95 protein-coding genes and 4 pseudogenes (2 of these 99 only partly in view) are annotated in these 115343 nt (G+C 67.3%); 43 read left to right on the top strand and 56 right to left on the bottom strand.

Annotation, left to right across the window (positions count from 1 at the left end):
- The 4 genes from AB4850_RS06695 to AB4850_RS06680 all read right to left on the bottom strand — a co-directional run.
- On the bottom strand, positions 1 to 3527 hold the start of the coding sequence (locus tag AB4850_RS06695) for an amino acid adenylation domain-containing protein (protein ID WP_414441821.1). Its footprint begins 4945 nt before the window's first position; only the first 3527 of its 8472 coding nucleotides appear in the window; it begins with the start codon at positions 3525 to 3527; its stop codon lies beyond the left edge, outside the window.
- 100 nt (positions 3528 to 3627) lie between these two features.
- Positions 3628 to 4692 carry a YqcI/YcgG family protein gene (locus tag AB4850_RS06690; protein WP_414441820.1) on the bottom strand — a complete coding sequence of 355 codons (1065 nt, stop codon included), beginning with the start codon at positions 4690 to 4692 and terminating at the stop codon, positions 3628 to 3630.
- A gap of 93 nt (positions 4693 to 4785) precedes the next feature.
- Entirely contained in the window at positions 4786 to 6228 is a 1443-nt protein-coding gene (locus AB4850_RS06685; RefSeq protein ID WP_414441819.1) for a peptide synthetase, read from the bottom strand.
- Positions 6229 to 6770: 542 nt separating this feature from the next.
- The gene (locus tag AB4850_RS06680; protein ID WP_414441818.1) at positions 6771 to 8984 is read right to left on the bottom strand and encodes a TonB-dependent siderophore receptor; all 2214 of its coding nucleotides are present in this window, start codon (positions 8982 to 8984) and stop codon (positions 6771 to 6773) included.
- A 363-nt stretch (positions 8985 to 9347) separates the two neighbouring features.
- Between AB4850_RS06680 and AB4850_RS06675 the strand changes: the two genes are divergently transcribed.
- The gene (locus AB4850_RS06675) at positions 9348 to 9497 is read left to right on the top strand and encodes a hypothetical protein (RefSeq protein WP_414441817.1); all 150 of its coding nucleotides are present in this window, start codon (positions 9348 to 9350) and stop codon (positions 9495 to 9497) included.
- On the opposite strand, the gene fhuB is transcribed toward AB4850_RS06675, so the two are convergent.
- From fhuB to AB4850_RS06630, 9 genes are all read right to left on the bottom strand, one after another.
- Positions 9484 to 11511 carry a Fe(3+)-hydroxamate ABC transporter permease FhuB gene (gene fhuB / locus AB4850_RS06670; RefSeq protein WP_414441816.1) on the bottom strand — a complete coding sequence of 676 codons (2028 nt, stop codon included), beginning with the start codon at positions 11509 to 11511 and terminating at the stop codon, positions 9484 to 9486. The genes AB4850_RS06675 and fhuB overlap by 14 nt on opposite strands.
- Positions 11501 to 12499, bottom strand: coding sequence for an iron-siderophore ABC transporter substrate-binding protein (locus AB4850_RS06665; RefSeq protein ID WP_414441815.1), 999 nt, complete (start codon positions 12497 to 12499; stop codon positions 11501 to 11503). The genes fhuB and AB4850_RS06665 overlap by 11 nt, the downstream gene beginning before the upstream one ends.
- Positions 12496 to 13290, bottom strand: a complete 795-nt coding sequence (locus AB4850_RS06660) for an ABC transporter ATP-binding protein (protein ID WP_414441814.1) — start codon at positions 13288 to 13290, stop codon at positions 12496 to 12498. The genes AB4850_RS06665 and AB4850_RS06660 overlap by 4 nt, the downstream gene beginning before the upstream one ends.
- A gap of 65 nt (positions 13291 to 13355) precedes the next feature.
- Entirely contained in the window at positions 13356 to 19271 is a 5916-nt protein-coding gene (locus AB4850_RS06655; protein ID WP_414441813.1) for an amino acid adenylation domain-containing protein, read from the bottom strand.
- 98 nt (positions 19272 to 19369) lie between these two features.
- Positions 19370 to 30283 (bottom strand): amino acid adenylation domain-containing protein, encoded by a 10914-nt coding sequence (locus AB4850_RS06650; RefSeq protein WP_414441812.1) that lies wholly within the window; start codon positions 30281 to 30283, stop codon positions 19370 to 19372.
- Between the two features lies 1 nt (position 30284).
- The gene (locus AB4850_RS06645) at positions 30285 to 30500 is read right to left on the bottom strand and encodes a hypothetical protein (protein ID WP_414441811.1); all 216 of its coding nucleotides are present in this window, start codon (positions 30498 to 30500) and stop codon (positions 30285 to 30287) included.
- A gap of 103 nt (positions 30501 to 30603) precedes the next feature.
- Positions 30604 to 31596 (bottom strand): TauD/TfdA family dioxygenase, encoded by a 993-nt coding sequence (locus AB4850_RS06640; RefSeq protein WP_414441810.1) that lies wholly within the window; start codon positions 31594 to 31596, stop codon positions 30604 to 30606.
- Entirely contained in the window at positions 31593 to 32402 is an 810-nt protein-coding gene (locus AB4850_RS06635) for a thioesterase II family protein (protein ID WP_414441809.1), read from the bottom strand. Before AB4850_RS06635 ends, AB4850_RS06640 begins: the two co-directional genes overlap by 4 nt.
- Positions 32403 to 32405: 3 nt before the next feature.
- The gene (locus tag AB4850_RS06630) at positions 32406 to 32630 is read right to left on the bottom strand and encodes an MbtH family protein (RefSeq protein ID WP_414441808.1); all 225 of its coding nucleotides are present in this window, start codon (positions 32628 to 32630) and stop codon (positions 32406 to 32408) included.
- Between the two features lie 477 nt (positions 32631 to 33107).
- On the opposite strand from AB4850_RS06630, the gene AB4850_RS06625 reads away from it, so the two are divergent.
- The 8 genes and pseudogenes from AB4850_RS06625 (at position 33108) to AB4850_RS06590 (ending at position 39835) form a co-directional block, all read left to right on the top strand.
- Entirely contained in the window at positions 33108 to 33962 is an 855-nt protein-coding gene (locus AB4850_RS06625; RefSeq protein ID WP_414441807.1) for a 4'-phosphopantetheinyl transferase family protein, read from the top strand.
- Positions 33963 to 34174: 212 nt separating this feature from the next.
- Positions 34175 to 34927 (top strand): hypothetical protein, encoded by a 753-nt coding sequence (locus AB4850_RS06620; protein ID WP_414441806.1) that lies wholly within the window; start codon positions 34175 to 34177, stop codon positions 34925 to 34927.
- 86 nt (positions 34928 to 35013) lie between these two features.
- The gene (locus AB4850_RS06615; RefSeq protein ID WP_414441805.1) at positions 35014 to 35466 is read left to right on the top strand and encodes a MarR family winged helix-turn-helix transcriptional regulator; all 453 of its coding nucleotides are present in this window, start codon (positions 35014 to 35016) and stop codon (positions 35464 to 35466) included.
- Positions 35467 to 35503: 37 nt separating this feature from the next.
- Positions 35504 to 36076, top strand: a complete 573-nt coding sequence (locus AB4850_RS06610) for a cysteine hydrolase (RefSeq protein ID WP_414441804.1) — start codon at positions 35504 to 35506, stop codon at positions 36074 to 36076.
- Complete coding sequence (locus AB4850_RS06605) at positions 36069 to 36392, top strand: hypothetical protein (RefSeq protein ID WP_414441803.1); 324 nt, start codon at positions 36069 to 36071, stop codon at positions 36390 to 36392. The genes AB4850_RS06610 and AB4850_RS06605 overlap by 8 nt, the downstream gene beginning before the upstream one ends.
- Before the next feature lie 537 nt (positions 36393 to 36929).
- Complete coding sequence (locus AB4850_RS06600; protein WP_414441802.1) at positions 36930 to 38513, top strand: methyl-accepting chemotaxis protein; 1584 nt, start codon at positions 36930 to 36932, stop codon at positions 38511 to 38513.
- A gap of 517 nt (positions 38514 to 39030) precedes the next feature.
- Positions 39031 to 39165: pseudogene (locus tag AB4850_RS06595) on the top strand (DUF4148 domain-containing protein); the annotation flags it as partial.
- Between the two features lie 352 nt (positions 39166 to 39517).
- A complete protein-coding gene (locus tag AB4850_RS06590) occupies positions 39518 to 39835 on the top strand; it encodes a DUF4148 domain-containing protein (protein ID WP_414441801.1) in 318 nt (105 codons plus the stop codon).
- Positions 39836 to 39937: 102 nt separating this feature from the next.
- Here AB4850_RS06590 and AB4850_RS06585 read toward each other — a convergent pair whose 3' ends face one another.
- Both AB4850_RS06585 and zwf read right to left on the bottom strand, forming a co-directional pair.
- Positions 39938 to 40732 carry an ROK family protein gene (locus AB4850_RS06585; RefSeq protein WP_414441800.1) on the bottom strand — a complete coding sequence of 265 codons (795 nt, stop codon included), beginning with the start codon at positions 40730 to 40732 and terminating at the stop codon, positions 39938 to 39940.
- Between the two features lie 78 nt (positions 40733 to 40810).
- On the bottom strand, positions 40811 to 42502 hold the full coding sequence (zwf, locus tag AB4850_RS06580) for a glucose-6-phosphate dehydrogenase (protein WP_414441799.1): 1692 nt from the start codon (positions 42500 to 42502) through the stop codon (positions 40811 to 40813).
- Between the two features lie 370 nt (positions 42503 to 42872).
- Between zwf and AB4850_RS06575 the strand changes: the two genes are divergently transcribed.
- Complete coding sequence (locus tag AB4850_RS06575; RefSeq protein ID WP_414441798.1) at positions 42873 to 44267, top strand: MFS transporter; 1395 nt, start codon at positions 42873 to 42875, stop codon at positions 44265 to 44267.
- A gap of 249 nt (positions 44268 to 44516) precedes the next feature.
- Here the strand turns inward: AB4850_RS06575 and AB4850_RS06570 are convergent, their stop codons facing one another.
- Positions 44517 to 44723 carry a hypothetical protein gene (locus AB4850_RS06570; protein WP_414441797.1) on the bottom strand — a complete coding sequence of 69 codons (207 nt, stop codon included), beginning with the start codon at positions 44721 to 44723 and terminating at the stop codon, positions 44517 to 44519.
- A 139-nt stretch (positions 44724 to 44862) separates the two neighbouring features.
- Between AB4850_RS06570 and AB4850_RS06565 the strand changes: the two genes are divergently transcribed.
- Positions 44863 to 45765, top strand: coding sequence for a LysR family transcriptional regulator (locus AB4850_RS06565; protein ID WP_414441796.1), 903 nt, complete (start codon positions 44863 to 44865; stop codon positions 45763 to 45765).
- A gap of 3 nt (positions 45766 to 45768) precedes the next feature.
- A pseudogene (locus tag AB4850_RS06560) lies at positions 45769 to 45891 on the top strand (IS3 family transposase); the annotation flags it as partial.
- Positions 45892 to 45949: 58 nt separating this feature from the next.
- Here the strand turns inward: AB4850_RS06560 and dctA are convergent.
- The 4 genes from dctA to AB4850_RS06540 form a co-directional block, all read right to left on the bottom strand.
- The gene (gene dctA, locus AB4850_RS06555) at positions 45950 to 47308 is read right to left on the bottom strand and encodes a C4-dicarboxylate transporter DctA (RefSeq protein WP_414441795.1); all 1359 of its coding nucleotides are present in this window, start codon (positions 47306 to 47308) and stop codon (positions 45950 to 45952) included.
- A gap of 128 nt (positions 47309 to 47436) precedes the next feature.
- Positions 47437 to 48105 (bottom strand): 3-isopropylmalate dehydratase small subunit, encoded by a 669-nt coding sequence (gene leuD, locus AB4850_RS06550; RefSeq protein WP_414441794.1) that lies wholly within the window; start codon positions 48103 to 48105, stop codon positions 47437 to 47439.
- A gap of 1 nt (position 48106) precedes the next feature.
- On the bottom strand, positions 48107 to 49513 hold the full coding sequence (leuC, locus tag AB4850_RS06545) for a 3-isopropylmalate dehydratase large subunit (protein ID WP_414441793.1): 1407 nt from the start codon (positions 49511 to 49513) through the stop codon (positions 48107 to 48109).
- Between the two features lie 58 nt (positions 49514 to 49571).
- Positions 49572 to 50456 (bottom strand): alpha/beta fold hydrolase, encoded by an 885-nt coding sequence (locus tag AB4850_RS06540; RefSeq protein WP_414441792.1) that lies wholly within the window; start codon positions 50454 to 50456, stop codon positions 49572 to 49574.
- Positions 50457 to 50544: 88 nt separating this feature from the next.
- On the opposite strand from AB4850_RS06540, the gene AB4850_RS06535 reads away from it, so the two are divergent.
- Complete coding sequence (locus tag AB4850_RS06535) at positions 50545 to 51468, top strand: LysR family transcriptional regulator (protein WP_414441791.1); 924 nt, start codon at positions 50545 to 50547, stop codon at positions 51466 to 51468.
- An 82-nt stretch (positions 51469 to 51550) separates the two neighbouring features.
- On the opposite strand, the gene AB4850_RS06530 is transcribed toward AB4850_RS06535, so the two are convergent.
- Positions 51551 to 52384 carry a hypothetical protein gene (locus tag AB4850_RS06530; protein ID WP_414441790.1) on the bottom strand — a complete coding sequence of 278 codons (834 nt, stop codon included), beginning with the start codon at positions 52382 to 52384 and terminating at the stop codon, positions 51551 to 51553.
- A gap of 362 nt (positions 52385 to 52746) precedes the next feature.
- Here AB4850_RS06530 and AB4850_RS06525 point away from each other — a divergent pair, with 362 nt between their 5' ends.
- A complete protein-coding gene (locus AB4850_RS06525) occupies positions 52747 to 54597 on the top strand; it encodes an alkaline phosphatase D family protein (protein WP_414441789.1) in 1851 nt (616 codons plus the stop codon).
- 110 nt (positions 54598 to 54707) lie between these two features.
- Here the strand turns inward: AB4850_RS06525 and AB4850_RS06520 are convergent, their stop codons facing one another.
- The 6 genes from AB4850_RS06520 to cynR form a co-directional block, all read right to left on the bottom strand.
- A complete protein-coding gene (locus AB4850_RS06520; protein ID WP_414441788.1) occupies positions 54708 to 54935 on the bottom strand; it encodes a hypothetical protein in 228 nt (75 codons plus the stop codon).
- Between the two features lie 135 nt (positions 54936 to 55070).
- Positions 55071 to 55574: a cytochrome P460 family protein gene (locus AB4850_RS06515; protein WP_414441787.1), complete on the bottom strand. Its 504-nt coding sequence runs from the start codon at positions 55572 to 55574 to the stop codon at positions 55071 to 55073.
- Positions 55571 to 56614: an alpha/beta fold hydrolase gene (locus AB4850_RS06510; RefSeq protein WP_414441786.1), complete on the bottom strand. Its 1044-nt coding sequence runs from the start codon at positions 56612 to 56614 to the stop codon at positions 55571 to 55573. The genes AB4850_RS06515 and AB4850_RS06510 overlap by 4 nt, the downstream gene beginning before the upstream one ends.
- A 244-nt stretch (positions 56615 to 56858) precedes the next feature.
- Positions 56859 to 57581, bottom strand: coding sequence for an acetyltransferase (locus AB4850_RS06505; protein WP_414441785.1), 723 nt, complete (start codon positions 57579 to 57581; stop codon positions 56859 to 56861).
- 227 nt (positions 57582 to 57808) lie between these two features.
- Positions 57809 to 58924 (bottom strand): EAL and HDOD domain-containing protein, encoded by a 1116-nt coding sequence (locus AB4850_RS06500; protein ID WP_414441784.1) that lies wholly within the window; start codon positions 58922 to 58924, stop codon positions 57809 to 57811.
- A 607-nt stretch (positions 58925 to 59531) separates the two neighbouring features.
- Positions 59532 to 60428, bottom strand: coding sequence for a transcriptional regulator CynR (gene cynR, locus AB4850_RS06495; RefSeq protein WP_414441783.1), 897 nt, complete (start codon positions 60426 to 60428; stop codon positions 59532 to 59534).
- Positions 60429 to 60569: 141 nt separating this feature from the next.
- On the opposite strand from cynR, the gene AB4850_RS06490 reads away from it, so the two are divergent.
- Positions 60570 to 61232, top strand: a complete 663-nt coding sequence (locus AB4850_RS06490) for a carbonic anhydrase (protein ID WP_414441782.1) — start codon at positions 60570 to 60572, stop codon at positions 61230 to 61232.
- Positions 61233 to 61285: 53 nt separating this feature from the next.
- The gene (gene cynS, locus AB4850_RS06485) at positions 61286 to 61756 is read left to right on the top strand and encodes a cyanase (RefSeq protein WP_414441781.1); all 471 of its coding nucleotides are present in this window, start codon (positions 61286 to 61288) and stop codon (positions 61754 to 61756) included.
- A 21-nt stretch (positions 61757 to 61777) separates the two neighbouring features.
- Here the strand turns inward: cynS and AB4850_RS06480 are convergent, their stop codons facing one another.
- Entirely contained in the window at positions 61778 to 63268 is a 1491-nt protein-coding gene (locus AB4850_RS06480) for an HD domain-containing phosphohydrolase (protein WP_414441780.1), read from the bottom strand.
- A gap of 218 nt (positions 63269 to 63486) precedes the next feature.
- On the opposite strand from AB4850_RS06480, the gene AB4850_RS06475 reads away from it, so the two are divergent.
- Positions 63487 to 64071, top strand: coding sequence for a DUF308 domain-containing protein (locus AB4850_RS06475; RefSeq protein WP_414441779.1), 585 nt, complete (start codon positions 63487 to 63489; stop codon positions 64069 to 64071).
- A 52-nt stretch (positions 64072 to 64123) separates the two neighbouring features.
- Here the strand turns inward: AB4850_RS06475 and AB4850_RS06470 are convergent, their stop codons facing one another.
- The 5 genes from AB4850_RS06470 to AB4850_RS06450 form a co-directional block, all read right to left on the bottom strand.
- A complete protein-coding gene (locus AB4850_RS06470) occupies positions 64124 to 64468 on the bottom strand; it encodes a ribbon-helix-helix domain-containing protein (protein WP_414441778.1) in 345 nt (114 codons plus the stop codon).
- 36 nt (positions 64469 to 64504) lie between these two features.
- Entirely contained in the window at positions 64505 to 66115 is a 1611-nt protein-coding gene (locus AB4850_RS06465) for a GMC family oxidoreductase (RefSeq protein WP_414441777.1), read from the bottom strand.
- Between the two features lie 16 nt (positions 66116 to 66131).
- Positions 66132 to 66743, bottom strand: a complete 612-nt coding sequence (locus AB4850_RS06460; RefSeq protein ID WP_414441776.1) for a tat (twin-arginine translocation) pathway signal sequence — start codon at positions 66741 to 66743, stop codon at positions 66132 to 66134.
- A 146-nt stretch (positions 66744 to 66889) separates the two neighbouring features.
- A complete protein-coding gene (locus AB4850_RS06455; RefSeq protein ID WP_414441775.1) occupies positions 66890 to 67288 on the bottom strand; it encodes a VOC family protein in 399 nt (132 codons plus the stop codon).
- 43 nt (positions 67289 to 67331) lie between these two features.
- A complete protein-coding gene (locus AB4850_RS06450; RefSeq protein ID WP_414441774.1) occupies positions 67332 to 67673 on the bottom strand; it encodes a c-type cytochrome in 342 nt (113 codons plus the stop codon).
- Positions 67674 to 67954: 281 nt separating this feature from the next.
- On the opposite strand from AB4850_RS06450, the gene AB4850_RS06445 reads away from it, so the two are divergent.
- The gene (locus tag AB4850_RS06445) at positions 67955 to 68716 is read left to right on the top strand and encodes an SDR family oxidoreductase (protein ID WP_414441773.1); all 762 of its coding nucleotides are present in this window, start codon (positions 67955 to 67957) and stop codon (positions 68714 to 68716) included.
- Positions 68717 to 68764: 48 nt separating this feature from the next.
- On the opposite strand, the gene AB4850_RS06440 is transcribed toward AB4850_RS06445, so the two are convergent.
- From AB4850_RS06440 to AB4850_RS06405, 8 genes are all read right to left on the bottom strand, one after another.
- Entirely contained in the window at positions 68765 to 70306 is a 1542-nt protein-coding gene (locus tag AB4850_RS06440) for a glycosyl hydrolase family 28-related protein (protein WP_414441772.1), read from the bottom strand.
- A 239-nt stretch (positions 70307 to 70545) separates the two neighbouring features.
- Complete coding sequence (locus AB4850_RS06435) at positions 70546 to 71847, bottom strand: GGDEF domain-containing protein (RefSeq protein WP_414441771.1); 1302 nt, start codon at positions 71845 to 71847, stop codon at positions 70546 to 70548.
- Positions 71848 to 72123: 276 nt separating this feature from the next.
- The gene (locus tag AB4850_RS06430; RefSeq protein ID WP_414441770.1) at positions 72124 to 72528 is read right to left on the bottom strand and encodes a cupin domain-containing protein; all 405 of its coding nucleotides are present in this window, start codon (positions 72526 to 72528) and stop codon (positions 72124 to 72126) included.
- A gap of 40 nt (positions 72529 to 72568) precedes the next feature.
- Positions 72569 to 73657, bottom strand: a complete 1089-nt coding sequence (locus tag AB4850_RS06425) for an alpha/beta fold hydrolase (RefSeq protein WP_414441769.1) — start codon at positions 73655 to 73657, stop codon at positions 72569 to 72571.
- A 627-nt stretch (positions 73658 to 74284) separates the two neighbouring features.
- A complete protein-coding gene (locus AB4850_RS06420) occupies positions 74285 to 74716 on the bottom strand; it encodes a hypothetical protein (protein ID WP_414441768.1) in 432 nt (143 codons plus the stop codon).
- Positions 74717 to 74731: 15 nt separating this feature from the next.
- Positions 74732 to 75169, bottom strand: coding sequence for a hypothetical protein (locus AB4850_RS06415; protein ID WP_414441767.1), 438 nt, complete (start codon positions 75167 to 75169; stop codon positions 74732 to 74734).
- Positions 75160 to 75540, bottom strand: coding sequence for a hypothetical protein (locus AB4850_RS06410; protein ID WP_414441766.1), 381 nt, complete (start codon positions 75538 to 75540; stop codon positions 75160 to 75162). The genes AB4850_RS06415 and AB4850_RS06410 overlap by 10 nt, the downstream gene beginning before the upstream one ends.
- Before the next feature lie 248 nt (positions 75541 to 75788).
- Positions 75789 to 76789 (bottom strand): IS3 family transposase gene (locus AB4850_RS06405; protein WP_414441765.1). Its coding sequence is split into 2 segments (ribosomal slippage): positions 75789 to 76528 and positions 76528 to 76789, totalling 1002 coding nucleotides; the frame shifts between segments, so codons are not numbered across the junction.
- A 1366-nt stretch (positions 76790 to 78155) separates the two neighbouring features.
- On the opposite strand from AB4850_RS06405, the gene AB4850_RS06400 reads away from it, so the two are divergent.
- The gene (locus tag AB4850_RS06400; protein WP_414441764.1) at positions 78156 to 79532 is read left to right on the top strand and encodes a glycoside hydrolase family 28 protein; all 1377 of its coding nucleotides are present in this window, start codon (positions 78156 to 78158) and stop codon (positions 79530 to 79532) included.
- On the opposite strand, the gene AB4850_RS06395 is transcribed toward AB4850_RS06400, so the two are convergent.
- The 5 genes from AB4850_RS06395 to AB4850_RS06375 all read right to left on the bottom strand — a co-directional run bounded on the left by AB4850_RS06395 (position 79529) and on the right by AB4850_RS06375 (position 81959).
- The gene (locus AB4850_RS06395; protein WP_414441763.1) at positions 79529 to 79840 is read right to left on the bottom strand and encodes a hypothetical protein; all 312 of its coding nucleotides are present in this window, start codon (positions 79838 to 79840) and stop codon (positions 79529 to 79531) included. The two genes, AB4850_RS06400 and AB4850_RS06395, sit on opposite strands and share 4 nt — an antisense overlap.
- A gap of 212 nt (positions 79841 to 80052) precedes the next feature.
- Positions 80053 to 80424: a type II toxin-antitoxin system VapC family toxin gene (locus AB4850_RS06390; protein ID WP_414441762.1), complete on the bottom strand. Its 372-nt coding sequence runs from the start codon at positions 80422 to 80424 to the stop codon at positions 80053 to 80055.
- A complete protein-coding gene (locus tag AB4850_RS06385; RefSeq protein ID WP_414441761.1) occupies positions 80421 to 80618 on the bottom strand; it encodes a type II toxin-antitoxin system VapB family antitoxin in 198 nt (65 codons plus the stop codon). Before AB4850_RS06385 ends, AB4850_RS06390 begins: the two co-directional genes overlap by 4 nt.
- A 106-nt stretch (positions 80619 to 80724) precedes the next feature.
- The gene (locus AB4850_RS06380) at positions 80725 to 81408 is read right to left on the bottom strand and encodes a hypothetical protein (protein ID WP_414441760.1); all 684 of its coding nucleotides are present in this window, start codon (positions 81406 to 81408) and stop codon (positions 80725 to 80727) included.
- Positions 81409 to 81446: 38 nt separating this feature from the next.
- Positions 81447 to 81959, bottom strand: coding sequence for a hypothetical protein (locus tag AB4850_RS06375; RefSeq protein WP_414441759.1), 513 nt, complete (start codon positions 81957 to 81959; stop codon positions 81447 to 81449).
- A gap of 174 nt (positions 81960 to 82133) precedes the next feature.
- Here AB4850_RS06375 and AB4850_RS06370 point away from each other — a divergent pair, with 174 nt between their 5' ends.
- On the top strand, positions 82134 to 82352 hold the full coding sequence (locus tag AB4850_RS06370) for a DUF3820 family protein (protein WP_414441758.1): 219 nt from the start codon (positions 82134 to 82136) through the stop codon (positions 82350 to 82352).
- Between the two features lie 39 nt (positions 82353 to 82391).
- On the opposite strand, the gene AB4850_RS06365 is transcribed toward AB4850_RS06370, so the two are convergent.
- A complete protein-coding gene (locus tag AB4850_RS06365) occupies positions 82392 to 83294 on the bottom strand; it encodes a LysR family transcriptional regulator (protein ID WP_414441757.1) in 903 nt (300 codons plus the stop codon).
- 103 nt (positions 83295 to 83397) lie between these two features.
- Here AB4850_RS06365 and AB4850_RS06360 point away from each other — a divergent pair, with 103 nt between their 5' ends.
- Together AB4850_RS06360 and AB4850_RS06355 are read left to right on the top strand one after the other, a co-directional pair.
- The gene (locus tag AB4850_RS06360; protein ID WP_414441756.1) at positions 83398 to 84258 is read left to right on the top strand and encodes an inositol monophosphatase family protein; all 861 of its coding nucleotides are present in this window, start codon (positions 83398 to 83400) and stop codon (positions 84256 to 84258) included.
- Positions 84228 to 84944: an NADPH-dependent F420 reductase gene (locus AB4850_RS06355; RefSeq protein WP_414441755.1), complete on the top strand. Its 717-nt coding sequence runs from the start codon at positions 84228 to 84230 to the stop codon at positions 84942 to 84944. Before AB4850_RS06360 ends, AB4850_RS06355 begins: the two co-directional genes overlap by 31 nt.
- Before the next feature lie 54 nt (positions 84945 to 84998).
- Here the strand turns inward: AB4850_RS06355 and AB4850_RS06350 are convergent, their stop codons facing one another.
- Positions 84999 to 85742 carry an SDR family NAD(P)-dependent oxidoreductase gene (locus tag AB4850_RS06350; protein ID WP_414441754.1) on the bottom strand — a complete coding sequence of 248 codons (744 nt, stop codon included), beginning with the start codon at positions 85740 to 85742 and terminating at the stop codon, positions 84999 to 85001.
- A gap of 312 nt (positions 85743 to 86054) precedes the next feature.
- Here AB4850_RS06350 and AB4850_RS06345 point away from each other — a divergent pair, with 312 nt between their 5' ends.
- Together AB4850_RS06345 and mctP are read left to right on the top strand one after the other, a co-directional pair.
- The gene (locus AB4850_RS06345) at positions 86055 to 86267 is read left to right on the top strand and encodes a DUF3311 domain-containing protein (RefSeq protein ID WP_414441753.1); all 213 of its coding nucleotides are present in this window, start codon (positions 86055 to 86057) and stop codon (positions 86265 to 86267) included.
- Complete coding sequence (gene mctP / locus AB4850_RS06340; RefSeq protein ID WP_414441752.1) at positions 86264 to 87760, top strand: monocarboxylate uptake permease MctP; 1497 nt, start codon at positions 86264 to 86266, stop codon at positions 87758 to 87760. The genes AB4850_RS06345 and mctP overlap by 4 nt, the downstream gene beginning before the upstream one ends.
- A 123-nt stretch (positions 87761 to 87883) precedes the next feature.
- On the opposite strand, the gene AB4850_RS06335 is transcribed toward mctP, so the two are convergent.
- Positions 87884 to 88348: a MarR family winged helix-turn-helix transcriptional regulator gene (locus AB4850_RS06335; protein WP_414441751.1), complete on the bottom strand. Its 465-nt coding sequence runs from the start codon at positions 88346 to 88348 to the stop codon at positions 87884 to 87886.
- A 200-nt stretch (positions 88349 to 88548) separates the two neighbouring features.
- On the opposite strand from AB4850_RS06335, the gene AB4850_RS06330 reads away from it, so the two are divergent.
- The 7 genes and pseudogenes from AB4850_RS06330 (at position 88549) to AB4850_RS06300 (ending at position 95537) form a co-directional block, all read left to right on the top strand.
- Positions 88549 to 88980: a GNAT family N-acetyltransferase gene (locus tag AB4850_RS06330; protein ID WP_414441750.1), complete on the top strand. Its 432-nt coding sequence runs from the start codon at positions 88549 to 88551 to the stop codon at positions 88978 to 88980.
- Positions 88981 to 89121: 141 nt separating this feature from the next.
- Positions 89122 to 89361: pseudogene (locus tag AB4850_RS06325) on the top strand (DUF3348 family protein); the annotation flags it as partial.
- A gap of 110 nt (positions 89362 to 89471) precedes the next feature.
- Entirely contained in the window at positions 89472 to 90008 is a 537-nt protein-coding gene (locus AB4850_RS06320; RefSeq protein ID WP_414441749.1) for a DUF3348 family protein, read from the top strand.
- A 9-nt stretch (positions 90009 to 90017) separates the two neighbouring features.
- On the top strand, positions 90018 to 93164 hold the full coding sequence (locus AB4850_RS06315) for a DUF802 domain-containing protein (RefSeq protein WP_414441748.1): 3147 nt from the start codon (positions 90018 to 90020) through the stop codon (positions 93162 to 93164).
- Positions 93161 to 93835 (top strand): OmpA family protein, encoded by a 675-nt coding sequence (locus AB4850_RS06310; RefSeq protein ID WP_414441747.1) that lies wholly within the window; start codon positions 93161 to 93163, stop codon positions 93833 to 93835. Before AB4850_RS06315 ends, AB4850_RS06310 begins: the two co-directional genes overlap by 4 nt.
- A gap of 1 nt (position 93836) precedes the next feature.
- Positions 93837 to 94454 carry a DUF2894 domain-containing protein gene (locus AB4850_RS06305; protein ID WP_414441746.1) on the top strand — a complete coding sequence of 206 codons (618 nt, stop codon included), beginning with the start codon at positions 93837 to 93839 and terminating at the stop codon, positions 94452 to 94454.
- 177 nt (positions 94455 to 94631) lie between these two features.
- Positions 94632 to 95537: a LysR substrate-binding domain-containing protein gene (locus tag AB4850_RS06300; protein ID WP_414441745.1), complete on the top strand. Its 906-nt coding sequence runs from the start codon at positions 94632 to 94634 to the stop codon at positions 95535 to 95537.
- On the opposite strand, the gene AB4850_RS06295 is transcribed toward AB4850_RS06300, so the two are convergent.
- On the bottom strand, positions 95528 to 96178 hold the full coding sequence (locus AB4850_RS06295; RefSeq protein ID WP_414441744.1) for a cupin domain-containing protein: 651 nt from the start codon (positions 96176 to 96178) through the stop codon (positions 95528 to 95530). The two genes, AB4850_RS06300 and AB4850_RS06295, sit on opposite strands and share 10 nt — an antisense overlap.
- Before the next feature lie 247 nt (positions 96179 to 96425).
- Between AB4850_RS06295 and AB4850_RS06290 the strand changes: the two genes are divergently transcribed.
- Positions 96426 to 97334 carry a DMT family transporter gene (locus tag AB4850_RS06290; protein WP_414441743.1) on the top strand — a complete coding sequence of 303 codons (909 nt, stop codon included), beginning with the start codon at positions 96426 to 96428 and terminating at the stop codon, positions 97332 to 97334.
- Between the two features lie 54 nt (positions 97335 to 97388).
- On the opposite strand, the gene AB4850_RS06285 is transcribed toward AB4850_RS06290, so the two are convergent.
- Complete coding sequence (locus AB4850_RS06285) at positions 97389 to 99458, bottom strand: spermidine synthase (protein WP_414441742.1); 2070 nt, start codon at positions 99456 to 99458, stop codon at positions 97389 to 97391.
- 623 nt (positions 99459 to 100081) lie between these two features.
- On the opposite strand from AB4850_RS06285, the gene AB4850_RS06280 reads away from it, so the two are divergent.
- The 8 genes from AB4850_RS06280 (at position 100082) to AB4850_RS06245 (ending at position 106925) form a co-directional block, all read left to right on the top strand.
- Positions 100082 to 100675, top strand: coding sequence for a cytochrome b/b6 domain-containing protein (locus AB4850_RS06280; protein WP_414441741.1), 594 nt, complete (start codon positions 100082 to 100084; stop codon positions 100673 to 100675).
- Positions 100675 to 101460, top strand: coding sequence for a molybdopterin-dependent oxidoreductase (locus AB4850_RS06275; protein WP_414441740.1), 786 nt, complete (start codon positions 100675 to 100677; stop codon positions 101458 to 101460). Before AB4850_RS06280 ends, AB4850_RS06275 begins: the two co-directional genes overlap by 1 nt.
- A gap of 46 nt (positions 101461 to 101506) precedes the next feature.
- A complete protein-coding gene (locus AB4850_RS06270; RefSeq protein WP_414441739.1) occupies positions 101507 to 102124 on the top strand; it encodes a hypothetical protein in 618 nt (205 codons plus the stop codon).
- Between the two features lie 76 nt (positions 102125 to 102200).
- The gene (locus tag AB4850_RS06265; RefSeq protein ID WP_414441738.1) at positions 102201 to 102719 is read left to right on the top strand and encodes a nuclear transport factor 2 family protein; all 519 of its coding nucleotides are present in this window, start codon (positions 102201 to 102203) and stop codon (positions 102717 to 102719) included.
- A gap of 86 nt (positions 102720 to 102805) precedes the next feature.
- Positions 102806 to 102973 (top strand): hypothetical protein, encoded by a 168-nt coding sequence (locus tag AB4850_RS06260; RefSeq protein ID WP_414441737.1) that lies wholly within the window; start codon positions 102806 to 102808, stop codon positions 102971 to 102973.
- Between the two features lie 185 nt (positions 102974 to 103158).
- A complete protein-coding gene (gene hpnJ, locus AB4850_RS06255) occupies positions 103159 to 104580 on the top strand; it encodes a hopanoid biosynthesis associated radical SAM protein HpnJ (RefSeq protein ID WP_414441973.1) in 1422 nt (473 codons plus the stop codon).
- Positions 104581 to 104659: 79 nt separating this feature from the next.
- Positions 104660 to 105907, top strand: coding sequence for a bacteriohopanetetrol glucosamine biosynthesis glycosyltransferase HpnI (gene hpnI / locus AB4850_RS06250; RefSeq protein WP_414441736.1), 1248 nt, complete (start codon positions 104660 to 104662; stop codon positions 105905 to 105907).
- Between the two features lie 37 nt (positions 105908 to 105944).
- Entirely contained in the window at positions 105945 to 106925 is a 981-nt protein-coding gene (locus tag AB4850_RS06245) for a lysylphosphatidylglycerol synthase domain-containing protein (protein ID WP_414441735.1), read from the top strand.
- A 26-nt stretch (positions 106926 to 106951) separates the two neighbouring features.
- On the opposite strand, the gene AB4850_RS06240 is transcribed toward AB4850_RS06245, so the two are convergent.
- Positions 106952 to 107290, bottom strand: a complete 339-nt coding sequence (locus AB4850_RS06240; protein ID WP_414441734.1) for a hypothetical protein — start codon at positions 107288 to 107290, stop codon at positions 106952 to 106954.
- A 79-nt stretch (positions 107291 to 107369) separates the two neighbouring features.
- Between AB4850_RS06240 and AB4850_RS06235 the strand changes: the two genes are divergently transcribed.
- Both AB4850_RS06235 and AB4850_RS06230 read left to right on the top strand, forming a co-directional pair.
- On the top strand, positions 107370 to 107873 hold the full coding sequence (locus tag AB4850_RS06235) for an N-acetyltransferase family protein (RefSeq protein WP_414441733.1): 504 nt from the start codon (positions 107370 to 107372) through the stop codon (positions 107871 to 107873).
- 215 nt (positions 107874 to 108088) lie between these two features.
- The gene (locus tag AB4850_RS06230) at positions 108089 to 109342 is read left to right on the top strand and encodes a diguanylate cyclase domain-containing protein (RefSeq protein WP_414441732.1); all 1254 of its coding nucleotides are present in this window, start codon (positions 108089 to 108091) and stop codon (positions 109340 to 109342) included.
- A gap of 96 nt (positions 109343 to 109438) precedes the next feature.
- Here AB4850_RS06230 and AB4850_RS06225 read toward each other — a convergent pair whose 3' ends face one another.
- Both AB4850_RS06225 and AB4850_RS06220 read right to left on the bottom strand, forming a co-directional pair.
- The gene (locus tag AB4850_RS06225) at positions 109439 to 111868 is read right to left on the bottom strand and encodes a membrane-bound PQQ-dependent dehydrogenase, glucose/quinate/shikimate family (protein WP_414441731.1); all 2430 of its coding nucleotides are present in this window, start codon (positions 111866 to 111868) and stop codon (positions 109439 to 109441) included.
- Between the two features lie 384 nt (positions 111869 to 112252).
- Positions 112253 to 112468, bottom strand: a pseudogene (locus AB4850_RS06220) (porin); the annotation flags it as partial.
- A 67-nt stretch (positions 112469 to 112535) separates the two neighbouring features.
- Between AB4850_RS06220 and AB4850_RS06215 the strand changes: the two are divergent.
- Entirely contained in the window at positions 112536 to 112943 is a 408-nt protein-coding gene (locus AB4850_RS06215) for an IclR family transcriptional regulator C-terminal domain-containing protein (protein WP_414441730.1), read from the top strand.
- 48 nt (positions 112944 to 112991) lie between these two features.
- Here the strand turns inward: AB4850_RS06215 and AB4850_RS06210 are convergent, their stop codons facing one another.
- Together AB4850_RS06210 and AB4850_RS06205 are read right to left on the bottom strand one after the other, a co-directional pair.
- Positions 112992 to 114179 carry a benzoate/H(+) symporter BenE family transporter gene (locus tag AB4850_RS06210; protein ID WP_414441729.1) on the bottom strand — a complete coding sequence of 396 codons (1188 nt, stop codon included), beginning with the start codon at positions 114177 to 114179 and terminating at the stop codon, positions 112992 to 112994.
- 91 nt (positions 114180 to 114270) lie between these two features.
- On the bottom strand, positions 114271 to 115343 hold the 3' portion of the coding sequence (locus AB4850_RS06205) for a branched-chain amino acid ABC transporter substrate-binding protein (protein ID WP_414441728.1). Its footprint extends 82 nt past the window's final position; the window shows 1073 of its 1155 coding nt (coding positions 83-1155); its start codon lies beyond the right edge, outside the window — the gene reads right to left on this strand; it ends in the stop codon at positions 114271 to 114273.

Here is a 115343-nt window from a genome sequence, read left to right as displayed (position 1 = left end):
GCGATCCCCTGCGCGACGAGCCGTGCAGCCAGCGCATCGGCGGCCGCGTCGAGCGCGGCGTAGCTCACCCGCCGCTCGCCATCGGCCAGCGCGATCTGCGCGCCATCGCGCGCCACGCTCGCCGTCCATCGTGCGAGAAACCCGCCGTCGGCAGCGGCATCGGCCTGCGCCGCTGCCTCGGCCAGCACGCCGGCCAGCGGCGCGTCCGGTTCGGCCGCGAGCTTCGCCGCGAACGCCGTGAAGCACGCGCTCAGGCGAGCCACGGCGGCGGCGTCGAACACCGCGTCGTCATAGGCCAGCAGGCAGTCGATCGCATCGCCGCGATCGGTGAAATCAAGCGCGAGATCGAAGTGCGGCGTGTCGTTGAGCAGCACGCGCAGTTCCGCGCCGAGCGGTGCGAAACCGTGCGTGTCGAACGGCCGCTGCTCGGTCAGCTTGACCTGGAACAGCGCTTCGTCGCCGGTAACGCGGTTCGGCAGCAGCGCACTCATCAACCGGTCGAACGGCACGTCCTGATGTTCGTGCGCGGCCAGCACCGTCTCGCGCGCGCCATCGACCAGCGCCGCGAAGCCGCGCGCCGGGTCGATTCGCGTGCGCAGCACCTGCACGTTGATGAAATAGCCGATCAGCGCATGCGCTTCGGGGCGCGCGCGGCGCGACACCGGCGCGCCGACGCGGATGTCGTCGCGGCCGCTGGCCTCGTGCAGCACCGCGTTCAGCACGGCCAGCATCGCCATGAACGGCGTGGCATGACGCTCGGCCGCGAGACGCCGCAGCGCCGCCGCCGTCTCGCGCGGCAGCGTAAACGTCACGCCGCGCTGGGCGCCAGGCGTTGCACGCTCGCGCGGGAACAGCCGCGCGGCGGCGGCCGGATCGCCGTCGGCGGCGAGTTGCCTGCGCCAGTAATCGAGTTGACGCGCGATCGCGTCGTCGCCGAGCGCGGCGCGCTCCCAGGCGATGTAATCGGTGTATTGCCAGGCCGGGGCAAGCGTCGGCGCCGCCCCGCCCGTGCGCGCCGCATAGGCACGCGCCAATGCATCGAGCAGCACGTTGACGGACCAGCCGTCGGCCACGATGTGATGCAGCGCGATCAGCAAGCGATGCGAATCGTCAGCGGTGCGAACCAGATGCGCGCGCAGCAGCGGCCCGGTTTCGAGATCGAACGGCGCCTGCGCGACCTCGCGCGTCAGGCGTTCGAACGCGGCGGCCTGCGCGCCGGCGTCGAGCGTATCGAGCGCGGTCAGCGGCAGCGCGTGCGCGCGCTGTGCATCGACGATCTGCAACGCCTCGCCCTCGTCGCCCAGTTCGAAGCGCGCGCGCAGCACGTCGTGCGCGGCCACCACGTCGTCGAGCGCGCGTTGCAGCGCGGTGGCGTCGAGCACGCCGTCGAGGCGCAATTCACCGCTCATGTTGTAGGCCGCGCTCGACGGCTCGTGCAGCCAGGTTAGCCACAGGCTGCGCTGCGCGTCGGACGCCACGGCCACGCGGCGCGCGGCGGCGTCGAGCGGAGCGAACGAGGCCAGTGCCGCCAGCGATTGTGCGCCGCCGGCCGCGAGACGCTCGTCGATACGCGCGGCCGCTGCCCGCAGCGTCGGCGCGGTGAACACGTCGCGCGCCGAATAGTCGATCGCCCAGCGCGCCTGCACGGCCGCCGCGACCTGCACGGCGGCCAGCGAATTGCCGCCGAACGCGAAGAAGCTCGCGGCCGGATCGGGAGAAGCGGGCAGCGACGGCAGCGCCTCGCGCCACAACGCGGCCAGTTCCCGCTCCAGCTCGGAGCAGGCCGCGCCGCCTTCGGCCGCAGCCGGCCCATCGGAATCATCCCGCTGCCCGTGCACGAGATACGCATAGGCATCGAGCGAACGCGCCTGCCAGCCACGCACGCACGCGGCGCGCTGCACCTTGCCGCTCGACGTCTTCGGCAGGCCGCCCGGATTGAGCAGCACCACCACGGCGGCCGGCTCGCCGCAGGCTTGCGCCACGGCCTCGGTCAGCGCGGCGGCGATCGCTTCGGGCGCGGCCAGCTTCTGCATGTTGCGCGACACTTCAGCCGCGACGCCAATGCCTTCCTGGCCGTTCACCTCGACCGCGAACGCCGCCACGCGGCCACGACGCACCAGTTCCACGTCGCGCTCGATCGCGAGTTCGAGATCCTGCGGATACAGGTTGCGGCCACGCACGATCAGCAGATCCTTGATGCGCCCGGCCACGAACAGTTCGCCGTCGTGCACGAAACCGAGATCGCCGGTGCGCAGCCAGGTCGCGCCGTCGCGCTCGACGAACGAGGCGGCCGTCGCGTCGGCGCGCCGCCAGTAGCCGGCCGCCACGCTCGGCCCGTGCACCAGGATCTCGCCGATGCCGCCGTCGTCCAGCACCGCGCCGCTGGCGCGATCGACAATGGCGATCGTGTGATGGCTCGGAGCCCGGCCGCACGACACGAGTGCAACACCGGCCGCATCGGCCACCGCGCGCCCGCGTTCGAGCGCCTCGGCATCGAAGCCCGGCGCGCGCGCACCACGCCCGCGCCCGACGCCGCTGACGTACAGCGTCGCCTCGGCCAGCCCGTAGCACGGAAACAGCGCGTCGGCGTCGAACCGTTGCGGCGCGAAGCGCTCGACGAACGCATCGAGCGTGGCCTTGCGCACCGGCTCGGAACCGGAGAACGCGAGCCGCCAGCTCGACAGATCGAGCGCGGCGCGCGCCTCGTCGCCCACGCGGTCGGCGCACAGCCGATACGAGAAATCGGGGCCGCCGGAGATCGTGCCGCGATGGCGCGCGATCGCCTCCAGCCAGCGCACCGGCCGTTCCAGGAAGAACTGCGGCGACATCAGCACCAGCGCAATCCCGCTGTAGACCGGCTGCGACAGCGTGCCGATCAGGCCCATGTCGTGATAAAGCGGCAGCCAACTGACGAACACGTCCTCGGCCGTCACGCCGAGCCCTTCGCAGATGGCCACTTCGTTGGCCCACAGGCTGCCGTGCGTGACCATCACGCCCTTCGGCGTGGAGGTCGAGCCGGACGTGTACTGCAGGAACGCGATGTCGGACGGGGCGGCGCGATGCGGCGCGAAGCCGGCCGGATCCACTGCGCCGTGATCGAGCGCATCCATCTCGATGCACGCGGCGTTCGGGGCGATCTGCGCGAACGCGTCGCCGAGCTTGGCCGACAGCGCGGCGGTGGTCACCACGAACGCCGCATCGGCATCGGCGGCGATCGCGGCGAGCCGCGCCAGATGTTGCCCGCGCAACGATTCGGGCGGATAGACAGGCACCGCGATCGCGCCCGCGTAGAGGCAGCCGAAGAACGCGGCCACGTAGTCGATGCCGCTGTCCATCGCGAGCAGCACGCGCGCAGCCTGGCCGCCCGCGCCGCGCTCGCGCAGCAGGACGGCCAGCGCCGTGGCGCGCCGGTCGAGCGCCGCGTAGTCGTAGCGCGTGTCGCCTTGCGCATCGACCGTCACCAGCGCGGTGTCCGCGGCTCGCTGCGCCGCCAGCGCGCGCAACCGTTCGATCATGTTCTCTGCCATTTCCCTACCTCGCCCTGCTGTCTTTCTCCGCCGCATCGCGGGCGGCGTTTCCGGGCGCCGTGGCGCCCGGCCCTCGTGATCGCTTCGGCACCGCGCTGCGTCAGTCCTCGCCGTACTCGTGGCGATCGCGCTTGAGCGGCGGCACCGCGTGCGGCTCCTTGCCGTGCCACGACGCCGGATGCGGCGCATACGGGTTCTCGGTCGAGACGATCCGGTGCTGCTGCCAATGGCGCGCGCCGGCCGAATCGGCGGCGGCCGGCTTCGACTGCACCACCACCGGCTCGACATGACGCTTCGGCGCGTAGTCGCCGGCGTTCAGCACGTCGCGCGGCTCGGCCCCGAACGCGGCCTGGGCCGCTTCGGCGTTCTGTTTCTGGCGTTTCAGGAACGGGCAGCGGTCGTCGGCGGCCACGTTGGCGTCGTCGAGGAAGTACTGCTTCCATTCGAGGTTGCCCGGGTCGCCGTAGAAGCCGAGATCCGGGTGGGCCGGGATTTCGTCCCAGGTTTCGAGGCGCTTGCGCACCTGGTTGCGCGCCTCGCGGCCGATCACCTTGTTGGTGATGGTGTCGACGAACACGCTGCGCGGCTGGAACAGCAGCACCATGCCGGGGCCGAGGTTGCGGCTGTGGCGCGTGCGGAACGACGGGCACGCGCACACCACGAAGCACTCCACGCCCGCGAACGAGAATTCCCAGTCGCCATCGGACGGCGGCGGTTGCTGGTCGGCCTTCGGATCGGGATCGACGTCGTGCAGATGCTGGAGAATCTGCCAGAAATGCTTGTGATAGTCGTCGTGCGAGAGCGGCGCGGCGTCCGGTTCGAAGAACACCGCAATATTGTTCTTGCGATACTCGGGGCGTAGCGCGAGTTCGGCGAAGGTCTGCATGGTGGCCGGCAGGTCGGCGATGTTCTTGCCGTTCACGAACGAATAGAACATCTCGCCGCGCTTCTCGGCGATGGTGCCGAAGAAGCACGGATACTCGGGGTGCATCACGCTCTCGCGCAGCGTCGCGTACGACGCGTCGAGCCACGCGGGCGGGTTCGCGGCGGCGCCGAGCGCACGGCCGTTGATGATGCGGCTCTTCCAGTCGCCCGGATCAAAGCCTTCGCCGGGCGCCGCATCGGCTTGCGCCAACAGGTTGACCTTTTCCTCGGTTGAACTCATTTCATATCCTTGTTCGTCGCCAGCGCGGGCGAGCGTGCCGGGCCGCGCGGAATGCGCGGCCCACCAGTCAAAGCAGGTTCCTGCCGGCGGAACTCAGGCGGATGCGCCCGCGTTCGCCTTCGCCTCGAGTTCGGCGACCAGCGCCTGAACCCAGTCGTCCGGAATGATCGGCTGGTGATACGTGCACTCGCCCGACAGCACGGTCGAACCGTGCAGGCGGCCGTCGGGAATCAGCACCTTGTCGCCCACGTTCATCTTCAACTGCATGCCCACATTGCCCCAGAACAGCATCTGGCCTTCCTCGATGGTCACGAGGCGGTGATCGTTGTGGACGTGCGTGGTCGAGCACATCTCGAACGGCTCGACGAAGGTTTCGCGGTCGATACCCGGGCATTCGACGTCGATGCGGTCGCTGATTCGGTGTGCGAACTTGATGTAATGGCGGATCGACGACAGCCACAGCAACTGCTCGCCCAGATCCCAGCGCGCGCGCTCGCACAGGCGCTCGGCCGCGGCCACGCCCTGCACCGCTTGCGCATAGGCCGGCTGGCCGTATTGGCCGGCAATCGTTTGCAGCGCTTCCTGGAAGCGCGCCACCAGTGCATCGGTGCGGCGCTCGAATTCGCCCGGCTCGCGGCCGGCCGGCGCCAGATGCGCGCAGGCGCGCTCCAGCGCAGCGCCGAACGCCAGCCATTCGGCTTCGGCCGCGTAGGCCGCGCCCACCAGGCCGAACGCGCGATCCGGGCGGCGTCCCAGCGCGTACAGCAAGTTGGCCTTGGCGGTGCTGGTCGGCAGATAGAACTGCCAGTACGCATGCTGCTGGCGCGTCACGCCCACCGAGGCGGCGATCTTTTCGAGCAGCGCATCCGATGGCAGGTCGCCGTGCAGTTGCGGGCGCAACGCCTCGGGCAGCATGTCGAGGAAGCCGCTCGCCGTGGCGCGAGCCAGCGCGCGGCGCTTCGACGGCGCGAGCGCCCAGCGCTGCACGGTGATGAAGCGCAGGCCTTCCTGCAGATAATCGTTGCGCATCAGGCGGGCGAACGATTCGGTCCAGAACGCCGTTTCCTCGTCGATCAGGCGCTTCAGGCGCGCGGCAGCAGCAGCCGGCTCGGCCTCGACGGCCTGATCCTGCGACAGGTATTCGAACGCGTACGCTTCGAGGAACGGGGCGATCTGCGCGCCGAACACCTGCACGTCGTCGCCATAGAAGCCGCTGAAGTGCTGCCATTCGTCGATGTCGGCGCTGCGCGGCAGGCGCGCCACGCCCAGCTCGTAGATCGACAGCAGCGTGCGGCCCGAGGCCAGCGCCGGCAGGCGGCTCACGTTGTGCTGGCGCACCGGCTTCTGGAACTTCAGGAATTCGAAATCTTCCGGACGCAGCGGGCGGCGGTGGAAATCGTCTTCCAGCAGCAGCTCGCTGACATGCGCGCTGCGGAATGCGTGCGCGGCTGAGAACTGCTTGATCAGTTCAACGTAGCGTTCGCTCTGGCCGGCGAACGGCGAGAAATCAAATAGCAAAGGCATGGCTTGCGACATGGCGAAGGTTCCTGTGAAGAGTTCTCGGAAGCACGCGGCCCGGCTGCGAGGCCGGAGCGTGCGAGAAAAGGCCGGCAGCACCGGCTCGGAGCGTCGCGTACGGCGACGCGGCGCCGGTGCAAACGCGCAGGCAGCGCGACGGCGATGCCCGCGGCGCGCTGAAATCGGACACCCGGCACGGAACGGCCAGGCAGGTGGGACGGACGGCATTCGACATCGTCATGCTTACGTCAGCGACATTCATCGTTCCCTCCATGACGCGTTCGCGGCGGCGCCCAGGCATCGGAGCGCGACCACGCGAGTCAGCTGCACAACGCGGCTTCGGCCCGAAGCGAGTCGTACGCGGGTAATTTATATAAATACAATGCAAATCGGAATGATTCGCATTAATTGTTTCAGTTTCACGACCACACCGTGACCGCCGCTGTCACACATGTCCTCTGCTCCGGCATGCGTTCCCGGCCGGAGCCGGGTATCGAGCCGGGGCACGCGGAACGCCCCGGTTCGTCAGGTGCGGCGGGACCGGCCCGCCGCGGGGTTCGTCAGAAATCCGAACGAACCGTCAGCATCACGTTGCGGGTATCGCCGAACACGCTGTAGAAATTGCCCGGCGGACGCAGGTAGTACTGGCGATTGAAGATGTTGTTCAACGCGAGCGACGCTTCGAGGTGCTTGTTGAAGCGATAGCCGACCTGCGCATTGAAGACCGTGTAGCCGCCCTGCACCACGCCGCGCGTAGTCTGCGTCTGCGCGAGCATGCCGCCGCCGACCGAGAAGCCGCGCAGCGTGCCGGCCGTGAACGAGTACTTGGTCCACAGCTTGAACAGGTGCTTCGGATCGGTGCCTTCCGACAGGTCGGCCGCCGCGTTCTCGTAGCTCGCATTCAGGTACGTGTAGCCCGCGTAGATGTTCCAGTTCTCGATCGGCTGGCCCGTCACCTCGAACTCGAAGCCCTGGTCGCGCACCTTGCCGGCCGGGATCGAGAACGTCGGGTGCACCGGGTCGAGCACCGCGCGGTTGTTGTCCTGGATTCGGAACAACGCGGCGGTGGTCGACAGGCGGCCGCCGAGGAAGCTGTTCTTCACGCCGATTTCATACTGATCGCCGGTACGCGGCGGCACCACGCTGCCGCCGAATTCGGTCGCGGTTTGCGCGGCCAGGAACTTCGAGTAGCTCGCGTAGACGGTGGTCGACGGCGTGATGTCCCACACCAGGCCCACCGACGGCAGGAAACGGTGATCGAGGTTGACGTTGGTCTTCCAGTCGGCCACGGTCGGCAGGATCGACTGCGAGCGCTGTTCGAAGAACGCCTCGCGCGCGCCCAGCACCAGCGTGACCGGGTCGAGCAGCTTGACGCGCGCCTGCGTGTAGAAGCCGTACTGAACCTGGCGCGTGTTGGTGCCGAACGTGAACGGCACGTTGACCTTGCCGATCACGTTCGGGTCGTACAGGCTGAACGTGCCGAGCGGGCCGGGGCCGACCAGCGATTTGTTGCCGCTGTACGCGGTTTCCGACATCACCGAGTAGTTCGCACCGACCGTCAGCGTGTGGGTCCGGCCGAACGCCTCGATCGGGCCGGTCACGTTGGTGTCGGCGCCGAACCAGTCATAGGTGTTCTGCTGGCGGCGCTCGGTGTAGCGCGCGATGCCGGGGGCCAGGGCGCCCGGGCCGCTGTCGGCCTCGTCCGCCTTGGTGAATTCGTGACGATAGAACAGCGTCGTCTGCGATTTCCAGCCATTCGCGAAGCTGTGCACCAGGTTGCCGTTCACTTCCTGCAGCGAGGTGTAGCCGTAGTTCCAGTCCGGCGCGAAGTTCTGCGAGTACGAGCTCGGCACGCGGCCCGACGGCGCGGTGGCGGTCGCGCTGCGGAACAGGCCCGATGCGCCGTAATCGAAGCCGGTGTTGGTGTTGACCTGGTAGCCGGCCGACAGCGACAGCGTGGTGCGCGGGGTGATGTCCCAGTCGATCGCGCCGTAGGCGGTCACTTCCTTCTTGCGCGCGCGGTCGATCGAGCCGTGCATGTCGCTGCCGATCAGCACGGCGCGGCCGCGCACGGTGCCTTCCTTGTTCAGCGCGCCGGTCACGTCGATCATCTGGCGGGCGCCGCCGAACGAGCTGATCTGGGTTTCGGTGCTGAGGTGGAATTCCTTCTGCGGGCGCTTGCGCACCAGGTTCACGGTGCCGCCCGGCTCGCCGTTGCCGTCGAGCACGCCGTTCGGACCACGAATCAATTCGACGCGGTCGTAAATGCCCAGGTCGAACTGCTGCAGATATTCAAGACCACCGACGATCGACACGCCGTCGAATTCGATGCCGAGCTGCGTGCCGCGCGCGTGGTAGTAGGCCGTGCCGTCGCCGTATTCGATCGCGCTCACGCCCGTCATGTTGCGCAGCGCGTCCTGGATCGTCGTCATGTTCTGATCGTTCATCCGTTCGCGCGTCAGCACCGACACCGAGGCGGGAATCTCCTTGACCGGCGTGGCCGAACGGCTGCCGACGGTGGCCGCGCGGGTCGCGTACGAGCCGCTGTCCTCGGTCGTCGCATCGGGCGCGGCCTTCACGTGCACGGTCGGCAGCGCGGCGGACGCTGCCTGCGGTGCGGAAGCGGCCGCCTGCGCGTGCGCCGCGCCAGCCCATGCCGCGCATAGCGCGATCGCGACCGGCGTCAACCGGATCACCCCTGCCTGTCGATACGAAACGCGCTTCCCGCGCCGCCAGCCGTCCATCGAGATTCCCATTTGTTGACTACGCTCCATGTGTGGTGTCCGTCCGCCGTGGTTCGATCTGACGACTCGGCGGCCGTTTGTAAGCGTCACCGGATGCGGTCGACATGACGCTCGCGACATGCCGAATTACTGGTGATCGCACCCCGGCGTTGCACACCTCCCCGCGCCAGAATGCGAGTCGGAATATTACCGATAACGATTCTCATTTGCAATTCATTTGCGCACTGTTCCGATTCATGCGTCGTATTCATGGGAACCGGTGCAACGGGATGGGCAATCGCGTGTCGATCAAGGCTGTCCCTAAGCTTTCGAAAGCGGCGCGAAGGCGTCGAAACAGGTGCTTGCGCAGCACGAATGTGGCGTGCCGATGACAGCCGTTCGCAATTGCATCGCATGACGAAGCAATTGAAAAAATCGCCTGACCGTCAGGATGCCGAAGCAGTGGAAATGCGCGGAGAAATCGATACGAAAAGAACCGTCGAGGCGGCGCCGGCGGCCGCCTCGACGGCCCGCCAGCGCCCTGCCCGCCTCAGGTCGAGGTGACGGTCTTGCGCAGCATCAGCGCGATCAGGTAAGGCCCGCCGATCAGCGTGGCGACCAGGCCCGAGGCCACCTCCTCCGGGAACACCAGTTGCCGGCCGAGCCACTCGGCGAACGTCATCAGCAACGCGCCGATCATCGCCGCAACCAGGATTTGCGAGGCGGGCCGCCGCGCGCCGGAGAAGCGCGCGATATGCGGCGCGATCAGGCCGACGAACGACAGCGGGCCGACCAGCAGCGTCGAGGCGGCCGTCAGCACCGACGCCAGCAGCAACACCGCGAACCGCGCACGCCCTACCGGCACGCCGAGGCCGCCGGCCACGCCCGCGCCGAGCCCGAGCATCTCGATCCAGCGGCTCAACAGCGGCGCGAGGGCCAGGCCGAGCAGCGCGATCACGGCCGCCGCGTAGGCGATCGGCGGCTGCACGTAATAGGTCGAGCCGACGATGAAGTTCAGCAGCAGCCCGACCCGCGCGTCGCCGCTCGACATCATCGCGCCGACCACCGCCTGCAACAGCGCGCTGATCGCCACGCCGATCAGCAGCAGCCGCTCGGGCGCGAACGCCACCCGCGAGCCGAGCCACATCAGCACGGTGAGCGTCACCACCACGCCCGCCAGGCAACTGAGGAACAGCACGCCCGGCCCCGGCGCGACGCCCGCGAACAAGGCCACCACGATGCCGAGCATGCCGCCCGCGCTGACGCCGAGCAGGTCGGGGCTGGCCATCGGGTTCGCGGTGATGCGCTGGATCAGCGTGCCGCCGATCGCCAGCAGCACGCCGGCCGCGGCGGCGGCCACCGTGTGCGGCAGGCGCCAGAACATGATGGCGCGGATCTGCGCGAGATCGCCGAAGCGCCAGCCGTGCAGCGTGCGCGTCACGCAGAAGCTCAACGCGATCACGGCCAGCAGCGCCAGCAGCGCCACCGGCAGCCGGCGCGACAGGCGGCCCGGCAGCGCGGCGGCCACCCCGGCCGCGTGCAAGTCCGGCTGGGCGCGCAGGCGCGGCAGCAACAGCAGCAGCAACGGCACCCCCACCAGCGAGGTGACGGTGCCGGTGGGCAGCAGATGCGCCGAGAACAGCTCGGCCGACGACACCACCCGCACCAGTTCGTCGGTCAGCCACAGCAGCGCGGCGCCGAGCAGCGGCGCCCAGATCAGCCGCTGGCCGAGGCGGCGCGCGCCGGCCAGCCGCGCCAGCGTGGGCGCGGCCAGGCCGACGAAGCCGATCACCCCGACCGTCGACACCACGGCGGCGGTCAGCACCACGGCCACCATCAGCGCCACCACGCGCGTGCGATGCAGGCCCACGCCGAGGCTGCGCACGGTCGAATCGCCGGCATCGAACACGCCGAGCGGCCGGCGCAGCAGCACCGTGACGATCGCGCAGCCGAGCACCGCCAGCCCGAGCATGCGGCTGTCGTGCCAGCCTGTCTGGTCGAGCGCCCCGCCGCCCCAGATCATCAGGCCGCGCAGCAGTTCGAAATGCGCCATCGACAGCGCCAGGCTGATCGCGCCGCAATACAGGTTGACGATCATGCCCGACAGCACCACCGCGAGCGGCGCCATCCGCTGCCGCGCCGACAGCGCGAACACCACCAGGATCGCGAGCGTGCCGCCGGCCAGCGCCACCAGCGGCCGGCCGAGCACCAGCCACGACGGCGCCCACAGGTCCGCCACGATCAGCGCGAGATAGGCGCCGGGGAACACGCCGAGCGTCATCGGCTCGGCCAGCGGGTTGCGCAGCACCTGCTGCGCGAGCGTGCCGGCCAAGGCCAGCCCGCCGCCGCACAGCAGGCACATCGCGATGCGCGGCAGCATGCTGTCGCGCACCAGGATCTCGCGCAGGTTGTCGCGGTCGGGCGCGAACAGCGCCTGCCAGAACGACGCGCCGTCGAGTTCGGCGCGAATGCCGTGCACGGCAAGCACCAGGGATACCGCGACCAGCAGCCCGATCACCCACCAACGGGCATCGCGCGACGCGTCCTGACGCGGCAAGGCCATGAGATTACGCAACACCGCCGCCTCCTGCGTCGATCGTCGTCAGGGCTGCATCGACGGCATGCGCGAAGCGCTGCATCGATACCAGCCCGCCATAAGGGGCGATCACGGGCAAGGCCGCGACGCGCCGTTCGCGCACCGCCGGCAGCGCCTGCCAGATCGCATTGCCGGCCAGACCTTCGCGCTGCCCCGGCTTGAGCCCGCCCACCAGCAGCACGCTCGCGTCGGGCACCGAGGCCAGCCGCTGCAGCGGCACCAGCGAATAGCCGGTCTGGGTCGGCCACACCGGGCCGCCGTCGCGCGGATGCGCGGCGTTGCGCACGCCGAGCGTCGCCAGCATCTCGTCGAACAGGCTGCCGCGCCCGTACACACGCAGGTGCCGGTCGTCCGCCAGATCGGCGACGACCAGCGGATGCCGGCGCAACGCCGGCCGCGCGGCCAGTTGCGCGTGCACCGATTCGGCGGTGCGCGCGGCCTCGTCGATCAGCGCCTGCGCTTGCGGCGCGCGGCCCACGCGGGCGGCAAGCTTGCCGGTTTCGTCGCAGAGGTCGTGGTAAGGCTGCGCGCTCGTCATGTACTGGCTCAGTACGATGGTCGGCGCGATCCGTTGCAGCGTGCGGATCGCCGGCGCGTGGCCCGGCGTGATCACCAGCAGGTCGGGCTTCAGCGCGAGCAGCACCTCGAAGTTCGGCTGGTACAGCAGGCCGATGTCGGCCACGCCCTGCGGCAGCGGCGGCTCGACGATCGCATTGCGATACCAGTCGGGCAGGCTGACGCCGATCGGCGTCACGCCGAGCGCGAGCAGCGTTTCGGTCAGCTCCCAGTTCATCGTGGCAACGCGGGTGGGCACGGCGGCCGGGGTGTCGGATGAAGCGGCGGACGCGCCGGCTGACGAAGCGCTCGCAGCCGCCCGCGCCGCGCCGGACCACGCCAACGCGCCGGCCAGCCCGAGCGCGCCGCCGCGCGCCAGCCAGCGGCGGCGGGATTCGTGCAACGGCCGGCTCATCGCGGGTATCCGATGCGGTGGCCGGCCACGGGATCGACCATCACGCCCATCGGCACGCCGTAGATGGCGGCCAGGCTGTCTTCGCGCATGATCTCGTCGGGACCGGCCTGCATCAACACGCGGCCGCCGCGCAGCGAAACGAGCTGGCTGCAGAAGCGCGTGGCCATGTTGACGTCGTGCAGCACCACCACGGCGGTCATGCCGCGCGCGTCGCACAACGTGCGGATCAGTTGCAGCACTTCGAGCTGGTGGCCGATGTCGAGCGCCGAGGTGGGCTCGTCGAGCAGCACGCAGCGGCTGTCCTGCGCGATCAGCATGGCCAGCCAGACGCGCTGGCGCTCGCCGCCCGACAGGCTGTCCACCGGGCGATCCGCGTAATGGGCGACATCGGTCGACACCATCGCGTTCTCGACATGCTCGTGATCCTCGCGCGAGAAGCGGCCGAGCGCGCCGTGCCACGGGTAGCGGCCCAGCGCGACCAGTTCGCGCACCAGCAGGCCGTCGGTTTGCGGCGTGTATTGCGGCAGGTGCGCGACCTGCTGCGCGAAGCGGCGATGCGCCCAGCTGTCGAGCGGCGCGCCGCCGAACTCGATGCGGCCGCGCGTCGGCGCATGCAGGCGCGCCAGCAGGCGCATCAGCGAAGTCTTGCCCGAGCCGTTGTGGCCGATCAGGCCGACCACCTGGCCGGCGGGGATGTCGAGCGTAATGTCCTGCAACAGCGTCTTGTCGCCGATCGCGAAATCGACGCCGGACAGGCGGTAGAGCGGCGTAGCGCCGGCGGGTGTGGTCACGGCTTCAGTTCCATCGTCAGCATCGTGTTGCGGGGAGACGGCGGGCCAGGCCCGCCGGGGCGTCATTATCCGTTAGTTCCGGCGCCGGGCGCAGCAGCGCGGCCGGCATCCTGCCCGTGCGCGGCGGACAGCGCACGCAGGCGGCGCGCCACCTCGTCGTGCACGGCCGGATGCAGCACGATGCCGGTGTGCGTGGCCTCGGCCTCGATCACCGTGGTGACCGCGCTCGTATAGGACGACCAGTCGCGCTCGCGGCCGGTGGCCGTGTCGCGCGCGGCGTGCCAGTACGTGAGCGGCACGTCGATGCGCGGCAGCGCGTGCGCGACGCGCAGCCGGTAATGCAGCGCGTCGATTTCGGCCGCGCGCGCGAACAGCGGACGCAGCGCCGCGCCATCGGGCTGCGCGTCGAGCCAGCCCGGCAGCAGCGCGAGCGCATCGGCGCCGGCCACCTCGGCCTCGGCCGACGGCTCGCCCGCCTCGTTCGGGCCATGCGCGGCGGTCGAGACCGCCGTATCGAGCAGACCGAGGAAATCCACCGCGTGACCGAGCGCGCGCAGGCGGGCCGCCACCGCGAACGCGATGCGCCCGCCGAACGACCAGCCGAGCAAGCGGTACGGGCCGGCCGGCTGCATGGCGACGATCTCGCGCGTGCAGGCAGCGGCCAGCGCCTCGAAGCTGTCGGCCCAGTCGGACGGCTGCGAGGCCGGGAACGCGAAGCCCGGCGCGCGCAACGCCACCACCGAGGCCACGCCTTGCAGCGCGGCGGCGAGGTAGCGGTATTCGCCGGTCAGGCCGAAGCCCGGGTAGCAGCAGAACAGCGTGACGGGCGCACGGGCCGCGTTGAGCGGTTGCCGCAGCGGATCGGCGGCCGGCATCAGGCGCGCCTCGGTGTAGAAGCGCTCGCGCCATAACGCGAACGCGGCGTCGGCGGCCGGGTTCGCGGTGGCGACCGGCGCGGGCGTGGCACCGCCGGGCAGGCCGCCGAAGCGAGCCGGTACGTCGGCCACGTTCGTTGCGTTCGTTGCGTTTGCTGCGTTCGATTTTTCCGGCGCGGACGCGGCGGCTTGCGCCAGCGCACGCACCTGCGTATCGAACACGGCGACCAGCCGGGCGAGCCTCACCTCGTCGACCGAGCCCGCCGCCGCGCTCCAGTCGACCTTGAGGCAGCCGTCCGCGATCAGGCCGTTCAGGTCGAGCCAATGGTGCGCCGCGCCGGCCGGCGAGCGGCCGAGCGTGCCGTCGCCGCTATCCTCGCTCGCGAACGTGAAGCGGCCCGCGCCGAGCCGCTCCTCGAAGCGGCCCAGGTAATTGAAGCCGACCGTGGTGGCCGGCAGCGCGTCCAGCGCGTCGCGCGACGAGGCCAGCCCCAGGTAGCGAAACAGGTTGTAGTGCAGCCCGTCGGCCGGCAGTGCGGCGCGCGCGGCGGCAATCGCGCGGCGCGCGGCTTCGGCGTCGCGTCCGGCCGCCACGCGCAGCGGATACTGCGTCGTGAACCAGCCGACCGTGCGGCTCAGGTCCACGCCGGGCATCTGCTCGCCGCGGCCGTGGCCCTCCAGCTCGACGATCACCGGCACCTCGGGCAGCACCTCGGCGCAGGCCTGCGCGAGCGCGGCCAGCAGCACGTCGTCGATGCGCCAGCCCGCGCCGCTCAGGCGCGCGGTGGCGTCGGCGTCGAGCGACCAGGCCAGGTGGCGCTGGCCGCCTTCGGCGCGCGGCGCGGCGTCGGCCGCCGTGCCCAGTTGTGCTTGCCACCACGCGATCTCGCCGAGCCATTCGGGTTGCGAGGCGTAGGCGGCCAGCCGTTGCGACCAGTCGCGCCAGCCGGTGGCGGGTGGCGCCAGCGCGGGTGCGGCGTCGCCGGCGCGCGCCAGGTCGTAGGCCTTGAGCAGATCGTCGAGCAGGATTCGCCACGACACGCCGTCCATCACGATGTGGTGCGCGACGATCAGCAGCCGCGCGCCGTCCGGCGTCGCGAACGCAGCCGCACGCAGCAGCGGGCCGTGCGCCAGATCGAGGCTGCCGTGCAGGCGATCGGCGTGGGCGGCCAACGCGGCGCGCCAGTCGTTGGTGTGGGTCGGCTGGGGCGCTTCGGTCGCTTCTGCCGCTTCTGCCGCTTCTGCCGCTTCTGCCGCTTCTGCCGCTTCTGCCGCCTCGGTCGCCTCGGTCGCCTCGGTCGCCTCGGTCGCTTCGGTCGCTTCGGTCGCTTCGGTCGCTTCGGTCGCTTCGGTCGCTTCGGTCGCTTCGGTCGCTTCGGTCGCTTCGGTCGCTTCGGTCGCCTCAATCGCTTCGGTCGCACACAGATCGATCGCCTCGAACGCAGCCTCGGCCAGATCAGCCGTGGCCGGCACGATGGTCTGCGTCCAGCGCCCGGTGGCCCGATCGTGCGCGAAACGCGCGCGCAGCGCATCGTGCGCGCCGAGCACGGCCGCGAGCGCCACGCGCAACGCGTCGGCATCGAGCGCATCGGCGGCGCGCAGCAGCACCGACTGATTCCAGCGCGACGGCGCATCGGGGAACTGCTCGAAGAACCAGCCCTGCATCGGCACGAGCGGCGCATCGAGCGGCCCGGACGCTTCCAACACGGCCTCGCCCGCCTGCGCATCGGCGCGCTGCGCCACGCGCGCGAGTTCGCGCACGGTCGGATGCTCGAACACCTGCCGCGCGCTGACGATCCAGCCCGCCGCGCGCGCCTGTGCGATCACGCGCAGGCTCGAAATCGAATCGCCGCCGAGCGCGAAGAACGCATCGGTCACGCCGAAATCGGTGCGGCCCAGCACCGTCTGCCACACCGCCAGCAGCGTGGTTTCGAGCGCGCCCGCCGGTTCGACCGCACCGGTATCGACATGCTCGTCCGGCTCGGGCAGCGCACGGCGGTCGAGCTTGCCGTTGTGCAGCGTCGGCAGCGCGGCCAGCGCCACGCACACCGACGGCACGTGCGAGGCCGGCAGCGTGGCGGCCAGCGCGTCGCGCACCGCATCGGGGGCGGCCTCGCCGGTGTAATACGCCACCAGCCGCTTGCGTTCGCCCTCGCCGCGCAGTTCCACCACGCCTTCGCGCACGCCGGCCGCGCGACGCAGCGCCGCCTCGATTTCGCCGAGTTCGATGCGGTGGCCGCGCAGCTTGATCTGCTGATCGAGCCGGCCCAGGAAATCGATGGTGCCGTCCGGGCGGGCACGGCACAGGTCGCCGCTGCGGTACACGCGCGAGCCGGGCTCGCCGGTGGGATCGGGCACGAAGCGCTCGGCCGTCAGCGCGGCGCGGCCCAGGTAGCCGTGGGCCAGCGTCGGGCCGCCGATGCACAGCTCGCCGAGCGCGCCGTCGGGCGCGCGGTTGCCGTCGAGATCGGCCACGTAGGCATGTCGCGACGGGTAGCAGCGGCCGATCGCGACGATCGCGCTGGCCGCATCGGCCGGCGTGACCGGATGATGCAGCACGGCTACCGTGGTTTCGGTCGGCCCGTACAGGTTGTCGATCGCGACGTGCGCGAGCGGGCCGTCGAGCCAGCGCGCCAGCGCGTCGCCGGGCAGGCCCTCGCCGCCCACGGTGATCTGCCGCAGCGACAGGTCCTGCGCGGCCGGCAGCGCGATCCGCCATTGCTGCCAGAGCGCGGTGGGAATCCGCGCGAACGTCACGCGCTCGTCGATCAGCGTGCGGTTCAGCGTCTCCAGTTCCCAGGCGCGCGGGCCGCGCATCGCCACGCGGCCGCCCGCGATCAGCGCCGGCAGCAGTTCGTGCAGCGCTACGTCGAAATTGATGGTGGACGATTGCAGCACCGTGTCGGTCTCGGCGATCCGGTGGTCGTGCAGAAAATCGTCGAGATGCAGCGCCAGCGCACCGTGCGAGATGGCCACGCCCTTCGGCGTGCCGGTCGAACCGGACGTGTAGATCACGTAGGCCAGGGCCTCGGGATACAGCGGCGCGGTGGTGGCCGCGTTGGCCGCGTTGACCGTGTTGACCGTGTTGACCGCATTGGCCGCGTTGACCGCACTGCCCACATCGGCGACGTTGCCAACAGCCACCGAATCCCCCCCCTCACCGACGCTCGATCCCCCCTCGCGCAGCGCTCCCGCGTCGAGCGCACGCAGCGGCCCGAGCAACCCGGCCCATTGCGCGCGCGTGCCCGCGTCGACGATCACGTGCCTCACGCCGGCATCGGCGATCATCGCGCGCAGTCGCGCCTCGGGGTAATCGGGATCGAGCGGCACGAACGCACCGCCGCCGTGCCAGACGCCGAGCAGCGCGGCCGGTAGCGCCAGCGAGCGGTTCAGCAGCAGGCCGACGCGCTCGCCGGCCGCCAGGCCGCCGGCGCGCAAGGCCGAGCCGATCCGCGTGGCCCAGCCATCGAGCGCGGCGTAGTCGAGCGATTCGCCCTCGCAGCGCAACGCGATGCGCGCCGGGCACTGCGCCGCGCGCGCGGCGATGCGCAGATGCGCGGGTAAAAACGGGCCGCGTGCGATGTCCGCATGCGCAGCATGGCGCGCGGGCGGCGCGGCCAGATCGGCCACGCGCCGCGACGGATCGGCGGCGATCTGCGCGAGCAGCGCCGCGTAATCGTCGAGGAAACGCGCCACGGTGGGCGCCACGAAGCGGTCGCGCGCATAGGTCAGCGCCAGTTCGAACGTGCCGCCCGCGCCGCGGTCGCGGCCGTTCAGCGCCAGATCGAAACGCGCGGTGCGCGCCACGTCGGCCACGGGCTCGGCCACCAGCCCGTCGGGCAGCGCAGCCGCGCCGCGCGGGCGGTCGACGGCCAGATCGAACATCACCTGAAACAGCGGCGAACTGTCGAGATCGCGCTCGACGGCCAGCGCCTCCACCAGTTGCGCGAGCGGCACATCGCGGTGCGCCTGCGCATCGAGCACGCGCGCATGCGTCTCGCGCAGCAGCGCCGCGAACGGCTGCGCGCCATCCAGATCGGTGCGCACGATCAGCGTATTGACGAAGAAGCCGACCAGCGCCTCGGTTTCGCGGCGCTCGCGCCCGGCCGACGGCACGCCGGTCACCACGGTGCGCTGCGCCGCATAGCGGCCGAGCAGCACGCCATAGGCGGCCAACAGCAACGTAAACGGCGTGGTGCCGTGCTCGCGCGCGATCGCGCGCAGCCGGTCGGCCAGCGGCGCATCCACACCACGGCGCACCGTGCCGCCCTCGTGCGAGCGCTGCGGGCGCGGCGGCAGATCGCGCGGCAGCGTGATCGCGCCGGGCGCGCCGTCGAGCGTCGCGCGCCAATGCGCGACCTGCCGCGCCAGTTCGTCGGGGGCCTGCCATTCGCGCCGCCACATCGCCACGTCGGCGAACTGCACGGGCAGCGGCGCGAGCGCGTCGCCGCGATAGAGCGCGAGCAGATCGCGGAACAGCAGATCCATCGACCACGCATCGCCCACGATGTGATGAACCACGAACTGCAACACACGCGTGTCGGGACCGACGTCGAACAGGCCGACGCGCAACGGCGCGCCACCGGTCAGATCGAACGGCGCGCAGGCGAAGCCGTGCACGGCGGCGGCCAGCGCCTCGGGATCGGGGCCGATCGTTTGCGCGTGAAAACCGTAGGCCGCGCGCGCCGCGTCGTCGGGCGTCGCGCCCTGCGGCGGCAGATCGGCCAACGAAACCGGGTATTGCACGGGCACGCCGTCGTGGGCCTCGAAGCGCAGCCGCAGCGCTTCATGGCGCACCACCAGCGCATGCAGCGCGCGATGCAGCGCCGCCGTATCGAGAGGGCCGCGCAAGCGCAGCGTCTGCGTCAGGTGATACCCCGCGTTGGCGGGATCGAGGCACCACAGGAACCACAGCCGCTCCTGCGCCGGCAGCAGCGGGAAGCGCGCCGGGCGCGGCGCGAGCGGCACGGCCGGCAGCGCCGAGGTGTCGATGCCGCCGGTGCGCGCGCGGGCGCGGAACAGCGCGCGCTTGTCCTCGGGGAGCGCCGCGTATTGCATCGCGAGCCGCAGCGCGTCGGGGCGCGCCGAGAGTGTGTTGTCCGTCACGTCGTTCGTTTCCAGTCTGTCGGCCGCCGCCCCGGCACGGAGCGGCGGACCGGGGGCGCGCGGCGGCACATCCGTCCGCCGCCGCGCGCCGCGAAGGTTTACAGCGAGTCGAGCAGGCCCTGCATGGCGTCGAACGAGGAGCCGTCCGCGCTGCCCGGTTCCCCGGCCGCACCTTGGCCCGCGTCGGCGTCGAGCCACGCGGCCAGATCGGCCACGCGCGGATGCGCGAACAGTTGCGCCAGCCCGATCTGACGGCCGAGCCGTTCGCCGAGCCGCGCCGCCACGCGCACCGCCGCCAGCGAATGGCCGCCGAGTGCGAAGAAGTCGTCGTCGATACCCACCCGTTCGACGCCGAGCACGTCGGCCCACACCTCGCACACCAGCGCCTGCATCGGCGTGGCCGGCGCGACGTAGCGCTCGTCGTCGTGCGCGGCCACCTCGGGCAGCGCGTTGCGGTTCAGCTTGCCGTTCGACGTCAGCGGCAGCGCGGTCAGCGCCACGATCTGCGCGGGAACCTGCTGCATCGGCAGTTGCTCGGCGAGCCGCGCGCGCAGGCCGGCTGCATCGGCGGCATCGGCGATGCCCGTGACATAGGCCACCAGACGCCGCGCACTGCCCTCGCCGACGATCCGGCACGCCGCGCCGGTCACGCCGTCGAATGCGCGCAGCGCCGCCTCGGTCGCGCCGAGTTCGATGCGGAAGCCGCGCAGCTTGACCTGCTGATCGGCACGGCCCAGGTAGTCGAGGCGGCCGTCGCGGCGCACCCGGCACAGGTCGCCGGTGCGATAGAGCCGCGCGCCGGGTGCGCCGTGCGGATCGGGGATGAAGCGCTCGGCGCTCATGCCCGGCCGGTTCAGGTAGCCGCGCGCGAGGTTCGCCCCGCCGATGCACAGCTCGCCGACGCCGTTGTCCGGCACCGGCTGGCCGCTCGCGTCGAGCACCTGGAGCGTGGTGTGTTCGAGCGGCGCGCCGAGCGTGATCGCCGCGCCGGCCTCGAGCCGCGCCGCGCTCGACCAGATGGTCGTCTCGGTCGGGCCGTACAGGTTCCAGAGCGCCACGCCGCGCGCCTGCAACGCCTCGGCCAGATCGGGCGGCAGCGCCTCGCCGCCACACAGCGCCGTGAAGCGCCGGCCCGGCGAAGCGCCCTGCCAGCCGCCGTCGAGCAGCACGCGCCAGCCCATCGGCGTGGCCTGCATGACGGTCGCGGCGCTGGCATCGGCCAGCGCCGCGAGCCGCACGCCGTCCACCACCGTCTCGCGGGTCGCCAGCGCGATCGTCGAGCCGGCCGCGAGCGGCAGGTACAGCTCCAGCGCCGCGATATCGAACGACAGCGTGGTGACGGCCAGCCAGACATCGTCGGGCGTCAAGGCGAGACGCGTCTGGAAGCTGTCGAGGAAGCGCGCCAGCGCGCCATGCGTCACGCCCACGCCCTTCGGCCGGCCGGTCGAGCCGGAGGTGTAGATCACGTAGGCCAGTTGATCGGGCGCGACTGCCGGCAACGGCATCGCTTCATCGGCAGAAGCCGACGCCGACGCCGACGCGATATCCACGTAACGATGCGCGCCGCCGATCGCGTCGAGCCGCTCGCGACCCGCCGCATCGGTCAGCGTGCAGGCCAGCGCGGCATCGTCGATCATCCCGGCCAGATGCGCGTCGGGATAGGCGGGATCGAGCGGCACATAGGCCGCGCCCGCCTTCATCGCCGCCAGCACGGCCACCAGCATGTCGGGCGAACGCGCCGTGCACACGCCGACCAGCGCCTCGCGGCCGATGCCGTCGGCCAGCAGCCGTTGCGCGAGCCGCGTGGCGCGCGCATCGAGCGCCCGGTAATCGAGCGCGGCGCCGTCGCAGCGCACCGCGATCGCCTCGGGCGAGCGGCGCGCCTGCGCGGCGATCCGCTCGTGCGTGGCGACGAACGGCTGCGCCTCGAACGCGCCACGGCTCGCCACCGGCCGCGCGGCCAGCGCGAGATCGCGCAGGCGCAGGACGGCCGGAGCGTCCGCCGTGCCCGTGCCCGCACCCGCGATCTGCACCAGCAGCGCGCGATAGTCGTCGAGCAGACGCGCCACCGTGTCGCGATCGAACAGATCGGTCGCATAGCCGAACGACAGCCCGATCCGCTCGCCCACCGACACGCCGAGCGTCAGATCGAACTGCGCCGCCGTGCGCGCCGCGCCGAACGGGCTCAGACGCAACGCGCCGGCCACGCGGCGTTCGGTGTCGCCCTGCCGCACGTCGTAGTTGAACATCGCCTGGAACAGCGGCGTGTGGCTCGCCACGCGCACCGGCTGCAAGGCGTCGACGATTCGCGCGAACGGCACGTCCTGGTTGGCCTGCGCATCGAGCACGCGGCGGCGCACCTGCGCGAGCAGCGCGTCGAACGGCAGCGCGCCCGACAGGTCGGCGCGAATCACCGCCGTATTGACGAAGAAGCCGATCAGCGGCTCGATCTCGATGCGTTCTCGCCCGCCCAGCGGAATCCCGATGCGGATGTCGTCCTGCCCGCCGTAGCGGTGCAGCAGCGCATGGAACGCCGCCAGCAGCGTCATGAACAGCGTCGCGTCGTGACGGCGCGCCCAGGTCTGCAGCGCATCGGCCAGCGGACGATCGAGTTCGAGGCCGACCTGCGCGCCATGACCGTCGCGTCGCGCCGGACGCGGCCGGTCGGCCGGCAGTTCGAGCACCGGCTGCTCGCGGCCGAGCGTGTCGCGCCAGTAATCGAGCTGCGCGTCGAGCGCGGCGGCGTCGAGCGATTCGTGCTGCCAGACGGCGTAATCGACGTACTGCACCGGCAACTCGGGCGCGTAGGCCGTGGCCTCGCCGCGCAGCGCCGCCTCGTAGGCAACCGCCAGTTCGTCGATCAGCAGGTTCATCGACCAGCCGTCGGTGGCGATGTGGTGCAGCGTCAACTGGAACACATGCGCGTCGTCGCCCACCCGGGCGAGCCGCGCGCGCAGCAGCGGGCCGCGCGCCAGATCGAACGGCTCGGCGCCGCCCTCGCGCAGCCAGGCCGTGCAGGCCGACGCGTTCTGCCCATCGGCCGAGTCGAACGACGCTTGCGTCCAACCGGCGCGCAGGCTGTCGTCCACCACCAGCCACGGCGCGCCGTCGCGTTCGTCGAAGCGCGCGTGCAGCATGTCGTGGCGCGCCACCACGGCGTCGAGCGCGGCGCGCAGCAGCGTGGCGTCGAGCGCGCCGTCGATCCGCACCGCGAGCGACAGGTGATAGGCCGGGTTGTCCGGTGCCAGACGCCACAGGAACCAGAGCCGGGCCTGGCCGTGGGTGGGCGGCGCCTCGCGGCGGCCGGTGCGGCGCACCGGCGGCAGCACGCGCGCGGCCGGCGTGCCCGGCGCGGCCCCGGCTTCGAGCCAGGCGGCCAGCGCGGCCAGTTCGGGATGATCGAACAGCGCGCGCAGCGGCACGTCGCGGCCGAGCGCGCGTTGCAGGCGCGAGGCCACTTGCAGCGCCAGCAGCGAATGGCCGCCGAGCGCGAAGAAATCGTCGCGTGCGCCCACCCGTTCGATGCCGAGCACGGCCTGCCAGATCTCGGCGACGGTCGCTTCCAGCGGCGTGGCCGGCGCGACGTAGCCGGCGCTTTCGGCATCGAGCGCGGGCAGCGCGCGGCGGTCGAGCTTGCCGTTCGGCAGCGTCGGCAGCGCGTCGAGCAAGCCGATCGCGGCGGGCACGAGATAGGCCGGCAGCGTTGCGGCCAGCGCCTCGCGCAATCCGGCCGGATCGGGCGGCACACCGCTCGCGCCGGGCGCGGCCACCACATAGGCGACCAGGCGGCGCGCATCATGCTCGCCCTGCACCGTCGCCAGCGCCTCGGCCACGCCGGGCTGCGCCGCGAGCGCCGCCTCGATCTCGCCGAGTTCGATGCGGAAGCCGCGCAGCTTGACCTGCGCGTCGAGCCGGCCGACATAGGCCACGCCGCCATCGGGCAGCCAGCGGCACAGGTCGCCGGTGCGATAGAGCCGCGCGCCGGGTGCGCCGGACGGATCGGGCACGAAGCGCTCGGCCGTCTGGTCCGGTCGGCCCAGATAACCGCGCGCCAGCGTCGCGCCGCCGATGCACAGCTCGCCGGTGCCGAGCGGCGGCACCGGCTGGCCGTCGCGATCGAGAATGCGGTACGTGCGCGACGCCGACGGCCCGCCGATCGGCGCGGCGGCGCAGGCCGCCTGTGCGGCGTCCACCGCCTGCACCGACGAGGTCACGGCGATCTCGGTCGGCCCGTAGGTATTGAGCAGCGGCACGCCGGCCAGCGGCCCCGCGAACCACTGCGCGACGGCGCTGCCCGGCAGCGCCTCGCCGCCGATCATCATGCGGCGCAGCGCGAGCTTGGCTTGCGGGCGCGCCTGACGCGCCCACTGACGCCAATAGCCGGTCGGCAGATAGGCGAAGCTGATCGCCCGTTCGGCCAGCACGCGGTCGAATTCGTCGGCCGTCCACAACGCCGGGCCGCGCATCTCGATCGAAGCGCCCAGCGACAGCGGCGCGAAGATCTGCTCGACCGACGCGTCGAAGTTGACGGTAGAGAACTGCAGCACGCGGTCGTCGGCGCGCAGGCCGTGATCGGCGATGAAATCGTCGAGGTGGCGGCTCAGTGCGCCGTGTGTCAAGGCCACGCCCTTCGGCCGACCGGTCGAGCCGGACGTGTAGATCACGTAGGCGAGCTGATCGGGATGCGGCGCGGCAAAGCGCGGCGCGAGAGGGGCGGAACGATCGGCTGCATCGGTCGTATCGGCTGCATCGGTCGTATCGGCTGCGTCGGCTGCTTCGGTCGTATCGCTCACCACGGTGCCAATCGCGTCGGCCACGTCGAGCGTCACGCAACCCGCCGCACCGATCCAGTCGCCATGCGCGGCGGCGCTGGCCGCATCGGTCAGCACGATCGCGATGCCGGCGTCCGCGCACATGTCGCGCAAGCGCTCGCGCGGATAGCCCGGGTCGAGGGGCACATACGCACCACCGGCCTTCAGCACGCCGAGCAGCGCGGCGATCAGTTGCGGCGCGCGCTCGATGCACACGCCCACACGCGCTTCGGCGCGCACGCCGAGCGCGGCGAGCCGCGCCGCGATGCGGGCGGCAGCATGGGCCAGTTCGCCATAACTGAGCACGGCCTCGCCGCAGCGCACGGCCGGCGCATCGGGGGCGGCCTGCGCGGCGGCCTCGAAGCGCGCCACGGCCGGGCGGTACGGATGCGCGGCGTCGGGCGCGGATGCCGCGCCCGTCACGCCGGCGGGGCCGTCGATGCGCAGCTCGGCCAGCGTCGACGCTTCAGGCCGCGCCAGTTGCGCGAGCACCGCCACGTAGGCAGCCGACAGCGCGTCGACGGTCGCGCCGTCGAGCCGCGCGCCGTCCCAGCTCCATTCGAGGCCGATCCGCTCGCCCGGCAGCACGCCGAGCGTCAGCGGATAGTGGGTGCGCTCGAACGACACCGAGGCATCGACCACCAGCCCGGCCGACCCGTCCTTCAGCGACGGATCGATCGGATAGTTCTCGAACACCAGCAGCGAATCGAACAGCTCGCCGAAGCCCGCACCGGCCCATTGGCGAACCGAGGTCAGCGGCGTGTGCTCGACCTGACGCAATTCGACGTTCAGATGCTGGAGCGCGAGCAGCCAGCCATCGAGCGGCGCATCGGCGGGCACGTCCACCCACAGCGGCAGGCTGTTGATGAACACGCCCTGGATCGCACCCGCGCCGGCCAGGTCGGACGGACGGCCCGACACGGTCACGCCGAACGCGGCCTGACGGCGCCCGCCATGACGCGCCAGCACCAGCGCCCACGCAGCCTGGATCAGCGTGTTCAGCGTGACGCCACGGCGACGCGCCGCTTCCGCCAGCGCGGCGGACGCCTGCGCGTCGAGCGTGGCGACGCGCTGGCCCCAGCCCGACGCATCGCCCGCGGCCTGCCCGCGCACGGCGGCCGGCCGGGCCGGCACGCTGTCGAGCAGCAACGCCGGTCGATCGACGCGCGCCAGTTGCGCCTGCCACCAATCGGCCGGCTCGGGCTGGCGCGCCAGCCAGTCGGCATAGGCCGCGAACGGCACCACCGGCTCCAGCTCGGGCGCAACGCCCCGGCAGGCGGCCGCGTAGCTGCGCGTCAGTTCGCCGAGCAGTTGCGACTGGCTCCAGCCGTCCGACAGCGCGTGATGGTTGAACCAGGCCAGATCGTGCTTGCCGTCGGGCCGCAGGAACAGCGAAACGTGCATCAGCGGCGCGGCATCGAGATCGATGCGCTTGGGCGCTTCCTCATCGAACCAGCGCGCGAACGCCGCTTCGTAATCGCCGCGCGCGCGCCAGTCGTGCACCTCGAACGGCAGCGGCACGTCGGCCAGCACCGCTTGCAGCATCGCCCCGCCGTGCCCGCGCACGAAGCGCGTGCGCAGCACCGGATGACGCGCGATCACGGTCTGCCAGGCGCTGCGCATCGCTGCGACATCCACCTCGCCCGACAGCGTCAGCCGCTTGCGGTTCAAGTACGCGCCCTGCTCCAGCAGACTGTGGAACAGCAGGCCCTGTTGCAGCGGCGTGGCCGGATACAGATCGTCGAGCGCGGTATCGGCCACGCCGAGCGCGTCGAAGCCGGCCTCGTCCAGCCCGGCGCGCGGGAAATCGGCGGCGGTCGCGCGCGGCGCGGCGTGCTCGCAATGCGCCACCAGCCGTGCGACCTCGCGGCCGAACGCGGCCACCAGCGCATGCTGGCGCTCGGGCGACACCACGGCCGGATCGAAGCGCCACGTGAACGACAGACGCCCCGCCACGATCAACCCGTTCAACTCGACCGGATAGACAAGCGCCTCGCCGAGCGGCTGGGTGCTGCCGGCCTTCTCGGTGGCGAAGCCGAACGGGCCGTCCTCGGCGAGGCTGCCGTCGAACTGGCCCAGATAGTTGAAGCTGATGCGCGGCGCGGGCAGCGCGGCCAGCGCGCCCTGCACGGCCGGCTCGCCATAGCTGCGCAGCCAGCCCCACGACGCGCCGCCATCGGGCAGCGCGCGCAGACGCGATTTGGTGCCGATCAGCAGCGCGGCGTCGTCGGCCGGCGCGGGCAGCCAGGCCGGGAAGCGCGTGGTGAACCAGCCCACGGTGCGGCTCGGATCGAGCTCGTCGCGCGCCGCGCCGGGCATCCGGTCGTACAGGTCGCGGCCATGCCCTTCGAGCGCGAGCAGCGCGCCGCCGCCGCCGAACAGGGCCGCCACCGCGCGAGACAGCGCGGCCAGCAGCAGCTCGTCGATGCCGAGGCGGTACGCGCGCGGCGCGGCGCGGCGCAGCGCGTCGGTGTCGTCGCGGCCGAGCTTCCAGTCGATCGCGTCGCTGGTCGCCACGGTGCCGCGCGGTGCGTCGAGCGGCGCGACGGCCTCGGCCAGCGCGGCCTGCCAGGCCGGCCACGCCGCCGCGAGCCGCGCGGGCGTGGCCGCCTCTCGCTGGGCCTGCGCCCAGACGCTCCACGGCAGCGCCGCATCGAGTGCAATCGTGCGGCCCTCGACGGCCGCCGCATAGGCGGCCGCGAGATCGGCCAGCAGGATTCGCCACGACACGCCATCGACAGCCAGATGGTGAATCACCAGCAGCAAGCGGCCGTCGGGCGTGCCGTCGTCCAGATCGGGGGTGCGGAACGCGATGGCGTTGACGAGGCGGCCCACGGCCGGATCGAGCGCACGCTGCGCGTCCTCGGCGCGCGGTTCCAGCGCGGCCGGCCAGCGTTCGCCGGCCTCGCGCAGATCGACCGAGGCCACCGTCACGGCGGGCGCGTCGGCCAGCACGCGTTGCGTCCAGCCTTCGGCGCCGCGCTCGAACACGAGCCGCAGCGCATCGTGCCGCGCGATCGTCGCGCCGAGCGCCCGCTCGAACGCGGGCAGATCGAGCGCACCGCGCACGCGCAGCAGCACCGACTGGTTCCAATGCGGCTCGCCTTGCGGATAGCGCGTGTAGAACCACGACTGGATCGGCGTCAACGGCAGCGCTTCGTGCAGTTCGGCAGTATCGGCGGCCGCATCGAGCCGTCGCATCGCGGCCGCGAGCCGCGCCACGGTCGGTTGCTCGAACACCTGGCGCGGGCTCAACAACCAGCCCTGCGCCCGCGCCCGGGCAATCAATTGCAGGCTCAGGATCGAATCGCCGCCCGAGGCGAAGAAATCATCCTCGATGCCGAGATCGTCGCGGTTCAGCACCGCGCGCCAGCAATCGAGCAGCATGCGTTCGGCCTCGTTGCGCGGTTCGGCCAGCGCGCCGCGCGCGCCGTCGGCCGCACCCACCTCGACGGCCGGCAATGCGGCGCGGTCCACCTTGCCGTTCTGCATCAGCGGCAGCTTCGCGAGCACGGCGATGGCGGCCGGCACCATGTGCGCGGGCAATTGCTGGGCGAGCGCACGTTGCAGTTCAGCGCCGTCGAGCGCCGCGCCTTCGGCCCCGACCACATAGCCGATCAGGCGCGCCACGCCGCGTTCGGTGGCCAGCACCACCACCGCTTCGGTCACGCGCGGCAGGCGCCGCAGCGCCGCCTCGATCTCGCCCGGCTCGATGCGGAAGCCGCGCAGCTTGATCTGCTGGTCGAGACGGCCGAGGAAGTCGATCGCGCCGTCGGCGCGGCGGCGGCACAGGTCGCCGGTGCGATAGAGCCGCGCGCCCGGGCCGCCGAGCGGGTCGGGCACGAAGCGCTCGGCCGTCTGCCCCGGCCGGTCCAGATAGCCGCGCGCCAGCGTGTGGCCACCGATGCACAACTCGCCGAGCGCGCCGACCGGCGCCTCGTTGCCGTCGCGGTCCAGCACGCGCGCGGTGCGCGACGCATACGGCACCCCGATCGAGACGATCGATTGCGCCGCGTCGTCGGGCGTGGTCGCGCGAACCATGCAGGCCACCGTGGTTTCGGTCGGCCCATACAGGTTCGCCAGGCCGATCCGCCCGAGCGGGCCGCGCTGCCATTGCGCGAGCGCATCGCCGGGCAGGCCCTCGCCGCCCACCGTGATCTGGCGCAGCGCGGCCAGCGATTCGGGCGGCGGCGGCGTGCGCAGCCACTGCTGCCAGTAGGCGGTCGGCAGGCGCGAGAACGTCACGCGCGCATCGATCAGGTGGCGGCTGGTGGTGTCGATATCCCACGCCTCGGGGCCGCGCATCTCGATCCTGCCGCCCTGCAACAGCGCCGGCAGCATCTCGTGCAGCGCCACGTCGAAATTGATCGTCGACGATTGCAATTGCGTGTCGTCGGGGCCGATGCGGTGCGCGGCGATGAAATCGTCGAGGTGGGCCGCGAACGCGCCGTGCGAGATCGCCACGCCCTTCGGGCGGCCCGTCGAACCGGACGTGTAGATCACGTAGGCCAGTTGATCCGGGTGCGGGGCCGGCGTTTCCGGCAGGTCTTGCGCATCCTGCACGCCATCCGCCAGCGCGCCCACGTCGATCGCCACGCGCGCATCGAACAGCGCGCCGCAACGGGCCTGCGCATCGGCGTCGGTCAGCACCACGCGCACGCCGGCATCGTCCATCATCATCGCGAGCCGTTCGGCCGGATAGGCCGGATCGAGCGGCACGAACGCGCCCGGCGAGCGCAGCGTGCCGAGCAGCGCGGCGACCATGCCGACCGAGCGCGTCATGCAGATGCCCACGCGCTCGTCGTGGCCAATGCCGGCCGCCGTCAATGCCCGCGCGATGCGCGCGGCGTGGCGGTCGAGTTCCGCGTAGGTGGCGCGCTGGCCTTCGCAATGCACGGCGAGCGAGGCCGCATGGGCCGCGGCGCTGGCCGCGAAACGCGCGGGCACCGGGCGGTACGGCTTGACGGGTGCCCGCGCGGCATCGGGCGCGGGCGCGCCGAGCGCGGCCAGCGGCGCCTGCGGCGCGGCCAGCGCGCCGCCGAGCAGCGCCACGTAGTGATCGAGCATGGCCTCCATGGTGGCCCGCTCGAACACGTCCTCGGCATAGGTCAGTGCCACCTCGAAGCCGCCCGCGCGCTCGCGCGCGTCGAGCACCAAGTCGAAGCGGGCTGTCTGCGTGTCGATCTCGTGGTTCGACACGTCCAGCCCCGGCAGGCGGATCGTGCCGCCGTCCTCGCCCAGATAATTGAACATCGCCTGGAACAGCGGCGTGTGGCCAAAGCTGCGCTGCGGCTGCAACGCGTCCACCAGCCGCGTGAACGGCAGGTCCGCATGCGCATGGGCTTCGAGCACGCGCTCGCGCACCTGGTCGAGCAGCGCGGCGAAGCTCGGCGCGCGGTCGAGTTCCGCGCGAATCACCAGCGTGTTGACGAAGAAACCGATGGTGTTCGCCACTTCGGGCCGGTCGCGGCCGGCCACCGGCACGCCCACGCGAATGTCGCGCTGGCCGCTGTAGCGCGCCAGCAGCAGGTCGTAGGCCGCCAGCAGCGTCATGAACGGCGTCGCGCCGGCCGCGTTCGAGACGCGCATCAGCGCCTCGCGCACGGCTTCCGGCAGCACCCGCACGATCCGCGCGCCCGCGCCGCTGCGCAGGCCGGCGCGGATGCGCGATTTCGGCAGTTCCAGCACCGGATGATCGTGGCCGAGCCGCTCGCGCCAATAGTCGAGCTGGCGCGCGAGCGCGCCGTCGTCGAGCCATTCGCGCTGCCATTGCGCGTAGTCGCCGTATTGCACCGGGGTGGCGGCGGGCGCACCCGTCGCGCCGTCGAGGCAGGGCCGGTAGGCGGCCGCGACCTCGCCGACGAACACGCCGATCGACAGCCCGTCCGACACGATGTGATGCAGCGCCACGTGCAGCATGTGATCATCGGGGCCGAGCGCGATCAGCGCCACGCGCAGCAGCGGGCCGCGCTCCAGATCGAACGGCGCGGCCGAGCGGGCGGCCAGCAGCGCGTCGAGTGCGTCGGAGGCAGCGTCGAGCGTTTCCCAACCGTATTCGCCGGGGCCGGCGCTCTGGAACGGCACGCCATCCACTTCCTGGAAGCGCTGGCGCAGGCTTTCGTGCGCCGCCACCACGCGATCGAGCGCGGCGCGCAGCGCGCCCGCATCGAGCCGGCCGCGCAGGCGCACCGCGCCGGTCACGTTATAGGCCGCGCTGTCGGGATCGAGACGCCACAGGAACCACCAGCCGCTCCTGCGCGTACGACAGCGGGAAACGCCGCTCGTCGCCGGGAAACGGCACGATCGGCAGGCGGGCGGCGTCGATGCCGCGCTCGCGCAAGCGGCCGCGAAACACCGCGCGCTTGTCCGGCGGGAGGGCCACATAGGCCGTCGAAATCGACAGCAGATCGTTCGACACTTCGCTCACGGATTGACTCTTCAGGTTCGTTTTCGGAACGGCCGACGGCCGCGCGGCAAGCCTGCCGGCGGCCCTAGCCGGTACGCGAGGCGCTGCGGCGGCGCTATCGCGTCATGGCGACCAGCACGCGGCGCTTGCCCGCGAACGGCGCACGGCCATGCGACATCAGCAGGTTGTCGAGCAGCAGCACATCGCCCGCCTGCCACGGGAACGACAGCATCGTGTCGCGATAGACGCCGCGCACCTCGTCGAGGATCGCGTCGTCGATCGGCGTGCCGTCGCCGAAATAGGTGTTGCGCGGCAGGCGGTCCGGCTCGACGACTTCGAGCATCGCCTCGCGCACGCCTTCCGGCAGGTTGGTCACATGGAACAGGTGGGCCTGGTTGAACCAGACCGTCTCGCCGGTCGCCGGATGCACGAGCTCCGACTGGCAGATCTGCCGCGTGCGCAACTCCTCGCCGTCGTCGAGCCATTCGTAGGCGATCCGGTTGGCGTCGCAATAGCGTTCGACCTCGGCCCGCGCCTCGGTGCCGAACACCTGCTGCCACGGCAGATCGAGGCCATTGCCGTAATTGCGCACGTACATCACGCCGTGCTCGGCGAAGCGCGCGCGCAGCGCCGGATCGAGCCGCGCATGCACCAGCCGGCTGTCCGCCACCGGCGTGGCGCCGCCTTCCTCGGCCGCGATCTCGCAATAGAAGCCGATCGAGCCGGGCCACTTGAGCGTGTACGACTGCTCGTTGTGCTGGTCGATCCACTGGCTGGCCGGGTATTCGGTCGACGAGAACACGCCCTTGTCGACGCGGCTGCGCGGCGTCGAGCCGAATTCGTATTCGCGGATCGGCTCGCCGAAGCGGCCCGTGAAGGCCTCGAAGCCGGCCGCGCCGAGCGGCGCGAAGCCGCGCACCAGCACGCCGCCGTAGCGCGGCTTTTCGAGCGCGACCCGCGCGGCGACCGCGTCGGCCACCGCACCGTCGAGCGCGGGCGGTGCGGCATGCGCCGCGGCGCCACCGGCCGGCTCGATCGCCAGCACGCGCGTGCCGTTCTGTTCGAGTTCGCGGGTATCGAGCGCCAGCGCGGGGCGCGTCGTCGTCATTGCGTCCATCCTGCCTCCGTCGGCAAGACGGCAGCCGGGGCCGGCGTCGCCAGGGCGCGGGCGAGCGATTCGGCCACGCGCGCGAGCACCGGTTCCGGCTGCGTCTCGAGATAGAAATGACCGCCGGCGAACGCATGGAACGTGCATTCGCCGAGGGTCGTGTCGCGCCATGGCGCGAGCTTGTCGGGATCGGCCGTGGCCGCGTCGTCGCGGCCGGTGAATACCGTCACCGGGCAATCGAGCGGCTCGCGCCGCGGTTCGGCCGGGAACACGGTCGGGTAGATGCCGCACAGATGGAAATCCGCGCGGAAGGTGGGCATCAGCATGTCGATGAAATCGCGGTCGCGCAGCAGGATCTCCGGCGTGCCGCCGAGCGAGCGCAGCTTGTCGACCAGTTGCGCGTGCGTGCAATCGAGCCAGTGCGTTTCGACCTTGCGGCACGGCGGCGCGGCCGACGCCGACGCGCCGAACCAGACCGGCTCGCCCGCATCGCGCGCCCGCAGCCGGTGGATCAGTTCATGGGCGACCAGCGAGCCCATGCTGTGGCCGAACAACGCGAAGGCGCGCTCGCGGTCGCGGCGCGCCAGCAGCTCGGCGCACATCGCATCGAGCAGCGCCGGCCATTCGGCCAGCGGCGCGAGCGCGCGGCGCGTGCCGTGGCCCGGCAGATCGAGCGCGACCACCTCGACGCCATGCGGCAGCGCCTGCTGCCAGCGCCGATACAGCGAGGCCGCCCCGCCCGCATGGGCGAAACAGAACAACTGCACGGGCGGCAGCGCCGCCGGTGCGACAGCGTTCACCGGCATCGATCAGTCCGCCGCGCGGCCTGCGTCGGCTTCCATCGCGCGGCGCAGGCTCAGCGGGCGCATGTCGGTCCAGACCGTGTTGATCCAGTCCAGGCACTCGGCCTTCTTGCCGGACTTGCCGGCCTGGCGCCAACCCGCCGGGATGTCCTTGAATTCCGGCCAGATCGAGTACTGTTCTTCGTGGTTGACGACCACTTGATAGGTCGTGTCTTCATCGCCCCAGCTCATCGCTTGCTCCGTTCGACCGGCTTGCCGGCCAGTGAAAAATTGAATAAACGAATCTCATTTACACCTCTCGGCGTCACGCGGCCCTTGCGTGCTGCGGGTCGAGCGCGGCGTCGGACCTGAGCCCGGCGCCCTGCTTCTCACTCCGCAAATGAGAATCATTGGCATTTGGTTGCGTACTCTGACGGGCGGGCTTCGCCTTGTCAAGTGACTTTGCGAGACGCCGGGCGAGTTTTCGCCACCCGTGTCGATCCGGCATCGATCCCGTATCGGCAGCCCGATTTGGCATGTCGATTTCGCTTACATTCTGCAAATGAGAACCATTTGCATTAATCCGGAAATTATCGGAACATAGCGCCACTTCGAATCACAACCAGAGAGAGCTGGAACGATCATGCATGCCGAGAACCTGCCGCATGCCGCCGTGCGATCGTCGATCCCGAGGGCCGACTACGCTGCTTGCCGGCGGGAGCGACACGCATGAGCGCCAACGCACACGAACCCCGCGGCCTGGCCGCCACGGGCGATGCCGCGCCCGCCTCCGCCGACCTGATCCACGCCGAGCGCAGCATCGAACTCGCCCCCGGGCTGAGCTTCAGCACGCACCCGCTGGCCGAGCAGCCGCCGTTCTGCGATACCCCGCTTCGCGACGATGCGCTGCGCCTCTGGCTGCTGCGCCCCGAGTGGCAACTGCTGTCGCGCGAGGATGCGTTCGCGCGGCTCTCGCCGCATGAACGCAAGCGCGCCAAGTGCTTTCCGCAGCCGGGCATCGGCAAGCGCTTCGCGGTGGGCCGCGCGGTATTGCGCGGCATTCTCGGCGGCATGCTCGCGGTGCCGCCGAAGTCGCTGGAAATCATCGATCACGAAAGCGGCCGGGTGACGTTGAACCTGTCGGATGCGAACCGGCCGATCGATATCGCCGTGGCCTACGCGGGCATCTGGATTCTGATCGGGATCGGCGCGCAGCCGCTCGGGCTGGCCACCGCGTTCTCGACCGGCGACGTGGTGGACGACGACGATCGGCATCGCGTGCGCCTCGCCAGCGTGGCCGCCGCGGCCGGCACGCCGTCCGCCGCCGGGTATCTGTGCCAGTCGACCGACACGCACGCGCATCGCGTGCACACCCACGACGCCGGCACCTGGCGCGTGATCGATCTGCCGATGCCGGGGCGCCAGTGCATCGCCGCCGTCGCCGCGCGCGAAATTCGCGACGTGCAGGCGAGCGGCTGGAACAGTTCGGTCAAGCTGCCCGCGCCGCCTCGCGGCAACCCGCCGCGCGGCCGCCGCAACGACGCGCCGGCCGGTGTCGCGGCGGGGATGACGCACACCGGTTGACCGTCGTTCGGTCCACGCTTCGGCTTTCTTTCGGCCAGTTCGCGCCGCACGTTCACAAGCTTGCCGTTCGTCATGACGCGCCGCGCACGGCGCGGCGTTGCCACCGTTCGACCGCGTCGATATATTACGCACGGCGCCTGCCATCCAGGCCATGCCATGCAAGCGGGCCATCCGCCCTGCCGGCTCCAATCCGACAATCCGACGGTGGATCGATGACCTCACGCAAGAATCGCCTTCTGGTTTATCTGCTCGCCGCCGTGCTCGGCGTGGTCGCGGTGCGCGTGGTCCAGCACCTTCGCGGCGCGCCGGACGGCAGTACGCCGCCCGTCTCGACAAGCAGCCAACAGGAAGACGAAGACGACGACAACCCGTTCGCCGAGAACGTGCCGGCGCACGCGGCCTACGAGCGCTTCATGGAAAAGCTCGACGACAACGCGAAATTCCAGGCGCTGCTGGCCGGCGACAAGCAGGCCGACGGCTATGAAAAGGGCTTCGGTCTCGCGCAGGACGGCCTGCCGCGCCTGCCCGACGCGCAGCTCGAACGGCGGCTCGCGCTGATGGCGAAGCTGGTGGCGGGCATGCCCGATCACGACTGCCAGACCTTGTCGAGGCCGGTCGTCAAGCCGGACGACAAGGAACGCATGTTCAACGATGCGATCGCGCGCCTGAACGAAGCCGACGCGAACGCCTGGTTCGACATCTCGCAGGCCTCGGTGCAGGCCGTGCTCGACAACACGCCCGCGCTCGCCCCCAACGCCGCGGCCGTGACCACCGCGCTCGAGCGGATCATGCAGCCGCTGCCGGCCGCCGAGCGCAAGACCTTCCTCGACGCCACGCGCGCCCCGGCCGCCGCCACGCCGGCCGACACCTGCCTGGCGATGCGCACGCTGTACCGCAATGCGGTGACGCTCGACGAACCCTACAAGGCCGCGATTGCGCGCGGCTTGGTGGTGCAGGCGAAGTAAGGTACGCGCGGCGGACGTCGCGCTTTTTTTCGCAAAAATAGTAAGTTAACTTGGCAGTTTTCTTTTCATCTGGCACAGTGCCGCTCATGAAAGATCACGCCTCCCTCCCGCCCCCGGATCAAGCCGACGCGCTCGCCACCTCGCTTCGCACCGTCATTTCCAAGCTGAAGCGCGCCATGCGCGCGCAAGCCGGTCGCGGCGATCTGAGCACCACGCAGGCGCTCGTGCTTCTGCGTCTGGAGCGCGAGGGCTCGGGATCGGTGTCGGAACTGGCTCGGGCCGAAGGCATTCGCACGCAGTCGATGGGCACCGCGATCGCACCGCTCGAAACGATGGGGTTCATCGCCGGCGCGCCTGATCCGGCCGACGGGCGCCGAACCATTCTGCGGCTGACGCAGGCCGGTCGGTCGTGGATCGAGCGCGCGCGCAGCGCCCGGCAGGACTGGCTGTCGAAAACCCTCCGTGCACGCCTGTCCCCGGCCGAACAGGCGCAACTGACGAGCGCCGTGGCGTTGCTCGAGCGCCTGGTGGACGAGTAAGCGCTCGTCAATAGCGCCAATACCGTAAAGGAAGGCCATGCCCATTTCGACGCTGGACCCCAACACCGCCCTGATCGTGGTCGATCTTCAGCGCGGCATCGTCGGCTCGGCGTCCATCGAGTCGATCGCCCCGATCATCGAACGATCGCGCGCCTTGCTCGATGCGTTCCGCCGGCATGGCTTGCCGGTCGTGCTGGTCAATGTCGATGGCGCCGCGCCGGGGCGCACCGAGCGGCCTCGCCGCACCGAAGCGCTGCCGCCCGGCTGGGCCGAACTGATTCCCGAACTCGATCGACAAGCCGGCGACGTGCTGGTGACCAAACGCACCTGGGGCGCGTTCAGCGGCACGGACCTCGATCGCCAACTGAAAACGCGCGGCGTGACGCAGGTCGTGATCGTGGGTGTGGCGACCGGCACGGGTGTGGAGTCGACCGCGCGCCAGGCGTATGAGCTTGGCTATCACGTGACGCTCGCGGTCGATGCGATGACCGACGGCAAGCCGCAAGCGCACGACACCAGCCTGAATCACGTATTTCCCCGCCTGGGCGAAACCGGCACGACGCAGCACGTGCTCGACCTTCTCGACGCAAGAGGTATCCGACATGCATGAGTTTCACTTCGTAGCGTGGTTCTTCGGTGGTGTTTTTCTCGCCAACGCCGTGCCGCATTTCGTCAGCGGCGTGCGCGGCGAGCCGTTTCAAAGCCCGTTCGCCAAGCCTCGGGGGCGTGGGTTGTCGTCGTCCACGGTGAACGTGGTGTGGGGGTTCTTCAATCTGGTGGCCGGCTATGCGCTGGTTTGCCATGTCGGGCAATTCGAGCTTCGGAATACGGCCGACGCGGCCACGCTCGGTTTGGGCATGCTGGCGATCGGGCTGTTTGCGGCCCGGCACTTCGGGCAGTTTCATGGCGGGCGGGATACTCGATAAGCTTGGGAAAGCCGCGCCGCCATATTCGAATAAAGGCGCGCGGCACCTCGCCGTGACTCGATGCGAAAGTTTTAGAAATTCCTTTAAAAAATATCAATAAAAATAACGCCGGCAATTCTCGATTTCGCTTTCGCAAAAGGCCAACTTCGGGACGCACCCATATCGCGCGCCCCGGCACGAATCGCGACCTCAAGGCCGCCGACAACCCCAAACCGACGCCCCCTTCTTCATACCATTGCCACAAAAAAATCAGCCGAACTTACCGATTTTTCGCCTGCGCCTCACGGCAAATCACCCCATTCTTACCTTCACATTCACACCATTCCTCAGCGGAAATTGTCATATCCCGCGAGTTCACAATCTTTAACGATACGCAAACCTTTGCGTCGCGATTTCGCCCAATAGGCACCTGTGCTCGTGCCGAACGCTGCCGATAACCTTGCCATGGACAAGGCGATCCGTTGGCGAACTGTCAGTTCGCCGAACCATCGCATTCGTCATCGGCTTTTCATCGCGGCACAAGGAGCGGAGCACTCTATGACTTTCAAGAATTTATCGGCGAAATCCTCGCTCCTGATTACATTCGGAACCCTGACCGTTATCGTGCTGGTCGTATCGGGCGTCTCGCTGAAAGCGCTCGGCGATTCGAACGATCGCTTCTACAGCTTCGTGAAAGGCATCAACGCGCGCGCCGACAAGGCCCGCGAAGTGCGCAACGCCGTGGACGACCGTGCGATGGCCGTGCGTAACCTGGTGCTGGTCAGCGCGCCGGCCGACGTCGAGATCGAGAAAGCGGCCGTGACCGAGGCCGAGAAGCACGTGGAAACAGCGCTCGCCCAATTCAACGAGATGGTGGCCAATGCCTCCGACATGACCGACCAGTCGCGCAACAACGCAGCGGAAATCTCGCGCATCGAGGAGCAATACCGGCCCGTCGCGCTCGACATCGACCGCCTCGCGCTGGCCGGCCAACGCGACGCCGCCATCGACGAGATCGCCACCAAGTGCCGCCCGCTGCTCAACGCGCTGATCAAGGCGACCAACGCCTACCAAAGCGCCGCGCATGCGCGCGAGGCCGAACTCGTTCGGGATGCAGAAGACCACTTCGCCATGCAGCGCAACCTGCTGATCGCGATCTGCCTGGCCTCGATCGTGCTGGCCACGCTCGCCGGCCTGATGATCACGCGCCGCCTGATGCGCTCGCTCGGCGCGGAGCCGACCGACCTGGCCGAAGTCACGCACCGCGTGGCGGCCGGCGACCTGAGCCCGGTGCCGGGCGGCGACACCGCGCCGGCCGGCAGCGTGCTGGCCTCGATGAGCGAGATGCAGCGCAGCCTCGTCACGCTGCTGAGCGGCGTGCGCAGCGCCGCCGACAACATCGCCACCGGCTCCGGCCAGATCGCGGCAGGCAATACGGATTTGTCGTCGCGCACCGAGCAGCAGGCGGCCTCGCTGCAGGAAACGGCGTCGAGCATGGAGCAACTGACGGCCACCGTGAAGCAGAACGCCGACAGCGCGCGCCAGGCCAACATGCTGTCGGCCAACGCGTCGGACGTGGCGACCAAGGGCAGCGCCGTGGTGGGCCGCGTGGTCGTGACGATGGGCGAGATCAGCACCAACTCCACGAAGATCGCCGACATCACCGGCATGATCGAGGGCATCGCGTTCCAGACCAACATCCTCGCGCTGAACGCGGCCGTGGAAGCCGCGCGCGCCGGCGATCAGGGCCGCGGCTTCGCGGTGGTCGCCAACGAAGTGCGCAGCCTCGCGCAACGCTCGTCGAGCGCGGCCAAGGAGATCAAGGATCTGATCAGCACCTCGGTCCAGCAGATCGGCGACGCCGCCAGGCTCGCCAACGAGGCCGGCGCCACCATGTCGGACGTGACGCAGGCGGTGGGCCACGTCACCGATATCGTCGGCGAGATCGCCGCCGCCTCCGAGGAACAGAGCCGCGGCATCGAGCAGGTCAATCAGGCGATCACGCAGATGGATCAGGTCACGCAGCAGAACGCCGCGCTGGTCGAGGAAGCGGCCGCGGCCTCGACGGCGCTGGAAGATCAGGGCCGCCAGCTCAATGCGAGCATCGCGCAGTTCCGGATGGAATCGGCGTTGGCTTACTGAGCAACCGGGGAAGACAGCCCAACGCGCGAAACGTCATATCGATCATCGACACGAGCAGATGTGCGGCAAAATGTGGCATTAAGCGCAATCCGGGCGACAGCCTGTTACATTGCGTCGGTCCGCCGGCATCCTCGCGCCGGACACGGCGTCCGCCACACGTTGCGTGCGCCGCCCACTTCGTTGATTTCAGAAGGAAGTCGATATGCGTATCACCCGCAAGCTGTCTCTTGCCGCGTTGACGTTGTCCTTGTCGCTGGGTCTGTCCGGCCTCGCGCTCGCCCAAACGCCCGCCGCCGATCCCGCAGCCGCCGCGCCGGCTGCCGCCAGCACGCTGACGCCTGTCCAGTCGTTCAAGGCGGCCCACGCACAGCGCAAGGCCGAGCGCCAAGCCGCCCTCGCGCAGCGCAAGGCCGATCTGAAGGCAGCCCACGACAAGAAGGTCGCCGATCTGAAGGCAACCAACGACAAGAAAATCGCTGATCTGAAAGCAACCCACGACAAGAAAATCACCGATCTGAAGGCGGCTCACGACAAGAAAATCGCCGAGCTGAAGAAACTGGAAGCGACCGGCTACCAGCCGGCGGCGAAAGATCCGAACTATCCGCAAGATCTGCAGAACGCCGAGAAGAAAGCCGCCACCTCGGGGCAGTAAGCCGCACCGGCAGGCACGCCGCGAGCGTGCCCATGCCCATGCCTCTCGCAGCAGCCGGCCGCATGCAGTTCGATGCGGCCGGTTTTTATTGGCCGCCAGCCCAAAGCGGGCATCGCGCCATTCCGGATGGAATCGGCCCTGACGTACCGAGCAGACCGAAAAGTCCACGCAACGCGCGAAACGTCATATCGATAGCTGACCGAAGCAAATGTGAGGCAAAACGCGGCGTTAAGTGCAACGCTCGCGACACCCTGCTACATTGCGTCAGTCCGCCCGCATTCCCGCGAGCAGGCACGGCGCCCGCCACACGTTGCGGGCACCGCTCACTTCGTTGATTCAGGAGAAAGTCGATATGCGTACTTCCCGCAAGCTGTCTCTTGCCGCGCTGACGTTGTCCCTGTCGCTGGGCCTGTCCGGTCTCGCACTCGCCCAAACGCCCCCGGCCGATCCCGGTGCCGCCGCGCCGGATGCCGCCAGCGCGCCGACCAAGGCCCAGAAGCGCAAGGCCGCCCGCGCCCAGCACAAGGCCGAGCGCAAGGCGGCCCGCGCCAAGAACTCCGCCGAACTGAAGAAACTGGAAGCGAACGGCTACAAGCCGGCGGCGAACGATCCGAACTATCCGCAGGATCTGCAGAACGCCGAGAAGAAAGCCGCTACCTCGGGGCAGTAAGCCGCACCGGCCGGCGCGCCGCGAGCGCGCCCGTGCCTCTCGCAGCAGCCGGCCGCATGCAGTTCGATGCGGCCGGTTTCCTTTTTGGGCGCCGGTAGCGCCTCAATCCACCTCGGGCCGCCGGCGCGCCTCGCGCATCGAGAGCGGATGCCAGAGCCGCGCCCCGCCCTCGATGCCGTTCTCGTTCGACACGGTCGCCACGTTCGGCGGCAGCTTGAACGTGAGGCGCTCGGCATTGCCGCCGCCGATCCACAGCCGGTCGTAGTGCACCAGCGATTCGAGAATGCCGAGCACCTTCTCGACGCGCGTGTTCCAGCGCTTGGTGCCCGCCGAGCGGCGCGCGGCGTCGCCGATATATTCGTCGTACGTATATTTCTTGCTGACCGGGTGATGCGCGAGCTCGAGATGCGGCATCAGCTCGCCGTCGCGGAACAGCGCGGTGCCGGCCCCGGTGCCGAGCGTCAGCACGAATTCGAGGCCATGCCCCTCGATCGCGGCGAAGCCCTGCATTTCCGCGTCGTTGATCATGCGGACCTCCGGGATGCCGAGGCGCTGGCCGAGCATCTCGGCCAGCGGCACGTCGTTCCAGCCCTTCGGGCCGATGTTCGGCGCGGTCAGCACATGGTTCTCGCGCACGAAACCGGGAAAGCCGATCGACATGCGCGAGGCCGGATGTTGCGCGAGCAACGGCTTGACCAGTTCGTGCAGCGTCTCGACCATCAGCTTCGGCGGGCACGGATGCGGCGTGCTCACGCGCACGCGCTCGGTGCGCATCGTGCCGTCCGCATCGACGATCGCGGCCTTCAAGCCGCTGCCGCCGATGTCGATCGCCAGGATCGCCTCGCTGTGCTCGTGCGTGGCGTGGGGCTTGGTGCTCGGCTTCTTGCTGGGTTTCATGGTGCTTGTCTCGTGTTGTCGGTTCGTGTTGTCGGCAGCAGCGGCGGACTGCGCCGCCGGCCGGATCGTTCGCGTTCCTCAGGATTTTCCGCCGCGCGCCGGAGCGTCGGGTGCATCGGGGGCATCGGGCGCCTTGGCGTGCCCCGCGCTTCCGGCCGCGGCCGGCTCCGCCTCGACGAGCGGGCGCCAGGCCCGGCCGTCGCGCGCCAGCAGCGCATCGGCCTCGGCCGGCCCTTCGCTGCCGGCCGGGTAATCGTGCACCGGGATCGCCTCGCCGCCTTCGGGATGCAGCACGCCCTCGACCGCCGCCCAGGTGTCCTCGATGGCGTCGGCGCGCTGGAACAGCGTCTCGTCGCCGAGCAGGCAGTCGTACAGCAGCGTTTCGTAACCCACGTTGGCACGCTGCGGAAAGAACGCATCGTAGTCGAACGACGAGCGCACCGGCCCCACCTGCATGGCCGGCCCCGGCGTCTTGACGTTGAAATCGAAGCTCGTGCCGTGCGACGGGTCGATGCGCAGCGTCAGCACGTTCGGTGTGAGCGCATCGATCGGCGTGTCGCGGAACAGCCGGAACGGCACCGGCTTGAGCTGCACCGAGATTTCGGTGCGCCGCTCGGCCAGCCGCTTCCCGGTGCGCAGGTAGAACGGCACGCCGGCCCAGCGCCAGTTGTCGATCTGCACGCGCGCGGCCGCGTAGGTTTCGGTGCGGCTGTCCTTCGCGACGTCCGGCTCGTCGCGATAGGCCACGCCGCCGGGGCCGGCCGCGTACTGGCCGAACACCACGTCGGCGGGCGCGAGCGGCTTCAGCGCCTCGAAAATATCGGCCTTCTTGTCGCGCACGGCCTCGGCCTCGAACGAGTTCGGCGGCTCCATCGCCACCATGCCGAGCAACTGGAACAGGTGGTTCGGCACCATGTCGCGAAACGCGCCGGTCTGCTCGTAGAAGTTGCCGCGCCGCTCCACGCCGATCACCTCCGACGCCGTGATCTGCACGCTGTCGATGTACTCGCGTCGCCAGATCGGCTCGAACAGCGCGTTGGCGAAGCGCACGGCCATGATGCTCTGCACGGTTTCCTTGCCGAGAAAATGGTCGATCCGGTAGATCTGCGATTCCTTCGCCACGTCCAGCAAGTGCTGGTTCAGGTCGCGCGCCGAGGCCAGATCGCTGCCGAACGGCTTTTCGATGACGATCCGGCGGAACGGCCCGTTCGCGCCGCCGCGCTCCTCGAGCAAGCCCGCCTTGCCGAGCTGCTCGACGATCGGCTTGAAGAAGCGCCCGCTCACGGCGAGGTAGAACACCACGTTGCCCTGCTTATCGCCGAGCTGCTTGGCGAGCCGCTGGTAGGCGGCCGCGTCCTCGAAATCGCCGGCCATGTACTGCAGGCGCTGCGCGACCCAGTTCCAGGCGGTGTCGTCGAGCTTGCCGGCGTGGAAGGTGCTGGCCTTGTCGGCCGCGAGCTTGACGAGCGCGTCGTGCAGGTCGTCGCGCCAGGCCGCGGTTTCGCGCTCGCCGTGATTGACGCCGAGGATCTTGGTGCCGTCGTCGAGCAGGCCATCCACCGCGAGGTTGTAGAGCGCGGGCATCAGCAGGCGGCTGGTCAGGTCGCCGCCGGCGCCGAAGATCACCAGCGTGCATGGCGGCGCGCGATGCTTGCCGGCCGGCGATGCGGCCTCGCGATGCGCGGGGGCCGGCACCTTCGACGCGGCGGGTTGATATGCATGGTCTGCATGGTCGGCTTGGGCAGGGGAAGCGGAACGGGAATCGTCCATCGGCGGGTTCTCCTTCGAGCGGGATGAATGAAGGCCGGGTAGCAAATGCAATGCCCGGAAGGATGGCGGCGGCGGGCGATTTTCGACGGCCGCCGCGTGATGCGTGGCTGGCGACGCCGCAGACAAGCGGGCGCTGTCGCACGCTCGGCGTCCGTGCCACGCGTGTCTGCGCGCACACGTCTCGCCTGCGTGTCGCCTGTGTCTGCCTGTGTTTCCGACGCATCGCCAACCGATCAACCATTACAGCCGATTTCCCGCGCGCGCGTATCGGCCGCCGCCATCGTCCCGGCTCCTCGCCTGCTCGCGCAGCACCCCGCAATCGCGCACCGTCTCGTATACTCGGCGCTCCTGCCGACTTCCCCCGCGCTCCATGTCCCTCGACCGCCGCACCGCCACCGCGCTCCTCGTTGCCGCCGTGTTCTTCATGGAAAACCTCGACGCCACCGTGATCGCCACCGCGCTGCCCACCATGGCCCGCGAGTTCGGCACCGCCGCCACGCACCTGTCGATCGGCGTGTCGGCCTACCTGGTGGCGCTGACGGTGTTCATCCCGATCAGCGGCTGGATGGCGGACCGCTACGGCGCGCGGCGCGTGTTCGCGTCGGCGATCGTGGTGTTCACGCTGTCGTCGCTGCTGTGCGCGGCCAGCACCAACCTGCTCGCGTTCACGGCCGCGCGCACGCTGCAGGGCCTCGGCGGCGCGATGATGGTGCCGGTGGGCCGGCTGGTGGTGTTGCGCGACACGCCGAAGGACCAGATCGTGCGCGCCATCGCGATCCTGACCTGGCCCGCGCTGGTCGCGCCGGTGCTCGGGCCGCCGGTGGGCGGCTGGATCGCGATGCACTGGAGCTGGCCGTGGATCTTCCTGCTGAACCTGCCGATCGGTGCGGTGGCGCTGGCCGCCGCGCTCGTGCTGGTGCGCAACGGCGACCCGAAGCGCGCGCCGTTCGACCTGCCCGGCTTCATCCTGACGGGCCTCGGCTTCCTGCTGTTCATGGCCGGGCTGGAAGCGGCCAGCCGCGCCGATCTCCCGCGCGTGCTCGCGCTCGCGATGCTGGCGGCCGGCGTGGCGCTGCTGATCGTGTCGGCGCGCTATCTGGCGCGCGCCAGACATCCGCTGTTCGCGCTCGCGCCGCTGTCGATCGCGACGTTCCGCGTCACGGCGCTCGGCGGCTCGCTGTTTCGGACTGCGATCGGCACCGCGCCGTTCCTGCTGCCGCTGATGTTCCAGTTGGCGTTCGGCTATAGCGCCGTGGAGGCCGGCACGCTGCTGCTGTGGCTGTTCGCCGGCAATCTCGCGATGAAGCCGGCCACCACGCGCATCATGCATGCGTTCGGCTTTCGCCCGGTGCTGATCGGCAACGGCGCGCTGATCGTGCTCGGCTTCGCGGCCTGCGCGACGCTGACCGCCAGCACCCCGCACTGGCTCGTCTGCCTGCTGCTGTTCGTCACCGGCATGACGCGCTCGATGCAATTCACGGCGATGAACACGATCGGCTTCGCCGACGTGCCGCAGCCGCAGATGCGCGATGCCACCACGCTGTTCTCGGTGCTTCAGCAAATGAACGCGGGGATGGGGATCGCGGTGGGCGCGCTGGCGCTGTCGGTGGCGGGCGTGCTGCACGGCACGCCGCAGGGCACGCCGGGCGTGGCCGATTTCCATCTGGCGTTCGTGCTGATCGCCGCGATGGCCGCGGTGGCGATCGTCGACAGTGTGATGCTGCCGCGTGATGCGGGGGAGCAGGTGTTGGCGCGGGGGCGGTGACGTTGGAGGACGTGGGAGTATGTGCGGCTGGCGCCACGGTCTTGCTCGCCTGCAAGCCGGATCGCGCCCTCGGCGTGCTACTGCGCCCTGGCCAGTTCGCGGCGAGAAGACGATCTCAGCCTTGATCTTCTCTTGAACAGACAGCTTGCCATGCGCAAATAACAGACCGGCAGTATCTGGAATTTCCCGGGCAGTCCTGGATATGCGCTGCCCGTTAATTCATGCAGCGGCGGATCATTTTTACAAACGTCACCTTTCATCCATCACTGGCGGAATCCGATCGATATCAGTGCGCCACCGCTCGAAAGAGGTATCACGTGCAATCAAGCTCAGGCCAGGTTCCACGGTGCCGTGACGCGGCGCTTGACCTCCCGAGTCGCCGCCATATTCCTTGAAGCCATCGTTATGTCCAAATTTCATTATGAAAATAATTTTGGCGAAAAATAAAATTTTCATGATTTAAAAATCACCTCACACCCAACCATCAAAAACTACCCGGCCATCAAAATTGCGCTTCACGACCCAACGATACTTGCAACACCAATGTGATGCCTAGGTGTATATTGGCGCACCTACTGTCAAGAGAAACTGGACAATGCGGATAGATGGACTTGGGGAATTGGAGGCCCTCTTGGCCGTGGCTCGCCATGCCAGCTTCAGCGGCGCGGCAAGCGAGCTGGGTGTCTCGCGATCTGCGGTTAGTCAGACAATTGCATCGATGGAAGCAAAACTGGGCGTCCTGCTGTTTCACCGTTCGACGAGAAGTGTGTCCCTTACGGATGCGGGGCGTAATTTTGCCAATGCCATAGCGCCGGCTTTGAAGCTGATCGAGGACGCATCGAATCAAGTCAGTGCGCAAAGCGACACGCTGGCAGGGACACTTCGCATTAATGGGTCTGCCAGCGGACTGCATCAGGCAATGCCCATGTTCTTCGATTTCATGGCCAAGTACCCCGAGATCCATTTGAAATTGACGGGAGAGGACCGTCTCATAGACATCGTGCAAGAAAAATTCGACCTTGGCATTCGATCAAGCAGCATAATCAGCAAAGACCTCATCTACGTACCATTTGGCAATCCTCAACGATATGTCGTCGTGGGCAGCCGCTCATACTTCGAGCGGCACCCTATCCCAACACGGCCCGAAGATTTACTTTCACACAACTGCGTCCGATTTCTTAACACCTCGGGCAGATTTCTCTCGTGGGATTTCGAAAAAGGGAAAGAAAAATATAAGCTCGATCCGAGCGGCAACCTGACCGTCAACTCCAGCTTTTTAGCAAGGGACGCCGTCATCAAAGGCGTCGCATTGGCTTATTGCAGCGAAGTATTCGTGGCCGAGGATATCCGGCGCGGCACGATGCTGAGCGTATTGGACACCTGGATTCCCAAAGGCGAGAGGCTGGGGCTGTATTTCGCGAATCGGCGCCATCTCCCACGTAACTTCAAAGCTTTGGTGGAGTTCGCGAAAACTTGGCAGCCACAGCGCGTGGCATAGCGTGACCGCGCGAAGTTCGGCGGGCGTCGGCCGCACGCGCCGGTGGAACGCGAAGGCAGGCACGCCAATCACGCGCGCGTCTATCGACTGCACCGTGAGGCCGGACCGGCTGTGCGGCGCCGTCGCCCCTCCAGCAAAACACACGCGAAGGCCGCGCCGAAACCCGGCCCTCGCCCGCACCGCCTCAGCGCTGCTGCCCCGCCATCTCGCCACGATCGACCGCCGTCGCCGCCTCCCCCGCCTCGCCTTCGTTGTCCTGAACAACCGGCCGCCACTCGCCGCTCAACACCGCCCGCATCCGTTTGCGATCGAGCGCGCCCTCCCAGGCGCACACCACGATCGTCGCCACGCCGTTGCCGACCAGGTTGGTCAGCGAACGGCATTCGGCCATGAAGCGATCGATGCCGAGCACCAGCACCATCGCGGCCACCGGCACGGTGGGCACCACCGACAAACTCGCCGCCAGCGTCACGAAACCCGCGCCCACCACCGCCGCCGAGCCCTTCGAGGTCAGCATCGTGACCGCCAGCAGCGTCAGTTGCTGGGTCAGCGAGAGCGGCGTGTTGGTGGCCTGCGCGAGGAACAGCACGGTGAGCGTCATGTAGATACTGGTGCCGTCCAGGTTGAACGAATAGCCGGTGGGCACCACCAACCCCACCACGCCGCGCTGGCAGCCGAGCTGTTCGAGCTTGAGCATCAGTTGCGGCAGCGCGCTTTCGGACGTGGAGGTGCCGAGCACGATCAGCAGCTCCTCGCGGATGAACACCAGGAAGCGCACGATGCTGAAGCCCGCCAGCCGCGCCACCGCGCCGAGCACGACGAACACGAACAGCAGCGCGGTCAGGTAGAAGCAGCCGACCAGCTTCATCATCGGCAGCAGCGAGCCCACCCCGAACTTGCCGACCGTAAACGCGATCGCGCCGAACGCCCCGATCGGCGCGACGCGCGCGATGAAGCCGACGATGCGGAACATCATGGCCGCCACGCCGTCGACGAAATCGACCACCGGCCGCACCCGCTCGCCGAGCACCGACAGCGCCGAGCCGCACAGCAGCGCGAGCAGCAGCACCGGCAGGATGTCCTCGTGCGTGAACGCACCCACGAACGTCTCGGGCACCACGTGCATCAGGAAGCCGGTCAGCCCCTCGCCGTGCGCGGCGCGCGACACGTAGCCCGACACCGCCGACGCGTCGAGCGAGGCGATCGACACGTTGAAGCCCGCGCCCGGCTGCAGCAGGTGCCCCATCAGCAGCCCGAAGCCGAGCGCCACCGTGGAGATCGCCTCGAAATACAGCAGCGCCTTGCCGCCGGCGCGGCCCACGGCCTTCAGGTCGCGCATGCTGGCGATGCCGGCCACCACCGCGCAGAACACCACCGGCGCGATCACCATGCGGATCAGGCGCACGAACAGATCGCCGAGCGGCTTCAGCGCCACCGCCGTGGACGGCGCGAAATGGCCGAACGCGACGCCGAGCGCGATCGCCACCAGCACTTGAAAGTAGAGATGCCGCCAGAGCGGAACGGATTGGATGCGAGTCGCCATGTCTCCTCCGGAAAGAAAGGGGCGTGCGTCGTCCCCGCCGCCCTGTTGTCGGGCGGTCGGAGCGATGCGGGGTGCGGGAAAAAGTCGGCCGGGAGCGGCCGGGGTGCGGGCGGCCAGGCCGCCCGTGTTCAGGTAACCGAAATAACCGGCGCTGCCGAAGCCGCCGAAGCCGCCGTGCCCGGCGCGTCGATCAGCGCCCACGGATGGGCGGCGCGATGCCGTTGCTCGAACGCGTCGATCGCGTCGGCCATCAGAAGCGTCAGGTCGATGGTGTCGACGCCATCGATCACCATGCGCTTGTGGCGCGCGCCGATCGGAAACGAATACACCGCGCCGCCGGGCGTGGCCACCGCCTGCGCTTCCAGGTCGATCTTCAGGATGCCTTGCGGATGCGCCTGCGCCTCGGCCGTCAACGCATCGACCACCTCGCGCGGCAACGCCATCAGCAGCAGCCGGTTGTTCATCGCGTTCGAGTAGAAGATCTCGGCGAAGCTCGGCGCGATCACGGCCGTGATGCCGTATTGCATCAGGCCCCAGACCGCGTGTTCGCGGCTCGATCCGCAGCCGAAGTTCGCGCCGCCGATCAGGATCGACGCGCCGGCGTGGCGCGGGTCGTTCAGCACCGCGCCGTCGCGCGGGCGGCCCTGCGCATCGACGCGCAGGTCGTACAGCAGCCCTTGCGCGAGGCCCGCCTTGTCGATGCCGCGCAGGAACTGCTTCGGCATGATCTGGTCGGTGTCGAGGTTGTCGATCGGCAGCGGCAGCGCGCGGCCTTCGAGATGGGTCAGCAGGCTCATGTCAGTGCTCCAGCGTGCGGATGTCGGTCAGGCGGCCGGTCAGCGCGGCGGCGGCGGCCATCGCGGGGCTCATCAGGTGAGTGCGCCCGCCGCGCCCCTGCCGCCCCTCGAAATTGCGGTTGGTGGTGGAGGCGCAGCGCTCGCCGGCCTCGAGGAAATCGTCGTTCATCGCGAGGCACATCGAGCAGCCCGGCTCGCGCCATTCGAAGCCGGCCTCGGTCAGCACGCGCGCGATGCCCTCGGCCTCGGCCTGGCGGCGCACCCGGCCCGAGCCGGGCACCACCATCGCGCGCACGCCCTCGGCCACGCGCCGGCCGCGCACGATCGCGGCCACCGTGCGCAAATCCTCGATGCGACCGTTGGTGCACGAGCCGATGAACACGCGGTTGACCGGCGTGCCGGCGATCGGCGCGCCGGCCTGCAAGCCGATGTAGTCGAGCGCGCGGCGGGTGGATTCGGCCTCGGCCGGGGTGGCCTGATCCTCGGCGGCCGGCACGGCGGCGTCGATCGCGATCGCCTGGTCGGGGCTGGTGCCCCAGGTCACGAACGGCGCGACCTGGCTGGCGTCGAAGCGGTGCTCGGCGTCGAAGCGCGCGCCCGCGTCGCTCGCCAGCCCGGCCCAATCGGCGCAGGCGGCGGCCCATTGCGCGTCGTCGAACGCCACATGCCGGCGCACGTAGTCGAGCGTGGTCGCGTCGGGCGCGATCAGCGCGGCGCGCGCGCCGGCCTCCACCGTCATGTTGCAGAGCGTCATGCGCGCCTCGGCCGTGAGGCCTTCGAGCGTGCTGCCGGCGAATTCGACGGCATAGCCGCGCGCGCCCTGCGCGCCGATCTTCGCGATCAGCCAGATCACGAGATCCTTGGCCGTGGTGCCGTACGGCAGCGCGCCGTCGATCGTGATCCGCATGGTCTGCGCCAGGCGGTAGACCAGCGTTTGCGTGGCCAGCACGTGCTCGACTTCCGAGGTGCCGATGCCGAAGCCGAGCGCACCGAGCGCGCCGTAGGTGGTGGTGTGGCTGTCGCCGCACAGGATCACCATGCCGGGCCGCACGAAGCCGTGCTCGGGCGCGACCACGTGCTCGATGCCCTGATCGGGATCGTCGGTGCCGAACAGGCGGATGCCGGCCCGCTCGCAGTTGCGCGCGAGGTTGCTGGCCTGGGTGGCCGAGGCCACGTCGATGATCCGGCGCGGCCGTTCGGCGTGGGTCGGGATGATGTGACTGACCACCGCCACCTGCTGGCCGGGCCGGCGCACCGCGCGGCCCTTCTCGTCCAGCCCGGCGAACGCCTGCGGGCTGGTGTATTCGTTCATCAGGTGCAGGTCGGCGTAGAGCAGCACGTTGTCCGCATCGAGCGGCGCGACGGTGTGCGAATCGACGAGCTTCTGGTACAGCGTCCGGATAGCCATCTCGGTTCCTCTCGTATCGTGGGTGAATATTCAGGGGTACGGAACGTATGGGTCAGCCTCAGCCCGCGCCGCGCAGGAACGGCAGCGCCGCGTCGAGCAGCGCGTCCGGCGCTTCCTCGGGGATGTAGTGGCCGCACGGCAGCGCGTGGCCGGTCACCGCGTCGGACCAGCGCCGCCATTCGGCGAGCGGATCGAAGCACTGGCCGATCACGCCGTCGGCGCCCCACAGGGCCAGCATCGGGCAGGCCAGCTTGCGGCCCGCGGCCAGATCGGCGCGGTCGTGATCGAGATCGATCGTGATCGATGCGCGGTAGTCCTCGCAGATGCCGTGCGCGGTGGCCGGATCGGACAGGCAACGCAGGTATTCCGCATAGGCCTCGGGCGCGAACGGCTTGAGCCCCGCGCTGCGCGCGCCGATGGTCTGCTTCAGGTACAGGTCCGGATCGGCGCGGATCAGCGTTTCGGGGAACGGCGCGGGCCGCACCAGGAAGAACCAGTGCCAATAAGCGCGCGCGAACGCGAACGAGGTCTGCTCGTACATCGCCAGCGTGGGCGCGATGTCGAGCGTGACGAGCCGGCGCACCGCGTCCGGATGATCGAGCGCCATGCGCACGGCCACCCGCGCGCCACGATCGTGGGCCAGCACGTCGAAACGCTCGAAGCCGAGCGCGCGCATCAGGTCCACCTGATCCTGCGCCATGCGGCGCTTCGCGTAGTTGGCGTGATCGGGCAGCCCGGCCGGCTTGCCGCTGTCGCCGTAACCGCGCAGGTCGGCCGCGATCACGGTGAACTCTCGCGCCAGCACCGGCGCGACGCGGTGCCAGATCGCGCGGGTTTGCGGATGGCCGTGCAGCAGCAACAGCGCCGGGCCGTGGCCGCCGCGCAGCGCCTGGATCTGAATGCCATCGGTCTCGACCTGGACCGGGGTGAAGTCGTCGAACATGGTTCCTCCTGCGTTTTTTGTAGTCTAATTGATGCCCTGAACGCCAAGGTATCGGCAAAAGCAAACCGGTATTAACTTGAGGGAAACAATGGACGCGATCTCGGATCTCGCGCTGTTCGAGCTGGTGGTGCGCCAGGGCAGCCTGACGGCAGCGGCGCGCGAGCTGGGCGTCACGCCGCCGTCGGTCAGCAAGCGTCTCAAGCAGATCGAGGCGCGGCTCGGCGTGCGGCTGCTGAACCGCACCACGCGGCAGATCAGCGTAACGACCGAGGGCGAGCTGTATGTGAACAGCGGCACGCGCATCCTCGCCGAGCTGGCCGAACTCGAACAGCAGGTCAGCCGCAGCCGCGCCGAGCCGGCCGGGCTGCTGCGCGTGAACGCCTCGTTCGGCTTCGGGCGCACCTGGGTCGCGCCGGCCGTGTCGGAGTTCGCGTTGCGGCATCCGTCGATGGAAATCCAGTTGCAACTGACCGACCGGCCGATGAGCCTGCAGGAACATGCGTTCGATGTCGGCATCCGCTTCGGCGACGTGCCCGAGGCGCGCATCAACGCGCGGCGGCTGGTGCGCAACCGGCGCCTCGTCTGCGCCGCGCCCGCCTATCTGGCGCGGCGCGGCCTGCCGCGCACGCCGCGCGAGCTTGCGCAGCACGCCTGCCTGATCCTGCGCGAAAACGATTCGACCTACGGCAACTGGCACTTCACGCGCGGCAGCCAGGAAGAAAGCATCAAGGTGCGCGGGCCACTCAGCAGCAACGACGGCGCGGCCGTCCTCAAGTGGGCGCTCGACGGCCACGGCATCGCGATCCGCTCGCAATGGGAAACCGAGGCGCGGCTGCGCGACGGCTCGCTGGTGCCGCTGCTGACCGACTGGACGCTGCCGAACGCCGATATTTACGCGGTCTATCTCGAACGCAACCAGTTGTCGGCGCGGCTGCGCACGTTCATCGATTTTCTCGGGGAGCGGCTGCCGCAGATGCTGGGGCTGCCGGCCGAGCGCAAGCGCGGGGGGTGAAAACCGGCGTGGCCCGGCCCGGATCGACCGGTGCCGGGCCACGCGCGGGGGGCTGGGCGGTTCGACGGCGAACCGCCGCGGGTCAGTCGTTGTGGTCGAACTTTACTGCTTCGTCCTTGTTGTAGCGGCCCTTGAACAGCAGCCGGTCTTCCGCGCCGTCGGCCGTCAACGCGTAAAGCTGCACTTCGGTGACGATGTTGCGGCCGACCGTTTCGAAGCGAATATGCGTCGGCGACAGACGCCGCGCCTCGACCGTCGATTGGTCGTTTTCATAGCGAAGCTTGTAGCCGGGCGCGAACTTCTCCAGATCGCCCTTCATGAACATCACGCAAGTGGACGTGTGGCCATGAAACACCACCGCGCCGTGCAGCGGCTCGGCTTCGGAGCGGCCATCGAATACCGAAACCTTCTTGTCGGATTCGCTGCGCCCGAATATCTCGATCTTGGCGTTCTCCTTGACCTTCACCGGCAATTCGACCGCGTTCTTTTCAGGAACGATCGTCAGGCCGCCATATTCGGTGCCGTCGACGTCGGCCGAATAATGGGTATAGCGCCCGACATTGCCCGAATCAAACACGATGCGCGTCAGCTCGCCGCCATTGTCGATATGCCCGGCACCGGGACGGAACACCGCGCCGTCCTGGAAAAGCACCTGACTCTCTCCGGTTCCGTTCGCGCCATACACGCCGATCCGGCTATTCCAGGCGATATCCTCGTTAGCCGGCACCAGGATGATGTTTGCCGCGTCGATTTTCTCGGGATCCTGATACGCCACCCCTTCCACGACGATATCGTAGTGCTCGAAATACGCGAGCGAACCGGCGCTGAATTTCACGCCCTTGCGTTGCTGGCCGTTCAGCTTGTAATCCGTCAGATAACCCGCAGACGGTGCCGTTGCATTTCCGTTATTGCTCATGGCGCTGATCCTTTTCGTGGAATATTCACTGCCCTCTTCATATCGACGATTGCTTCAATGCAACCAGCCTCGATATGCGGCAAGCGAAAGATAATCCACGAATGAGGTCATGCCGCACACGGCAGGAATACTCCACCATATTCCACACTCTTGCGAACCCCGAATCGAATTCGATTTATTTTGATATGAATGACGCAGCATCGAGATTGATCGATCGCATCCGACATAATCGTTCACGCACGCGCTTCAATCGATTCGACAGTTTCTTCTATTCGCGATGCATTTCGCCGGTATTCACCTGCACGTCAAACTCGCTCTTTATCGTCGCGGTGCCATTCCCGATAACAAAAGGAAGCCAACGAATGAACCGCCGCCACTTTCTCCGTTCCTCCGCGTTTTTCACCATCGCCGCGGCCAGCGGCACGCTCGCCGCGTGCTCGTCCGACGACGATGCGCCCGCCACGCCCAACACCGGCGCGAGCACCGCGCCCGTCGCCGGCGTCTACAGCTTCCCGCAAGGTGTCGCGAGCGGCGACCCGCGCGGCGACAGCATCGTGTTCTGGACGCGCGCCGTCGCCAAGTCCGGCGCGAGCGCGCCGGTCGGCCTGCAGCTTCAGGTGTCCACCCAGGCCGATTTCTCGACGCTGGCCGCGCAGGTCGCGTTGCAGGCGCTGTCCGATTTCGACTACACCGTGCGCGCCAAGGTGACGGGCCTGGCCGCCGCATCCACCTATTACTACCGCTTCGTGGCGGGCGGCGACATCAGCGCGGCCGGCACCGCCAAGACCGCGCCGGCGGCCGGTTCGAGCGTGTCGAAGGTGCGCTTCGCCTGGTTCACGTGCCAGGACTGGACGGTCAACCACTGGCAGGCGCTGTCGCTGATCGCGGCCGAAAGCGACCTGGATTTCGTGGTGCATCTGGGCGACTACATCTACGAGACGGTCGGCGCGTCGTTCCAGACCGGCGCGGCCGAGCCGGCCCATACGCAGATCACGCTGCCGGACGGCATCGCGCTGCCGGGTGGCGCGGGCATCTATGCGAACAGCCTCGACGACTACCGCACGCTGTATCGCACCTACCGCGCCGATGCGCGCCTGCAGGCGGTGCACCAGCGCTTCGCGATGATCCCGATCTGGGACGACCACGAATTCTCCGACGACTGCTGGCAGGATCATCAGACCTACACCAACGCGAACGCGCAGCAGACCTCGCGCCGCCGCAGCGCGAGCCAGGCCTGGGCCGAATACATGCCGATCGACTGGAGCGACGTGCAGTTCGACCAGAGCAATCCGGCCTACACGAACATCAGCATTTACCGCAGCTTCAGCTACGGCAACCTGATGGACCTGGTGATGACCGACGAGCGCCTGTTCCGCGACCAGCACGTGATGAGCGAGCAGATCGGCGGGCCGGCCGCGAGCCAGCTCGGCCTGCCCGACGCGAGCACCACCAGCTCGGTGGGCGTGCGCTATTTCGTGACGCAGAACGCGTTGAGCGCCGCCGAAGCGCTCGATACCGCAGCGCTCGGCCGCGCACCGTCGATCCTCGGCCCGACGCAGACGCAATGGTTCAAGCAGAAGATGTCCGGCTCGACCGCTGCGTGGAAGGTGTGGGGCAACGAAGTGATGCTGAACCGCCTGTGGATCGACCTGACCACGGTGCCGGGCGTGCCGACCTCGGCGGCGTTCAACTACATCATGAATTGCGATTCGTGGGACGGTTATCCGAGCCACAAGGCCGACGTGCTCGGCTACCTGAAGCAGGCCAACGTGCAGAACGTGGTGGCGATCACCGGCGACCTGCACGCGTTCCAGGCCGGCGTGGTGCGCGACGTGCCGAACCCGGCCACGGGCACCCCGGTGCTGGTGGATTTCGTGTCGGCCGGGATCAGCAGTTCGTCGTTCTACAGCTACATCCAGCAGCAGACGCAAGGCACGCAGTACGCCGCCCTGCTGCCGCTGCTCGGCGTGACGAACGGCGCGACGTTCGACGCCGCGCTGCAACAGTTCAATCCCGACCTGGCCTACGCCGATCACGACGCGCAAGGCTACGCCTCCGCCACCGTCACGGCCGATGCGTTCTCGGTGGTCTACACCAAGGTGAAACCGCTCAACAGCGACGGCACCGCGCCGGCGAACCCGATCGCCAAGCGCGTGCAACTGAGCGTGGCGAACAACTCGCACACGATCCAGACGCAGGTGTTGAGCAGTTGAGCGTCAGGCGGCGCCTGACGGGCACCGCAAAAAGCAACACGGCGCGGCGCACCCTCGATCGGGCACGCCGCGCCGTGTGGGCGCTACGCCGCTGTTGCTGCTGCCGTCGCTCAGTGCGAAGGCGCGGGCGCGGCCGCCGCGCTGGCTTCCTTGGCCTTCTTCGCCGCGTGATGATGGCCGATCGCGCAGCCGGCGGCCGCACCGAGCACCGCGTGGTGGCCCGCAACGTGGCCGGCCACGCCGCCCACCGCCGCGCCCTTCAGGCACCCGGCCGCATTGGCCGTGCCGGCGGCAGCGAACAGACCGAGACAGGACAGGGCAATCATCAGTTTTTTCATGGGGACTCCATAGGTAGCGTGTGAACCAGCCGCCATTGTGCCGTGGCCGCGTGCGCCGGTCCACGCCCGATGCCGTTCGTTACCGAAGCGACAAGGCTGTTACAGATGCCGGCCTTGTGGCCGGCGGCCTCGCCCTCACGGCGCCAGGCGCGTGAACACGTAGTCGTGATTCCTCACTAAAGCCTGATGGCACGCGAAGCAGGTCTGGTGCTGCGCCGCGTCCACCGGCACGCCGTTGACGAAGCGGCCGAAGCCCCAGCCGCCGGTGGCCGCATAGCGCTTCGAATCCTTGACCATCACCTGCACCGTGGTCGCCCGGCCGGCCACCGTCGCCGTGGGCGATTCTTCGGACTGCTTGCGCTTGTAGGCGAGCTTGACGAGGATCGTGCCGTCCGGAAACGGCAGCGTCGATTTCTCCAGCGCGGCCACCGCCCGCGGATTGCCGAGCACCACGCGCAGCTCGTCGAGCGGCGCGGGCTCCTCGGCCGGCGCGATCATCTCCCACTTGCGGTAGCCGGGCGGGATCGTCACGCCGTAGATCGGCGAGGCGTTCGGCGGCGGCGGCGGCGCATCGGCGGCCGACGCCAAGGACGCACCGCCGAGCAGCACCACCGCCAGCCAACGCTGCGCGCCCGTCACAACGCCACCACTTGCAGCATCGCGTCGGCGAACGCCTGCGGCGCTTCCTGCGGCAGGTTGTGGCCGATGCCGCCGTCGAGCGTGCGGTGGCGGTACTTGCCCGTGAACTTCTTCGCATAGGCGGCCGGCGCCGGATGCGGCGCGCCGTTCGCGTCGCCTTCGAGCGTGATGGTCGGCACGGCGATCGGCGGCAGCGCGGCGAGCCGCTGTTCGAGCGCGTCGTATTGGGCCTCGCCCTGCGCGAGGCCGAGCCGCCAGCGGTAGTTGTGGATCACCACGGCGACATGGTCGGGATTGCGAAACGACGCGGCCGTGCGTTCGTAGGTGGCGTCGTCGAACCGCCACTTCGGCGAGGCCAGTTGCCAGATCAGGCGGTTGAACGCGTCGCGGTTCGCCGCGTAGCCGAGTTCGCCGCGCTCGGTCGTGAAGTAGAACTGGTACCACCACTGGAATTCGGCCTGCGGCGGCAGCGGCGCGCGGTTCGCGGCCTGGCTGCCGATCAGGTAGCCGCTGACCGACACCAGCGCCACCACGCGCTCGGGCCACAACGCCGCGATGATGTCGGCCGTGCGGGCGCCCCAGTCGTAGCCGCCGAACACCGCCTTGTCGATCTTCAGCGCGTCCATCAACGCGACCACGTCGGCGGCGATCGCGGCCTGCTGGCCGTTGCGCGGCGTGTCGGCGGAGACGATGCGCGTCGAGCCGTAGCCGCGCAGGTACGGCACGATCACGCGGTAGCCGGCCGCCACGAGGCGCGGCGCGACCTCGGCATAGGACTGGATGTCGTACGGCCAGCCGTGCAGCAGGATCGCCACCGGGCCGGTGCGCGGGCCGACGTCGACATAGCCGACGTCGAGCACGCCGGCGCGAATCTGACGGATCTCGGTGAAGCTGGCGCCGCCGCCGGACGTCGCCGCGCCCGATGTTGCGGCCGGCGTTTGCGCCCGGGCGAGGCTGCTGAAGCCGAAATCGACGAGGCCGACGCCCGCGAGCGTCGTACCGAGAATGCGGCGGCGGCGAAAATTGACGGAATCCGACATGTTCCCTGCTCCTGATGTGCTGGCTTATCCCTGGAAAGCCGCTCCGATGCGGGCGCGGCCCCAACCTGATCGGCTCGACATGCCCGCGGGCCTGGGCCGTGGGCGGTGCGTCGAGCGTCTGGACGGATTTATAGCGGAGCCGGGAACGTCGTTTGTATCGCTCTGTATCGCGGTGTGGACGCGATACAGAGGAAATCAAAAATGCGGGGGGAAGCAGCGGAAACAGCGGGGAAAACGCGGCGAATCAGGGGCGTCGGTTGGCGCGCTGTTCAGCAAACTTGATGCGCTTCAATTCGGCCAGCACTTCGAGCGCGTGGCCTTCGTCGGCCGTCAGGTCCACCAGGAACGCTTCGTTGTGCTGCTTGATCCATTGCAGCGGCATGTCCCACCAGGCCAGCTCGAACAGCGCCTCGCGCACCGGCTCGGCGAAGCGGAACTTGATCAGCCGCGCCGGCGAGCCGGCATAGATCGCATACGGCTCGGAGCGGAAATTGGGCGGCACCAGCGAGCGTGCGCCGATCACGCAGCCGCTCTGGATCACGCTGCCGCCGAGGATCATCGCCTCGTCGCCGATCCACACGTCGTTGTGCACTTCGGTATCCGCATATTGCGGCGGCGGCGGGTTCAGCATGCCGGTGCCGAAAACGCTGAACATCGTCATCGAAATGCTGCGCGTGTCGTGCTGCCCGTTCAGCAGAAAGCGCACGCGCTGGCCGCCGGCCACGTATTTGCCGATGCGCAGGGTTTGAGCATTGCCGTCGTATTTGGCAAGCGAGCCGACGCCGAAGCCCGAGCCCTTCTCGATATGAAACGAGCCCTCGGTCGCTTCCTCGTCGATCCAGTTCTTGAAGAAATTATTCGGAATCGTTGAAAACGTACCATCCCGATAGCCGAATACGATGAAAGCGCGTGCTAACGGATGGTCCGCCAAAATACCCGTGCAATCGTCTGACGTGGTGACGTTCATTTCGAATGAAAAAGGCTGGCATTGCCTGCATTGGCGCAGGCAACGGAATTCGTGAAATCGGATGGAATGATCCGAGCGAATCCGTCATTGCCCCTTGGCACGCCGAGCTGGCACGGCTACGGCGGGTGGTGCGGCAAGCGGAGCGCGAATTGTATTACAAATGTCTCGCCGCGCCTGTACCCACAATCCAGTACAACGGCTCGACACCACCCCGGCCTTATTGCCGCTCAATTCACGTCCGCATTCTCGAACGTCATCGCAAAAGCCAATGCCTCGCCAATCGGCCCGTCGAAATGGGAAATCGCCGATTTGATGGCCGGCGCCACCGGCAGGCTTTTCCAGAACTCCTCGCGATCCGTGGAATACAGCACGTCGAGCAGGGACAGCGCGCCGGCCATATGCGCCATGCGCACCAGATGCTCGTCGCCCGGATTACCGCGCTCGATGTATTCCGCCATGATCTCGGCGCGCTGCTCGGCCAGGAACGTGAACGGATGATCGCGCTCGGTCAGGTCGCCGTGATAAATCAGGAATGTGCACCACTTCATCAGGCGCGCCGATCCGGCCACTCGCACGGCAGTGGAAATCGAGCCGATTTCCTGCGGCCTGACGCGCACGTTGTTGGCCGCGGCCGAGGCCAGGCGCAGCAGATGCACCAGCAGCGAGGGCGCGTTGGCGATCGAGCCCACCAGTTGCTCGATCGGCGCGTCGTCGGCGATCAGGCCCATGGTCGACAGCACCGAGCCGAAGTCGGGCGGCACCGAGCGCACGCGGCGCATTTCGGGCCGCGAAAAGTAATACCCCTGGAACAGCGTTGCGCCGATCGCGCTCGCCTCGCGAAACGCGGCGTAATCCTCGACCTTCTCGGCCAGGATGGTCTTGTTCTTGCGCTTGAAGAAGGCGGCCAGTTCGGCGCGCCGCGATTCGGTGGTGATCGACCAGTCGATCTTGACGATATCGGCGATCGGCAGCGCCCGCTCGACGCGCTCGTCGATCTTGCTGACGTCGTCGAGCGCGATGCGAAAGCCCATCGCACGCAACACCCGGCAGTTCTCGATCACCTGGTCGTCCAGCGTGCTGTCCTCCAGCACCTCGAGCACGTAGTGCGCCGGATCGAGCACGCGGATCGCCTCGGAGTTGAGCAGCGCGTCGGTGCAATTGATGAAGCAGTTCTTGCCGTCGGCCAGGTTCTCGATGCCGAAGTTGGCCACCGCCGATTCGATCACCGACACCGTTTCGGCCGAATCGACGTTCGCCGGTGCCCGGTTCTCCTCCCCGCCACGGTAAAGCAGCTCGTAGGCGACGATTTGATCCGAGGCGTCGAGGATGGGCTGTCGGGCCACGAATCGATATTTTATTGCGTTGCGAGGCATGTCATTTCTTCGAATCGTCAAACAGATTTCTACCCAATCGTATCGTGCGCATCGTCCACGCCGGATGCCGGTTTACCCCCGAACCGACCTCGACGCGACACGGCGCTGCTTTGCGAGGCGTTGTTGCCAAGCATGACCAAGCCATTAAGAACACGCCAGCGATTAAGACCGTCGATCGTGAAAATTCCGTGACACGGGCCGCGAGAGGTCAATGCCGATCGCCGTGGCAAAGTTTCGCCGTGTTGCAAGACAGGCGTTGCATCGGCGCCTGACGAATTGCTTTCAATGAAGCGCGAAGGAGGCCGTGCGAGGGGAAATGCGTCAGCGCGCCGGCCGGGCGGTGACGTCGTGGCGATACGGCAATGCGGTGCAGCCCAATACCCATGCCCGCCCTCGGAATGTCAATACTCTCATTTTGTTATTCCATGATTTCACTATATAAACGCACGAATCATTTCCATTTATCAAATAATCCGATTGCAATGAAACACGCGCGGCGGGATTGTGAAGTATTCGCGAAGAAATAGAAAGCAAAATGACCGAACAAAGTCGGCCGCTGTTTCAAAAATGATGACGCCTATTCGGGCGCAGCGCGCTCGGCTCGCGTCTCCAGCGCCAACGCAACGAATGCGCGCGCCGCCGCGCTCCGATAGGCATCCTTGCGCAGCAGCAAGGCCGCCGTGCGTTGCGGCAGCGCCGGCGTCAGTTCCACCCGGCACAGCTCGCGATGCTCGCGCGCCACCTCGGCCGGCAGCAGCGTGGCCAACCCGGTGCGCTGCACGATGTCGATCGCCGCGCTGATCGAATTGACCTCCATCGCGATGCGCGGCGCCACGCCGTGCTGGCGGCAATAGCGGTCGACGTAATGGCGCGTGGCGAATTCGCCGTTCAGCAGCACCAGGGATTCGCGCGCGAACGCATCGAGCGTCAGCGGCTTGCGCCGCTTCGCATGCGGATGCGCCTTGCCCACCACCACGGCCAGCGCCTCGACGAACAGCGCAACGGCCTCGATGTCGGGCGAATCGGTTTCGGCGAACGCAATGCCGACATCGAGCGCGTCCTCGTTCAGCAAGGCCTCCATGCGCTCCTGCGGCATCTCCATCACGTCGAGCGTGAGGTTCGGATATAGCGCGTGATAGCGCGCCAGCAGCGGCCCGATCAGATAGGTGGTGAAGGTGGGCGTCATGCCGAGCCGCAAGCGGCCGCGGCTCAACTCGCCCACGTCGTGAATCGCGCGCCGCCCCGCCTCCAGATCCTGCAACGCGCGCTGCGCGAAATGCACGTAGGCCGCGCCGGCATCGGTCAGGCGGACGGTGCGCCCGGAACGGTCGAGCAAGGGCACGCCGAGCGTGTCCTCCAGTTGCCGGATCTGCTGCGACAGCGTCGGCTGGGACACATGCAGCGCCTGCGCGGCGCGCGTGAAGTTGCGATGTTCCGCAACCGCCAGGAAATACCGGATATGACGAAGCAGCATGACGCGCCCTCGAAGCGTGCCGGCCCGCGCCGGCAACTATTGGCAATACCAATGACTTCGATAATAAACTGGTCTTGGACGCTATAACTGGCCCGTCGCATGATGGCTGCACCGGTTCACGACCTCCCGACGGAGCGAGACATGCAAGAGATCATCGACGGCTTCCTGAAATTCCAGCGCGACGTGTTTCCGCAGCGCTCCGACCTGTTCCGGCGGCTCGCCACCAGCCAGCATCCGCGCACGCTGTTCATCTCGTGCTCGGACAGCCGCCTGGTGCCCGAGCTGGTCACGCAGCGCGAGCCGGGCGACCTGTTCGTGATCCGCAACGCCGGCAATATCGTGCCGCCCTACGGCCCCGAGCCGGGCGGCGTGACGGCCTCGGTCGAATACGCGGTGGCGGCGCTCGGCGTGACCGACGTGGTGATCTGCGGCCATTCCGATTGCGGCGCGATGACGGCCATCGCCAATTGCGCCTGCCTCGATCACATGCCGGCCGTGCGCAACTGGCTCCGTTACGCCGATTCGGCGCGTGTCGTCAACGAGGTGCGCGACCACGCGAGCCCGCACGAGCGCGTCGATGCGATGGTGCGCGAGAACGTGATCGCCCAGTTGGCCAATCTCGGCACGCATCCGTCGGTGCGGCTGGCGCTCGACCAGGGGCGGCTCGCGCTGCACGGCTGGGTGTACGACATCGAAACCGGCTCGATCGACGCGTACGACGGCGCGACGCGCCGCTTCGTGTCGCTGGCCGCGTTCCCCGACACCCGCGCGCTGCGCGCCATCGACGCCCGCCCCGCGGCCTGACCCCTCGCTTTCCGCCCGTTTTTCTCCCGACCTCGACCCCAAGGAGCATCGACATGACGCAATCGCACATCACCCAGGCCCCGCGCCAAGCGCTGACCGACCGGATCATCGACGCGAAGAGCCGCAAGAACCTGAGCTTCGAGCAGATTTGCGAAGGCACCGGCCTGAGCCTCGCCTTCGTGACCGCCGCCCTGCTCGGCCAGCACCCGCTGCCGGCCGACGCCGCACGCGTGGTGGCCGCCAGGCTCGATCTCGACGACGACGACGTGCGCCAGCTTCAGACCATCCCGCTGCGCGGCAGCATTCCCGGCGGCGTGCCGACCGATCCGACCATCTACCGCTTCTACGAGATGGTGCAGGTCTACGGTTCGACGCTGAAGGCGCTGGTGCACGAACAGTTCGGCGACGGCATCATCAGCGCGATCAATTTCAAGCTCGACATCAAGAAAGTGGACGACCCGGAAGGCGGGTCGCGCGCGGTGATCACGCTGGACGGCAAGTACCTGCCGACCAAGCCGTTCTAAACGTTTCGCGCAGCGGCCCGCTCAGATCAGCCCCATCACCGAGGCCTTGAGCGTGGCCGCCGCACGCGTCGAGCAGTCGAGCTTGCGGAATACGCTCTCGACGTGCGTGCGCACCGTGCTCGGGCTCAAGGTCAGGGCGCGCGCCGCTTCCTTGTTGCTCGCGCCGCGCGAAATCGCCCGCAGCACGTCCAGCTCGCGCGCCGACAACGGCACGGCCTGCTGCGCACCGCTCCCGACCGGGCTGGCGGGCCGCTTGAGCGCGCCGCCATCGATCATCAGCGCCTCGACCACCGCACCGTCGAACCGGCCGGCCGCCACCGCCTCGCGCATCTGCTGCGCCGCCGCGTCGTCGGGCAGCGCCGCGCGCCACGGCCGCGCCGAGCGCCATGCCACCCACGCCACCGCCGCCGCCAGCACGCGTGCCTCCAGCGTCAGCGCCACGCCGCGCGCGCCACGGAAATACCCGGAACCGTCGAGCCGCTCGTAAGCGTGCGCGGCCAGTTCGGCCGCGTCGCCGAGCACGCCCGCCTGCCGGCCGGCGCGCGAGGTCCAGTACGGCGCGAGCCGCACCTTTTCCCAGGCGCTTTCGGGCAGCGGCCCCGGCAGGTTCCACACGCTGTTCGGCACCGAGGCGCGCCCGATCCCGTGAATCAGCCCGGCCCGGTAGACCCGCTCGTGCGCGGCCGCATCGGGCGTCAGCCGCGCGCAGCAGGCGGCGGCGGTGGCCGCCACGGTGCGCGAGAAGCCCGTCATCCACGGCAGCTTCAGATCGATGACGTCGGCGATCAGCTCGGCCGAGGCCGCCTGCTCCATCGATGGCGTCAGCAGCCCGGCGTCCAGCTCGCCCGGCGCGGCGCGCTCCAGCGTGGCGAGCCAGCCGGCCGCCTCGCGCGCCGCCAGCTCGACGAGCGCGCGCGGGTAACGCGACTCGGCGTGCTGCGCGAGCATGGCCAGCGCCGTCTCGACGCCGTACACGCGGTGGTAGATCTCCAGGTCGCCCGCCAGCGAGACGATCATGACCGGCATCGGCACCGCCTCGCCGGCCAGATGCGACGGCAGGCCGTTGCCGTCCCAGGTTTCGAAGATGTGGCGCGAGGCCATTTCCGTATCGCGCGACAGGCCCAGCATGCGCGCCACCTCGCCCGACACCTCGCAGTGGATCTGCGCCAGCGGCACCAGCGCCGTGCCCGCGCCGCCCGCCGCCTCCAGCGGCGCGCGCCAGCCGGGGCGGGCTTCGAGGATGGTGGCACGCACGGCGATGTCGTCGCCGAACGTCTCGGCGAAGCCGGCCGCGTTCGCCGTGCAGCCCGACCAGCGCAGCAGCGAGGTCTCGCGCGCCGTCGCGCAGCCCGCCGCGTCGAGCCCCGCCGCCTGCGCCAGCCGCCCGGCCAGCCAGGCCGAGCGCGGCGAGTGGTCGGTCGGCTGGCCCATGCTGAGGTCGCCGACGAAGGCGAGCGCCTTCAGGGCATCGAACACGCGCAACGGCGCGAGGCGGGCGGGATCGTCGGTCATCGGAGGGAAAACGGCAGGCATCGGCGGAAAAGGGACACGCTAACTGAATCACGCGCGCGAGGGAACGCCCACTATACGCGAGGGGCCAACGGGCCGGATCGGTTATTCGACCGATGCCGCCCGCGCGCGGGCGATGCGATGCTTGTTCCGTCATCGGCGCCGCATGGCTTTCGGCCATGTCGCGCGCCGGCCCGTCATTCTCGAAGCAAGGAGTCGACATGATCGATCGTTACACGGAACCCACCGCCGCCAGCGCCGAGCGCTGGCTCAAGCAGTATTACTTCGTTCGGGCGGCGTTTTCGATCGTCTGGGTGGCGCTGGCCTTCACGCTCGGCCGTCAATCGGCCGGGCTCGCGGCGATCCTGCTGGTGGTCTATCCGGCCTGGGACGCGCTGGCCAACTACCTCGACCTGTCGCGCAGCGGCGGCATGGCCGACAACCGCACCCAGACGCTCAACGTGCTGATCAGCACGATCACCACCGTGGCGGTGGCCGTGGCGTTGACGATCGGCCCGGATTGGGTGCTGCGCGCGTTCGGCCTGTGGGCCATCGTGTCGGGCCTGCTCCAGCTCGGCACGGCGTTGCGCCGCTGGAAGGGCTTCGGCGCGCAATGGCCGATGGTGCTGAGCGGCGCGCAATCGGCGCTGGCCGGCGTGCTGTTCATCGTGCAGGCCGAGGCGGCCGCGCCGCCGGCCATCGCCAAGGTGGCGGGCTACGCCGGCGTGGGCGCCGCGTACTTCCTGATCTCGGCCGTGTGGCTGGCGGTGCGCCAGGCACGGCGCCCGATGGCGCAGCAGTCCTGATCGATCCGCCGCCGCGCCGGCTTCCCCCGCGGCGCGGCGGCTCGGTCGGTTCTTATCGCCCGGCTTCGACCACCTTGAGCCGGGCCAGGCCGGGAGGCACGTCGTCGGCCGCCGGCTGGCGCTCGCCACGCTCGCGGCTGACCGACAGATACCGCATGCAGCACACCCGCAGGAACGACGCGAAGTTGATCGGCTCGTCGCCGCGCAGGTCCAGCAGCTCGTCATGCAGCTTGGCGGCGAACTGGCTGGTGGTCATGTCCTCCCGGTTGGCGATTTCCTGCAGCACTTCCCAGAACAGGTTCTCCAGGCGCACGGTGGTCACCACGCCGTGTATCCGGATCGCCCGCGTGCGCGATTCGTAGAGAATCGGGTCCGCGTTGATATAGACGCTGCACATGCGAATGTCTCCTTGTCTCGAAGCGAGCCGCGCGGCTCACAGCTCGCGCCGGTTCATGCGCCCGGCGATGTAGTCGGCCTGACGGATCGCCAGCGTGACGATCGTCAGCGTCGGGTTCTCGGCCGCGCCGGTGGTGAACTGGCTGCCATCCGAGATGAACAGGTTCGCGATGTCGTGGGTCTGGCCGTAGCCGTTGCAGACGCCATCCTCCGCGCGCGCGCTCATCCGCGCGGTGCCGAGATTGTGCGTGGAAGGATATGGCGGGACACGATACACCGTCTTCGCACCGGCGGCCTCGTACACCGCCGTGCCCTGCTTGAAACCGTGCTCGCGCATCGCCTCGTCGTTCGGGTGGTCGTCGAAATGCACGTTCGCCACCGGCAGGCCGTAGGCGTCCTTCACGTCGTGGTTCAGCGTGATGCGGTTCGAGGCGCGCGGCATGTCTTCGCCGACGATCCACATGCCGGCGGTGTACGGATAGGCGTCCATCGCCTTCGTGAAATCGCCGCCCCAGGCGCCCGGGTTGAAGAACGCGGCGTAGAACGGCAAGCCCAGCGCGATCGTCTCCATGTGATAGCCGCCCGCGAAGCCGCGCCCGGTGTCGAGCCGCGCCTCGTCCTCGATGATGCCGGCCATGGTGGTGCCCTTGTACATGTCCACCTTCTGGTCGAACACGGCATACACCGAGCCGGTGGTGTGGCGCATGTAGTTGCGCCCCACCTGCCCCGACGAATTGGCCAGCCCGTCGCGGAAGCGGTTCGAGGCGGACGCCAGCAGCAGCCGCGGCGTCTCGATCGAATTGCCGGCCACCGCCACCACGCGCGCCTTCTGCCGCTGCAGCTTGCCCTTGGCGTCGTAATAGAGCACGGCGGTGGCCTTGCCGCGCGCATCGTGCTCGATGCGCGCCACGTGCGCTTGCGTGCGCAATTCCATGTGGCCGGTGGCCTGCGCCTGCGGAATCTCGGTGTAAAGCGTGGACCACTTCGCGCCGAACCGGCAGCCCTGGAAGCAGAAACCGCGCTGATAGCAGTGGCTGCGGCCGTCGCGGTTGGTGCTGTTGATCGCCATGTGGCCGGTATTGCATTCGCGGTAGCCGAGCTTGGTCGCGCCCGCGTGCATCACCTTGAAGTTGTTGTTGCCGGGCAGGCCCGGCAGGCCGTTGGTACGCGTCACGCCCAGCTTCTTCTCGGCGCGGTCGTAATACGGATCGAGTTCCTCGCGCGTGACCGGCCAGTCGAGCAGCGACGCGCCCTCGATCGCGCCGTAATGGGTGCGCGCCGCGAATTCGTGCGCCTTGATGCGCAGGCTCGCGCCGGCCCAATGGGTGGTGGTGCCGCCCACCGTCTTGCAGATCCAGGCGGGCAGCTGCGGGAAATCGCGCGCTACGCGCCACGACCCGGACGTGGTGCGCGGATCGAGCCACGACAGCAGCTTGAACGCCTCCCATTCCTCGGTCTTGAAATCGGCCTGGGTGTTCAGGCCGCCCGCCTCCAGCACCACCACGTCGATGCCCTTCTGCGCCAATTCGTTGGCGAGCGTGCCGCCGCCCGCGCCCGAGCCGATCACCACCACCACGCTGCCGTCGTTGTGCGAAAAGCGCTTGCTCGCCTGCTGTTGTGTCGATTGCTGCGTCTGTTGCGTTGCCATGTGAGGTCTCCCAGGGTCAGGCTGCCGGAACCGGGCCGCTGTCCTGCGGCGCCGGGTCGGGCAGCCAGCTCAGGTCGTCGAAGCCCTGGAACAAATAACCGCCGTCGCCTTGCGCGGCGCCATAGCCGAAGTGCCGGTAGGCCAGCCCGTTGCTGTACAGCGAGACCACGGCCGTGCTGCGCACCGTCTCGAAGAACGGCGTGCCGGTGATCGCGGCGGTGTCCTTCGCCTGCGCGGCGGCATCCTCGTGAGCCCAGTCGCCGCCGGCCGACTTCGCGTCGAGCTGGCGCGCGCCGGCCGCGAGTTGCGTGCGGGTCGCCGCATCCTTGCGCGCCTTGGCGTCGAGATCCTTGACCACCAGCGCGTAGACGGCATCGTCGAGCGTGGCGTGCGGATAGATCTGCTTGACCAGTGCGAGCAGCACCGCGCCCGTGTGCGAATCGAGCCCTTGCAGCTCGACCGCCCAGACGCGGCTCGGCGCGAACGCCGCCAGCGACGACGACAGCGCCAGCGTGCCGATCAGCACGCCGGTTCCCTTGAGCCACTCGCGGCGCGTCAGCGCGATGCGCCGCGGGCCGTCCGCTTCGGCCTGCCTCTCGCGGACAATGCCGATGGTTTTGCCTTCCATGTTCGTCTCCTTGATTGCGGGAACGTGATGCGCTCGGGTTCGCTTGTTGCGCTTGTTGTTGTGGTACTGCCGTCATCACGCTTGCTGCCTGGGTTGCTTCGCTTGCTGCCTTGCGTTGTTATATGCCGATGCTTGCCGGCCTTCGCCTAGCGGTAATGCCCGTGCCGTTCGAGCACCTCGATCTTGTAGCCGTCCGGATCCTCGATGAAGAAGAAGCGCGCGATCAGCTCGCCGCCGCCGTCGCGAAACTCCTTGACGTCCTTCGGCTGCAGGCCGAGCCCGACCAGGCGCGCGCGGTCCGCCGCCGCGTCGTCCACCACGAACGCGACGTGGCCGTAGCCGTCGCCGTGGGTATAGGCCGGCTCGCGGCCCTTGTTCCAGGTCAGTTCGAGTTCCGTCTCGGCTTCGGCGTTGCGCAGGTAGACCAGCGAGAAATCGTCGAAATCGAGCCGGTGCGACGGCTTCAGGCCGAACGCCGCGTCGTAGAACGCGAGCGAGCGGTCGAGGTCGTGCACGCGCACCATCGTGTGAATCAGTTTGGCCATCGGGCGATCTCCTTCGTCTCGATCGAGGGGTGAGCGGCGGGCCTCACTTCGGCCCGAGCGTGGCGATATAGGCGGCGAGGTTGTCGATGTCCTGATCGGACAGGCTCTGCGCCATCGGCTGCATCATCTGCGCCGTGCCGCCGGTGCGCTGGCCGGCCTTGTACGCGTGCAGCGCGGCGGCCACGTAGGCGGCGTTCTGACCGCCGATCTTCGGGAACCCGGGCGAGGTGGTGGTGTTGCCGTTCGCGCCGTGGCAGGCCACGCACGCGGTGAATTTGGCGCGGCCCTGCGCGGGATCGCCGGCCGCCTGCGCGAGGCCCGCGCCGCCGAGGCAGGCGCCGGCCAGCACGGCCAGCGTCAGCAGGCGCGAGGAACCACGGGTCATGCGGAAAGAAGCTGAGGACTGCGTGCGAAGAACTCGGATCATGGTCATGCCTGCTCTCGTGGGGATGCTGTCTTCTAGTGCCGCCAGCGTAACGAGCGTGGCATGCCGGCTGGTAATACGTGGCTAAATCGCGCCTAGGGGTTTTCCGCATCCACGCCGGCAGCACCTCGCAGCGCGTGACTTTTTCTCACTGCTGAGACGAATTCCGGTCCGTTGTGGCGGCTTGCGCGCGCACCTAGACTGAGCGCACCGCACTGCAACACGACCAGGAGATTCGCTCGATGACCATCCCTTCCCCCGCTCCGCTGATCCTGATCACCGGCGGCAGCCGCGGCGTGGGCGCCGCCACCGCGCGGCTCGCGGCCGAACGCGGTTACGACGTGGCGATCAGCTACGTCGCCAACGAGGCCGCCGCGCAGGCCGTGGCCGCCGACGTGCAGGCGCACGGCCGCCGCGCGCTGGCCGTGCGCGCGGACAGCGCCGACCCGGCCCAGGTGGACGGCCTGTTCGCCGCGATCGACCGCACGTTCGGCCGCCTCGACGTGCTGGTCAACAACGCCGCGATCATCGCGCGGCAATCGCCGCTGGTGGAGTTGGGCTTCGAGCGCATGCAGCGGATCTTCGCCGTCAACGCGATCGGCCCGATGCTGTGCGCGCAGCATGCGATCCGGCGCATGTCGCAGCGCCACGGCGGCCGGGGCGGCGCGGTGATCAACGTGTCGTCGGCGTCGGCGCGTCTAGGCAGCCCCAACGAATACGTCGATTACGCCGCCTCGAAGGGCGCGCTCGAAACGTTCACCACGGGGTTTGCCAAGGAAGTGGCGCGCGACGGCATTCGCGTGAACTGCGTGCGGCCGGGGCATATCTACACAGAGATGCACGCCAGCGGCGGGGAGCCGGGGCGCGTGGATCGCGTCAGGGAGTCGATCCCGATGGGACGCGGCGGTCAGGCCGAGGAAGTGGCGCGCGCGATCCTGTGGCTCGCGGGCAGCGAGGCGTCGTTCATTACCGGGACGTTTCTCGATGTGACGGGCGGCAAGTAGGCGGGCGGGGCCGCGCATTAGAAATGCGCGGCCCATTTCCGCTTGCCGTTAATTAATATCCCACGCACCGATAAACGCCAGATTCACCACGCTTGTCAATGCCTTGAGAACTTGAACCGTACCATCCAGATTGACTCGCCCCGGCGCAATACCGTCACCATCATTTCCCCCTGAATAGACAATGACGAGCGAGGTGGAGAATGCTGGAATATAGCCTTGAGGAATATTCGCCACCACAACCCCATATGAAACGGCGCCAGCAGCTTGACTGATACTGCCGTTAACAATACAGCGCTTCGATTTCTTGTTGACGATTGCGCTCGACGTCCAACCTGCCTGCACCGGGAGTTGGATCGGCGCACGGTATGTCAAGGCCGACCAATCGCCCAGGTTATTACCGCTGACATACGGACTGCCATGAATTTCCGTATTCAGCGCGACTGTGGCATTGATGCCGTAGCCTTGATTGCTTCGAATGATCGTATTGTCGCTGATCGTCATGACGATCGTCGGATCGTCGACTCGAATTCCATCGCCCAGGCAATTAAAAATCTGAGGACTTCCGATCGATACGCCGCCGTTTGCCCAGCTCTTTACATATATCGCATTTTCTTTCGCCGACCCCATGAAACAATCGATACTGATTTGCCCCGAATCGGAATCAGGAGAATCAACAAGAATGTCGTACTGCGTATTGCTTTGAAGCCCGTCGAAAGTCGCACCATCGGAAATGATGAACTCTCGATTCGAAAGATTATTTATGGAATTGTCAACAAGCAGGCCAGCATATATATTGCCGAGTATTTCTACGTTATCCCCGATGAACAATCCGCCAAAACCTCCGCCGCACCGAAGTCCCGCCGTTCCACAAAAATTAAGATAGCCGTTCGACAGGTACAGATCGGCGTTGGACGCGTTGTCGTTGCCGCTGACCGCCATCCCGTCCCACTGGCAAGTAGCGCCAAAGCCGTTCACCCAAACCTCATGACAACCATCGAAAAAGTACCCGCTCCATAACGTTCGGCCGCCGTCCATGCCATCGGCGATCACCTTTTCGACGAACGAATCGGAAAAACGCTTCATTCGCAGGGCATAGCCTTGCGTCATGGTCGTTCCGGACGTGACTCGAAAACCTTCCAGCGTCCAGTTGCTTTGATTATTGCTGCCGTCGCCGAAAACGATGATATCGACGGTTGTCGATGCACCGACATACTTCAGAATGGATGCGTAGCCGTCGCCACGAATGGTGATGCCATCGCCCGATTTCTGCAATGGCTGGTCGAACAGATACGTTCCAGCCGGAATATATCCGGATTTCGTGATGGAAATAGCGGCAAGCCACGCCGAAAGGGCCGCCGTGTCGATCGTAACGCCGTCACCCTTCGCGCCGAAATCCTGTGGCGTCACCGGCAAATCGCTGAGTTGTGCGTCACTGGTCGCGAGCGCCCGACCGTCAACCTTGGAAACCTCTTGTTTGCTTGTCATTGCATCACCGTTCGTCAATAATGTTTTAGTCAGCATCCAATTTTCGATGCGAATTACATTCATCATCAGATCCAGTACAATTCCCGCATCCAAATTCCATTTCACAAGAAATTGAGCGCGAGCCGACAATGATAAGACAAACCCAAATCAATCTCACGACATGGCGTGCATGGCGGCTTTAAAAATAAGCATTGACCACATGACAAACAGATGCATCACCCGCAACATGCATGATGTTTTTTCAAATCGCATATGTTTTTGTGACGCAGGGATTACACACTTCGATGATTTCCATCATCGAAGCACAATGGCTCAAGCAATCAACGCAACAGAACAGCGCCGCATCACGCCATCTCGACGCGATTGCGGCCCGATTGCTTCGCGCGGTACAGCGCGCGATCGGCGCGGCGCATCAGCGCTTCCACGTCGTCCTCGCCCGCCTCGCGCGCCACCACGCCGATGCTGACCGTAAACGGAATCGGCTGGAGCCGCCACGGATGCTCGAAATCCTGGCGCTCGAAGCATTGGCGCAGTGCGTCGGCCACGCGGTGTGCGCGATCGGCGTCGGCGCCGGGCAGCGCCGCCACGAACTCCTCGCCGCCCCAGCGCGCGAACACGTTCGGCTCGTGCGTCATCGATGCGCCGACCTGCGCCAGCACGCGCAACACTTCGTCGCCGGCATCGTGGCCGTGGCTGTCGTTGATGTCCTTGAAGAAATCGATGTCGAGAATGAACACCGACAACGCGTCTTCGCTGTCCAGCACGCTCTCCACGAATTCCATGAAGCCGCGCCGGTTCGGCAGGCCCGTCAGCGCATCGGTGGTGGCCTGTTGTTTCAGCAATTCCATTTGCAGCGCACGATCGGTAATGTCGCGCACCACAGCGGTAAATTCGGTCGCGCCATGCACGTCGATTCGCGACAGCGCGATTTCCACCGGAATAATCGAACCATTGCGATGCTGGCCGAATACGCTATTGCTGCCGTCCATCCGCGGCGGCGTATTGTGGCGCACTGCCGGCTGATAACTGTCGGCGAATCGCTGCACGCGCTGCGGGTGATCGGCCCGATATTTTTCGGGCAATAAGGTTTCGATGGGCCGGCCGATTATCTCGGCGGCCGAATAACCGAACATGTTTTCCGCCGCGCGATTGAACAACGTGATATTGCGGTCGTGATCGATCGTCACGATCGCGTCGTAGGCGGAATTGACCACGGCGCGATAACGCGCGGCATTGATATCGGGTTCCTGATTGGGCGGCAATTTGGTGGCGACGTCGAAACCCGTCACCATCACTTCACGCACGATCGCCTTGCCGCCCTGCAGATGCCGCACCGGCTCGAGCGACAGGCGCCACACCTCGGTATCGGCGCGGAAATCGTAGCTCCATGCGATCTGTGGCGATTCGCCGGCGTCGAAGCACACCACCAACTGCTCGCGAAAATCGCGCAGCGCGAAATCCGCCGCCAGCACATCGAGCGAAATCGGAAAGGCGGGCATGTCCTCGCCCGTCACGCCCATCATTTCGAAAAAATGGTGATTGGCAGCCGTCACGACGAGCGCGCGGTGCATATCGCGTCCGATCGTGGCCACACAGATGGCAATGCCGTCCATGAATGGGACCGGCGTATTGGGCCAATCGGACATGATCTAACCTTACAAAATCTTCAATTCATATCGACTTCGGTCGTGCATTGAACCCGCCGTACCCCGCCCACCCGGCATCATATCGATCGGCGGAACGGACGATTATAAACACAGCAAGTGAAATTTCCCGGCGGCTTGAATTAATCTCGTTCGCGCTGTTGCGGCGCGGCACATCGGGGGAACGGAACGCTGCCGCCCGGCAGGTGCGCGGGCGGCAGGTGCCGGGGCGGCCCGGGCGGGTGAAAACCCAACTCGGAGCCGCCCGCGGCGGATGGTTTACTGCGCCGGCGGCGCGGCCGGCGTGGCCAGCGGCTGGCCCTTGGTCACCACATGCACGGTCACGAGTTCGACCGGCGTGGCGCCATCGTTTCTCGCGCTGTGCACGTGACCGGTCTCGACGATGAAGCCCTTGCCGGCCGGCACCTGCTCGGTCGGCTTGCCGTCGACGAGCAGCGTCAGCACGCCCGCCTCCACATAGCTGATCTCGTCGCCCGGGTGGGTATGCCAGCCGAGCTTGCCGCCCGGCACGATCGTGACGTGCGAAATCACCGCTTCGCGCCCCGGCACCGACACGTCGCCTTTCAATACCTCGGTGCGCGTCACGCCCGTGGTTTGCGCCAGGCAAACCGACGAAACTGCCGCCAACATCGCCCCGGCGATCCATTTCTGCATTGTTTTCATGATTCCACCTTGTTGAATCGGATTAATCGAAACGCGCGTTTCAATCGGCCAGCAGTTTGGCCACATAGGATTTCCAGGCTTCCGGATGCGTTTGCGTCAGGTGTCCGTAGGAATGGCTCGATTCCGGCACTTCGACATAACTGCCGTGCGGCACGAGATGCACGTAGCGCTGCATGACGCCGAGATCGGTGGCGTTCAGCAGGTCGTCGTCGAAATTCACGGCCAGCAGGCGCGCGCGGATCTTGCCGAGATCGGGCGTGGGGTTGTAATCGCGCGACGATTCGAACCAGTACAGCACGTCGTTCGCGTCGCTCTTCCTCGCGCGCTCGACCTGCGTGTCGTAGAGCGCCGTGGCGGCCTGCCGGTCGGGCGCTTCCTCCTGCATGCGCGCCGGGTTCACCGTCATCAGCGCGAAGATCGGCATCATGCGCAGCCATTGCGTCGGCTCCGTCTTGTAGGCGCCGTCCTGCCAGCCCGGATCGTTGCGGATCGCGCCGATCATCATCTGCCGCCACAGCCAGTTGCGCCCGGCGATCGGGATCGGCTGGCTGACCACCGGCATCAGCGCGTCGGCCATCTCGGGATAGCGCTCGCCCCACATCCAGGTCTGCATGCCGCCCATCGACACGCCGAGCACCAGGCGCAGATGCGTCACGTGCAGGCCCTCCACCAGCATCCGGTGGTTGGCTTCCACCACGTCGGCATAGCCGTAGTGCGGGAACGCCGCGCCCATGCCGTCGCTCGGCTTGCTGGAGCCGCCACGGCCCAGGCCGTCGGGAATCACTACAAAATAGCGGCGCGCGTCGAGCGGCTGGCCCGGCGCGTACAGTTCACGGCGCATCAGCGGCGTCAGGAATTCCTGGCTGGTGGCCGTGGTGCCGTGCATCAGCAACACGGCGTTGTCGATGCGGCCGGAGGCGTCACGGTGCGGCGTGCCGATCGTCACGTAGTGAATCCGCACGTCCGGCAGGACGGTGCCGTCGGAGAACGTGAAATCGTGCGCGACGAAATCGCCGGCCTGTTCGGGGGTGGGAGGTGTGGCTGCGTTGGCGGCGTGGGCCGTGTTGAGGACGCCCGCGCCGGCGAGCAACACGCCGAGCGCAAGGCCGCGGAGTCTCGATATAGACATTTTTTATCCGTGTGAGCTGTCGATCCGATAACAACAGGATGACGAATGACTGAGTCCGGCCTGGGGTGTTTACGGCGGTGCCGAAGCTGCCGGGCCGGGTTCAACGATAGACGTGCCCGCCCCGCTCGGATGGGAGGGAATTGCTCTGGAGCAGGACAATTCTGCGCAGATGGGGGGCGGCGGATTCGGCGAGGAAGAGGCGCGAAAGGCGGGTGAAAGAATCATGAAGGGCACGACGTTCGCCCATCGATTGAATGCTTATCTATCCGAGGTTCGATTCGGCCAATGCGTTCGAGACCTGCGCCATAGCTTCACGATTGCCAAACAGGCAAGCACGGCCACGATCAATTCAATCGTCACCCGTATCACGAAATATAAATCGTCTGGGTCGCGAATACCCAGGCCCTGGGACGTGTACAACCATGCATGCCCCTGGGTTTCTGTCCACGCATAGGGTATCGGACTGAAAGAAGAAACAAGCCGATGAATAACGCGAGCTTGAACAGGGAAGTCTCCGGAATCAGGTGCAACGCATAGTCAATCCGGCATCGGTCAGTTCCATCGCTTCTTCTGGCGTCTTATAGCTAAGGATCTTGATCGAACCTCGATCCACTGGTTTTACGGACACTACGACTTCAACCAGATCGACTCGCAAAGCACAGCCATTTCAGCGCCGCATGATGGCTCCAAGACGAACAGTGCCCGCCGGCCCGTCACGAAGTCGTGCACATACTGATCTGCCCGTTCTCCATCAACCGGTTTAGCCCTGGCATCCTCGCGGCTGTTCACCCACCGTACCCACGTGCGTACTTCTTCAGACGAGAATGGATATCTCGGCGACATGAGGAGTCGTGATACGACATTCTGCTCGCTGAAGTCGACAATGCGTTGAGCGATAACACCAGTGAATCGAAAAAACCCGGTCTCACCGTTCACGCGCTTGAAGCTCACCACCAACTCCCGGTTTTCCGAGTGGTGTTCGATGCATGTTATTTCTGCATCGTGGAAACTGGGAACGTCATGGATACTCCTAACGTCGGCATAGCTGATTGTGTTCATATGTATTTCCTCAAATCAAGGCAGGATTGACATCGGGAAACCCGCACCGCGCCTCAGCTTTCCACTGAGAGGGTTGATTGCCCAGTTGTGCGCATGCGGAACCCCTTGCCCGTGATCATGATCGAAATCGAAGTCGACGAGCGGCTGGCCATCGCCACCATACAGCCGCATTTGCCCGCTGCCGGGATTCGTGTACCACGATCCCGGCTCGCCTTCGTTCGGTGTCTTGGCGAGATCGAAGGTGTCCCCACTCACGGCATCTTCGGCGTACTCGAAAGGCGACGCATCGTACAGCGGCATCGTGCTGTTCGTTATATCGCGCACACTGGACGCCGACGCAATCACCTTGCGTGCGGCTTCGGACGCATCCAGCCGCTGCACCATCGAGTTGTACTCGTCGATGTAGTCCCATGCGGCCTCGGCAGACAACCCCATACATTCCATCACCTGCATGTGAAACGTCTTCTGGGGGCAGGCTTTGACGCGCTGATGCCGACGCACCCTCCGCTGTAGCGCGGCTGTTCTGGAATAACCACAATGCTGCCGCCGCACACCATTTCGTGCAGCGTCTGCACGACGTCGAGGTCAGCGCCGGACTTCGCCAGGCGGTCGTGCCAGTGAAAGTTTTCGCTCAAAAATCGACGCACGCGCTGCACTAGTTCGGTATCTTTCGCCCAGACGTCTGCGTAGGCCGACGCGGTGAACGTCTTGCCCGCGTCAGCCGCGCTGCATCGTTCGTCGTCGGACTTGAAGGCCATGTATCGCTCGTCGCGGCGATACAGCATGTACCGATACCACAAGTCTGTTTTCAGTTCTGTCGCCATTCAGCGTCCGATTAGCGCAATGTTCCTATCGTGGAGCCCCGTTCTTGTCTTGCAGTGCGCGCACCACACACCACTACGTGCGCTAAACAGAGCCGGTCAGCGCAGTACGAACACCGACCCGTCGTCGCTCCAAGCGTTGTAATTCTTTAGTTCACGCATTTTCCGTTATCAGTGAGCAGTTTGATCAAGCGTGTCGAACACCGCCTGACTCGGCATTCGCTCTGACCTCCCCCCGACCAGCCGAGCGCCTAGACTGGGAGGTTTCCGGCTTCAAGGCGTGCGAGCCGGAACTCGCACGGCGTCAGATCGCCCAGCGAACTGTGCGGTCTGAATTCGTTGTAATCCTGCCGCCAGTGCTCGATCTTTTCCCAGGCATCGTCCAGTGACAAGAACCCATGCACGTTCAAATATTCGTCCCGCAAGCTGCCGTTGAACGACTCGATAAACGCATTATCCGTGGGTTTGCCAGGGCGCGATTTCAGATGGTTCATCGTAGCGACGACATCGGCTGCCTTCAAGGCGTAATCGACCGTGATCGCCACGCTCTCCCGACTAAAATTATCGACCACAGTTAAGGCGCAGATTTTCTGCCCGTTGAACAGCTGATCGGCCACGAAGCCCATGCTCCAGCACGTGTTGACGGTAGAGATTTCCGGCCGCTCCATGCGGTGCGCGGCGGCCACGCGCCGGCGCGGCCGCTTGCGCCGCAAATTCAGCTTTTCCTCGCAGTAGATCCGATACGTCTTCTTGTGATTGATTAGCCAGCCTTCTCGTCGCAACAAGACGTGGATGCGCTCTACACCATATCGAATCCGGGTTTCGGCAATGTCCCGGATGCGCTGGCGTTCGGCGCGGTCGTCACGTGGATGAGGCTGATAAAAATACGTGGCCTGACGCAACTGCAATACGGCCGTCGCTCGCCGGATGCTCACGTGATAGGCCTGGATCAAGAAGTCAGCCAGCGCGCGTTTGCGCGCCGGCTTCATAGCTTTTTTTGCACCACCTCCTGCAGCATCTGCTTGTCCAGGCTGAGGTCCGCCACCATGCGCTTGACTCGGGCATTTTCCTCTTCCAGTTGCTTCAGGCGCCGTAGCTCGGACACGCCAAGGCCACCATACTTCTTTTTCCAGTCGTAGAAGGTGGCCTCCGAAATGCCCATCTTCCGGCACACCTCCGTGACCGTGGTGCCCAGTTCGGCCTGCTTCAACGCGAAGGCAATCTGCTCTTCCGTGCACCTCGATTTCTTCATGCAAACCTCCCGCCCGTCAGGGCTTCAAATTTGCCAGAAATCTCCAGTTTTAGCCGCTACGGTTTTTCGGAAGGAGGTCAAAGCCTTTTATGTCCGCACCGCCATCATCTTTCAGCCACATGTACGCGGGAATGGGCATGCCGACTTTCTCCTTCATTGAGTTGGAACGACATTCTGGCAAGCACCAAAACATCGAAACAATGAACTAAAAACCCAATGCGGCGCCCTGATACGAGGCAAGGAATTATCTGATTATTCTTTAGCCCACAAATCGGCAGCACGCAGCGCATATCTGGCACGCCGGCCGCGAGCCAGACGCGCGTACCTGCCTTCAGGCATTCCTGCCGGAACGCTTTGGCTCGCTCGGCAGACGAGCCGCGAATCTTTAGTCCTCTCCCGTTTTCGGATGCCGATGTCGTCAGGCGGAACGTACGAGCCGAAAATCGTACCGTTCCATGTGACTCAAGCACCTCGCAAGACATCTGACATCACATATTAAAACTCAATACCGAAGCTGGCTCAGTACCCTGTCGCCGCGCAATCAAACTCTGTCTCGATCCAAGAAATCTGAATAAAACGCTTAAATACAGGGCTTATTTCGATATTACAAACCGCTTTTCATAGGGTAGATACGGGCCTTGCTTTATTTTTCCATCATCCTATCATCGTGTCATCGTATGACATTAGATATCATCTCGCCATTGCCTCCCATCGACAAGATCACCACATATGCCGGAGACAGCAGTGACCACCCACGACTTCCAAACGCCATCCGGCGAATCGGATCCGCTCAAAATATTCAGGATCATGAAGCGAGAATTCCTTGGCTATGACGGGGCTCCGATGGGCAGCACGCTACTCGGCGCCTTCGGAGGCGAAGGCACCGATACGCCGGGAGTCGCTGGCGCCTGCGCCACGTCCCCCGACAGCGCCGCAATGACAGCAGGCTCGATCTGGATGCCTAACGATTGGGCCATTCATCACATCGCCTCATTGAATGGCATCGCACCGTCCTTCCGCCCCTGCCGTCGGCTTTCAGGTCGGGGCCTTTGGCGTGCAGCCCTGCTCCAGGGTCGCCCAGACCAGCGCCGATACCGACGCGAGTGCGCTGGGCCCGATCGGGCGCGAAACGTCAACGGCATCCCCTCATAGAACATCACGATCGAGGGCCGGCTCCACGACAACACGATCACCGACCTCGCTGATCCGCATGATCCGCACAAGTCGGTGTCACCGGGCAGTACCCAGGGTTCGAAGGGAATCCTGGCAGAGGTTCGACCCACCGTTGGCAGCGATTCATTGGCCGCCTGCTTGCGCGTGCGTGTCGAGCTTGATTTCCTCCGCCATTCAAAGACAAGGAAAAACGATGAAAAGGAATATCAGCATGCGCGCGGCACTGGCGCTGTCTACCTTCGCCGCGCTCACCGTGCAGGCATCGGCCAAGGCCGAGACCTGCACGCCCCAGTGGAGCAGTTCGGCCAGCAGCAATACCACCAACCTTCAGAATGCAATCAAGCAGTGCGCCGCCAGCGGTACCAGCAGCAGCCCGGGCCTGGTCGACCTGACCAGCAACAACGGCATCTCGACAGCAGTCATCACCAGCGTGAACCTGGCCAGCAACATCGTGTTGAAGCTGGAGAAGGGTTTCACATTGAAAGGCTCGCCCTCGCAGCCCGCCAGCGGCGCGATGCTTACCGGAAGCAATCTGAGCAATTTGACCATTACCGGCACCGGCGCGATCGATGGCGATGGTCAGGACTACTGGCCAGCGGCGGTCGGCCAAAACAACACGGACCGACCGAAGCTGATCGCGATCACCGGCTCGACCCTGCAAATCGGCTCGAACTTCACCGATGCCGGAAAATCGCAATCGATCGTCGCTTTTCCGAGTTCGTCCAATGCCACCGACAATGCGCTGATCATTCGCAATTCGCCGAAGGAACAGTTGGTGATCGAGTCCGGTTCCAAAAACGTCACGATCGACGGCGTGTGGATCTACGCAAACCCGAATCGCAATGCCAGCGGCAACGATCTCGCGCCGAATACCGACGCGATCGACATCATCGGCACCCAAACCGCGGCTGTCCGCAACTGCGTGCTGGACACTGGCGACGACGACATCGCTATCAAGTCCAACGCGGGCAGTGCGGCCACCTCGAACGTCACCATCGGCCATTGCGTGGTCGGCGGCGGTCATGGCATCTCGATCGGCGGCCAGGAAGCGGCCGGCACCACGCTGGCCAACCCTGGCGTCTCGCAGGTGACGATCGACACGGTGCAGTTCAGCGGTACCGACTTCGGCTACCGGATCAAGACCGACCAGACTGTCAAGGACAGCGGCGCAACCACCGGCATCACCTATCGGAACACCTGCATGCGCAACGTCCAGCAGCCGTTCCTGTTCACCTACGCCTACGCATCGGGCACCGGCGGCAACCTGCCGATCATCGCCAACGTCAATATCGACAACGTGATCGCCACCGCCACCAAGCAGCAAGGCGCCATCGTCGGGCTCTCGAACAGCCTGATGGGCCAACCGGCAACGGGCGACACGGGAATCCGCATCACCAATAGCCAGATCAGCGGCGGCAGCGCCTTCTCGGTGACAAACGGAGAATTGCAACTGGGCAGCAAAAGCAGCCTGACCACCTCGATCGGCTCGAACGGCCGGGTGGTGTCGATCACCGACAGCGGCCCGACCCTGTCCTGTCCGAGCAGTATCACGATCCCGGCGCAGCTCTAACCCGGATTGTGAAAGAACGGCCAGCAGCGCTCGACATAATCGCAATCGAACATAGTAAATAGCGAGCGCTTACGGTAAGCATTCTGGTGCCCGGCGCGATGGTCATCGCGCCGGCACTGATAGCGGCCGCCGTGATCATGATCGATCGAAGTCGACAAGCGGCTGGCCATCACCACCATACAGCCGCATTTGCCCGCTGCCGGGATATTGGCACCGCTTACCGTGATCGACAGCGAAACACCGGGGCATCTACGATCAGATCCCACTTTGTCGAGCTCAGCGATTTCCAGTAAAAATCGTGATTCCACGCCTGCGCGGGGTTGTGGAATACGCCTTCGAGATCGCCCTGGCCGTGCGATTCGAAGTAGACCCGATGAGGCTTTCCAACGAGAGCGGCACGAGCACCCGCCTATCGAAAACGGCCAATATCAACGTCTTATTCCATACCTATCAGTCGCTTCTGACCAGTCCGTGGGCCACCGGTGCTGAAGCGAAGCGGACCGCCGGCGTTTCCCGCCAGCTAGTGCCTCAGCACTGCGCCGAGGTTAAGTTCGTCAGCCACTTTCCTCAAGCGTTTGTCACGCGTCCAGATGACGACACCAGGTTTCAGACGCGCCGAGGCCAATAACGACGTGTCCACATATCCGATTCCGCGATTGAACAAACCTTCACGCTCGATCAGGTAGAACGTTTCATCCGGAGTGGCAACGGGCGCAGTCGGCAAATCCCGTAGCGCACCAAGCACGACTTCGCGGTTACGCAAACTGCCGAGTGCAATTTCCCCGACCACATAGGGGTGAATCAACACGCGCTCCTCGGCGAGCAGCTCAACCAGCATGGGATCGGTCGCATTGATGTGATCGATCCAGACCGACGTGTCGCCGAGGATCATTTGTCGTCCAGCCGCCGACGCGGTGCGCTCTTGATACCCGGTTGGCTTCCTCCAAGATTTGCGAGCCGCTTTGCGGCCTCACGCTGGATCAAGGCCTTCAGTGCTTCACGCACGAGCGCGGATTTTTCTTCCACGCCCGTATAGGCCTGGGCCTTGGCGACCAAGTCGTCGTCAAGCGTAATGGTGGTACGCACAGAAACCTCCTTTTTCTCAAGGCACCATTAATAGCATCGTTTGATGCCAATTGAAGTGCCTGACCGACGCCGGCTGACGCCACGGCCCGTCCATGTGCAGCCCGAATCAACGCCCCGCCTTCAACCGCCGCAGGATCTCCTCACGCTCGGCCTTCAAGACATGATCGTCCTGGTCGCCGCGCGCGTAGCGCCGCACGGTGCGATACGAAAACACTTTCCGGTACTGATGAACGCCCGGATCAAACGTCCAGCCGTCGACGCCGAACACATGCTGACCGAAGTGATCCTCGCCGTCGCCCCAGATGAAATCGGCGCGGATGAACACCGGATACGGCGAAACCTCGGGCACGTTCCACATCGCGCGGTCGGCGATATCGGTGGCCGTCACCTCGGGCATCAGGTTCTCGATCCTGCCATCGGCCGCGTGGCGCAGCACGGCCACGCGTTCGAGCATGCCGCTGCCGCCGCCCGAGAACATGCCCGAGAAAAACACCCACGAGCCGCCACCGGCCAGCGGCAAACGCTCCGATCGCGGGTTGAGCGCGAATTGATAGCGATCCTTCGCGTCGCCCGGGATCGGGCTGGACGGCATTTCGAAGCACGGGTTTTTGTCGGGCAGCACGCAAAGTGTCACGCCCGAAAGCGGCGTGTCGTTGGCGTCGAGCCGGCCTTCCTTCTGGGCGAAGCGCGGGAATGCGGTTTCGGAGGACCAGGCCGGAGCGCCGGCGGTTGCGACAACGATCGTGGCAACACTCAGGACTGCGACGAACGCGCGGGAAAGCAGCTTCATCTTGATGTCGATAATCGAATGTTGGCGGCCGTTCCGGCTCATTTCAATTCGCTGTCCTTGCAATTCGACTCCAGATCGCCGTCGAAATATTCGTACAGATGCACGAGCAATTTATTGTCGCCGGCGCGACGCCCCAGATAATGCATGCCCTCCGACGAAGCGCAAATCGAGAAATTCAGGTGCGAGCCGTCTTCCAGAATGCCTTGCGGATGCGCGCCCTGCCTGATCATCTTCACGTTGCCGGCAATGCCGAAGCCGGCGCTGTCGGCCGACAACGCGCCGCCCGGCGTCAGCGCATAGGCCGTGACCGGGCGGTCGCGCAGGCTGTCGAGCACCTGGCGATTCGCCTGTTTGGCCGGGCCGGAAATTTCGCCGCAGCACTGGATGACGCCTCGGCCGTCATCGCTCAGGACTTGAACGCGCGTGCCCTTCGGCAATACCGGATTGACGGAGTAATACACGCCGCCATCCACCACGCCGACTTGCTGCGCTTCGGCAATACCGGAAAACAAAAACATCGCCGTGAGAAACAAGGCTCGCTGGATTGACATGGAGGGCGGCTCGTCGAGGTTATCGGGGTGAATGGCATTTTACGCGGCGAGATTATCGACGATGGGTGTTGCGCTGTCGATTTCATCGAAACGGCTTGCCGGAAACGTATTCAACGCAAGCAATGCGCGCTGCCGCAACCGCGCCACACCGGAAATCCATGCACAATACGTCCCATGCAAACGCCCGACCTCGAACGCCTCGTCACCCTGACCATGCCCTTCGGCAAATTCAAAGGCCGGATTCTCGCCGACCTGCCCGGGCATTATCTGAACTGGTTCGCCCGCGAAGGGTTTCCGCCGGGCGAAATCGGCCGGCTGCTCGCGTTGATGCAGGAGATCGACCATAACGGCTTGAAGAGCTTGCTGGACCCGTTGCGCAAGCCGCCGCGTTGACGCCGCATCCAAAACCAGCCCGGTAAAAGCGGGCGCGCGTCATCCCCGCAACATCTCCCCCGTCACCGCCGCCACCCTCTCGCGCAACCACGCATGCGCCCGGTCTCCCTCGTATCGCCCATGCCATGACGCCACCACCGGCAAGGCCGACACGGGCACCGGCATCGGCCGCGTCACCAGCCCGAGCGAGCCCGCCAGCGCGGCGCAGCCGTGCGTCGGCACCACCACCAGCAAGTCCGACGCGCCGACCATGCACAGCGCAGCCGCTGCCGTGGGCGCCGACGCCACCACCCGGCGCGCCAGCGCCTGCGCGGCCAGCACATCGTCCACCGGATCGCGCAGCCGCCCGCGACGCGACACGATGATGTGCTCCGCACTCGCGTAACGGCGTGCGGTGAGCCGGCCACCCGCCAACGGATGCCCGGCCCGCATCGCGACGACCATCGTGTCGTGGCCGAGCACTTCGTGGTGAATCTCCGCCTGAGCGGGAATCGCTGCGCCGATGTGCAGATCGATCTGCCCTTGCCGCCATTCCGGCGCATCGGTCGACGCCTCGGCCAGCACGCGCAGGCTGGCGTGCGGCGCGGCCTCGCGCAGGCGCGCCAGCAGCGCCGGGCCCAACGTGCAGGCGAGCGCGTCGTGACACTGGATCACGAAGCTGCGCGTCAGTTTCGACACGTCGAAATGGCGTTGCTGCGCCAGCACCGCCTGCGCGCGCGCCACGATCGCGTGCACCTCTTCGCGAACCGATTCCGCATACGGCGTGGGCGTCATCGCACGGCCGGCGCGCACCAGGATCGGGTCGCCCGTCATGTGTCGGATGCGGTCGAGCGTCCGGCTCATCGCCGGCGAACTGACATGCATGCGCGCCGCCGCGCCGCCGACGCTGCCTTCGTCGAGCAAGGCGTCGAGCGCCACCAGCAGGTTCATATCGAGTTGCATTTGAGTTAACTCATCGGTAACGACAATTGATTTGATGTTAATCACTCGCTACCGAAAAATGAAGCCTGTTCGCGCTGATGCGCATTCAGGAGTGCAACCGGATATGACTACTCAGGACCCCAAGCGATACATCGCGGGCCAGCTTGCCGCGCAAGCCGTCACGACGGCCGGCGACGGCGCGCTGCTGGCCGCGACCGTTGCCGCCGTGCGCGTGGCAGGCGACGCAATGCTGCGCCACTTCGACCCGCAAACCCGCACGCCGGACACGCTGCCCGGCGTAATCGAGGCGATCCACGCCAACGACGCCATCTCGCTCGCCGTGTTGCGCCCGCTGCTGACGCAGGCCCGCCCCGCCGCGCGCTGGGTCGAGGACGAGCTCGAAGGCGGCGCGCTGCCCGACGGCGAATGGTGGCTCGTCGATCCCGTCGAGGGCAATATCAACCATGTGCACGGCCTGGCGGAATGGGGCGTCAGCGCCACGCTGATACGCGACAACGTGCCAATGCTCACGGCGATCCACGAGCCGGTTGCCGGGCGGCTCTACACGGCGGTTCGCGGCAGCGGCGTGGCGTACGCCGACGGCGTGCCGATGCGCGCGTCCACCCGGACCGAACTGCGCGCCGCCCTCGTCACGACCGGCCAGGCCAAGCCTGGCGAAAGCGACGCCACCCACCGCCGCATCGGCGCATCGATCACGGCAATGCTGCGCCGGGCGCTGGTGGTGCGCATGAGCGTGCCCGCCACGTTCCCGCTCGTGCAGGTCGCCGCCGGCCGGATCGACGGCTTCTGGCAGCACAGCAACGTGCGCTCGGGGCAAGCGGCCGGCGCGCTGTTGATCGGCGAGGCGGGCGGCGTGGTGACCGACCTGCGCGGCCAGCCGTGGACGCTCGCGAGCGACGATTTCCTGGCCTGCGCGCCCGGCATTCATGGCGAATGCATCGACGCGTTGCGCGACGTGGCCTGACGCGCCACACCCTATCGATCAACCGATTTCCAATCAATCAGGATACCTCTATGAATCTCGGCATTCTCGGCGCGGGACGCGTCGGCACCTCGCTCGCGCAAGCGCTCGTCGATCGAGGCCATCACGTCACCGTCGGCCATCGCAACCCGCAAGCCGGATCGGCGCGCTGGCGCGGGCCGGCCGTTCATCACGCAACGCTGGACGAGGCGGCCAGCACGTCGCGCATCGTCATCAACGCGCTGCCCGGCCATGTCGCGCTGGAATGCCTGAGCGCGCTGGGCGACGCGTTGAAGGGCAGCATCCTGCTCGACCTCGCGAACGCCACCGAGCGCCTGCCGGACGGCATGCCCGGCGGGCTGCTCTACGCGGGCAGCAGCCTGGGTGAACAGTTGCAGGCCGCGCTGCCCGGCACGCAGGTGGTCAAGACGCTGAATACGATGCACGTCAGCGTCATGACGGCGCCGGGTGCGCTGGCGATACCGCCGAAGGCATTTCTGAGCGGCAACGACGGCGAGGCCAAGGAGGAAGTGGCGCGGCTGTTGATCGAACTGGGCTGGCCGGCGCACGATATGCTCGATCTCGGGGCGATCGAATCGGCGCGCGCGACGGAAGCGATGATGCTGATGGTGCCGCATCTCGTTCGCGCGTCGGGGTTCAAGCCGTTCGCGTTGACGGTGGCGAGTTGAGTTGAGGCGACGCGGCGCCTGACCGGTTCATCGGGCGCCGCGATCCATCGACCTTTACGTCAAGTTCAGCCCGCCATCCGACATCACGATCTCCCCCGTCAAGTAATCCGAAGCAACCAGCCACGCCACCGCCTGCGCGATATCGTCCGGGCTGGCCGCCCGCCGCATCGGCGCCTTCTCGCGCCAAAGCTGCTGGGCCTGCGTCCAATCCGCCGTCAGCGGCGTATCCACCAACCCGGGCGCGACGGCATTGACGCGAATGTCGGGCGCCAGCGACACCGCCAGCAAGCGCGTCACGTGATTGAGCGCGGCCTTGCTCGCCGCGTACGGGATCGACGCCCCCTTGGGCCGCACGCCCGCATGCGAGCTGACGTTCACCACGCAGCCGGGCCGCCCACGCGCGGCGGTCGCCTTCAGCGCCGCCTGCGCCTCGGTGATCAACCGGAACGGCGCCACCACGTTGATCTCATGCAGTTCCTGCCAGACCTCCGGCGTGGCCGCCGCCAGATCGGCATGCGCAATCACGCGGCTGATGCCGGCGTTGTTGATCAGCACGTCGAGCCGGCCCCACACGGCCACCGCCTCGCGCACCAGCCGGATGCGATCGGCGTCGTCGGCCAGGTCGGCCTGCACATAGGCGGCCGAGCCGAGCTCGCGCGCCAGCGCCTGCCCCACCTCGACCGAGTTGCGCGAATGCAGGACAACTGAAAATCCATCCTTTGAAAGCCGGCGGGCAATGGCCGCACCGATCCCCGATGTCGAACCGGTAATCAATGCAACGGGCTGCGAAGTAGTCATGGCGATATCGATCGATTGAGCCGGGATGATTTTTACCCGGTGAAAAGAGAATGATTGGCTGGCAAGGCAACGTGCGTAACGCTCGGCTGTACTGCGGATTCCTAACTGGTCCGACCGGTCCGTCAAAACAATGAAATTGATTCGTAAGGATTAACGCCTTATTCAAAAGCAATTTGAAAGGAAGTCATTCCAATTTGTCCGAAGCCGACAACGCCGGTCGTTTCCTACTGCAACCTATCTCATAATGGCTCACAATCGAGCCGCTTTATCCAATAACCCGATACGAAGCCCACCACACAGGAGGAGAGACCGATGGCAGACAGCCCTCAGGACGATGCACGCAAACGGAAACCGCTATGGGTCTGGGTCGCGCTGCTGATTCCGTATGTCGCGCTTTTATGGCTGCCGTTCTATAACTACGGCCAGCCGTCGTTTGCAGGCCTGCCGATGTTCTACTGGTATCAATTGCTGTGGATTCCGGTTACGTCCGTGTTGTTGTATCTGGTCTACCGGAGTGAAAAATGAACGACGGCTATTCGATCGATCCGGTGGCGATGACCGTCTTCATCGCGTTTTTCGCACTCGTCACGGTGCTCGGTTTCGTCGCGGCGCGCTGGCGGCGCGGCGACCTCACGCAACTGCATGAATGGGGCCTCGGCGGCCGCCAGTTCGGCACGGTGGTGTCGTGGTTCCTGGTGGGCGGCGATTTCTACACCGCCTACACGGTGATCGCGGTGCCGGCGCTGGTGTACGCGGTGGGCGCCTACGGCTTCTTCGCGCTGCCCTACACGATCGTGGTCTATCCGTTCGTGTTCGCGGTCATGCCGAAGCTCTGGAAGATCGCGCACGCGAAAGGCCACATCACGGCGGCCGACTACGTGCACGGCGAATTCGGCGGCAAGTGGCTGCCGGCGGCGGTGGCGATCACCGGCATCGTCGCGACGATGCCCTACATCGCGCTGCAACTGGTGGGCATGCAGGTGGTGATCAAGGGCCTCGGCGTGTCGGGCGAGCTGCCGCTGATCATCGCGTTCCTGATCCTCGCGCTCTACACCTACACGAGCGGCCTGCGCGCCCCGGCGATGATCGCCTTCGTGAAGGACATCATGATCTACATCGTGGTGATCGCGGCGGTCTGCCTGATCCCGGTGAAGCTCGGCGGCTATGCGCACGTGTTCGAACTGGCCGACGCGCACTTCGCGGCCAAGGGCGGCGCGACCGGCATCCTGCTCAAGCCGACCCAGTTCACGGCGTATGCCTCGCTCGCGCTCGGCTCGGCGCTGGCCGCGTTCATGTATCCGCACACCATGACGGGCGTGCTGGCCTCGGGTTCAGCCGCGACCGTCAAGAAGAACGCGATCTTCCTGCCGGCCTACACGGTGCTGCTGGGCCTGATCGCGCTGCTCGGCTACATGGCGATCGCCGCGGACATCCACGTCAAGTCGCCCACCGATGTGGTGCCGGCGCTGTTCCACACGCTGTTCCCGTCGTGGTTCGTCGGCTTCGCCGCCGCCGCGATCGCGATCAGCGCGCTGGTGCCGGCCGCCATCATGTCGATCGGCGCGGCGAACCTGTTCACGCGCAACCTGTGGCGCCCGCTGGTGTCGCCGAATCAATCGGCGGCCGGCGAGGCCTCGACGGCGAAGCTGGTGTCGCTGCTCGTGAAGTTCGGTGCGCTGCTGTTCATCGTCGCGGCGCCGACGCAGTACGCCATCGAGCTGCAACTGCTGGGCGGCATCTGGATCCTGCAGATCCTGCCGGCCGTGGTGTTCTCGCTGTACACGCGCCGCCTCAGCGCGACCGGCCTGCTGATCGGCTGGCTGGTGGGGATCGTGCTGGGCACCGCGCTGTCGGTCTCGCAAGGCCTGAAGCCGGTGTACACGCTGCACGTCGGTTCGGGTTCCTACACGTTCTATATCGGCCTGATCGCGCTGGTGGTGAACATCGTCGTGACGCTGGTGATCTCGACGCTGACTTCGGCCAACCGTCCGCAGGCGGGCCGCGGCGCGGCAGTCTGAGGGTTGCCGGCCGCCCCGTGCTGTAAGGCGGGGCGGCCATAACCGGCGCTGATGCTTGCGCCCGCAACCGGTTGAGCGCCGCCTGCCTTCAGACGGCACTCAACCGGACGTCAAGCCATCTCTTCAATCGTCGTTCCGCACCGACGCCACCAGCCGGTCCCGCAAGCGCGCCACGGCCTGCTGCGTGGCGTCGCTTTCCTCGGCCGACAGGCCGGTCGCATCGGCCACACTCACCTTCCCCAGCGTTTCGCGCAACTGCCGGCCTTGCGGCGTCAGGCTGATCAGCACCTGCCGCTCGTCGTGCTGCGCGCGCTGCCGCGCCAGATAACCGAGCGCCTCGAGCTTCTTGAGGATCGGCGTCAGCGTGTTCGATTCGAGGTAGAGGCGCTCGCCGAGCTGGCCGACCGTCTGCGCCTCGCCCTCGGAGGCCGCCACCAGCGTGATGTACTGCGTGTAGGTCAGCCCGAGCGCGTCGAGCCGCGGCTTGTACGCCTTGCCGAAGGCCAGGTTGGCCGAGTACACGGCGAAGCAGAGAAAATCGGCGAGCTGCCGGGGGGTGGCGGGGTCGGCCGGGTCCGGACGGGTCATGAAACCTCGTGGCGATGCCTGATTGCGAGCGGCGGATTGTATAGCGGCATGCCGACAGGCATATGTCAGACGGCCAGCCTGCGGATCGCGCGACTGCTCCGGGCTGTTGTCAGGCATGCGCCGGTCCGCTATACCTGCCGTCTCGCGTGGCGAACCGGGCGCCCGGCCCGCCGTGCCTCCCTTCTCCGGATCGAACGACCATGACCCATACCTATACGTTGACCGACCAAGCGGACGAGGCCGTTCGCAAGCGCATCGTCGAGCCGCTCGTGCAATACAACGTGAATGCCACCGGCGCGCCGGCCGGGCATCGCCCGCTCGTCGTCGCGCTGCGCGACGCGGACGGCGAGATCGTGGGCGGCCTGTGGGGCATGACGGGCTACGAATGGCTGTTCACGCAGTTGCTGGTGGTGCCGGAAGCGGCGCGCGGCGGCGGCGTGGGCACGCGCCTCATGCGGCTCGCGGAACAGGAAGCCGTGGCGCGCGGCTGCCGTCACGCCTGGCTGGACACCTTCAGCTTCCAGGCGCGGCCGTTCTACGAACGGCTCGGCTACACCTGTTTCGCCGAGCTGCCCGACTATCCCACCGGCTTTTCGCGCTACTTCATGAAGAAGGCACTCGGTGCCGCCTGACGGCCCGCGCGCCTTGCCAGTGGCGCATCCGACGCCCCTTGCCGCACCTTCCGCGAGGCCCGGTTGCACGCCTCGTCCGCCAAAACCGCGTGCCGAGCCGCGCCGTTGTGTAAACTGCTGCCTTTTTTTCTGATTCGCCGCATGTTGCCCACCTCGCCGCGCACTTCACTGAACGCGCCGGCCATCATCCGACTCCTGATGCGTCTCGGCCAGCCCGACGTGCCGCGTACCGCGCTGCCGTTGCCCGACCGACTCAGCGAATGGGTCGGCTGGACCGACGCGATCGCGCTCTCCTCCGTGCTGGCCGCCCCCGCGCCCGCCGCGGTGGCCGGCTTGCGCACGCAGGGCGGCGACGAGGCGGCGCGCTGCCTGGACCTGCGCTCGGCGCTGTCGAAGGCGATCGCCAACGACGCCTTGCTCGCCCCCGCGCGCGCGCCGCGCCACGGCCGCCCGGGGGAGGCTTTGCCCCGCCCCCGCCGCAGGCCGCGCGTTTGCCGGATCTCATCGGCCCGGACGCCGATTTCGCGCTCTATCGTCAGTGCTGCCTCGGCTTGCAGCAGAAGATGGAGAGCGACATCGGCGACCTGCGCGCGAAATTGCGCGGCCGGCTGGCGGCGCAATCGCCGGCGCTGGCACGGCTGGCCGCGCTCGACGCCACCATGGAGCGCGCGCTGGCCGCGCGCGAACGCAGCCTGTTCGGCGCGGTGCCGGGGTTGCTCGGTCAGTATTTCGAGCGGCTGCGCGCGGCTGCCAAGGCGGAAGCGGCCGAAGCGGAGGCTCGGGTGCAGGCGGAAGCGGTTGCGGCAGAGGCGCAAGCGCAAGCGCAAGCAGAAGCCCCGAACACCGCAACCGCCCCCCCAAGCGCACACGCAGCCGCCGCCGTCCGGCCCCGCATCGCCCCCGGCCCCGCGCCGGCCGACACCTGGCTCGACACGTTCCGCAAGGATATGCAGAGCGTCCTGCTCGCCGAACTGGATGTCCGGTTCCAACCGGTCGGAGGGCTGCTCGCGGCCCTTCGCGCCCGCTAATTTCCATCTATGTCCCGACTTCGCATCGATCTCGTCGTATTTCTCGCCGGCCTGGCCGTGGTGGCCTGGATCGGCGCCGGCTACGTGAGCGCCAATCCGCTCGCGCTGGCCGTCACGCTCCTGATCGCCGCCTTCTACGCGGGCGGCGCGTTCGAGCTGCACCGCTACCGCCAGGCCACGGCGAGCCTGACGCGCGCCTGCGCCACGCAGGCCGAGCCGGCCTCGTTGGCTGCTTGGCTCGAACCACTCGCGCCGGGCCTGCGCGGCGCGGTGCGCGCCCGCGTCGAGGGCGAGCGCGCGGCCCTGCCCGCGCCGGCGCTGACGCCCTACCTGGTCGGCCTGCTGGTGCTGCTCGGCATGCTCGGCACGCTGCTCGGGATGGTGGCGACGCTGCGCGGCACCAGCGCGGCACTCGACGGCGCGACCGGCCTCGACGCGATCCGCAACGCGCTGTACGCGCCGATCCGCGGTCTCGGCTTCGCGTTCGGCACCTCGATCGCGGGCGTCGCCACCTCGGCGATGCTCGGTCTGCTGTCGGCGCTGTGCCGCCGCGAGCGGCTCGATGCCGTGCAGCAACTCGACGCGTTGAGCGCCACCGTGCTGCGCCCGTTCTCGCACGCGCACCGCCGCGAGGCCGGCTTCGCGCTGATGCAGCGCCAGGCCGACGCGATGCCGGCGCTGGTCGACAAGCTCGAAACGCTGATCGCGGCCATCGAACGCCAGGGCGCGACGGCCGGCGACCGCCAGCTCGCCGGGCAACAGGCCTTCCTCGACAAAGCCGAAGCCAGCCACGCGCGCCTCGCGGCGACGCTCGGCGAGGCGCTCAAATCGAGCGCGGCGGAAAGCGCGCGCGCGGCGGGATCGGCGATCGCGCCGGTGGTCGATGCCGCGATGGCCGGCCTCGCACGCGAAAGCGCCGCGCTGCACGGCACGCTGACGCAGGCGGTGGAACGCCAACTGGACGGCCTGAACCGTGGCTTCGAGGCCAGCACGGCCCGCGTGGCCGGGCTCTGGACCGACGCACTGGCCGAACAACGCCGCGCCGGCGACGCGCTGGCGGGCGACCTGCGCGGCGCGCTCGACAGCTTCAACGCCAGCTTCGAGGCCCGCTCGGCCACGCTGCTGCGGGATGTCGACAGCCGTCAGGCCGCCGCCGCCGAAGCCGCGTCGCAAACCTGGCAGGACGCGCTGGCGCGTCACGAACAATCGGGCGAGAAACTCGCCGACGACAACCGCCAGGCGCTCGCCTCGGCCGCCGCGACGTTCGAAACGCACGCCGCCGCGCTGCTGCGCGAGTTGCACGGCACGCAGCAGGAACTGCAAGGCCAGCTCGCCGCGCGCGACGAAACGCGTCTCGCGGCCTGGACCGGCTCGCTGGAAGCCGTCGGCACGACGCTGCGCGAGCAATGGCAAGCCTCGAACGCGGCCGCGCAGCAGCAGCAGGCCGAGATCTGCGCGACGCTGGAGCGCACGGCCGGCAGCATCGCCGCGCAGACCGAAGCGCAAACCGGCCGCGCGCTCGGCGAGATCGCACGCGCCGCCGAATCAGCCTCGGCTGCCTGGGAAGCGGCCAGCACGCAGGCCGCGCAACGCCAGCAGGCCGTGGTCGAGGCGCTGGCGGCCACCGCGCAAGACGTGGCCGCGCGCACCGAAACGCAGGCCACCGCCACCGCCACCGAAATCGCGCGGCTCGCGGCGGCCTCGTCGGCGGCCTGGCAGACGGCCAGCACGCAGGCGGCCGAGCGTCAGCAGACGATCTGCGACGCGCTAGCCAGGACGGCCAACGAGATTTCCGTGCAGACCGCCGCGCAGGCCAGCGGTACGGTAGCGGAAATCGCGCGCGCCGCCGAAGCGAACGCCACCGCATGGCAGGCCGCTTCGACGCAGGCCGCCGAGCGCCAGCAGGCCATTTGCGACGCGCTCGCCAAGACCGCCGACAGCATCGCTACGCAGACCGAAGCACATGCCAGCGGCACGATCGCCGAAATCGCCCGCGCCGCCGAAGCGAACGCTACCGCGTGGCAAGCCGCTTCGACGCAGGCCGCCGAACGTCAGCAAACCATTTGCGACGCGCTTGCCAAGACCGCAAACAGCATCGCTACGCAGACCGAAGCACATGCCAGCGGCACCATCGCCGAAATCGCGCGAGCCGCCGAAGCGAACGCCGCCGCGTGGCAAGCCGCTTCGACGCAGGCCGCCGAACGTCAGCAAACCATTTGCGACGCGCTGACGAACACGGCCAACGGCATCGCTACGCACGCCGAAGCACACGCCAGCGGCACGATCGCCGAAATCGCCCGCGCCGCCGAAGCACACGCCGCCGCGTGGCAAGCCAGCGCAGCGCAGGCCGCCGAGCATCAACAACGCATCTGCACCGCGCTCGAACACGCGGCCGGCGAAATCGCCACGCATGCCGAAGCACACGCCAGCGGCACCATCACCGAAATCGCCCGCGCCGCCGAAGCGAACGCCACCGCCTGGCAAGCCGCCTCGACACACGCCGCCGAGCGCCAGCAAGCGATCTGCGACGCGCTCGCGCAAGCCGCCACCGCCATCGCCGCGCAAACCGAAACCCACGCCCGCGACACCTTCGCCGAAATCTCGCGCCTCGTCGAAGCAGCCGCCGAAGCGCCGCGCGCCGCCGCCGACGTGGTCGCGGAGCTGCGTCAGAAGCTGTCCGAGAGCATGGTGCAGGACACCGCGATGCTCGAGGAACGCGGCCGCCTGCTCTCGACCGTCGCTACCCTGCTCGACGCCGTCAGCCACGCCAGCAACGAGCAACGCGGCGCGATCGATGCGCTGGTATCCACCTCGTCCGACCTGCTCGACCGTGTCGGCACGCGCTTCGACCGGCAGGTCGAGACGGGCGCGCAGGCGCTTGAAGGCGTGTCCGCGCAAGTCACGGGCAGCGCCGTCGAAATGGCCAGCCTCGCCGAAGCGTTCGGTCAGGCCGTGGCCGGCTTCGGCGAATCGAACGACAAGCTGATGGCGCAACTGCAGCGCATCGAAGGCGCGCTCGACAAGTCGCTCGCGCGCAGCGACGAGCAACTGGCCTACTACGTCGCGCAGGCCAAGGACGTGATCGATCTGAGCCTGATGTCGCAGCAGCAGATCGTCGAGAACCTGCAACGCCTCGACGGAGCGAAGCCGGCATGAACGACGATATCGACGGCGGCCTCGACGCGGGCGTGCCCGTCTGGGCCGCGTTCGGCGACCTGATGGCCGCGCTGCTCGGCGCGTTCGTGCTGATCCTGGTGGGCGTGATCGGCATGCAGCTCGAAGCGTCGTCGCGGCTGGCCGACGAGGTCAAGCAGCGGCAGGTGGAAACGCAGCGCCGCAAGACGCTCGAACAGGCGCTGGCCGGCCCGCTCGCGGCCGGCCGCGTGACGCTGGTGGACGGCCGCATCGGGATCGCGGGCAACGTGCTGTTCGCCGTGAATTCGGATCAGTTGCAGCCGGCCGGCCGCGACCTGCTGCGTAGCCTCGCCGGGCCGCTGACCGCCTACCTGCATGATCGCGACCAGATCCTGATGGTCAGCGGCTTCGCCGACGATCAGCAGGTGCGCGCCGGCAATCACCGCTTCGCCGACAACTGGGAGCTGTCCGCCGAGCGCGCGCTGACCGTCACGCGCGCGTTCATCGATGCGGGCGTGCCCGCGCCGTCGGTGTTCGCGGCGGCGTTCGGTTCGGAGCAGCCGGTCGGCTCCAATGCCGATGAAACGGGCCGCGCCAAGAACCGCCGCGTCGAGATCGCGGCGGTGCCGCGCCCGACCAGTTCGGTGACGGCCACGGCGGCAAGCGCCACCTCCGCCGCCGTGGCGCACTGACATGCGCCACGCTTCCGACGACCTGCCGCAAGACGCCGCCCGCGCCCGCCTCGACGCCTGGCGAGCCGATGGTTGCGACCGCATCGATCCGCTGCGCTTCGGCCTGATCGATGCGCTGCATCGCCGCGCCAACGTGCACAGCGGCGCGGCGCGGCGCGTGATCGACACACGCCTGCACGCGCTGCTGGAAGACTACGCGGCACGCATCGAACAGGCACGCGACACGGCGTCGAACCAAGCGCCCGCCGCCCCGCTGCCCAGCCCGTTCGCCGCGCTCAGTCTCGACAAGGCCCGCACGACCCGCAGCGCGCCGCCCGCCGCCGTACTCGATTATTTCCGCGAGCTCTGGTCGAAACTGAGCGCCGACCGCCAGGTGCAGGTCTCGCTCGACAGCGTGCCGAAGAACGCCGGCCCGCTCAATTCGAGCAGCCTCGTGCACCGCGCGCTGCTGCAGATGCGCGACATCTCGCCGGACTACCTGCGTCACTTCCTCGGCTACGCGGAAACACTGTCCTGGCTCGACGATCTGCAACGCGGCGACCCGGCCACGACCGCCGCCAAGGAAGCGCCGCGCGCCGCCGCGGCCAAGAAGCCGAAACGCACGCGCGCGGCACGCTGACGCCAACCCGGCATCGAGCGCTGCTTACTTCGTGATGGATCGAGGCCCGCGGCGAAGTATGCCCGTTTCGCGTGAACGAGCGCCACGTCCGCCGCATCGCCACAAACAGTGGCCCATGCGGCGAAGCGAATCCGTGCCACACTGGCGGCCGCGTTCGCCACTCTCCCCGCCCTTGCCATGCCCGACCTGCGCAACCTGACCTTCGAGCACCTGCTCAACTACATCGCCGTGGTGGAAACCGGTTCGTTCACGCGGGCGGCCGAGCGGCGCGGCATCGGCAAGACCTCCGTCAGCGAGAGCATCCAGCGCCTCGAACAGCAGTTGCAGGCCAGCCTGATCGTGCGCACCACCCGGCGCGTGAGCGTGACCGAAGCCGGCGAGGCGTTCTTCGAAACGTGCCGGGAAATCATGCGGCTCGCCGACGAGGCCGTGTCGATCGCCAGCCCGTCGCCGGACGACCTGAGCGGCACGCTGCGGGTGGCGTCGTCCGTCGAATACAGCGCGATCGTGCTCGCACCGGTGCTGGCACGGCTGCGGCAGGCGCACCCCAGGCTGCGCGTCGCCATGGTGTCGGCCGACCGCTTGATCGACCTGATCGAGGAAGGCGTGGACGTGGCGATTCGCTTGGGGGAACTGAACGATTCGAGCCATCGCGCGGTGGCCATCGGCCATTACACGAAGTGGCTCGTCGCCAGCCCCGGGTTCGTCGCGAGCCATGCGCTCCCCGACGACCTGCGCGATGCCGCCGAACTGCCGTTCGTGGCGCTGTCGGTGCTGCATCACCCCGCGCGCTTCACGATGCACCGCCACGGCAGCGCCACCGACACCTGCGAGATCGCGTTTTCCGCCGGGCTGCAGGCCGATACCGTCTACGCGTGCCGCTCGGCCGTGAGCGAAGGCGCGGGCTTGGCCGTGCTGCCCGATTTCTCGGTGCGAGCCGATCTGGCCGCCGGCCGGCTCGTGCGTCTGTATCCGGAATGGGCCACCGCGCGCTCGGCGATCCACGCGCTGCTGCCGCCCGGCAAGCACACCGCGCCGAAGGTCCGTGCGCTGATCGACTTGCTCAAGGCCGATCAGGCCTGATTCGCCGGGCCTGCCGGGTCCTTCGCATCGGGCAGATGCCCGTGGCGCAGCAGGATCACGGCCGGCTCGTCGGCGAATGGCGCGTGCTCCGCACCCGGGTGCAGGCGCAGCCAGGTGCCGGCCGGATGATGTCGCTCGCCGTCGCGCAGCACCCCGCTCAACACGAACATTTCCTCCCCGCTCGGGTGCGCATGCGCGCGGGTGCGCGCCTGCGGCTGCCATGCCACGAGGCTGACATGATGACGGCCGCCCGCGAGCGGCGCGATGCGCATGCGCGGGTTGACGCCGCCGTGCCAGACCCGCCCCGTCGACGTCCGCAGCAAGAGTTGGCACAACGCATCGCATGCCTGACGATAGAGCAGCACGCGCGCGCCGCCCTCGCCCGCGCGCACCACCGTGTCACGGCAACGCGTCAGGAAATCGCCCGTGGCGAGACGCTGGCCGTCGGCCATCACTTCGCCCTGCAAAACAAAAAGATCGTGACGCAGCCCGGCGTCGAGCGTGTGCGCCGCGCCGGGGCCGAGATCGAGCACGCCGCTCCAGCGCGGCGCGTCGGCGTCGCTCAGATGCGTGATCGCGCACGGTGCATGCGGCGCGGTCGAGAGGTCGATCCAGGCGTGTTCGATCAGTGAAATGGACATGGGTGTCGCTCCCTGCGGTGCATCGGTTCGAGACATCGGCAACCGGACGGTTGCCTGCCGGGGCCAGTGTGCGCAATCGCGGCGCGGGCAGGAAGCCGGCCGGGCGGCGCAACAGAATCCGGGCGAACCGTACAATCTCGCGCGCATTGTCCGGCCCGGACGGATTCTGTTTCGGCGCGGGCTCCGTTTATCGCGGGCGGCCTGACCCGGACAATGAATCCCGTCCATTCGATCCAGGAGCCTGCTCATGACGCCGTCCGCTGCCTTGCCCGCCCAACGCAAACCGGTTTCGTCGGCCCGGGCGACCGGCGCCGTCGCGTTCACGATCCTGTCGTGGGCTTCGGCCTTCCCGTTCATCCGGATCGGGCTGCACGGCCTCGCGCCGATGCAGCTTGCCGCCGCGCGCTTCGCCACGGCCGCCGTGCTCGTCATCGTGTGGCTCTGCTACCGGCGCCCGACCCGGCCGTCGCTGCGCGATGCCGCGTGGTTTCTGGTGTCCGGCTTTCTCGGCATCGCCAGTTACAACGCACTGCTGAACACCGCCGAGCTGACCGTCGCGCCGGGTGCGGCCGCGTTCATCATGAGCACCTCGCCGATCTTCACGGCGATTCTCGCCACGCTGTTCCTGCGCGAGAAATTCAACCGCTGGGGCTGGATCGGCTCGCTGTTCAGCTTCGCCGGGATCGGCGTGATCGCCTGGGGCCAGCCGGGCGGCCTCGTGCCGGGCAGCGGCGCGACGCTGATCCTGCTGGCCGCGCTGGCATCGGCCGGCTACTTCGTGTTGCAGCGGCGCCTGATTCCCGTCTACGGCGCGCTGCCGAGCACCGCCTACACGCTGCTGGCCGGCGCGCTGCTGCTGTCGCCGTGGCTGCCCGGTGCGATCGGCTCGCTCGCCGCGCCGGCCGCGTCGCCGGGCACGCTGGGCGCGGTGCTGGTGCTGGGGGTGTTTCCGGCGGCGCTCGGGTATGCGAGCTGGACGGTCGGGCTGGGGTATTTCGGTGCGGCTCGGGCGTCGAGCTTTCTTTATCTGGTGCCGGCCGCGGCGACAGTGCTGTCGATGGGGATGACGGGGGAACGGCCGGGGGTGGCGACGTTGGTGGGGGGTGGGATGGCGATTTTGGGGGTGGCTTTCGTGGCTTGGCGGGGGCGGGGGTGAGGAGCCGGGCCATAACCCGGCAATCAAGACTTGGCGGACTTGTCCGAAAACGCGTCAATCAGTCTTTCTCTTCAATACCGAATAGAGACTGCTGTAATCGTCCGTCCAGGGCTTGAATCCGTCCGGCAACTCGATCTGTTTCGCATTCCCCAGGAATTGATTCCGCGAGAAGTTATCCGCCCGATCCGAAACGAGCACCCAAATCGATTTCAACTCGCCCTTCCCGTCATTTGAGTCGCCCACTTCGGATTTCACGACCCTCGCCTCCTTTCCATAGAACGCCGCATTGAGCTTGACGATCGGAGCGAGGTCCAAATAATGGTTCGTCACATGCACGGCCAGCATGCCACCGGGCTTGAGGTTCTGAAAATATATGGCGAATGCCTCCCGGGTCAGCAGGTGAACAGGAATCGCGTCGCCTGAAAAGGCATCGACCACCAGCAAATCGAACTGCTGAGGGCGTTCCTGCGCCAACGTCTGACGCGCATCCCCGGATGCGATGGAAACATGCGCTGGGGAGTCCGAAAGAAAGCTGAATTCCGAACGGGCAATGCGAATGTCGAGCGGATTGATTTCATAGAATCGGTAATCGTCACCCGCACGACCGTAGGCCGCCAGCGTACCGGCACCCAGTCCAATCACGCCCACGTGTTGAGGCTGCGCTGTCCGGTTGGCGAGGATCGCCATGCCAACGCCGGAATGTTCGCCGTAATAGGTCGTCGGCCACGCTCGGCGGTCGGCCGCCAAATACTGCTCGCCATGAACGATCAACCCGTTGGACAGCACCCGTTTAGCTTGCTCGCCGCTGCCATGATCACTGACGGCCAGCGTCCCGTAAAAATTCCGGACGGAAAGCCTGGTGCTTGCGAGTCTCAAAACCGTGCCGTAATACAGGCTCGCAATCAGGATGGCAACCACGACGGTCATGGTCGCCAGCCCCAGCCAAGCCACCGGTCCAGCCGATTTATTCGGCCCTTTCGTCATGCCTCGATAGGTGACGATCAGCGCGAGGACAGCCATCGCGCCCATCCCCAGCGGCAGTTCGTGATCGCCATTGAAAAAACTCGGCGCGATGAATACCGCGAACACGCCTCCCATCGCGCCGCCAACCGACAGCGCAAGGTAGAACGACGTCAGATAGCGTGGATGCGGCTTTAGCCTGGCGAGTTCTCCGTGAGCAATCATGCAGCCAAAGAACAGCCCCGCGCTAAACAAGACGATTGGCAGGAACAGCGAGTCCCGAGATAGAAATCCGAGAAACCCTGCCGTCATTCCGACCAATGCGAGAATCAGAAGAAAGACGCAGAGGCTCCGCCGGTACCACATCCGCCCTTCAAAACACAAGATGAAACTCAACAGGTAAAGCCCAAGCGGCAACACCCATAAAAGTGGAATGGGCGCCACGTTGCGAGTCAGGTAGCTGGTGACCGCCATTAACAGCACCGAGGGGCATACGGCCATCAGGGTCCATATAACCAACATCCTGGCGCGTGGCCGCTCGACCGCATCATCGGCCGATGGCGTCGGCTCTTTTTGTTCCGTACGCGATGCCCTGAGCGCCAGGGTTCCGCACACCAGCGTGAACACGACATAGGAGGCGGACCACCCGATCGTTTGAAGATGCAACGGCAACCACGGTTCGAAAACGATCGGATAACTGAGCAAGCCCAGCATCGATCCGACGTTGGAAAGTGCAAACAGGCGGTAAGGCACCACACGTAACTTCTCTCGGCCGAACCACGCCTGCACCAACGGCCCCGTTGTCGAAAGCATGAAATACGGCAAGCCGATACTCATGGTCAGCAGGCCGACGATGGTCAAGGCGGGATTGCCGTTCGCCGCCGTTATCCCGTGCATGACCGGCTTGATCGGAAGCAGCGCCAGGCTCACGACAAGAAGCAGGACATGCACGAGCACTTGCCGCCTGGCGGTCAGGAAACGGATCGTCAGATGCGAATACAGATAACCCAAGACGAGCAGTACCTGAAAAAAAAGCAGGCAGGTACTCCATACGGCCGCCGACCCGCCAAAGCCGGGGAGGATGATTTTTCCGACCAGGGGTTCTACTTGAAATAATAGAAAGGCACTCAGCGTGATGGTGCAGGCGTACAGAAAGGTAATCATCTTCTAACGTATTTTTATCGAATCCGTTTCGCTTTCTACCGGAACCTTTCGAAAATTTCGATATTGTGAGCTACGTCGATCGAGCGGAATGTCCGTCATTCTGCACAGAAACATTCATACGGTATACCGCGCGATGAATTGAACGTTGAATCCTCTGGAAGCGAGGCGGGCGGCGCGTGGGCGGGTGTGGTCTGACGGATTGTCAGGGAATGAAACGACAAGAAAATGACCTGCAGCGACCATTTCGAAAAAAGCAGCCGAGCGCTCCGGGCCGGACGTAGCCCCAAAAACCACCGCAAATAAAAAAAGACCCGGTCATCGACCGGGTCCAAGAGAGCTGCGCCGTTTCGATGGATGGCCGCCGTAGTCCAACTGGCCATCCCTCTCCGCTAACACGACTCCCACCGTTACAGTGCGTACATCGCGGGCGATTATGGGCTGCCGATGCTTAAGCCACACTTAAAAAGCGCCGAAGCCCCCGCCGAACACCCCACCCCACCCCGTATCGGACATTCGACCGATACCGCCACGCCGCCCCACACGCGATCCTGATGCCATCGACGGCACGTTGCCGCGCAAACATCGGCGCCCTCGCAGCCTCGGGCGCCGATCGCGAGACTATCTTGAACATCACAACGATTCATCCCGGCTGGGTCCGCGCGTTCCACTGGATCAACGCCTTATCGGTCGTGCTCATGTGCATGAGCGGCTGGCAGGTGTACAACGCGTCGCCCCTCTTCGGCGCCATCCACTTCCCCGCCGCCATCACGCTGGGCGGCTGGCTCGGCGGCGCGCTGCAATGGCACTTCGCGGTGATGTGGCTGCTGGTGGCCAACTTCGCGGCGTATCTGGTGCTGGGCACGTTGACCGGGCGGCTGCGCCGCATGCTGTTGCCGCTGAACCCGCGCGCGGTCGCCACCGACCTGCTGGCCGCCCTGCGCGGCAAGCTCGGCCACGCCGACCTGCGCCGCTACAACGCGGTGCAGAAGCTCGCCTATCTGCTCGTGATCGCCGATATCGCGCTCGTGATCCTGTCGGGCCTGACGATCTGGAAGCCGGTTCAGTTTCCGCTGCTGCGAACGCTGATGGGCGGCTACGACAACGCGCGCATCGTGCATTTCGTGGCGATGAGCGGGCTGGCGGCATTCTTCGTCATCCATATCGTCATGGTCGCGCTGGTGCCGCGCTCGCTGCTGACGATGATCCGGGGCCGCTGATGATCCGCACGAAAGGCACGACACAACCGGCGCCCACGCTCGACGCGGCCTCCATCGTCAAGGACGCGCGCAACGAATTGACGTCCGAATCGCGACGCCTGTTCGGCAAGCGAATCCTGAGCCTCGGCGGCCTCGCGCTGCTGACGGGCTGCAACCCGACCGACGGCGCGTCGATCGAAGCGATGCTGCGCAAGGTGTCCACGCTCAACGACCGGGCGCAGGCGCTGCTGTTCGACCCGAGCAAGCTCGCGCCGACCTACCCCGATTCGATGATCACGCGGCCGTTCCCGTTCAACGCGTTCTACGACATCGATCAGGTGCCCGACGTGGATGCGGCCAGCTACCGGCTCGAACTGACGGGCTTGGTGAAAGGCCAGCGCAACTGGACGCTGCGCGAGCTGAACGCGCTGCCGCAACACAGCCAGGTCACGCGCCATATCTGCATCGAAGGCTGGAGCGCGATCGGCAAATGGGGCGGCGTGCGCTTCGCCGATTTCCTGCTGCTGGCCGGCGCGGACACCACGGCGAAATACGTGGCGCTGCACTGTGCCGACAACTATTGGACCAGCATCGACATGCCCACGGCGCTGCATCCGCAAACGCAGCTCACGCTGTCCTACGACGGCCAGGTGCTGCCGGCCAAGTATGGATTCCCGATGAAATTGCGGATGCCGACCAAGCTCGGCTACAAGAACGCGAAACACATCGTCGGCATCACGATCACCAATGAATTTCCCGGCGGTTACTGGGAAAACCAGGGCTACAACTGGTTCGGCGGGTCCTGACACGCCCGCCGCCAGCCTTTTCAATCGCATTACCCTCGGAGTCCTTATGTCCTTTCGTCTCAAGCTGGCCACGTCCGTCATCGCCCTCACGCTGGCCGGCGGCGCGTTCGCGCAAACCCCGGCCGCCAAGCCGCAACGGATTCGCGGCGATGTCGTCTCGCTCGCCGACAACACGCTGACCGTGCATCGCCGCAGCGGCGACACGGTCGTGCTCAAGATGAGCGACACATCGCATGTCAACGCCGTCAAGGCGATCCAGCTTTCCGACATCAAGCCGGGCTCCTACGTCGGCGCGGCCTCGGTGCCCGGCCCGGACGGCAAGCTCGTCGCCAAGGAAGTGCTGGTGTTCCCCGAAGCCGCGCGCGGCACGGGCGAGGGCCATTACGCGTGGGATCTCGGTGCGAACAGCTCGATGACCAACGCGAACGTGGATACCGTCGTGCAAGGCACCAGCGGCCGCGATCTGAAGCTGTCGTACAAGGGCGGCAACAACACCGTGACGGTGCCGGCCACCGCGCCGGTCGTCACGCTGATCCCCGCCACGCGCGCCGACCTGACCGCCGGCAAGAAGGTGTTCGTGGTGGCCACGCCGGCCAAGAGCGGCGACGGCTACGACGCGCAATTCGTGGTGGTCGAAAAGGATGGCGTCGCGCCGCCAATGTAATGACCTTGGGCAGCCGCACGCATTGTCATGCGGTTGCCCTCTTCCCTACCTCGACACCGAACCAGAGGAACCCGCCTTGGCGCTTTCGCGGACCACGATCGAACAACGCCTCGCACTCATCGAGGACAAGCTCGCGATCTACGACCTGATCGCCGCTCATCCGTTGAGCGCCGACACGGGCTACGGCCCGTTCTTTTCGACGCTTTATACGGAGGACGCCGTGTTCGATCGCGGCACGGCCGCGCCGGGCGCAAGCGGCCGCGACAAGCTGATCGAACTGGTCGAGAGCGAGGCGCACGAAGCCGCGCTCTCGGGCGGCCTCGCGCATTTCGGCAACCTGCCGCGCATCGAACTGGACGGCGACACGGCCGTCATCACGTCGTATCTGATGCTGGTGCGCTTCAATCGCAGCGGCGCGGAAACCACGCTGCCGAACCACGGCCTGTCGCGCGGTCACGAAATTTTCCGCGTGCTGGTCAATCGCTGGGAAGCCGTGCGCACCGAAGCCGGTTGGCGGATTCGATCACGCCAGTTGTTCCCGATGGACGGCACGCCGCCCGCGCGCAAGCTGCTCTATGAAACCGTGTCGCGCTGACGATTCGTCAGCGCTTCCAAGCTTCGCTTAAGCCGACTGTGTGCATAGTGGGTACCTGAATGAAAGGATTTTTACGGAAGGTACCCATGACCCTGCGCCTGTTGCTGTCCGCCTTTGCCACCTTGTTTGCGCTCGGCGCGAGTTCGCTGTTGACCGTCGCGCCCGGCGCGCCGCTGCATGCCACGCTCGCCTCGTCCGATTCGCCGGCCGCACCCTGGCTGCCCGCGCGTCGCGACGCCGACGACACGCCTTGAGCGATACCTGTCTCACCAACCCACCGCCTTAAGCTTGCCTTCAGCTTCGGTTTCGTACGATCGCGAATACCCTGCGGCGCGCCCACGATGTTCCGATCCAGCGCCGCCAATGCAAGCGAATCGAAGGCATGTCACAGACTCCCTCCCCCCGCCGCACCGCCACGCTCCCGCCGCACGCCGGCATTCTGAAAACCCTGTTCCTGCAAGCGCCGTCGTATGACGGCTTCGACGGCGGCGCCGGCTCGCGTTATCAGGCCAAGCGCGAAATCCGCTCGTTCTGGTATCCGACCTGGCTCGCGCAACCCGCCGCGCTGGTGCCCGGCAGCCGCGTGCTCGATGCACCGGCCGATGAACTATCGGTGGAAGACACGCTGAAGATCGCCGTCGAATACGATCTCGTCATCATCCACACCAGCACGCCGTCGTTCCCCACCGACGCGACCTTCGCGCAGGATCTCAAGCAGCGCAAGCCGTCGGTGCTGGTGGGCATGGTCGGCGCGAAGGTGGCCGTCGATCCGCACAACTCGCTGACGGCCTCGGACGCGATCGATTTCGTCTGTCGCGAGGAGTTCGACTACACGTGCCGCGACGTGGCCGACCGCAAGCCGTTCGCCGAGATCCTCGGCCTCAGCTATCGCGCCGCCGACGGCTCGATCGAGCACAACGGCCCGCGCCCGATGATCGAGGAGATGGACGAATTGCCGTTCGTCGCGCCCGTCTACAAGCGCGACCTGAAGATCGGCAACTATTTCATCGGATACCTGAATTACCCGTACGTCTCGATCTACACGGGCCGCGGCTGCCGCTCGAAATGCACGTTCTGCCTGTGGCCGCAAACGGTGGGCGGCCACCGCTACCGCGTACGCTCGGTCGAGAACGTGCTGGCCGAGGTGAAGTGGATTCGCGACAACATGCCCGAAGTGAAGGAGATCATGTTCGACGACGACACGTTCACCGACTTCAAGCCGCGCGTGGAGGAAATCGCGCGCGGCCTCGGCAAGCTCGGCGTGACGTGGTCGTGCAACGCGAAGGCCAACGTGCCGTACGACACGCTGAAGGTCATGAAGGAGAACGGCCTGCGCCTGCTGCTGGTGGGCTACGAATCGGGCGACGACCAGATCCTGCTGAACATCAAGAAGGGCCTGCGCACCGACATCGCGCGCCGCTTCAACGAGGATTGCAAGAAGCTCGGCATCAAGATTCACGGCACGTTCATTCTGGGCCTGCCCGGCGAAACCAAGGACACGATCAAGAAGACGATCGAATACGCCAAGGAAATCAACCCGCACACCATTCAGGTGTCGCTGGCCGCGCCGTATCCGGGCACGAAGCTTTATGAGCAGGCCATCGAAAACGGCTGGATGGAAGAGAACAAGACCATCAACCTGGTCAGCAAGGCGGGCGTGCAACTGGCCGCGATCGGCTATCCGCACTTGTCGAAGGACGACATCTATCACGAGCTCGAACACTTCTACCGGGCGTTTTATTTCCGGCCGTCGAAGATCTGGGAGATCGTCCTGGAAATGTCAACAAGCTGGACTATGCTGAAGCGCCGCCTGCGCGAAGGCGTCGAGTTCTTCCGGTTTTTGCGCGCGCACGAGGCTTGAGCGGGCACGCGCCGCATGCCCTGCACCGGCGCGCCGAACCCTTTTTCTCTTCGTCCAACCCGCAACGTGCCTTGACGCCATGAATGTTCGTGCGATCGTGCTTCGACCGCTGTCGTTTCTCGCCGCGGGCGCGGCCATCGCGCTGGCCGCGATCCTCGCCTCGCACCGCCCCTATGCGCTGGAGGCCGGTTATCTGGTGTACGGCATCGCCGCTGTCTGCGCCGTACTCGGCATCGCCTACACGCTGATCGCCGCGCACCTGATCGGCCGCTTCTTCGCGCGCCCGTTGGCTGACGCCGACCACTATCCCCCAGTGACATTGATGAAGCCGCTGCACGGCGACGAGTGGCAACTCGCCGAGCATCTGGCCAGCTTCTTCGATCAGGACTACCCCGGCCCGATTCAGTACGTGTTCGGCGTGCACGACGCCGACGACATCGCGCTGCAGGCCGTGGCCACGGTGCGCGCGCGCTATCCCGGCGCTCATGTCACCACGGTGGCCGACGCACGGCTGCATGGCCCGAACCGCAAGGTGTCCAACCTCATCAACATGCTCGAACAGGCCGAGCACGACCTGCTCTGCTTCGCCGATAGCGACGTGCGCGTCGAGCGCGACTATCTGCGCACCATCGTCGGCGCGCTACAGGCCCCCGATGTCGGCCTCGTGACAAGCGCGTATCGCGGCATGGCCGCGCCGGGTTTCTGGCCGCGCGCCTCGGCGGCATCCACCAACTACCTGTTCTTCCCCGGCGTGGCGACCGGCCTGGCCTCACGGCTCGCGCGGCCCTGCTTCGGCCAGACCATCGCGCTGCGGCGCGCGACGCTGTCGACGATCGGCGGCCTGCATCGCTTCGCGCATCATCTGGCCGAGGATCACGCGATCGGCGAGGCGGTGCGCGAAATCGGACTGACGGTGGCGGTGCCGCCCAGGCTGGTCGATCACGCCTGCACCGAAACCACGGCGGGCGTGTACCTCGCCCACGAATCACGCTGGAGCCAGACGATCCGCGCGGCCGATCCGCTCGGCCATCTCGGCTCGGCGCTGATGCATCCGCTGCCGTTCGCGCTGATCGCCGTGCTCGCTTCCGGTGGCACCGGCGATGCGTGGGCGCTGGCCGCCGCGGCCCTGCTCGCGCGGCTGCTGCTCAAGCTGCGCATGGATCGCGCGTTGCGCCAATCGTTCGCCGACTGGTTCTGCCTGCCGCTGTTCGATCTGCTGCAATTCGGCGTGTTCGTGACGAGCTTCGGCCTGTCCGACGTGGTGTGGCGCGGCCGGCGCTTCCGGGTCGATCCGGGCGGCCGGCTCTCGCCACGCCTCGACAAGTGAGCGCAGCGCCGTTGCCGAACCATCGGGAGTCCGCAACATGAAGTGGCTCGGCGTGCTGACCGCCGCGCTCGGCCTCGCGCTCGCCGTCTGGCTGGTGGGCCGTGAGCATCCCGAAGCGATTCTCGCGCTGCTGCGCGACGCGGGCGCCGGGCTGCTACTGGCCGCCGCCGTGCACATCCTGCCGATGATGGCCAACGCGGCCGACTGGCAGCTGCTGTTCCGGCGCGGCCGGCGGCCCCGTTTCGCGGCCATGCTCGAACTCGTCTGGTTGCGCGAATCGGTCAACGGCCTGTTGCCGGTGGCGCGGATCGGCGGCGAAATCGTCTCGTTCCGGTTCCTGCGGCGGCTCGGCGTGCAGCCGTCGGCCGCCATCGCCAGCCTCGTGGCCGACATGCAACTGACGCTGATCAGCCAGCTCGTATTTGCGCTGCTGGCCTGCGCCTATCTGTTGATGGGCACCGGTTCGAACGCAGGGCGCGGCATCGGCCAGCTCGCGCTCGGGCTGGCCTTCGCCCTGCCGGTGCTGGTGCTGTTCGCAGCGCTCCAGCACGCGCGGCCGTTCCGGCGCATCGCCGGGCTGCTCAACCGCGTCACGGCCGGCGGCTTCGTCGACAAGCTCGGCGCGAGCGCGCGAATCGACCTGTCCGTCATGCTGATCTGGCGCGACACCGGCGTGGTGCTGCGCTATCTGCTGATCTGGCAGACGCTGCAATTCGCGGGCTTCTCGCTCGAAATCTGGATCGCGCTCAAGGCGCTCGGCGCGTCGGCCAGCTTTGCCGATGCGATGGCGATCGAGGCGCTGATCCAGTTCCTCAGCAGCATGGCGTTTCTCGTGCCGGCCGGCATCGGCGTGCAGGAAGGCGGCTTCGTCGTGATCGGCGGGTGGTTCGGGCTGGAGCCTTCGGTGTGTCTCGCGCTGGCCGGCGCGCGCCGCCTGCGCGACCTGCTGTTCTATCTGCCGGGGCTGGCCGCGTGGCAATGGGTGGAGTGGAAGGCACGCGGCCGGCGCGGCGCGTAACAGCAGGCGCAAGCAGCCTGGCTGCGTTACAACGATCTGCAGTCCAGACAATAGCGATGCAGCATCAGGTGCACGAGCACCAGCAGGCGGCGCGGGCAATGCGCCGCCACCCGCACGCGCCGCTCGGCCTGCGACGTCGCGCACACATGCCCCGACGCCAGCGCGGCACGGAACGCCTGCGCCGCAAGACGATGCACGAACCACATCGCCGCGCCGATATAAACCAGCGCCGCGCAATGAAACCCGTCCGTCGTGAACGCGCGATCGGGCAGATGAAACACGCCGATCAGCAGCAGGACGACCCGTTGCGCCGACATCGCCGCCACCGCCGCGAGCATCGCATTGGCACGCCAGGCATCACGCATCGTTCAGGACTCCCTCGGTAACTCCCGCCTTTGCTTTACCATTGGGTCATTGCCTTTCCGCAGACAAGACCCGATTCCCATGCAGATCCGTCACGCTACTCCCGCCGACGCCGAAGCCATCGGCGCCGTGGCCCGGCAAACCTTCGCCCTCGCCTGCCCGCCGGACACGCCACGAGAGGTGATCGTGGCCTACATCGATGACAACTTCACGGCGGCGCGCTTCGAAGCCGTGGTGGCAAGCGACCAATACGAGGTGCGCGTGGTGGACAACGCCGGCGCCGTCGTCGGCTTCAGCGTGATCAATCGGAGTCCTGCCCACCTGGGCGTGCCGGCCGCCGACGATATCCCCGAGTTGAGCCGCTGCTACGTGCTGGCCGCCCACCACGGCAGCGGCCTCGCGCAGCAATTGATGTCCGCCACGCTGGCCGCCGTGTCCGGCCCGATCCGGCTCACGGTCAGCGAGGAAAACGCCAAGGCGATCCGGTTCTACACGCGCAACGGCTTCACCGAAGTCGGTGAAACCACGTTTCAATGCGGCGACGACGTGCAGCGTGATCTGGTGATGGTGCGCAGCGGGGCTTAACGGGCATAACGGGCGACCGGGCACGGCGGCTATTGGGTGCATCGGGTGCATCGCACCCGCCGCGCCATCGCATGGCAAACGATTCACGAACTGGCGCAAGTCCTCGGGTATCCTGTCTCGATATTCAAGAACAGGAGCGCAAAACGCCGACGTGAACGTGCCGCCACCCGCAGCCGTCCTCGGCGCCGCTCCGCTATTCGGCGCCCACGCACACGATGGTGAATGGACTGAAGCAGGCCCGCACGGCGCCCGGGGAAACGGCGTCGCGCCTGGGGGCACTGGCCGAGGACGAGCTGAAGCGTTCGGGCTTTCGTCTGAGCTTTCCCGAAGCGCTCGAAGCGCGCTACTGGCACGACATCGCCACCGAGCGGCTCAGGGAATTGCGCTTCATCGCGCTGTGGGGCATCGCCGGCTATTTCGTGCTCGGCGTCCTGCTGAACCTGATCGTGATCCACCATCCCGACTGGCCGAGCGTCGCGGTGCAACTGGTCGGCTCCAGCACCCTGGTGCTCGCCATCATCCGATTGGGCTTGCGCGAGCCCACCCCGGCGATGCTGCGCGAGGTCGCGCTGCTGGCCTGCTGCCTCGTATGCAGCGTCGCGGCAATCCTCGTGGTAGCGGCCAAGCCGGAACCGGCCACGCTGCGCGATTACCTGCTGGCCATTCCGCCGTCGAGCTTCGTGCTGGTGTTCGTGCGGCTGCGCTTTCATCAAGCCGCGGCGTTCTTCGCGACCAATCTCGCGGTGTTCGCGCTGTGCCTGTTTCATAGTCCGGCGCTGGGCCACGACGACGCCACTTTCCTGATCGGCTTCATGTGCACGCTGCTGCTGCCCGCGCTGGTCGGCGGCCACGCGTTCGAGCGCGTCTCGCGCCGCATCTATCTGCATCGGCTGCTCGATCGGCTGCGCAACGAAAGCCTCGCGGCAAGCAACGCCACGCTGACCGGCCTGTCCTATACCGACTCGCTGACCGGCATCGCCAACCGGCGGCGGCTCGACGAGGCGCTGGCCGAGCTCGTCGCGGCGCCCGGCTCGGCCGGCGCCCTGCTGCTGGTCGACATCGACCGCTTCAAGGCCTTCAACGACCGCCACGGCCACCTGGCCGGCGATACCTGCCTGTGCCATGTCGCGCAGTGCCTGACCGCGCAATTGCGGCGAGGCGACCTGCTGGCGCGCTTCGGCGGCGAGGAGTTCGCGATCCTGCTGCCGAACGCGGCCCTTGCCGAAGCCGAGCGCACCGCCGAACGGCTGCGCGAAGCCGTGCAGGGCCTGCACTTCATCGCGCAGGGCCAGCGCGCCAACGTCACGATCAGCATCGGCGTCGCCGAGCGCGCGGGGCTGACCACGCCGGATGCCTTGATCGGCGCGGCCGATACGGCGCTGTACGCCGCCAAGCGCGCCGGGCGCAACCGGGTGCAGGTCGCAAGCGGCGCGTTCGCCGGTGCACTCGCCTCGAAAGCGAACGTCTGAACCCGCGCGCACGCATGAAAAAACAGGCCGGAGATTGCTCCCCGGCCTGTTGGTCTGCATGACCGCCTGCTCGCGGCCCTTGCAACTTACTTCGGATTACTTTGCATCCGGCAACGCATAGGCGATCACGTCGTCGCCGCGATCGGGCGACTGGCGCGCGCCGCCGGCCGAAATCACGATGTACTGCTTGCCATTCACCACATAGCTGATCGGCGTGCCCTGGCTGCCGACCGGCAGGCGGGCCTTCCACACTTCGCGGCCGGTCGAGCTGTCGAAGGCGCGCAGGTAGTAGTCCTGCGTGGCGGCGAAGAACACCAGGCCGCCGCCCGTAGCGAGCGAGCCGCCGATGGTCGGCATGCCGATCGGGGCTGGCATGTGCATCTGGATGCCGGCCAGGCGCGTGTCCTGCACGGTGCCGAGCGGCACCTGCCAGGCGATCTTGCGCGTCTTCAGGTCGATCGCCGTCATCGAGCCGAACGGCGGCTTCTGGCACGGGATGCCGAGCGGCGAGAAGAAGCGATCCTTCACCACCGAGTACGGCGTGCCGCCGAGCGGCACCGCGCCCATGCCCGCATTGACCGATTCGTTGCCGTCGGACGTGCCGCCCCGGTTTTCTGCCTTGACGAAGCGCACCCACAGGCCCAGGCGCATGTCGTTCGCGTAGATCATGCCGGCGTTCGGGTCATACGAGAGGCCGCCCCAGTTCATGCCGCCCAGCGAGCCGGGAAAGCTCAGCGAGGTATCGGTGCTCGGCGACGTGAACAGGCCGTCGTAGCGCATGCCGTGGAAAATCACGCGGCACATCATCTGGTCGATCGGCGTCATGCCCCACATGTCCTTGCCGTTCAGCACCTCGGCGCCGATCTGCGGCATGCCGACCGACAGCGGCTGGGTGAGCGAGTAATGCTCGTAGGGCACGCTGGCTGCCTTGACCGGATGCTCGACGACCTTCGTCAACGGCTTGCCGGTCAGGCGGTCGAGCACGAACAACTGGCCCATCTTGGTGCCGATGATCAGCGCGGGCACCGTCTTGCCGTCCGCCACCGGGAAGTCGATCAGCGTCGGCTGCATCGGCACGTCGTAATCCCACAGGTCGTGGTGGACCGTCTGGAAGTGCCACTTCTCGGCGCCGGTGGTGGCGTCGACGGCGAGGATCGAAGCGCCGTAGCCTTCGTCCAGGCGCGTGCGCTTCACACCCCACAGGTCGATCGCCGCGCCGCCCACCGGCATGTAGACGGTGTTCGAGCCGGCGTCGTACGACATCGGCGCCCACACGTTCGGCGTCGAGCGCACGAACGTCTTGCCGTCGGCGGGCGCTTCGTGATCCTGAGGATTGCCCGGATCGAACGCCCACTTCATCTTGCCGGTGATCACGTCGAAGCCGCGAATCACGCCGCCCGGCATGTCGAGCGTGACGTTGTCGGCCACCCGGCCGCCCACCACCACGGTGGTGCCGGCCAGCGTCGGAGCCGAGGTCATCTGGTACAGCGGGCTCTTGGCCGAGCCGAGGCCCGTCTTGAGATCCACCTTGCCGCCCTGGCCGAAGTCCGGGCACAGCTTGCCGGTGTCGGCGTCGAGCGCCACCAGCGTCGCATCGATCGTGTTCATGAAGATGCGGCGGCGGCACAGCGCCTGCTCGCCCGGCGCGGCAATCGGCGTGACGGGCGTCGAGCCCTTCGCCGTGGGCTGCACGAGCGGCTTGCTGCTGTCGAAATACGCCAGGCCGCGGCAACGCACCCACACCGTCGTCTTGGTCGGGAACGCATGACGCCAGTTTTCATGGCCGGTGGCCGCGTCGATCGAGATCACCGTGTTGTGCGGCGAGCACAGGAACAGCGTCCTGCCCACTTGCAGCGGCGTTTCCTGATCTTCCGAACCGCCGCCGGTCGGGCTCTGCGGCACGTCGCCGGTATGGTAGGTCCACGCCACCTGCAGGTTCCTGACCGTCTCGCGGTTGATCTGGCCGAAGCCCGAGAAGCGGTCGCCGCCATCGCCGTGGCCGTAGGCCGTCCAGTCGCCCTTGCCTGCCGCGCTGTCGGCCAGCGCCGCGCCGGATTCCACGCCGAACGTGCCGTGCGGAATGAACATGCCGTACACGAAGCCCGCATTGCAGAGCAGCAGCGCCAGCGCGAGCGCCCACGCGCCGCCCTTCGCCGCGCCCTTGCCTTCGAGGCGGCGCAGCACCGGGTACAGCGGCACGATCAGCATCGCGATCATCGAGAACATGAAGATCCGGGCGTTCAGCGCCCAGAAATCGAGACCGGCTTCCCACACGGCCCAGAGGGCGGTGGCGATCAGCGCGATCACGAAGATCGTCACCGCGCCCGCACGGCGGCGCACGAACTGCACGCCGGAGGCGCACATCGCGAGGCCCATCGGCAGGTAGTACCAGGAGCCGCCGCGCGCGATCAGCATCGCGCCGCCGATCACGAAGACCAGGCCGAGCAGCACGCCCACCACGCCGATGATCGGCAATCCGATGCGAACGGCCGTGGACGGTGTTTCAGAGGGAGATGGATTCGACATCGCTCATTCTCGTTAGGAGACCAGAATGTACATACCGGGAGGGAGATCCCGAGAGAACGGTCGAGCGGAAGGGTCGGCAAGCCGGCGGGAGGCGTCGCGCGATGGCGCGGCCTCGGCCGGTGCGGCAGGACGAGCCGCGTGGCATTCGCACGCGGCCCGAGACACACGACGAAAGCACGCGCCTACCCGGCGCTCGGCGTCTCGTCATATGTTCTTGATGCGAACAGTTGTTTTACTGTCGCACGGCGGCGATTATAGTCGAGGCCTGCGTTTTCGTGTGCAAAATTCACGAAACAGTTAAAAATTTCAACACGCAGCCCCCATGAAACAAGGGGTCCGGCACCGCACACGGCGCCGAACCCCGATCGCACGGCCCCGCTTCGATCAGAACTTGTGCCGCAACGCCGCCCGCAACATGATCTGGTGATTGTTCGACGAATCGCCGAGGTTCGCGATGTCGGCCACCGCCGCGCCGCCCGTCGACGCGGTGCCCGAGGCGCGCTGCCATGCGCCTTCCACATACACGTCTGTACGCTTCGACAGCAGGTAATCGGCCATCAGGCTCACCTGGTGAAAGTGCTGGCCGCCCACCGTGCGGCCGTTGGTCAGCGCTACGCTCGTGGCGGTCTGGGCCAACCACGGGCCGACCGTGGTGCGGGTGCTGGAGATGGTGGGCGAAGTCACGGTGCTCACGCGCGCCGGCGCGACCATGCCGCTGCTGCGCTCGGCCACCGGCCTGACCTACGCGGCGCACCTGCCGACGCCGGTGCTCGCGCCGGTGCTCGCCAACGAGCCGAAAAGCCTGCAGGAACAGTTCGCCGATCCGGCCTCGTCGTTGCAGGCCGAACTGCGCGCGGCGCGCGAGGAAGGCATCGTGGTGATCGAAGGCCTGATGGTGCCCGGCATCGCCGCCACCGCCGTGCCGATCTTCGATGCGCACAGCCAGATCGCGGCCGTGGTCACGGCGATCGGGCCGTACAACCGCTTCGATTCGAAGCGCGACGGCCCGCTGGCCGAGCAGTTGAAGGCGTTCGGCAAGCGCGCGAGCCAGCGGCTCGGCGCGCCGATCTTTTGAAGTGAAGCCCGAAGCGCGAACCCGAAGCGGGGGCGCCATGCCCTCGCCTCAGCCCCGCCGCCGGTCGATCACATGCCCGGCCACGCACCCCGCCACCACGCCCCAGAACGGCGCGCCGATGCCGAGCAGGCTGAAGTTCGCGCTGGTCACCACGAACACCACCAGCGCGCCGGTCGGATAGGCCGACGAGAACGCCGACACGAACGCCTTCTCCAGCACGCCGAACATCGCCAGGCCGGCCAGCACCACCACGAATGCGGCCGGCAGGTTGGTCAGCAGATACACGTAGCCGGTCGCGAAGCAGCCGATCGCGAGGAACACCACGGCGGCCATCAGCGCCGCGATGTAGTGGCGGCCGGTGCGGCCGTCCGACACCAGGATCGCGTTCGACGGCCCCGCCAGCACCGACGGGCAGCCGCCGAACACGCCCGTCAGCGCGGTCAGCACGCCGCTGCACACGGTCACGAGCTTCGACGAGGCGGGATATCCGGCATGGCGGATCACGGCGATGCCCTGCGCGTTCTGCACGAACAGCACCGTCACCAGCAACGGCACCAGCAGTTGCGAGATCGCGTGCAGGTTGAACACCGGCGCGACCAGCATCGGTGTGGCCAGCCACTCGCCGCTCATGCCGCGCGGCCAGCGAAAACCCGTCAGCGCCAGCATCGCCACGCCGGCCACCACCGCGCCGATCACGGGCGGCACGCTGCGCCGGCCGTGCCGCTCCATCCAGGTCAGCGCGAAAAACGCCGCGATCATCGCCACGCTCACATGGGGCGCGCTGCCGGTGGCGTCGACGATCGCCACCACGTAGCGCAGGAACAGCGCGGCGATCATCGCCATCACGATCGGCATCGGCACCCAGCGGTCGAGCACCTTGACCGCGCCCGTCACGCCGAGCAGCACCAGCACCAGCGCGCACACCAGATAGGTGCCCACCGCGGCTGAAAACCCGTATTGCGCGATCACCGGCCCGGCCAGCACCGCGCCGGGAATGGTCCAGAGGAACAGCAGCGGCTGGCGCGTCTTCCAGCTCACCACCATGCTGGCCAGCGCGTTGATGGCCAGCACCGAGAACAGCCACGAGGAGGTTTGATGCAGCGTCAGGCCGCCCTGGCGCGCGGCCGCGATGATGATCGCCACCGGGCCGGTGGCCGAGAAGCTCACGCTGACGAACGCGAGCACGAGATAAAGCGGCCAGTCCCGCTGCGGGGTCTTGATCGTTGTCGACGTCATGAAAACCTTGAATGCCTTGCTCGGAAACCTGCATTGCCGGGCGAGCCGGCCGGGCCGTGGGCGCTGCCCCGGCCCGCCCCGGCGGCCGGCGTCAGTTGCCGGCCTTGGTCACCACCGTCTTCCACTCGGTGCCCGCCACCTGATAGAGCGTGGAGGCGGCGTTCTTCAGGTCGCCGTCGGGCTGGAACGCGATGGTGCCGGTCGCGCCGTCGAAGGTACTCGATTTGATCGCCGCGTTGAAGACTTTCGGATCGGTCGAGCCGGCCTTCTCCATCGCCGCGATCACGAGGTTCGCCGCATCGTAGGCGAACGACGCGTAGGCCAGCATGTCGTGCCCGTAGGCCTTCTTGAAGTCGCCCGCGAAGCGCTTGCCCGACGCCGTCGATTCGAGCGGATGGCCGTATTCCCACGCCATCGCGCCATCGGCGGCCGGGCCGGCCAGCTTGATGAAATCGGCGTCCATCACGCCGCCGCCGCCCACGAACTGCGTCTTCATGCCGAGCTGCTTCATGCGCTTGACGATCATCGCGGCCTGCGCGTCGAGCACGCCGCAATACAGCAGATCGGCGTTCATGCTCTTGATGTGCGTGAGTTGCGAGCTGAAATCGACGGCCTTGTCGTTGGTGAACTGGTGATCGACGATCGTGCCGCCCGCCGCCTTGACGGCCTTCTCGAACTCCTCGGCCTCGCCCTGGCCGAACGCGGTGCGGTCGTCCAGCACGGCGATGCGCTTGGCCTTGGTGACGGTCATCGCGTAGGTGCCGGCCGCGCCGGCGTTCTGCGCGTCGTTGGCGATCACGCGATACACGGTGGTCAAGCCGGCCTGCGCGATGGCCGGGTTGGTGGCGGCCGGCGTCAGCATCGGAATGCCGGCCTTGGCGTACACCTGCGAGGCCGGCAGCGTGGTGCCGGAGTTGAAGTGCCCCACCACGAACGCCACGCCGCCATCCACCAGTTGCTGCGCGACCTGCACGCCGGTGCGCGGGTCGGCCTGGTCGTCGCCCGACACCACCTGGAACGTCACGGCATTGCCGTTGATGACGGGATGCTTCGCATTGGCCTCGGCCACCGCCATCTTCACACCCGCCTCGATGTCCTTGCCGTAGGCGGCGTTGCCGCCCGTCATCGGCCCGGCCACCCCGACCTTGACGATCAGGTCTTGCG

It is taken from the genome of Burkholderia sp. 22PA0106, from assembly GCF_047497155.1.
In the GTDB taxonomy this organism is placed as follows: Bacteria; Pseudomonadota; Gammaproteobacteria; order Burkholderiales; family Burkholderiaceae; genus Burkholderia.
Note: the sequence above shows the minus strand (reverse complement) of the source record. Positions and strands in the feature narration are given on the sequence as shown.

Excerpts from the sequence above, each read along its gene's own strand:
- AB4850_RS06310 (WP_414441747.1), top strand. The coding sequence starts at position 93,161 with ATGAACGACGATATCGACGGCGGCCTCGACGCGGGCGTGCCCGTCTGG.
- AB4850_RS06315 (WP_414441748.1), top strand. The coding sequence starts at position 90,018 with ATGTCCCGACTTCGCATCGATCTCGTCGTATTTCTCGCCGGCCTGGCC.
- AB4850_RS06285 (WP_414441742.1), bottom strand. The coding sequence starts at position 99,458 with ATGATTACCTTTCTGTACGCCTGCACCATCACGCTGAGTGCCTTTCTA.
- AB4850_RS06400 (WP_414441764.1), top strand. The coding sequence starts at position 78,156 with ATGAAAAGGAATATCAGCATGCGCGCGGCACTGGCGCTGTCTACCTTC.
- AB4850_RS06295 (WP_414441744.1), bottom strand. The coding sequence starts at position 96,178 with ATGTCCATTTCACTGATCGAACACGCCTGGATCGACCTCTCGACCGCG.
- AB4850_RS06620 (WP_414441806.1), top strand. The coding sequence starts at position 34,175 with ATGACCTCACGCAAGAATCGCCTTCTGGTTTATCTGCTCGCCGCCGTG.
- AB4850_RS06380 (WP_414441760.1), bottom strand. The coding sequence starts at position 81,408 with ATGAAGCTGCTTTCCCGCGCGTTCGTCGCAGTCCTGAGTGTTGCCACG.
- AB4850_RS06365 (WP_414441757.1), bottom strand. The coding sequence starts at position 83,294 with ATGCAACTCGATATGAACCTGCTGGTGGCGCTCGACGCCTTGCTCGAC.
- AB4850_RS06245 (WP_414441735.1), top strand. The coding sequence starts at position 105,945 with ATGAAGTGGCTCGGCGTGCTGACCGCCGCGCTCGGCCTCGCGCTCGCC.
- AB4850_RS06425 (WP_414441769.1), bottom strand. The coding sequence starts at position 73,657 with ATGTCTATATCGAGACTCCGCGGCCTTGCGCTCGGCGTGTTGCTCGCC.
- AB4850_RS06300 (WP_414441745.1), top strand. The coding sequence starts at position 94,632 with ATGCCCGACCTGCGCAACCTGACCTTCGAGCACCTGCTCAACTACATC.
- AB4850_RS06230 (WP_414441732.1), top strand. The coding sequence starts at position 108,089 with ATGGTGAATGGACTGAAGCAGGCCCGCACGGCGCCCGGGGAAACGGCG.
- AB4850_RS06590 (WP_414441801.1), top strand. The coding sequence starts at position 39,518 with ATGCGTACTTCCCGCAAGCTGTCTCTTGCCGCGCTGACGTTGTCCCTG.
- AB4850_RS06410 (WP_414441766.1), bottom strand. The coding sequence starts at position 75,540 with ATGGCGACAGAACTGAAAACAGACTTGTGGTATCGGTACATGCTGTAT.
- AB4850_RS06535 (WP_414441791.1), top strand. The coding sequence starts at position 50,545 with ATGGACGCGATCTCGGATCTCGCGCTGTTCGAGCTGGTGGTGCGCCAG.
- AB4850_RS06585 (WP_414441800.1), bottom strand. The coding sequence starts at position 40,732 with ATGAAACCCAGCAAGAAGCCGAGCACCAAGCCCCACGCCACGCACGAG.
- AB4850_RS06625 (WP_414441807.1), top strand. The coding sequence starts at position 33,108 with ATGAGCGCCAACGCACACGAACCCCGCGGCCTGGCCGCCACGGGCGAT.
- AB4850_RS06355 (WP_414441755.1), top strand. The coding sequence starts at position 84,228 with ATGCATCGACGCGTTGCGCGACGTGGCCTGACGCGCCACACCCTATCG.
- AB4850_RS06225 (WP_414441731.1), bottom strand. The coding sequence starts at position 111,868 with ATGTCGAATCCATCTCCCTCTGAAACACCGTCCACGGCCGTTCGCATC.
- AB4850_RS06475 (WP_414441779.1), top strand. The coding sequence starts at position 63,487 with ATGATCGATCGTTACACGGAACCCACCGCCGCCAGCGCCGAGCGCTGG.
- AB4850_RS06525 (WP_414441789.1), top strand. The coding sequence starts at position 52,747 with ATGAACCGCCGCCACTTTCTCCGTTCCTCCGCGTTTTTCACCATCGCC.
- AB4850_RS06390 (WP_414441762.1), bottom strand. The coding sequence starts at position 80,424 with ATGATCCTCGGCGACACGTCGGTCTGGATCGATCACATCAATGCGACC.
- dctA (WP_414441795.1), bottom strand. The coding sequence starts at position 47,308 with ATGGCGACTCGCATCCAATCCGTTCCGCTCTGGCGGCATCTCTACTTT.
- AB4850_RS06215 (WP_414441730.1), top strand. The coding sequence starts at position 112,536 with ATGGTGGGCGAAGTCACGGTGCTCACGCGCGCCGGCGCGACCATGCCG.
- leuD (WP_414441794.1), bottom strand. The coding sequence starts at position 48,105 with ATGAGCCTGCTGACCCATCTCGAAGGCCGCGCGCTGCCGCTGCCGATC.
- AB4850_RS06290 (WP_414441743.1), top strand. The coding sequence starts at position 96,426 with ATGACGCCGTCCGCTGCCTTGCCCGCCCAACGCAAACCGGTTTCGTCG.
- AB4850_RS06465 (WP_414441777.1), bottom strand. The coding sequence starts at position 66,115 with ATGGCAACGCAACAGACGCAGCAATCGACACAACAGCAGGCGAGCAAG.
- AB4850_RS06450 (WP_414441774.1), bottom strand. The coding sequence starts at position 67,673 with ATGACCCGTGGTTCCTCGCGCCTGCTGACGCTGGCCGTGCTGGCCGGC.
- cynR (WP_414441783.1), bottom strand. The coding sequence starts at position 60,428 with ATGCTGCTTCGTCATATCCGGTATTTCCTGGCGGTTGCGGAACATCGC.
- cynS (WP_414441781.1), top strand. The coding sequence starts at position 61,286 with ATGACGCAATCGCACATCACCCAGGCCCCGCGCCAAGCGCTGACCGAC.
- AB4850_RS06610 (WP_414441804.1), top strand. The coding sequence starts at position 35,504 with ATGCCCATTTCGACGCTGGACCCCAACACCGCCCTGATCGTGGTCGAT.
- AB4850_RS06260 (WP_414441737.1), top strand. The coding sequence starts at position 102,806 with ATGACCCTGCGCCTGTTGCTGTCCGCCTTTGCCACCTTGTTTGCGCTC.
- AB4850_RS06235 (WP_414441733.1), top strand. The coding sequence starts at position 107,370 with ATGCAGATCCGTCACGCTACTCCCGCCGACGCCGAAGCCATCGGCGCC.
- AB4850_RS06350 (WP_414441754.1), bottom strand. The coding sequence starts at position 85,742 with ATGACTACTTCGCAGCCCGTTGCATTGATTACCGGTTCGACATCGGGG.
- leuC (WP_414441793.1), bottom strand. The coding sequence starts at position 49,513 with ATGGCTATCCGGACGCTGTACCAGAAGCTCGTCGATTCGCACACCGTC.
- AB4850_RS06460 (WP_414441776.1), bottom strand. The coding sequence starts at position 66,743 with ATGGAAGGCAAAACCATCGGCATTGTCCGCGAGAGGCAGGCCGAAGCG.
- AB4850_RS06630 (WP_414441808.1), bottom strand. The coding sequence starts at position 32,630 with ATGAGCTGGGGCGATGAAGACACGACCTATCAAGTGGTCGTCAACCAC.
- AB4850_RS06600 (WP_414441802.1), top strand. The coding sequence starts at position 36,930 with ATGACTTTCAAGAATTTATCGGCGAAATCCTCGCTCCTGATTACATTC.
- AB4850_RS06335 (WP_414441751.1), bottom strand. The coding sequence starts at position 88,348 with ATGACCCGTCCGGACCCGGCCGACCCCGCCACCCCCCGGCAGCTCGCC.
- AB4850_RS06420 (WP_414441768.1), bottom strand. The coding sequence starts at position 74,716 with ATGAACACAATCAGCTATGCCGACGTTAGGAGTATCCATGACGTTCCC.
- AB4850_RS06685 (WP_414441819.1), bottom strand. The coding sequence starts at position 6,228 with ATGTCGCAAGCCATGCCTTTGCTATTTGATTTCTCGCCGTTCGCCGGC.
- AB4850_RS06615 (WP_414441805.1), top strand. The coding sequence starts at position 35,014 with ATGAAAGATCACGCCTCCCTCCCGCCCCCGGATCAAGCCGACGCGCTC.
- AB4850_RS06540 (WP_414441792.1), bottom strand. The coding sequence starts at position 50,456 with ATGTTCGACGACTTCACCCCGGTCCAGGTCGAGACCGATGGCATTCAG.
- AB4850_RS06570 (WP_414441797.1), bottom strand. The coding sequence starts at position 44,723 with ATGAAAATTTTATTTTTCGCCAAAATTATTTTCATAATGAAATTTGGA.
- zwf (WP_414441799.1), bottom strand. The coding sequence starts at position 42,502 with ATGGACGATTCCCGTTCCGCTTCCCCTGCCCAAGCCGACCATGCAGAC.
- AB4850_RS06455 (WP_414441775.1), bottom strand. The coding sequence starts at position 67,288 with ATGGCCAAACTGATTCACACGATGGTGCGCGTGCACGACCTCGACCGC.
- AB4850_RS06675 (WP_414441817.1), top strand. The coding sequence starts at position 9,348 with ATGACGAAGCAATTGAAAAAATCGCCTGACCGTCAGGATGCCGAAGCA.
- AB4850_RS06665 (WP_414441815.1), bottom strand. The coding sequence starts at position 12,499 with ATGAGCCGGCCGTTGCACGAATCCCGCCGCCGCTGGCTGGCGCGCGGC.
- AB4850_RS06505 (WP_414441785.1), bottom strand. The coding sequence starts at position 57,581 with ATGAACGTCACCACGTCAGACGATTGCACGGGTATTTTGGCGGACCAT.
- AB4850_RS06530 (WP_414441790.1), bottom strand. The coding sequence starts at position 52,384 with ATGAGCAATAACGGAAATGCAACGGCACCGTCTGCGGGTTATCTGACG.
- AB4850_RS06330 (WP_414441750.1), top strand. The coding sequence starts at position 88,549 with ATGACCCATACCTATACGTTGACCGACCAAGCGGACGAGGCCGTTCGC.
- AB4850_RS06690 (WP_414441820.1), bottom strand. The coding sequence starts at position 4,692 with ATGAGTTCAACCGAGGAAAAGGTCAACCTGTTGGCGCAAGCCGATGCG.
- AB4850_RS06435 (WP_414441771.1), bottom strand. The coding sequence starts at position 71,847 with ATGTCCGATTGGCCCAATACGCCGGTCCCATTCATGGACGGCATTGCC.
- AB4850_RS06565 (WP_414441796.1), top strand. The coding sequence starts at position 44,863 with ATGCGGATAGATGGACTTGGGGAATTGGAGGCCCTCTTGGCCGTGGCT.
- AB4850_RS06240 (WP_414441734.1), bottom strand. The coding sequence starts at position 107,290 with ATGCGTGATGCCTGGCGTGCCAATGCGATGCTCGCGGCGGTGGCGGCG.
- AB4850_RS06415 (WP_414441767.1), bottom strand. The coding sequence starts at position 75,169 with ATGCAGGTGATGGAATGTATGGGGTTGTCTGCCGAGGCCGCATGGGAC.
- AB4850_RS06635 (WP_414441809.1), bottom strand. The coding sequence starts at position 32,402 with ATGCCGGTGAACGCTGTCGCACCGGCGGCGCTGCCGCCCGTGCAGTTG.
- AB4850_RS06640 (WP_414441810.1), bottom strand. The coding sequence starts at position 31,596 with ATGACGACGACGCGCCCCGCGCTGGCGCTCGATACCCGCGAACTCGAA.
- AB4850_RS06445 (WP_414441773.1), top strand. The coding sequence starts at position 67,955 with ATGACCATCCCTTCCCCCGCTCCGCTGATCCTGATCACCGGCGGCAGC.
- AB4850_RS06490 (WP_414441782.1), top strand. The coding sequence starts at position 60,570 with ATGCAAGAGATCATCGACGGCTTCCTGAAATTCCAGCGCGACGTGTTT.
- AB4850_RS06275 (WP_414441740.1), top strand. The coding sequence starts at position 100,675 with ATGATCCGCACGAAAGGCACGACACAACCGGCGCCCACGCTCGACGCG.
- AB4850_RS06375 (WP_414441759.1), bottom strand. The coding sequence starts at position 81,959 with ATGTCAATCCAGCGAGCCTTGTTTCTCACGGCGATGTTTTTGTTTTCC.
- AB4850_RS06270 (WP_414441739.1), top strand. The coding sequence starts at position 101,507 with ATGTCCTTTCGTCTCAAGCTGGCCACGTCCGTCATCGCCCTCACGCTG.
- AB4850_RS06305 (WP_414441746.1), top strand. The coding sequence starts at position 93,837 with ATGCGCCACGCTTCCGACGACCTGCCGCAAGACGCCGCCCGCGCCCGC.
- AB4850_RS06370 (WP_414441758.1), top strand. The coding sequence starts at position 82,134 with ATGCAAACGCCCGACCTCGAACGCCTCGTCACCCTGACCATGCCCTTC.
- AB4850_RS06575 (WP_414441798.1), top strand. The coding sequence starts at position 42,873 with ATGTCCCTCGACCGCCGCACCGCCACCGCGCTCCTCGTTGCCGCCGTG.
- AB4850_RS06605 (WP_414441803.1), top strand. The coding sequence starts at position 36,069 with ATGCATGAGTTTCACTTCGTAGCGTGGTTCTTCGGTGGTGTTTTTCTC.
- AB4850_RS06360 (WP_414441756.1), top strand. The coding sequence starts at position 83,398 with ATGACTACTCAGGACCCCAAGCGATACATCGCGGGCCAGCTTGCCGCG.
- mctP (WP_414441752.1), top strand. The coding sequence starts at position 86,264 with ATGAACGACGGCTATTCGATCGATCCGGTGGCGATGACCGTCTTCATC.
- AB4850_RS06520 (WP_414441788.1), bottom strand. The coding sequence starts at position 54,935 with ATGAAAAAACTGATGATTGCCCTGTCCTGTCTCGGTCTGTTCGCTGCC.
- AB4850_RS06480 (WP_414441780.1), bottom strand. The coding sequence starts at position 63,268 with ATGACCGACGATCCCGCCCGCCTCGCGCCGTTGCGCGTGTTCGATGCC.
- AB4850_RS06210 (WP_414441729.1), bottom strand. The coding sequence starts at position 114,179 with ATGACGTCGACAACGATCAAGACCCCGCAGCGGGACTGGCCGCTTTAT.
- AB4850_RS06470 (WP_414441778.1), bottom strand. The coding sequence starts at position 64,468 with ATGTGCAGCGTCTATATCAACGCGGACCCGATTCTCTACGAATCGCGC.
- AB4850_RS06430 (WP_414441770.1), bottom strand. The coding sequence starts at position 72,528 with ATGAAAACAATGCAGAAATGGATCGCCGGGGCGATGTTGGCGGCAGTT.
- AB4850_RS06510 (WP_414441786.1), bottom strand. The coding sequence starts at position 56,614 with ATGTCGGATTCCGTCAATTTTCGCCGCCGCCGCATTCTCGGTACGACG.
- hpnI (WP_414441736.1), top strand. The coding sequence starts at position 104,660 with ATGAATGTTCGTGCGATCGTGCTTCGACCGCTGTCGTTTCTCGCCGCG.
- AB4850_RS06680 (WP_414441818.1), bottom strand. The coding sequence starts at position 8,984 with ATGGAGCGTAGTCAACAAATGGGAATCTCGATGGACGGCTGGCGGCGC.
- AB4850_RS06345 (WP_414441753.1), top strand. The coding sequence starts at position 86,055 with ATGGCAGACAGCCCTCAGGACGATGCACGCAAACGGAAACCGCTATGG.